Genomic DNA, 115,343 nt, shown 5'->3' with positions numbered 1-115,343 from the left:
AACATAGATGCAAGCGCCTGCGTTAGCCAATACAACATCACGGTATGCACCCTGCTCTTCCCCATCAAAGATCGAGCGAATTATCGAGGCGTTCACCGCAGAATCGCCGCCAATGATCGCATCGAGCGAGTGGCGCTGCAAGCCAAGCTCCTCCGGTGCCAGATCATACGTACGGACAACGCCATCCTTCAATTCGGAAATCTGGGTTGGTGCCGAAATGCTAATTTCATCTAATCCATCATGGCTGCTGACGACCATCGCCCGCTTCAATTCAAGGTCGCTTAACACATGCGCAATCGTCTCGGTACGCGAACGGTCATAGATGCCGAGCAACTGGCGATCCGCCCCTGCGGGGTTCGCTAGCGGGCCAAGCATATTAAAGATGGAACGAATTCCGAGTTCGCGGCGCGGGCCTGCTGCATGGCGAAGCGATGGATGGTAAAGTTGTGCGAACATAAACACGATGCCGATGCGCTCTAAACATTGTGCAGCTTGTTCAGCCGTGATCGTAATGTTAACGCCGAGCGCCTCCAATACGTCAGCACTGCCCGTTTTGCCCGACATAGCACGATTGCCATGTTTCGCAACACGAACGCCTGCTGCAGCCGCAATCATCGAGGAAGCGGTCGAGATATTAAATTTATGAATGCCCGAGCCGCCGGTGCCGCATGTATCCAGCAAATTCGATTGTTCGGTAATGACATGGTCCGAATGGGAACGCATCGCAAGCGCAAAGCCAGCGATTTCGTCCCGTGTCTCGCCTTTAATTCGAAGCGCCGTCATGATTCCGCCAATCTGGGCGTCCGTCGCTTCGCCTTTCATAATGAATCCCATTACATCGATCGATTCATTGCGAGTCAGATGCTCGCCAGCGATCAGCTTGTTCATCGCTCGTTGCAATGTAATGCTTTCGTTGTTAACTGGCAATACCGTCATTTGCGCTTCGCCTCCTGCAACACCGTCATTTCATAATCCGTATTAATCGTCGTGCCAGCTTTCCCAGCGCCCCGTTTATCGCCCGCGAATAACAATTCTGCAGTCCGGATTGCCTTCAGGCTCGCTTTTGCTTTATTAACCGTTTCCTCATACTCACTCTCTGGCACCGAATCCCATACAATGCCCGCTCCTGCTTGCACGTATGCTTTGCCATTTTTGAAAATGATGGTACGGATCGTAATGCATGTATTCAAACTTCCGCCGAAGCCCAAATAGCCGATTGCGCCTGCATAAGCGCCGCGCGACTCATTTTCCAGCTCTGCGATAATTTCCATTGCCCGCAGCTTCGGCGCACCCGATACTGTACCCGCTGGCATGCAGGAGATGAAAGCGTCGAAGAAATCTTTATCCTTGCTCAGCTTGCCGCTAACGTTCGATACAATGTGCATGACATGCGAGTAGCGCTCAATATCCATATAGGTGTCACACCGAACCGAGCCGAATTCAGATACGCGGCCAATGTCGTTGCGTCCCAGATCAACGAGCATCAGATGCTCTGCGCGCTCTTTCTCATCTGCAAGCAATTCTTTCTCCAAAGCAAGATCCGCTTCTGGCGTTGCTCCGCGCGGGCGGGTGCCTGCAATTGGCCGCGTCTCTACTTTATCGCCATTGACTTTAACGAGCGCTTCTGGCGAAGTGCCTACGATGATCTCATCGTCCAGCTTCAAATAATACATATATGGAGATGGATTCATCGTACGCAGAACGCGATAAACATGCAGCGGATTAACTTCCGTCTCAATGCTGAACCGTTGCGAAAGCACCACTTGGAAAATATCACCGGCACGAATGTACTCCTTAGCGGTTTCAATGTTCGAAATGAATTGCTCCTTCGTCACATTGGACTTTACTTCGCCCAAATCCGGATCAACCGGCATAGGACCGCTAGCTGTCACAGGCAATGGAATCGGCTGCTGCAGCCTCTCAATAGCCGCATCAATTCGCGCACAAGCTGCTTTATAAGCTGTTTCAATCTCAGTATCCGTTGCGCCTTCTGGTATATGAACGTTGCCGATCACTTGAATTTGCTGTTTCACATGGTCGAATACGATCACTTGATCACAGAACATAAACTGCAAATCATTCATTTGCAAATCATCGATGCGATGTGCCGGAAGCTTCTCATAATATTGCAGCAAATCGTAACCGAAGAAGCCGATCGCACCGCCTGTGAACGGTGGCAAATCTTTAATTTGAGGGCTTCGGTAAGAACGAAGCTTCGCTTTCAACAGCTCTAGCGGCTTATCGGCCAGCTCTGTCTTCTCCCCTTTTTGCTCCAATACCATCTTGCCATTCTTGCCGTATAGGAGTAGGAATGGATCCGTTCCGATAAACGAATAACGAGCCCAGTTCACGCCACCTTCCACACTCTCAAGCAGGAACGCGTTACGCTCCTTATAGAAATGTTGGAATACACGAATTGGCGTTTCCGTATCTGCCATCATGTGGCGAACGATAGGAATCAGATTGTACGTTCCAGCCATCCGGATCACTTGTTGAAGTTCGTTTTGCATCGCAGTCCTCTCCCTTGTCGTAACGAATATAAAAAGCTCCTGCCGATTGGCAGGAGCTAAACGTATAGGATGAGTGCGTCCATAGAGAGAACAATGAAGAATAAACGTTACGTAAACGAAATAATCCAAACGGCTGCCTTCAAATAGGCCCATCCGATTATCTCAATACGTAATGCCTAATCGCTCTTCTAAGCTCTTCTCATCTCAGCTATTCTCATCTCTACCGTTCGCCTACCGCTCTCGGTATTCCTAACTAACTGTCTTGCCTCATCTGCCTGCTCTAATAACTAGTTCAACTATACACTAGCTATACAATAACCGTCAATCGTACATTAGGCTTTGGTCAAATCAGGACGGAGCACCTGTGCACCGCGCAAATAGACATGCCGAATCTCGGATTGGCCCTTCGGGGTATTAACATGAAGCATAAACCGGACACATTTCTCCAAGCTTCCTTTAACCGGAACTTCCAGCGCACACATCAGTGGCACGAATTCCCATCCTGGCATAACGCGAATTGCTTTCGCTGGGAACGTTGAATCCAAATCGCCAGTTACGGTAATTAACACGCTGCAAATATCTTCGGGAACAATGCCGTTCTCTACAACGATTGCATTCAACAGCTCAACCGTTGCATCGAGAATGAGCTGCTCCTCATTCCGATCTACCGTTACGGCACCGCGAATTCCACGAACACTCATTGCCAATCGGCCTCCTGTTTCAATAATTCTACCGTCTCCCGCACTAGCGATGCTGGCACATCAGAGCGTACTTCAACTTTGCCGATCGCAGTTGGCACGACGTAGACGATGCTGCCTTCTGTAAACTTCTTATCATGCATCATGGCACGCATTACCGCGTCTGTATCAAAATGCTCCGGAAGGCGTACTGGCAATCCAGACTTGCCAAGAACGCGTCTCGTTACTTCATATACTTCCTGCGGAGCGCCGAGCTTCACGCCTACAATGGCAGACCCGATCATTCCGATCGAAATCGCTTCGCCGTGCGTCAATTCTCCATAACCTGCTACTGCCTCAAGCGCATGCCCGATCGTATGGCCAAGGTTTAGAATCGCACGCAAGCCATTCTCCGTCTCATCTTCTGACACGACTGCTGCTTTCACTCCACAGCCTTTGTACAGCGCATAGCCTAATGCTTCCGGATCAAGCGCAAGCAGCTTATCCATATTGTTATCACACCAAGCGACGAATGCCTCGTCCCATATTAAGCCATGCTTTATGGCTTCAGATAGGCCGCTACGTACGTCACGAGGCGGAAGCGATTGTAACGTTAGCAAATCGTATAACACGAATGCTGGCTGATGGAACGCGCCGATAATGTTCTTTGCTAGAGGATGGTTAACGGCAACCTTGCCGCCAACACTGCTGTCATGCGCAAGTATCGTCGTCGGGATCTGTACGAAACGGACGCCGCGCATATACGATGCTGCAACATATCCAGCTAGATCGCCAACAACACCGCCGCCAAGCGCGACGATCGTTGATTTGCGGTCAAGCCCGCCCTCCAGCGCTTTAGTCACGAGCTGCTCAAACACTGCAAGCGACTTCGAGCCTTCGCCCGAAGGCACTACTGCGCTTACAACCTGGAATCCAGCAACTTGCAAAACCTTCTCCAATGCTTCCAAGTACAGCGGCCCAATATTCTGGTCAGTAACAATCATCAGCGGAGACCTCTTGCTGACGCCGTGCTTCTCAAAATAGGAAGCGGCCTCCTGCAGAAGGCCCTCCCCGATATAAATTGGATATGACCGCTCTCCAAGAGCGACTGTCAGCTCCCGTATCATGCTAGTACCGCCCGATCTGTTCAACATACGCATTGTAGTTGCTGCGAATCTCTTCCATCGAATCGCCGCCAAACTTCTCAAGAAATGCTCTTGCCACTTCCCAAGCGACGACATGCTCCATAACGACGCTTGCTGCTGGAACTGCGCATGCATCCGAACGTTCGACTTGAGCAGTGAAAGGCTCTTTCGTATCGATATCAACGCTCTGAAGCGGCTTGTACAGCGTCGGAATCGGCTTCATAACGCCGCGTACGACGATTTGCTCGCCATTGGTCATTCCGCCCTCGAAGCCGCCAAGGCGGTTCGTTGCACGGTGGTAGCCGCGCTCTTCCGTATACAAAATCTCGTCATGCACTTGCGAACCGCGAATCTTGCCAGCCTCGAAGCCGATACCGATCTCTACGCCTTTGAATGCATTGATCGATACGACAGCTTGCGCGATACGGCCATCGAGCTTACGGTCATATTGCACATGGCTGCCCAAACCAACCGGCAGGCCTTCCACGACGCATTCTACGATGCCTCCAATGGAGTCGCCTTCCGCTTTAATTTGGTCGATATATGCCGTCATTTTCTCTTCTGTTGCTTTATCAACAACACGAACTGGCGATTCTTCTGTCAGGCGAATCAGCTCATCAATAGGCAAATTGTTCGCTGGCGCTTCGATCTCGCCAATGCGGATAACCTGTCCACCTACTTTAATGCCGAACGCTGCGAGCAATTGGCGTGCTACCGCACCAACAGCAACACGAGCTGCCGTTTCGCGTGCACTAGAACGCTCCAACACGTTGCGAAGGTCCTTCAGGTTGTACTTCAAGCCGCCGTTAAGGTCAGCATGTCCAGGGCGCGGACGGTGAACGCGGCGCTTCTCTTCGTCACTGCCTTCGATTGGCTCAATGTTCATTACCGAAGTCCAGTGTTTCCAGTCATTGTTTGCAACAACTAGCGCAACTGGCGCTCCTGTCGTACGGCCATGGCGAACGCCGCCAACGATATTCGCTGTATCTTTTTCAATTTGCATCCGGCGTCCGCGGCCGTGGCCTTTTTGACGGCGAAGCAATTGGAAATTCAATTCCTCAAAATCTAATTGAAGATTGCTCGGCAATCCCTCAATAATAGCGGTCAATTGGGGACCATGTGTTTCCCCTGCAGTTAAATAACGTAAACTCAAGCTAAAACTCTCCCTTCACCGGCTTGAAAAAGCCCGGCTATGTATATGCCCGAAACATCTTTGCTCATTATAGTACAGCCCCGTCAGTTTGACAAGAAACGTCAAACGCTTGCTCGCAAGCCGATTCACGCGTGATGAACCGCTTTTGAAACGTTGATTCGCTGCTTGCCACACAACAAAAACACCGATTGCAAACGCAACCGGTGTACTGTTTGTTTTTGGCAGGAGCCATTTAACGCGGTAATGCGCGCTCAGCAGATGGCGGAACAGTGCTTGCTTCCACCTTAGAGCTGTCAACAATCGTTCGAAGATGCTCGCAATGAATGCCCAAAATTTGTGCACATTCTTGAATCGTAATGTAACCGCGCTGATAAGCGACGATTACTTTCCTCTTATCCATTTTGTCCCTCCATGGTCGTCATTCCATTACCATAGTATTGCAACAAGGAAACAAAGGTATACGCCTCAACTCTTCGAACCTCAAATTAGGAGAACGCCGGCTTAAGTTGCGTTATTCATTTTACGATAGAAAAACGTTTCAACCGTCTCGAACTGATACTGCTGAGGTGTGAAAATCTGTTCAGTACTGCCAACAAATAAGATGCCGCCTGGTTTCAACGCATTCGAGAAACGCTGGTACAATCCATGCTTAGCATCTTCTGTAAAATAAATCATGACATTGCGGCAAATGATCAAATCATATGGGCCGCCAAAAGGATCATAAAGCAAATTATGCTGTTTAAAACGAATCGCGCGCTTAATGCGCTCATCAACAGCATAAGCATCGCCATCTGCCGTAAAATAACGCTCACGGTAGACCGAAGGAACATCACGCACTGAGCGCTCGTGATAGAGCCCGCCCTGTGCCTTGGACAGCACATTATGGTCCAGATCCGTCGCCGTAATTGTCGTACGGTCAAGCTTGCCCATCTTGTCTAGTATCATTGCCGTAGTATATGGTTCATCACCAGTCGAGCAAGCTGCGCTCCAAATCGAAATCCGGCTGTTATCTGCAAACATTTCGGGCAAGAAACGCTTCTCGAGCATCTCCCAGCGATTCGGGTTTCGCCAAAACTCTGAGACGTTGATCGTCATGCGATCGAGAAATTCATCCATAAAGGCCTGATCGCGGACAAGCGCATCCATGTAGGAAGCGAATGTTTGGAAGCCATGCTTCTGCCGCAGCGTCGTCAATCTTCGCTTCATCTGCGTTTCTTTGTATTGCCCCAGATCAATCTTCGTCCGTTTCTTGATTTGTTCGATGAACAATTCGTAATCCTGATCCCCCACGCCATGGTGCCTCCCATCATGACTGACTCGCATTGCAAGGACAAAGCGCTATCTTCCAGTACGGTTAAATCCAGCGTTGAATCGTATGTTCATAGTCAATGATTTGGCCAGCTTCAAAGAAAATCCCAATTTCCCGTTCCGCATTAGCGGCAGAATCCGACCCATGAATAAGATTAAAATTCGTATGTATAGCATAATCCGAGCGAATCGTGCCCGGCGCAGCTTCAACAGCATCCGTTTTGCCGATTAAAGCCCTAGTTAACGCAATAACGTTATCCCCTTGCCACACCATCGCAAATACAGGTCCCGATGTAATGAAGGTTATCAACCGTTCATAGAAAGGCTTGCCATGATGTTCAGCATAATGCAGTTCAGCCGTCTCTCTGCTAATCAGCATCAGCTTGCTTGCTACAAGCTGCAGCCCTTTTCGCTCGAATCGGCCTACAATTTCGCCGATTAAGCCGCGTTGCACGCCGTCTGGCTTTACCATCAGAAACGTTCTTTCCATCGTGTTTGCCCCTTTCTATTGAAGGCTGCTCTAATAATTGCGCTTATTGACGAAACGCGCGATATCCTTCAAACTCTTTTTCGCCGCAAGATCCGGAAGTCCTTCTAATGCGGACAAAGCTTTTTGTGTATAGCGGTCCGCCAGCGCCTCCGCTTGCTTAATGCCATTGCTGCTGCGAATGAGCCGTATCGCCTCAGCCGTATCTCCAGCGCCGTCTGTCTGCTGAATCCGATCAATTTCTTGCAACAGCTTCGGACGAATTGCCGTCTCTTGCAATGCAAGCAAGACAGGAAGCGTAATATTGCCCTGGCGGATATCGGAGCCTGGCGGCTTGCCGATCTGCTTCTCTGTGCCGCACAGATCCAAGACATCATCACGAATTTGGAAAGCCATCCCTACGTTGTATCCGAAGCGATAAAGCCGATTGGCATGCCTCTCTTCCGTCTCCGCAGCCAAAGCGCCGAGCTGGCAGCTAATCGCGATAAGCAATGCCGTTTTCCGGCGAATACGCAGCAAGTATTGGCGAACAGACTGCTCCGTATTGAAGAAATCACGCACCTGCTCCATCTCGCCGATACACATCTCAACCATTGCTTTGGACAAAATTTGGTGGATGCGCGGATTATCGAGCTTCGTTGCAACTGTCAACGCTTTGCCGTGTATATAATCGCCCGTGTACATCGCAATTCGATTATCCCATTTGGACTTTACGGTTAGCTGGCCGCGCCTGGTTTCTGCATCGTCAATGACATCATCATGAACGAGAGATGCCATATGAATCAACTCCAGCGGAACCGCAACATTTTTCATCACATCAAGCCGATAATGGCCAAACTTGCCTGATAGCAGCACAACAATCGGGCGAAACCGTTTCCCTCCAGCTTTCAGCAAGTGAACGGAAGTTTCGGTCATCAACGTATGGTCGGAAGTGATGGCACGTTCCAATTCGGCTTCAATCTCGTTCAAATCGCCCTTCATCTTCACAAACAAATCCATTAGTTTCATCGGTTCACCTCAAGGTTTTGCGGAAGCAAAACCAGCATCGTAAGCAAATACTTAGGTTTTGCGTAAACAAAACCTGCATCGTAAGTTACAGCTATTTGAAAAACACAAGCTCTGGTTCACGGTCGAGCAGGTTTAACTCGGTTGCGTATTTCAAATACAACCGCAGCCCAGCTTGCTGGCGTTCCCCAAAATCATATTTTAACGCACGGAAGTAAAGCCGCCAATAGTCGGGCTCTCCGCCTAATGACTCACATGCTTGCTGCACGAGCAGTTCAGGGTTCAAGAGGCTTTTCCGTTTGCTCTCAACCATTAATTGATGTACAGCCGCAATCGTATCATAATGGCGTGCAGCTGCTTCTTTACGGACAGCGACAACAGCGTAAGTCATCCCTAATCCGGTAAAATCATGCCACATTTTGCCCAAATCAATCACTTGAAGTTCCGTCCCACGCCAAGAGGCATGAATAGCCGGATCACCGATCAACAGCGCTGCATCTGCATGCTCAAGCATCTTGTCCAAATTCGGCTCCATCGTCTCATAGGTAGGTTCCCCTTCCAAATAGACGGACATGAGCACCTTTAACAAATTAACGGAGGTCGCAGACGCATTTGTTACTGCGATCACGCCTTTACGAACTTGGTCAAGCGGTTTTTTGAGGAACAACAAAATCGAATGCACGCTGCCCACGGAACTGACGGACACATCAGGAAGCAGCAAATATTGTTCAGCATGGCGCGCATATGCAAACGACGAAACTGCGGACATCGCCAGTTCACCGCTTAATAGCGTACGGTTAAGCTCCGCAGGAATTCGGGATACGATGCGTGCGCCAAGCGCAGACATTGCTGGCTCAGTCACATAATGGAATAATGGCCACGCGTTCGCATAATCAATGCGGCCAATAGCAAGCATTTCATGATTAGTCATTGGTGTCTCCCCCCCATCGGTTGAAGAGGTTATGGTCTAAAGGCATCATGTCGAGTACTTTGCCAACCAAGAAATCGACAAGGTCGAGAATCGTTTGTGGCCCATAATAAAAAGCCGGCATGGCCGGGATGAGTTTAACACCCAGCTTAGCCAGCGTGAGCATATTCTCAAGATGGATAGCGTGAAGCGGCGTTTCGCGCGGAACGAGGATAAGCTTGCGCCCTTCCTTAATCATGACGTCCGCAGCGCGGGTCATCAAGTCATCGGAAATCCCGTGGGCAAGCGAGGCTAAAGTGCCCATAGAGCACGGCATAATAACCATCCCGTCAACCCGGAATGAGCCGCTTGCAATCGAAGCCCCTATATCCGCATTAGGGTGGAAAGTCAACTGCCCTTCCGTTGCCAAGGCGCCGAACCGCTCCTCAAAAACGGATTGGCGGCGCGTCACGTCCCAGCCCAGCTCTTCTTTCAATACGCGCCAGCCAGCATCTGTCACGACAACATGGACATGAATGCCAGCTTGCAGCAGCACCTCGATCAGCCGAATGCCATACAAGGAACCGCTCGCACCAGTGATGCCTACAACCCAGCGTGACGGACGGGCATGCGGCTTGCTGATAGGATAATCTGCCATTACCTGAGCACCAGCAGATCAAGCAGCGTAAATGCGAAGAGGACGACGCTAAGCGTTCCATTCATCGGGAAGAACGCGATTTGAACCCGGCTCAAATCGGTAGGCCGCACAAGCCAATGCTGATAGAACAAAATGATACAGGATATCATTGTCCCAGCTAGATAAGCCCAGCTTAGATCCGTTATGAAAAACAACGTTATAAATCCGATGGCTGTAACCAAGTGAAGCGAGCGTGCGATCCAAAGCGCACCACGAATGCCAAAACGCGCTGGAATCGAATGCACTTTATTGGTGCGGTCAAACTCAAAGTCTTGTGTTGCATAAATGATATCAAAACCAGCTAGCCACAAAGCGACTGTCCCAAAAAGAACCCATGCCGCAGGTTCAAACTGGCCAGTAACGGCAACCCATGCGCCTAGCGGCGACAAGCCGATCGTAAGCCCTAATACAACGTGGCACAACCAAGTGAACCGTTTCGTGTACGAATATAGGACGAGCATAAATACGGCAAGCGGCATCAGCTTCACGCACAGTTCATTCAATTGGGCCGAAGCGTAGATCAACACTGCAAAGGAAATGATGATAAATAATACCACTTCGCTAACCTTAAGCAGCCCGGCTGGAATAGCACGCATCTCCGTCCGCGGGTTAAGTGCATCAATCCCTCTGTCGATCAATCGATTCAATGCCATAGCCGCTGTTCGAGCCCCTACCATCGCAAGCAAGATCCAGCCCAGCTCAGCCCATGTTGGCCATCGGCCTTCCATCGTTATTGCACCAAGAATGGCACCCATGAAAGCGAATGGCAGTGCGAATACGGTATGCTCGAATTTGATCATTTCTAAGAAGATGCGAATTTTGCGAATCATGCCTGGTCTGTCCCCTTTACGCCGATGTGCAGTGCAGCTATGCCGCCCGTCAACGGAAAGGCCTTAACATCCTTCAAGCCGATTTCACGATACATATCTGCTAATTGGTCGCGGCCCGGAAAAGCTTTGAGCGACTCCGGAAGCCATTTGTATTGCTCATGGCTCTTGGCGACAAGCTTGCCGATCATCGGAAGAACCCGCTGGAAATAAAAATAATAGATCGACTTGAATGGCTGCCATGTCGGCTTCGAAAGCTCTAAGCAAACGACTTGCCCACCCGGCTTAACGACCCGCTTCATTTCTTGCAATACACGCGTGTAATCAGGCACGTTGCGCAAACCGAAACCGATTGTCGCATAGTCAAACGAATTATCGGCAAAAGGCAGCTCCATCGCATTGCCGTGAACGAGCTGAATTTGCTTGTCCAGTTGCTGCTTCTCTACCTTCTTCTTCCCGACTTCCAGCATATTCGAACTAAAATCAAGCCCGACGATACGGCCGCTGCCGCTTGCTTGTGCAATCGCGATGGTCCAATCGCAGGTGCCGCAGCATAAGTCGATGCCCGTATCGCCAGGCTGGACATTCATTTGCTTCATCGTAAACTTGCGCCATGCCTTGTGGCGGCGGAAACTTAACAAGTCATTCATCAAGTCATATACGGGCGCGATTTTCTGAAAAACGGATTGTACATGTGTTTCTTTCGATTGAACGTCCATAGTTGTCACCTCATCTCGCTGTGCAAGGCCGGCGCTGACAATGCCTGTACGAAAGTATCTACAATGTCGGAGAGCTCGTCAACCAAGCTGCTACTGTCAAGGCACGAAATCATCGCCCTTGTGCTTGTTACATATTCATGAAGCTTATCCGCCAGCAAGCTGCGGATATTATATTTCACTACCAAAGCCTCGAACGCTTGGGGATCGGGGGCTTGTTCACTTCCCAATTCAGCCAACCATAGGCGCTCGCTATCTGTGCCGCCATGCCAGAGATGCCAATACGCCCAGCTGTTCAAGAACAAGCTTGAATCGTTAAGGCGCTGCCACTCCTTCATGGCCGTTTCGCATTGTGAAATGCCACTTAGCAAATCGTTCCATTGCGGAGAAAGCCATTCGTCAAATATGGCCGTAAACGATCGGAACAGCTCAGATTTGATTGAAACCTGGCATTCGAAATATTCATCAGCTGTGAGCTGGGATTTCTTCATCTGTCCGTAGAAATCCATCTTCATGTGATTTACTTCGCAAACTGCTTCACTCAGCGCCCGTATCATTTGAACCTGGCCAGCTTGCGCTAATAAAAAATAAAATCGGCTGCTAAAATAATCGCCGCCTAGCACCTTGATTTGCCTAGAACGCATCTCCGCTTCGGTTTGATGACCCGTATGGGTATCAATCAAGTCATGCGTATCAAGCCCCATCTGTACGAGGGAAACGGCGGAAGCATAAAGATCTTGGTTTGCAGATGGTATTCCGCTAGCTTGCAAGCACGCGACGAGTAGGCGAATCCGTGAATCTGGAAACGCCGGCAGCTCGGTATGCTTTTGAATCATGTCATGCCCAGTGTATTTGTGAATGAATTGAGGAATGCGGTTATGTGTCATCGGGAAAGCCTCCGAACAGGCAGCAGTCAATCATTGCTGTCCAATTATCTAAACTATTATAGCACAAACAGGCGTGATCGCCTACGCATGCGCTTTATGTTCACGATATTGCTACATGGAGACTAACACGAACCTTACTCGCCATCTGCCGAATCCGATTGTTCCTGTCCTGCCATAAATGCCGCATTTCGTTTCATCTCCCAAAGCGGGGTAAACGACAATCGAAGGCGGCTTTTCCATAGACTATCTGAGTCTGCGCTTCCCATGCCTACCCACTTGCTTTGCTCCTCAGCAATCCAGCGGTCGGTGCGCCGAACATCGGAAGCCATAAGCAGCCGATAGGACGATTCGTTTTCTGGATTCGCATAAAGCCCTGCTTCCGCATCCGCTTGTGGCGATTCACCGAATCGAATGAGTACGCGATTCACATTCTCAAGCTCCAGGAAAGCTAGCCGAATAACGGCTTCAACATCGTGCAGCATTTGGGAAACATTATGGTCGTCCAGCACGCGGCTGGAAGGCAGAACAAAGTCAAGGGAGAGCGTAGACGCTGTCCAGTTGGCCCGCTTAAGCTTGGTATCGAGTGGTGTTGCCACGACAAAATCGACAAGAGTACCGTTCGTTAATCGTTTGCCCGCCTCGGGCGTTACAGTTGAAATGTGGCGCATCACAGGCGCAGCATCCCGAGGATGGGCAGAAATCAGCATGACTGTAATGACAGTCGTCATTAGCCCAGCGGCAAGCAGTGACAAACCGATACGCATAGAGGCTCCCCGCTTTCCAGCAGCCGATGCTTCGCGCATCCCTGCCAAGATTCGTTCTCCTCTTATTGTACGACTTGAATCAGCTTGTCATTCCAATGCTGCATTTGAACATAAAAAAAGCAGGCATTGCCTGCGTCCTTGGGTTCCCTATGCTAAGCATCTGTATCAATCGTGCCATATTTGGTCATGATGGTTGCTTTTCCACGGATCTTGATCGCCGATGTATTGTCGGTAAATTGCGCAATCATCACTTCTCCACGATCCAGTTTCTCGGTATGGTGAAATTTCGTATCCTGCCCGCGCGTTAAGCCGATTACGACTACACCTTGATCCTTTGCTTTCACGACGATATACTCGCCTTGATTTTGCTCCATGCCTCATGCCTCCTTTCTGTGCGAAAATATATAAATAAGTTAACGTCCATATGTACGCGTAATTAATGCGAATGCTTACAATGAGAAACGTCCGAATGAGTGCCATCCGGACGTTAGCGGCGAGTAGCCGATATTAATTGGAGCAAAGGTCTTTAAGCGACTTGCCTGGTTTGAAAGCAGGCATTTTGCTTGCAGCGATTTCGATCTCTTCGCCTGTTTGCGGGTTGCGGCCTTTACGTGCTTGGCGCTCGCGAACTTCGAAGTTGCCGAATCCTACCAGCTGGACTTTGTCGCCAGTCTGAAGAGCATCAGAGATTGCATCAAAAACGGCGTCAACTGCTTTCGTCGCATCTTTCTTCGACAAATCTGTCAGCTCGGCCACTTTTGCAATCAGTTCCGTTTTGTTCAATGGTTTCACCTCCCCTGATGACAGCGTGAGTCGGTTCATTATCATCTGTTTTGCCGATTGTTTCAAAAATATACCTGTCTAAGCGAACAAACTTATAGTAATACAGCCGTTTCGTAATTACAAGTGCGTGTTCGATTTTCAACGATTTCCTCAATGGGCGATTTATGCGCGCCGTCTCGTAAGATGAATGAATGTTACAGCCAATGCCAAGATGAGTACAGCGCCTTTAATAATATCATTCGTGTAATAGGGGATATGCATCATCGTCATTCCGTTGAGCAATACGCCGATGAGCACAGCGCCGAAGAACGTGCCGATCACATTAGGCCGTCCAGCGCCGAGCACCGAATAGCCAACGAAAACAGAAGCGACTGCTTCCATAAGCATCGGCGCCCCAGCGTCGATCTGGCCCGTGCCCGTACGCGCAGCGAACAGAATGCCCCCAATTGCAGCGAATACGCCTGAAATTACGTAGGCAGCAGTACGAATCTTCTTTACCCGTACGCCGGAGAGCCGTGCCGCCTCTTCGTTGCCGCCCGTCATTTGCATCTGCCGCCCATAGCGTGTGTATTTGAAGAACAGGTGCACCAACATAACCGCAATCACCATCAGAATGACTGGCACGGGGACGCCCAATAGCTTGCCTTGGCCGATCCACAAGAACGAATCGGTAAAGCTGCCCGGCGCTGTTGTGCCGTCTTCCATCGCCATGTTGTTATAGATTGAGTACCCTTTTGTATAGGTCCGTTGGACGCCGGAAATAATGTACATCACCGCAAGCGTTGCTAATAAATCAGGGATGCGTACACGCACGATCAGCAAAGCATTCAGCAGACCGATGAGGGCGCCAATTAGAATCGGCACAACGAGCACCACGATGAGCGGCATTTCGTACCAGACCATAATGGTTGCGGCTGTGACGGTGGTCAACGAGACCGTAGAACCGACAGATAAGTCGAAACCATCGACCGTCAATGAGAATGTAACGCCAATCGCAACGAATGTCACGATCGAGATGGAGCGTAAAATATCACTTAAGTTCGCATACGTGAAAAAATGCTCATCCCATAGCGAGAAGAACAAAATGACGATTCCAATAACAAGAAGTGCCCCGTACTTGAAAATAAAATTCAATATGCGTTCTTTCACTAGTTGTCTCCCCTTCCGCCGCTCGCATGCAGCAGCAGCTCTTCCTGCGTAGCTTCCCCACGCGCGAATTGTTTCACAATTTCGCCATCGCACATCACCAGGATGCGATCGGCTATCCCTATTGCTTCAGAGAACTCGCATGTTAAATAAATAATCGTTTTCCCTTGCTGTGCAAGCTCGCCGATAATGCCGAAAATATCGCTTTTTGCACCAACATCAACGCCTTTGGTCGGTTCATCGAACAAGAAGACCTCCGCGCCTGTCGGCAGCCATTTGCCAATGGACACCTTCTGCTGGTTGCCTCCGCTAAGATGCGCAACTTGCTCCGCACTTGAAGATGTTTTGATTCCTAGCCGCTTAATGAGAGATTCCGCAGCAGCCGATTCCTTGGCTCCTGATACGATGCCTAGACGCGATAACGCCTTGAGAAAAGGCAGGCTTAAGTTACGCACTACGTTCTCATTAACTAGAACTCCTTGCTTGCGCCGTTCTTCAGGTACAAGCGCTATGCCTGCCACAATCGCTTGAGCGGGGTCACCTTGCAAGACGGCACGCCCTTTCACGCTGACCGTACCAGCTTCACGCGGATCAGCACCGAACAGCACCCTCGATAGCTCCGTTTTCCCGGCGCCAACTAACCCTACGATGGCAACGATTTCGCCGCTTCGCGCTTCAAAGCTAACATCACGAACACGTTTGCCCATGCGCAAGCCTTCCACTCGCAGCGCGATGTCTCCAATTGCCGCATCTACTTTAGGAAACTCTTCCTCTAGTGAACGCCCCAGCATCGCTGTGACAACTTCCTCCGGCGAAGATGCTGCCGCTTCGGCAGTCAATACCCGCACGCCATCGCGCATAACCGTAATGCGGTTGCATAACCGGAACACTTCCGGCAGCCGATGGGAAATGAAAATGATGCCAATGCCATCTTTCTTAAGGCCTGCGATCACACGGAACAATCGTTCAGCCTCTTCTAAGCTCAATGGCGCTGTCGGCTCGTCGAATATGACATATTTGGCTTGCTCCGTAAGCAATCTAGCAATGACAACAAGCTGTTTCTCCGCAAGCGTCAGATCGCCAGCGAGCTTGCGGACGGGAATGGAAGCGCCCAGACGCTCCAGCATAGCAGCTGCTTCCCGCTCTATTCCCTTCCAGTTGACTAATCGCAAGCCGCCGCCAGATGCGGCAAGCCGGTCCAGCATAATATTTTCTGCGACGCTTAGATGCGGGATGATCACGGTGTCTACCTCTTGGTAAACACAATGAATCCCTTGCGCCTTCGCATCAGATGGCGTACGGATCGATACAGCTTGCCCATCTATCGATATCGTGCCGCTGTCACTTATGTAAGCGCCGGATAAGATTTTCATCAACGTGCTTTTGCCTGCTCCATTTGCTCCAAGCAATGCGTGCACTTCGCCGCTCCTGACGTCGAACCCGACCCCACTAAGCGCAGGAATGCCCGAGAATGACTTGGCGATGTCGCTCATTACGAGTTGTTTCATACGCTCACGCTTCCTCCCATCCGTCCTCTTTCGCGGAAAAACCGGCCGCTTGCCGCGGCCGGCTTCATCCGATTATTTCGCTTGCTCAAGCTCTTTCATCCAATCGGCGTAGCCTTGCGTTCTGCCGCTCCAACCTTTGATATATTCGTTGAGTTGAGCTGTATTAATGGCTTCTTTCGGCAGGTCTGCACGTTTGACGAGCACTGCATCGAGCACGACAGTATCTTCCGTTTTATCGCCATGAAGCTTCTGATAGAGGTAGCGTACTTGCACGCGGCCGATATCCTTCGGATCAACAGCTGCGGAAGCAACCCATGGGCTCTTCGGATCTTGGATCAATTGCAAGTCCTCATCGCTCATATCGATCCCATACACTTTAATTTCGTCGCGACCCGCTTGCTGAATCGCACGGGTTGCGCCTTTAGCGAATTCATCCCAAGCCGTCCATACTGCCGTAATGTCGCCTTTGTTCGGATATTGCTTCAGAATCGCTTCCATTTGCGTCTGTGCATCAAGCGCTGGGTTGTTAGCCGTACCGAATGCAGCAATTTCCTTAATGCCGGGGTTGCTCTCGATGAACGCTTTGTATGCCACTTGGCGGCGTTCCATCGGCGCGAAGCCCGCTACCCAAATTTTCACGATATTGCCCTTGCCGCCAGCATCTTGCCCAAGCAGCTCAAGCGTTTTGCTCGCCATCATTTGGTCGTCTTGCGACAATACGGTAACGCCTGGCAATTTCAAGTCAGCATCGAATGCTACGACTGGAATATTTTTCTCCAATGCACGTTTCACGCCCGCTTCCAGCGCCGCTGCTTGTCCATGGTCGATCAGGATGCCGTCGAAGCCTTGGTTGATCGCTGCGTCGAGGTTGCCCGACATTTTGGCCAAATCGTTGTCAGATGCAAACACTTGCACCTTGCCGCCAAATTTCGTAACCTGCTCTTTCACGCCTTCAATATATTGGGCAGAGAATGTGCCTGTATTAAATTGCATAATGAGTGCGATCTTCTTATCTTTCAGTGCCGATACAGCGCTGTTGCCCGATGCCGTTTGCTCCGTACCGGACGCCGTATCCCCTTTTGTTTCTTCTTTCGGTTTGCTGCCGCATGCTGCTGTGACAAGCAGGATCGCTGCAATCAAAATAAACAACGTTGATTTTCCCCATTTGCGCATTCCAATATTCCCCCTCGGTTTATTCTTCGATGTAAATGATCTTACCTCTACTATCCTAGTATGTCAATCGGAATTAATGTAATTATTGTCGAAAATACTCGATTCTATATATTTACAGTGTCGAAAATTGTCGTATTAATGTCCACAAAGATGAATTATACGAGCCCCCGCCCGCTTACGCAACCTTTTAGAAATAAAAAAACGCCTCCTTCGGCCGGCCGGCAGCCGAGAGGAGACGTTTTGGGGTTGCATTTACAAAATGATTGCGATTAACCCGCCAGAGCCTTCGTTTATGATGCGCCCAAGCGTCTCTTGCAGCTTATAGCGTGCATTGTCTGGCATCATCGCGATTTTGCCTTGGATGCCTTCGCGTACGATGGAATGCAGCGATCGGCCAAAAATATCCGACTCCCAAATTTTAATTGGGTCATTCTCAAAGTCTTGCATCAGGTAGCGCACGAGTTCCTCGCTCTGCTTCTCTGTGCCGATAATCGGCGCGAATTCCGATTCGACATCCACGCGAATCATATGAATCGATGGCGCAGTCGCCTTCAGCCTGACGCCAAACCGGGAGCCTTGGCGAATCAATTCCGGCTCGTCGAGCGCCATCTCAGCTAGCGAAGGGGCCGCTATGCCATAGCCCGTCGTCTTCACCATTTCGAGCGCTTCCGCGAATCGGTCATACTCCCGCTTCGCATGGGAGAACTCCTGCATAAGCTGCAGCAAATGGTCTTTGCCCCTTATTTCGACGCCGACCACTTCCATCAGGATTTGGTCATACAGCTCATCCGGCGCATACAGGTCGATCTCAGCGACGCCTTGCCCCATATTCATCCCGCTCAAGCCAGCGCGGGCGATGAAATCATAGTCCATAAACTGCGCGACCACACGGTCAACATCACGGAGACGGCGAATATCTTTAACCGTATCACGGACCGAGTTTTCGTAGTTCGCACGCAGCCAATGGTTGTCGCTCAGCACCATAACCCAGCTAGGAAGATTCACGTTCACTTCATGTACAGGGAACTCGTAGAGCACTTCACGCAGTACAGCGACAACCTCTTCCTCGCCCATCGTAGCCGCGCTAAGCGCCATTACTGGAATATCATACTTGGACTGCAGTTCGCTACGAAGCTGTTGTGTTTCCTCGCTGCGCGGGCGCGTGGAGTTGATCACAAGCACGAACGGCTTGCCGACCTCCTTGAGCTCGCCAATTACGCGCTCCTCTGCTTCGATGTAAGAGTTACGAGGGATTTCAGCTATGCTGCCGTCCGTCGTCACGACTACGCCCAATGTGGAATGCTCTTGAATGACTTTACGTGTGCCAATCTCCGCTGCTTCTTGGAACGGAATCGGCTCTTCAAACCATGGTGTTGTGATCATGCGAGGACCATTTTCATCCTCATAGCCCTTTGCCCCCTGAACCGCATAACCGACACAATCTACGAGACGAACGTTAACCTCAAGTCCTTCCGCCACTCTCAGCTTAACTGCCTGATTCGGGACGAATTTTGGCTCCGTCGTCATAATCGTCTTGCCTGCTGCGCTTTGTGGAAGCTCATCGATTGCCCGGACACGGTCGGCATCATTTGTTATATTGGGAAGCACGACCGTCTCCATGAATCGTTTAATGAAAGTCGATTTACCGGTACGAACGGCGCCAACAACACCGAGATAAATGTCTCCGCCAGTTCGCTCAGCAATGTCTTTAAAAATGTCCACTTTTTCCACTCAATATCCCTCCCAATTGAAATTCCGGTTCGCCGCCATCTCCACCGGTCAAGAGGGGCAGGCAAGCGACTCTACTCGTACAACGTTTTGGACTAGTAATATCTTATTGCGATACGAGGACAAATATGACGGTTGATTCTTAACATTTCTGCCTCCTATCACTATTCTCCCGGCCTTCCAAGAATGAGTTATATGCCGTTATAAATAAAAAAAGAACCCTATTGCTCACCATGTGCCGCAGCACTGGCAAAGCAATAAGGCTCCATTTTCGCTCTCAAATTACTGTTCGTTGCTCCAAGGCTGAGCCTGAGGCTCGCCGTTAACCCATTTATAAACAGGGGATTTGACCGGCACAAGATCCGAAGAAGCTACGAGAACTTCACGAAGGTCGCTGTCTGCTTTCGGCATTTTTCCAGACTTCTGGATAGCTTGCGCGATATCTAAGCCGTAGTCTAAGTAGACTAGCCCACGATCATCAATCATTGGAGAAATCGCCCGGCCTGAATACATAGAAACGATTTTAGGGTCTTTAATGCCTAACAACTTAAAGTCGATCCGATGGTAGCCATGATAAGCTTCCTCTGCATTGAGCGAAACCATCTTTGCATCGCTATCATAGTACGTATCGACTTGGCGTTGCAGATCCATTACCTGTTGGACCACAGCGATATCCATCAGCTTGATATCCCGTGTCGTCTCTTCGTTAATGATTAAATAATAATACTGGCCGCCACCTTCAAATGAGCTCGCTGGCATGTCCGATATATAGCGCTTGCTCTTGAGCTTGTCAAAATCTAACCGGTATTTCTCGTATTTCGGAACGCTAACATCCGCCGTTAGCATCGGGAGCAGCCCCGTATCCTTGTAGTATTGGTTAACGACCGTTTGCGTATTTAGAATGGCATCTTTAGCCGGCATCTGGTTCTCAACCAATCGATCCTTTGGATACATGCATCCGGTGACGGACACCATGATAACTAACAGCGTTACAGCCAATATAATGCGTCGCATGCGTATTGCCTCCCCTTCTACCATAGTCGGTCCTCTTCCTCCCGCTGGCGCTCAAGCTGCCTGCGTACAGCCGCACGCAGCGGGTCCTCCGGCAACTCAATTACAACTGGCCCAATTATTTTGGACTGGCAAGCAAGCCGATAGCCCTGCTCATCCATGCCGCCAAGCTTTCTGCGTTCTTGGTCACTAATCATGGACAAGCCTGCTCCACTTACATCCCTGACTTTGCACATCATGCAAGCTGCTTTGCCGCCGCAGCGTGTTGGCAAGTGCAAACCGGACCGGCGGACTGCATCTAGCAACGTCGTGCCGCGCCTTGCCTTTAGCTTTTTGCCGCTTGGCTGCAAAAGCACTTCCCATTCACCGCTCATCGTGCAAGCCACCCTCTCTGCCCCGCAGCTTAAGCAGCCATGGCGCGATCAGCTCTTCTTGTAGCACATTGCGATAAGAGAGCTCGACCAGTTGGTCAGCCAACTCGCTTGCCGCTCTTGTCTCTATAGCAGCTTGAACAATGATATCAGCTCGATCGGTTCGGTCGCGAAGAACATTAAACAATAATTCATGCGATAATGGAACAACATGAAGCCGCTTCCCATTGCACTGTACTTCTAAGCTATGGCCAAGCAGCCAATCATTAACTTCCAATGCATACCGGCACCCATGCGCTTGCACGACGAAGCCGCCTACAACCTCGACTGGCACAGTCTCAATAACATAGTGGCTTAGGAGCGACTGGTAACGGTCCGTCTCGCTCCAATGCTGCTGATCGACACTGTAGCGCTCTAACCGCTTATGAAGAAGAAGTGCACTATCCAAATCCGAATATAGATCTAGATCCCTCGGTGGGCGCCCGATCCCGATCCCGCGAAGCGCAAGCCCTGTGCTGCCGCCAACAATCCAACGTGCACCGCTATCGTTCATCAACTCTGCGATAGCGCCCATAGCAAACTCCATCCGCTCAAGCTGCTCCAGTTGTATCATCATGCACGTCCTTTCGAAGCGGAGTGTTTAAAAATAGGGCTTGTTAACCGCTACGATTCGCCCTTCCGTTGATTCCACTATAGCTTGGCACCCAAGCCTGAAGCCTTGGTCAAACTCCTCTGGCTCAAGGCGGTCCCATTCTGAATCCGTAATTTCACCGAGAAGGTTACCACCCTCTTCGATCTGGCAACGGCAACGCGCACAAGTGCCGCGTGAACACGAAAACTGCCAATCAACGTTTGCTTTCAGTGCCAAGTCAAGCAGGGAGAGGCCTTCTACAGGTTCAATCGTCGCAGACTTCGTTTTGCCCTTTAGCTCTAACATGATGGACACCCCTCAACCTCTCAATTGTGAAATTTCTTATGTAAAGACAGTAAATGCGCCATAAATAAAGCCGAAAACCAATAAAATGAATGCAATAACCGAAAGCAATAGCCTAACTACACCCTTCGTCTTATACCTCGCAAACGATATTAAAAAAGCTGCAAAAGCCATTAGCCCTATGCCTACAAACGATATCCACATCTTCGTCATGGGATCCAAGTCTATTCACCCTCCCATCAGTCGGCTATCCAACTTTAGATTGTCCAGCCGGTATGTAAAAAAAGAAACGGCGAACCGTCATGGACGGCGCCGTTTCGTCTTTCCCGTATTGGTGAAAGTCATGTACGAACGGTGTTTCGGCACTATGCCGTCACTTTTTCATCATAAATTTCATAATCGTTTCCATGTTGGACATATTCATGCCACTTGCTTTAACAGCCCGAACAATATCTGAGATCGTCTGTTCAGATACCGGAACCTTAGCCATAGCTGACACTTGCTTGATCAGCTTCTTAAGCTCAGCTTCGCTCTGCATCGTTTCTGCGGTTACGCCGCTTGCGAGCTTTTTCACTTCGGATTCCGATATCGCCTTGCCCGTTTTTTTGTTGACGGCACTCAGTACGTCTTTAGACAGGTTCTTCTTGTCTGCCATCTTCGCCGCCTCCTCCCTATGCGCAGCAACTCCGATTCCATAAGCGAAATCGTACGCTGCTAGCATCATATGAGAGGCGTTTAGCTTTGGTGTAGGCCCCAGTCCTGAGCGACTTGCTCGCTCTCATGCGTCCGGCCGCGCCCCATCAGCAATCCGACCGCAGCCTTGGGCGCACATCCTTCAAACAGCACTTGATAGAGCTGCTCAGCGATGGGCATCTCCACCTCATAACGCGCTGCAAGCTTACGGGCTGCCATTGTTGTGCGAACGCCTTCGACAACCATCCCCATTCGCGAGAGAACCTCCTCGAGCTGAAGCCCTTCTGCAAGCATCGAGCCTGCACGCCAGTTACGGCTGTGCTTGCTTGTGCTGGTCACAACAAGGTCACCAACGCCAGCCAGCCCGGCAAACGTAAGCGTATTCGCGCCCATTGCCGTTCCAAGGCGGCTAATCTCTGCAAGGCCTCGCGTTAATAATGCTGCTTTCGCATTGTCACCGAATCCGAGCCCGTCCGATAAGCCCGCGCCAAGCGCAATAATATTTTTGATCGCGCCAGCCACTTCTACGCCGATCACATCTGGATTGGTATAAACGCGGAAGTACGCATTAATGAACGCATCCTGCGCTTGCTCCGCACAAGATTGGTCCGCTGATGCCACGACGACAGTCGTCGGCTGCCGCCTTGCCACCTCTTCCGCATGGCTTGGCCCAGACAGTACGACCATAGAATCTTCCGGCCTGCCTAATTCTTCTGACAAAACCGTTGTCATCCGATTTAACGTATCGGACTCGAACCCTTTCGTCGCATGGACGACAAGTGCGTTTGCCGGCAGGAACGGAGCAGCCTGCTTGGCTACCTCACGCATCGCCGAAGAAGGGGAAGTAAACAAAACAATCTCTGCCCCTTCAAGCGCATCACTCATGATTGCTGTAGCCTTTAAGGTCCTCGGAAGCATGCAGCCTGGCAAATAACGGTTGTTCGAATGGGACGCGTTAATCTCTGCTGCCTGTGTTTCGTTTCGGGTCCAAATGTGCACATCATATCCATTATCGCACAGGACGGCAGCAAGCGCCGTTCCCCAGCTTCCCGCAACAAGCACAGCTGCCTTGCGTCCGTTCGATTGGTATTCATTCTTCATTAGATTCGTCTACCCTTTCTTCGCGCCCAGCTTGTTTTCTTTACCTTTCACAAGCTTCACCAGATTCGACCGGTGCCGTACGAATGCGAAGACGCAAATCAACAAGCTGGCCCACAACAATGGTCCCGTTCCTGTCATCATGATAACCCCGACTGGAACAAGTGCCGCGAACAGCAGCGACCCAACGGAAACATAACGCGTGATTGCGATGATTGCGATTGCAACTAGACCCGCAATTAATGCAGGCACGAATGCAAGCGTCATGATCGCGCCAACCGTCGTAGCAATCCCTTTACCGCCTTTAAAACGGAACCAGATCGGCCAATTATGGCCCACGATAGCTGCCAAGCCACAAAGCACCGGCGTCCAAGACTCATATTCATTATTAAGTGCATAACCGATTGCTACCGCGGCTACGCCTTTGAGAATATCGAGAATGAATACCGTAATGCCCGGTCCCTTCCCAAGGACGCGAAGCGTATTGGTTGCACCTGCATTGCCGCTGCCATGCTGCCTGATGTCGATGCCCTTCACAAGACGTGCGATGACGATACTAAATGATACAGATCCTAACAAATAACTAATGACAACCGCGATGACTGCGTTTAACAATGTCGTTCTCCCCTACTTGCCTAGTCCATTCGACTAGCCGTTATTGTGCAATCCGCCACAACAGCCGCATTAATCCGAATCGGATTTACGGCGTGTGAACAGGCGGACCGGTGTCCCCTCAAAGTTAAATGCAGCACGGATTTTGTTTTCCAAATACCGCTCATAGGAAAAGTGCATGATCTCCGGATCATTAACAAAAATAACGATAGTAGGCGGTTTCGTTGCCACCTGCGTCGCATAATTAATCCGAAGCCGTTTGCCTTTATCCGTCGGCGGCGGATTGATCGCAACTGCATCCGAAATGACATCATTCAACACATGGGTCTGAATGCGCAGCGCATGCTGCTCAGATACATGGTTAACGATCGGAAGCAGCTTATGCAAGCGTTGCTTCGTCTTCGCGGACAAGAATGCAATCGGTGCATAATGCATGAACAGGAAGTGATCACGAACATCCTGTGTAAAATGAATCATCGTCTTCTCGTCACGTTCGACGGCATCCCATTTATTCACGACGAAAATAGAAGCTTTGCCTGCTTCATGGGCATATCCAGCAATATGTTTGTCTTGCTCGATAATTCCCTCTTCGCCGTTAATAAGGATCAGCACGACATCTGCACGCTCAATCGCTTTTAGGGAACGCATGACACTATACTTCTCTGTCGATTCGTATACCTTGCCGCGTTTGCGCATGCCGGCAGTATCGATCAAGACATAACGCTGGCCATCTTTCTCGAACGGCGTATCGATGGCATCACGCGTCGTGCCCGCAACATCGCTCACGATTACACGTTCTTCACCTAGAATCGCATTTACGAGAGAAGATTTCCCAACATTCGGACGGCCGATCAATGCAACTCGAATAACGTCCTCATCATACTCTTCATCCACTTGCTCGGGCAATTTCTCAACCGCTGCATCCAATAAATCTCCGATGCCCATGCCGTGCGAACCCGAGATCGCGACCGGAGTTCCAAATCCTAATCCATAAAATTCATATACATCATCCATGCGGTTAAAGTTGTCCACTTTATTAACCGCTACAACGATTGGTTTGCGCGAACGGAAGAGCATTTGTGCTACTTCATCATCCGCATGGGTCATTCCGGCTTTTGCATCTACCATGAATATGATAACGTCCGCTTCTTCAACAGCAAGCTCTGCTTGCATACGGACCGATTTCATGATCTCGTCTTCGCCATCGATTTCAATACCACCAGTATCGACGATGCTAAACGCTCTGCCATTCCATTCACCTGTGCCATAGATCCGGTCGCGGGTTACGCCCGGCTTATCTTCAACAATGGCCAGCCGATCACCGATGACCCGATTAAAGATGGTGGACTTCCCTACATTCGGCCGTCCGACGATTGCTATAACGGGTCTTGCCATAAGATTCCACTCCTTCGAAAATACTCACGATAACCATCATAGCAAAAAATAATCAGCTTGGCTAACTTTTCATATCGCGCTATGTATGGTGATCGACCAGAACAAAGCTGCCGTTCTTTAAATCATGCGCATTGGCATCCAATATTTTTTCGAGCAAAAAAGCGGTCTTCTGAAGGTCATCCGCATTAGTTTCAATGAAAACTGGCGCTCCTCCTCCCATTACTGAAGCAGCCTCTGTCGACACGATTGCTACGATTCGCGCCATCCTATGTGCCTCCCTCCTTGTTCACCGAAGCTTCCGTTGGCATCCGGACTGCAGATTCCAAGATCGGGACGCGCCTAACGACTTCAGCCGCTTTCCCTGCATCTTTCTCCTGCGGAAGCATGAACACCCCAAGCCTTCCGTCTCGCATATCCAGCTTGGCCATCGGAACCAGTGACGGTTCGCCGCTATCGCGGAAAACGCCGAGTATCGTCGATAGATCGTACAAAATGGCTTGCCGCTGGCCAAGATTCGACAATGTTGCTTTGCCATTGGGATTAAACGGCTTCACAATGACGCCTAATCCACGTTCAGCAATGAGCTCTTGATCGGCTTTAAGCCCTACATTCATCATATAAATATCATCCACATAAAGATCCGGTCCCTCAATTCTAAGCGGCGCGGATGTGACTTCTGCAATATGCGAGATCGATTTGCCTGACTTCAGAAACTGGACAGCAAAGATGAGCACGACACCTGCGATGGCACCAACCCAAACGTTGAAGGCAATAGCAAAAAGGCTTGTCAGCAGCGAGGTGAAAATAACGAGGTAATTGCGCCCCTCAAACACCATTGCAATTCCTTCAATATATGTAGTGCCGCGAGACACCAGCTCCATACTATCTATATTCGTGAGGGTATCCCGCTCCATCTTTCGTACATCCCGAAATTGTTGGGCAGCAAGCGTCAGAAACGTGATTGCCGTATAATCCTTCTTATATAATGCTGGAATGGCAACAGCGCCTAACGCTGCCGCAATAATTCCGAGCGAAATATGAATGATCCGCCCATGGGGGTAAGTAGGATATTGCCGATAGTCGGTTCGCATCATAAGCAGCCTAGCCGATAACCCGAAGATGACACCGAGCGAGACGCCAAGCATATATTTGTGATCGGTAGTGTACGCCTCCAGCCAATGAAACATTGTTAAGTGCCTCCTTCTCGCTCACCGGCGGTTCGAGTGAACCATTTGGCGGCTACAACTCTTACGGCGCGTGCAATCAATACAACAGCGCGGGCTGTGAACCATGCCAACAAGTAGCTATCCCACCATGCAAGCGACCCAAGCGTTACTGGCTTTGCTGATATGGACGGCATTAATTCAACCACTAATAGCGGTTCTAATATGGAAGCCAGCGTCACTACACTAAACAATAAGGAGGCGCAGCTCAGTGCACTAATCGAAGCTGTAAATCCGATCAGAATTGCTGAATCCGCGGTCGCATGCATAACAATAAGAACTGGATCATTCGTATAAAGCATACGAAGCCAGCCTCCCATCAGTGCAGACAACAAAGCGGCAACAAATAAATAAAAACGTTGCAAAGAACCGTCTGAAGGCCTAATTGCAATAATTCCGATTGCCCACATTGCTAGCCAGCATACAGATATACTGATTTCCCCCAGGTTCCCGCCAATGAAATCAAGCGGGACATATAAATGGGACAAGGCTAGACACCCAGCTCCCAAAATCACGATATGCCGTGGCCGCACATCATCCGCCAGCCATTTCCACCAACCGGTAAACACTAATATGGCCATAATGGTAAGGATCCAATACGAAATATACCCAGGATTCATAAATGCTGCTTTCACCTCGCTTGCCTGTATTATGCACAATGAAAGCGAAGCATAACCCACGAACCCACTGATAAAACAAAACAAGCCTGCAACCAACATTCGTTGGTTACAGGCTTGCTTCAATTCCTATACCAATTTGGCTCTCGCCAAATCAGTCACTTATTTGAATTTGCTCAGTTTATCGCCGAAACGCTCGCCAAGCGTGAAGCTCAGGCTTTGGTTGTTCGCTGCGATTGCTGCGCTATGGTCTTCTTTAGGTGCACGTGCTGGACGCTCAGCGCGTGGAGCTTGCTCAGGCGCTTCTTCCGTTTCCTTGATCGACAAGGATACACGTTTTTGTGCTGGGTTGAAGTCAAGAATTTTAGCTTTAACTTCTTGGCCCTCTTTCAACACTTCATGCGGAGTAGCTACATGGCGGTGTGCAATTTGTGAAATGTGAACGAGACCTTCAACGCCTGGTGCGATTTCGATGAATGCACCGAAATCAACGATGCGGCGAACAGTGCCCGTTACGATATCACCTGTATTAAAGCTATTGATTGCGGAATCCCAAGGGCCTGGTTGTGCAGCTTTCATGCTCAGGCTGATTTTTCCTGCAGCTGGATCAACTTTCAGCACTTTTACACGAACCGATTGGCCTTCGGAAACGGCATCTTTCGGATGTGCAACATGCTGCCACGAGATTTCGGATACGTGAACGAGACCGTCGATGCCGCCGATATCGATGAATGCACCGAATGGCGTCAGGCGTTGTACTGTACCTTCAAGCTCTTGGCCTGCTTCAAGCGAAGCCATGATCTTTTGTTTGTTTGCTTCGAAGTCAGCTTCCAGCACTTCTTTAGCAGACAGGATTACTTTGTTGTTCTCGCGGTCAATTTCTTTCACTTTGACTTTGATCGAACGGCCTTTGTAATCCGAGAAATCTTCAACGAAGTGGCGCTCTACCATCGATGCTGGAATGAAGCCGCGTACGCCAACATCAGCTACGAGACCGCCTTTCACTACATCGGCGATAACAACGTCAAACGCTTCGCTGCTGTCGAATTTCGCTTGGAGTTCATCCCATGCTTTTTCGCCATCGATTGCACGTTTGGAAAGCACGAGCTTTTCTTTCTCGTCGTCAATGCTGACGACTTTAAGTTCAACTTCTTGGCCAACTTGAACTGCCGTAGAAGCGTTGTCGAGTTGTACCGACGACAGCTCGCGCAGCGGAATCACGCCGTCATATTTATATCCAAGGCTAACCGTAGCTTGGTTGTCTTCGATTTTGACGATCGTGCCTTTAACCGTGTCGCCCTTCTTCAAGGACACAAAGTTGTCCAAGGCGTCCTGGCTGATCGTTTCCGCAGCTGTGGTTTCTTCAATCTTCGTTTCTTCTGACATTGAAAATAACCTCCTCAATTCATACCCCAACATTTATTTAAACCTGCCCGCCCCTATTGAAACAGGACGAAACACAGCGTTTAAAACTATTTTTTTCGCAGCGAGCGAATTTCGTTCATGATGCGTTCCGTTACCCGTTCTAGTGCATCCGAAGAAGGTTCTGCAATAATATCAGATAAGTCAACAGGAGGACCATATCGGACAATCATTTTACGGAAAAGTTTATAATTGCCTTCGATGTACACGGGCACGATTGCTGCACCACTACGGAGTGCGATCATCGCAGCTCCCTTCTTGCCTGCTTCGCCGCTGCTCTTGCGAGTCCCTTCAGGGAAAATGCCCATCATTCCGCCATTGCTAAGGAGCTCAATCGAAGCTCGGATAGACTCCTTGCTTACGCCGCCACGCTTAACTGGGAATGCGCCACATTGACGAATCAATCGCCCAAACAATGGAATATCGAACAACTCCGCTTTCGCCATAAAATTCACTTTACGCTGGAGTTTGATTCCGATCGTCGGCGGATCGAGCACGCTAAGATGATTGGATGCTAGAATAACTGGGCCTTCTGTTGGCACATGTTCCCGGCCTACTGCTTGCAACCGGAACAATAGCCCATATAGAAGGCGCAGCAATGCGCGACAAAAGATATATACCATAGTTTACTTCGCCTCCGCCAATTTGGTTCTGCTTAAATTGACGATGTTGTCCGCAACCTGTTCAATCGTCATCGACGTGCTGTCCAATACGATGGCATCCGGCGCGCAAACAAGGGGCGAAATCTCTCGTTCTTGATCTTTACGGTCGCGTTCCGCTATCTCCTGCTCGAGCTGTTCAAGCGTAATGCCATCTCGGCCATCCAGCTCCTTGAAGCGCCGCAAAGCACGTTCTTCAACCGAAGCTGTCAGATATACCTTCAATTCAGCGTCAGGCAGAACATGTGACCCAATGTCACGGCCATCCATTACGACGCCTTTGCCTTGTGCAAGCTGCCGCTGCATCGCCACGAGCCGAATTCGAACCCGCTCTACAGCAGACACCTGCGATACGTTAAGCGTGACCTCGCGTGAACGAATGTCTGTTGTTACATTGCATCCATTCAACAAAACGACCTGTCCCGCAGCTGATGGTTGAAGAGAAATTTCGATACTTTCGGCATGCAGACTTAGCCGCAAGCGATCATCCGGCGATATGCCGTTGCGAAGTGCACTTAACGTCACCGCGCGATACATCGCTCCAGTATCAATGTAGATGTAGCCTAGTGTTTCGGCGACTGAACGGGCAACTGTGCTTTTGCCAGCTCCCGCGGGTCCGTCGATCGCGATGTTGATCCGGTCCCGTCCGCCGTCTTGTTGCGATAACAACTGCGAACCCCCCTACTGAGATCAGCCTCACGATAACAACCGCTGCTCCCGTTTTCCTGTCAAGAAAAAAGCAGGCTCAGCCTGCGAACGTGAAAATTATACCACACTACATTCTTCATTGCAAAGCTCGCTCCCCTTGCCTAAAGGGCATTCCTTCAAGTTTTTCAGCGTTTGTCGCGTGCTGTCGGACAAGGTCGAACCGTAACATTATTTGGGATAATATTGTAATTGCCAGCAAGGCAAGAACAATATTACGCAAGAAACGGCTTACATCATCTGACAATTTCCCGAACGCTGCTTGTTCCGTATGTACAGCATGTTCGACTCCTTTATGGCGCTTATTGCTCGTGAATCGGCTGAACTTAAACAAACGGGACATTCCACGCCCTCCTCCCTGAATTTGGGGATGGACGTAGGATGTCCCGTTGCAAAATTTTTTATGCGCAAGTTATTTATGCCGGAATTCTAATTGCCGCTCGAAACAGTACCGAATGATCTTCTGCCGCTCATAATCTGGCATGTCTACATATTTGGTCATAATATGAGATCGGCCTGTTACTAGCGTATTTGCGCGGACGATCTCTGCCTTAAAGGAAGCATGCTCAATTGTTCCATTCTTGTATGGCAGCAGAAGCCAGCATTGAATCGTGTAACCTTGCTCTAACTGCCATGAGCCTTCACAGATGAACGAAATCCCGCCACCGCCAACATCATCCGTTAGCGTGGTGAATCGGTCACCGTTCGTTGTTAGCACAGCCACCTCGAGCTCAGCCGCAACGCGCAAATAGTGGCGACGCTGCGTCCTCGTTATAGATTGCGGATCGGGCTTCTGAATTCGAATAAGCTTGATTGCTTCTTCCTCGAACCCCGTAACATGCGTGTTAAAATAATGTTTGACCCCATTTTCCGTAATAAACAAGACGGACAGCTCATCGCCTAGCAGCAGCTTCTTGTACTGGCCGGTCGCCTCATGGAGAGGCAATTCAATGAATAGATTGTCTTCACGGTCGTCTGCGATGCGGGATTTGTATTCGAACTTTGGCTCTTCCGCAGTTTCAACCGAGGAAGCAATCTGGATATGTAAGATTTGGCTAATATTTGGCAGCAAACGGCTCCCCTCCCATACGGTGATTATATCACGTCGAATGGTGGGGAGCTATATCGAAACGCGCGGTTTTGTCGAATGTCTCGACATCACCGCAGCGGTATTTTATCGCAATTCCGGTGTCTGCTCGATAGACTCCTCAACACCTGTATCCGCGTTAATATAAATTTTATATTCTTGCTTATTTATTTTCCCTGTAAACTCGTAGCACAGCGCCTCTTCTCCCAAATCGTTCAATATAATCGCCATTTTTTCTGACGATACTTTCATCGATGGGTTGAGTGCAGCTTTTGCTTGAGCCTTGGATATCTTAGCCTTCGGAATGGTCCGCTTGTGGTCTTCATACACAAAATCAGACGCTTGTATGCCGGTAGGCTCCCCGTTATCCAATGCCAGCTTCACTGTAAGCTTCTCTGGATAGATCAGCACACCGTTTTGTGTAGCAACATACGTAAATATCCCTTCATTGCCAAAATCATCGTAGCTGACCGGCACCATCCCTTTATAGCCATGCTTGTTCAAAAATGCTTCTGCGTTTTTCCTTGCCTGCTCAAGCCCCGTCTTCTTGTCCCCAATTTCCCGCGGATTCATGTACCATATAAGCTTTCCGCCTTTTTGCGTGAAATCCAATTGGATGGTACGGTTTTTCTCCTCTTCAACTGTCGCAGAGTAGGAGGCATATTCGGTTCCTTGCCCATTCTCGACAACACGAATATTCGCATCGGTTTTCAGCCCTAAAAATTCCGCCGTTTTCTTCTTAATATCTTCTGGCGTCATCATTTTGCCGCTGAGCATCTTAATTGTCCGCTTCTGGTACATGCTTGCTACAGAAGGGCCCCAATTGATTTCAGGATATTCGCTTACTTTCTTATCAACAGTCTTAAATCCATCAATTATCGTGTTATCACGGGTAGATTTTTCAGAAGCAAGCGCTACTTCCACATCCATCCACCGCAAATTGTTCTGAAGCACCTTTTGTTGCATCGCTTGAAGATTTTTCGAGATTTCGTCAGAACGGTCATAAAGTGTCTTCATCGTCTTAAATTCATCATCGGTCAACGGGTTTTTGGACAAATCGCGAACAGCAGTCTTATATGCGAAATTGGAAATGCGCGAGAGAAACTCTTCTGTCGTGTTAAAGGGAAGCAAGGTAAGCGGCAGCTGATTGACTTCATTTTGCGCTTCGCTCGTCAGCCGCCAAACATTTACTAACCCTTTTCGGTGATAGGCTTGCGACTTAGAATTAACAGCAAGCGTATTGCCGAGCTGGCGGTGTACTTGGTCGACATGGTAGCTTAGATCATGAAATGCCCTTTGGTATTGATTTTCTGCTTTAATCAGGATCGAGTTTTTCTCTTGATGTTCTTGGTAGCCCCAATAGAATGAACCGATACACAGCAACGCGAGGATCGGAAACATCACCGCACTTAGCCTTCTATACATAACAAAAAGCTCCTTTCTGGTCCCAAACCTGACGTTAGTTTGGTTTACCGAAAGAAGCTTTATTCACCGGTTTAGCCTAAATTTGCCGAGCCTACTCAAACGAGCTGCTCTTCAATCTCAAAATCGTCTAAATTGTTGCAAATGCACTGCTTAAACCCGGTATCGATCTTTTCTTTTTCCCGTTTGCCGCGCAGCACGAACTTTTCCCCGCACACGTTACATCGGATTCTCACTTTGACACGCTGACCTAACATGAATCCATTCCCTCCTGGCTCCATCCCATTCCTCGCTGCGATGTGTCTCACCGTCAGCCTTATGGTCACCAGTATAGACGGATCAACTACAATTTAACCTCATCCTCACGGGGCAGCAGCCGAAACGGCGACCGATTGTTCGCGCGCTGCATATTCCGAAGGGCCCATATCCACATAAACGCCATGAAGGGCGGAATGATCCACATCCATACATGTGCGAAAGCAAGCAAAATCCAATCGTAAAGGCCATGAAAGATAATCGGCAAAATGAAGGATAGCAGCAAATAGGGCTTGATGCGCTTCGCTGATGCGAATTTGGCTTTGCCCATATAATAGCCCATCGTAATGCCGAACAATGCATGGCCAGACACTGGAAGCAGCGCCCGGAACATCAGCGTCCCAAAGCCTGAAGGCTGCATTAATGCGTACAACACATTTTCCAGCGTCGCGAATCCGAGCGAGATTGAAGCTGCGTAGACGATGCCATCATAAGGCTCGTCGAATTCGGTATGATTATAAATGATATGGTACAGTACAAACCATTTTACGCTTTCCTCAACGAGTGCCGATAGGCCAAACGCAGTGACGAATTGATGGTCTCCCCACCAGAGCTCAACGCCGCGTTGAACAATCATTATCGGAAATAAAATGAGTACGCCGATAAAAAACATGCGAACAACCATATGAATCGGTTCGGTATCATACTTATCTTTCAAATAAAGGTAGGTGAGAAGAAAAACGCCTGGCGCAATCGCCCCAGTCAAAACCGAAAACAGCATATTGTCCTCTCACCTCTCCCTTTCAAAACTTTAATTATTGTTATACCCAGCCCCGGAACCGAACGGCTTCCGCCATCTTGCGAACGCCTGACATGTAGGCAGCAAGCCGCATGTTAACGCCTCGCGACTGATGTAGCTCATACACTTGGCGAAACCCTTTGCGCATCATCCACTCTAGCTTGGTATCGACTTCTTCTTCAGTCCAGTAATAGCCCTGATTATTTTGTACCCATTCAAAATAAGATACAATCACCCCGCCAGCACTCGCCAGTACATCTGGCACGAGCAAAATGCCACGTTCGGTTACGATACGGGTTGCTTCCAGCGTCGTAGGCCCATTAGCCGCCTCCACGATAACATGAGCCTTAATCTTAGGCGCGTTCACTTCTGTGATCTGATTCTCTATCGCAGCCGGAACCAGTACATCACAATCTAATTCCAGCAGTTCCTCATTTGAGATCGTTTGTTTAAACAAGTTGGTTACTGTGCCGAACGAATCCCGCTTATCCAGCAAGTCGGGGATGTCCAGCCCTTCTTTATTATACAACGCGCCGTTCACATCGGAAATACCGATTACGGCAGCACCGGCATCATGCATAAATTTGGACAGATAGCTGCCTGCATTGCCAAAGCCCTGAACGACAACGCGCGCGCCTTTCAGCTCGATCCCTTTGGTCCGGAGCGCTTCATTAATCATGATGGCCACTCCTCGGGCAGTTGCTGTTTCCCTGCCTCGGGAACCGCCGAGTACAAGCGGCTTGCCCGTAATAAAGCCAGGTGAATCAAATTCCCGAATGCGGCTATATTCGTCCATCATCCATGCCATAATTTGCGAGTTCGTCATCACGTCAGGGGCAGGAATATCCTTGTTCGGCCCAACGATTTGGCTGACCGCACGAACATATCCGCGGCTTAGAAGCTCTAGCTCCCGAAATGACATTTTGCGAGGGTCGCAAATGACACCGCCTTTGCCCCCTCCGTAAGGAAGGTCTGCAATTCCACATTTGAGGCTCATCCAGATCGACAGCGCTTTTACCTCATGCTCATTTACGTCAGGATGGAATCGTACGCCACCTTTAGTCGGGCCAACAGCATCATTATGCTGGGCTCTATAGCCCGTAAATACGCGAGTGGTGCCATCATCCATTCGAACGGGGATCCGTACGGTCAATATTCGCATTGGTTCTTTCAACAATTCAACCATGCTATCGCTGTAGCCAAGCTTTTTAAGCGCTTGTTCGATTACAATTTGTGTCGATAACAATACGTCATGCGTTTCCGTCGTAGACAAAGTGGACGAACCCCCTAAAGGTATGCTGGCTCAGGCCAAATCAGCTCACCGTTCAGTATGGACCTTGTATCCCCCTGCTATCCATCATAAGGCATGACAAGCTTGTTCCGATAGAATAAGAAAAAGCATCCTGCGCTGCTTCATTGCGCAAGATGCTCTCTATACCATTCGTGCTTAAAATGTGAAGTGTTTGCACAGTTCGCGAACGGCGCCTTCATTAATAATCGTTTTGCCGTATTCCTCAAGCACTGCTTCTGTGACAGAAGTCGCCTCACCGAATTCGGCTAGCAATGCAATAAGTGCGTTATGTCGTGTAGAATCAATAAGCGCAGGGTCGAGCGCCATTATATATTTGCCATGATAAGCAAACAATCGGCCATCCTCGGTCAATTCGGATTGCTGTAGCCGACGACAGACCGCGAGCACATCCTCAAAATCTCGGAAAGCGTACATGACAATGTCGCTTTGTTCCAGCGTAACTTCCATTTCATACACGTCCTCGTCCGTATCATCATCGTCATGTACGGAATCATCAGCGTGCACGTTCAGTTTGCCGCGGGTAACAATTACAACCATACCCTGAGCCGGGAGTGCGAACACTTCAACGGCGAGCGGACCGCTGGCTTCGAATCCGAGTTCGGAGTGAGCCTGATCCATCATCTCGCTGAATAGCTCATTCACCTTCGGTATTTCCCGCCACATGTCCTCCTTCTGAATGCCCCGCTCCAGTAGGTCGTCGAACGTCAGAAATATACGAATTTTGTCTTGACTCAGCCGTTCGATTTTCATGACAGGATCCTCCTCTGCAGCATCTGTTATAACAAGGTATGAGAATGCCAATGATGTGTGATACCATCATACCACATACCTATGTTACCATGTCCGCCAAGGGAATGCACTATTGCCACGCAAAAAAGGAACGATCCTTCGCTAAACTCTACCAACGAAGGTTCCGTTCCTTTTCTATCATCCACTCATTGTTCAATCTTGCTTCCACACTCTTGGATTAATGCGCTTTAGACAACGTTTCTAAAGGATGGGCATCGCCGCTATTCGTAGCTGACGCCATAATCGCTTCCGTCTCCCGCTTAAGCTCGGGATCGCTCTCAACGAGCGCGCCTAGCTGCTTCCATGCCTCTGCGGTATTGCCTGCGGAAGCGGCTGATGGCTTTGGGGCAGCATGCGCAGCCTCCTTGCTCCATTTGGCCATCTTGCGTTCCACAACTTTGCTAACCATCTTGTTCTTGGCAGACGACATCATATCTCCAGCTGCATCAACAGCCCATGCTGCTAAGCCAGGGCGTTTGCGGGCTGCATACATGGCTGCTGCCATGCCAAGCAAGCCGCCAACAATAAATCCGCTCATTTTCATAATGCTGCCAGCCTCCTAAAGTCAATCTGGATTCCGTTCTTATTGTGCGCAACGCCAGCAGCGGCATGCTCGTGAAATACAGGAAAACACGCATACAATTCGCTCAACGAAATATGATACAATGAAAGGCATGCTTCCTTATAAAGCATAGCTGCATAGCCAACTTGAGCAATTATCACGCCAGACGGAGGTCCTCACCCCATGAATCGCATGCTAAAAGCAGCAATCCCGTTATCTCTAGCCGTAGCGCTTTCCGCTTGCGGAACAGCAGCCAAGCCCGAAGACAATCAATCTGGCAAATCGCCAGCAGCAACGGAGCAACCAGCAACTAAGCCAGCAACTCCAACTACGTCTGAGCCTGTCACGCCGGCAACACCAGCTGATCCAACAGCACCTGGCAAAAACACTGAAGAACAGGCAAAGCCTGCAGTTGAGCAACCAGCCATTTTATATAAAATGAACAAGGTGTATCGCTTCGTCCCAATCGATAAGCAAAAAACGACGGACAAGGCCGTGCTCCTCACATTCGATGACGGCCCCAAAGATCTAGAGCAGCTCACAAGCATGTTAGACACGCTTGAAAAGCATAAAGCGAAAGCGATTTTCTTCGTGAATGGCTATCGCGTCAAGCAGCATCCAGAGTTGCTAAAGCTCATTCATGAACGTGGCCAAACGATCGGCAACCACTCTTGGGACCATATCGACTTAAAAAAGGAATCGAAGGAAAAAGTTGAGCAACAAGTTGGGGATGTGAGTGCGAAGGTAAAAGAATTAACCGGGGAAGCGCCTAAATTTTTCAGGCCGCCATTTGGTTCAGGCAATGACGCAGTCAAAGCCATCGTCAAAAACGGCGGCATGCTCTATATGACATGGTCAAATGGTTCGCTCGACTGGGACTCCTCTACCAAGGATAAGCCTGATAAAGTCATTGCCAACGTGTTGGAGCAGCTCCATCCTGGCGCTAACATTCTCATGCATGAGCTGCCATGGACGGCAAAAGCGCTCGATGAGCTGTTAACAAAGCTTGAAGGCAAAGGATATGGGTTCATAGATCCTGCAACGATCGATACGGGGCTTAAATCATAAAACAGGGTTACCCCTGTCAGGATGGCGTTACCGTACGCTTCCCGAATAAGAATAACCCTACGATTAATATAATAAATATCAAAAAAAGTGCTTGGTAATACAATCTCGCGGTCTGCTGCTTATTGGACGGATGTTTTTTTCGTCTTGGCGGCAGGCCGCTTTCTATGTCTGTGCCATCATCCAATCGGTCTGTGTCCGGCTGGCCATCTTCCCGGCTGCGAGTGCCTCTGCTTCGCACTTCCTGCCGACCGCTTGCTTCATTCCGCCTGCCAAACTTTTGTATGCGGCTCATGCATCCTCATCCTTCCGAAACCGGATAATGAAGCCCATGATGGCGTCCACTAAGAAATGCGCGATGATTGGCGCCCACAATGTATCCGCCTGAATATAAATCCAGCCGAGCCCGTAGCTGATCGAGAATACAAGCCCTGTCGGAATCCAATGCCTCAAATAACGGACATGTATGGCTGCAAACAAAATGCTAGTCCAATACGGCCCGAAGGAATGTTGGATTGCACCCCGAAACAGCACTTCTTCGCACACCGCCACAATAAAAGATATGACAAGAATGTGCCATATTGGCCGATGTTTAAATAGCCGGTCATTGACGCCGCCGTCATCGGAGGCCTCCTCGGGCACGAATCTGGATATGAGCAGATCAACGACGATTACCGCAACCGCCAATCCTAGCCCATATAGCCAAAAAGATGTGCCTGCAGGCAGATTAAATAAATGAATTGGATTTCTATGCTGAAATAATACCCATACGATACCGATAATAAGGGTAAAAGCCTGCGTGAGATACAAATTGATTAGCAAAAGCTTGTCGCCGATTTGGTCAACCGATACTTTTCGAAACCGAATTTTCTTTAAATCATTTTTATTCATTCCCTACCGCCTGTCCACATTCATTGTATTCCAATTTGAATCCTTTTCGCCTATACTTATACCACATAATTTAATTTCAACATAACTCGAATGATAGTTAATGTATTTATACATATTACAATTATTTTTTCGCAGTTAATCCTATTATACATATAGAAGGGGATTCTTTTATGAGTAAAAAATTATCTAGAACCGAAATGTTAATGACCCTCGGCTTTTTGTTTATGTTAGTATGTGCGGTTGGCTCATTCTTCGTCGGCTACCGTGTTGGCTCCGACCGGACGACCGCTAACTTTGAAACCCAGAAGCAGCTCGCAAGCAAACCAGTGACAACCGGCACATTCCAACAACAAGATCTCGTATCGTTCTATCATACGATATTCATGCCCTATCGCGAATTTCAGAATGAATGGCTGAGCGCAATGGAACGTGCCAATACGAAGCAAACGAGTGATTTGCCTACGGAGTTCAAACGCCTCTCAACATTAGCACAGCAAAAATTTAAGGAAATCTCATCCGTATCAACCCAGCAGGCTACCTTAATAGAGCAATCCCAGCAGCAGTTGCTCAAGAGCCTTGCATCGTTCCAAAGCGTATCGAAAAGGCTGTCTGGCAAAAGCGACAATACTTCGATTTCACAGCTGATGGCAGCGCTAAAGCAAGACCAAGACTTTAAAGCTGGCGTTTCCAAATCCCTGCAAGGGCAACAGTCCTATTACGAGGCGATGCTCAAATGGAGCGCAACGATTGATGCAGACATTCCTAGCGCCATCAAGATGCCAAGCTCGCTAACGATTACGGAGTGGAAAAAAATGCCGCTAGTCGTCAAAAATAAACTAAGCGCAGATCTGGTCGCTTCCGCAGGCAAAGTCGTAAGCTACTACCCGCAGGACTTGACGAGCCGTATTGATGAATTTATCGGAACAGGGCAAGCTAACAAGCTCAATATGCGCCTCGTTGGCCCAATCGCGGAACTGCTGGCGGACACCAAAGCGGTTCGCAGCGGCGATTTCCAAAACAGCATGGGAAGGCTTTACACGAACCAGCTTCTCCCTCAATTGCCATTCTTCTTGCGCGAGGCAGAATAATTTAATCGTACTGAAAACCTTGAATGACGGCTATTTCGGCAATGCCTCCTGCAACATTGAGGTGCGCCGAGTAGCCGTTTTCTTGCATATAATTGCATACTGCGACACTTCTAACGCCATGTGCGCATAAGATGTACAAGGCCTCTTCTTTCGATAACGTGCTGAGCAAACTCTGAAATTGGCTCATTGGGACATGGCGTGATCCTTCGAGATGATAATACTCCCATTCTTGCGCTTCACGAACGTCAATAATCTGCTCGGGCTTCACACGCCCTTCTTCTAACAAGCTAGCCAGTTCATCGGCACTAATGTCTTCCCATCGTTTCACTCGGCTTCCCCCCTTTAGCAATGACTGAATCATAACGAAAAATTCACAGGTCGGCAAGTTTCGGCATTGCATTCCTACAGCCGTTTGCTATAAAATAGTAGACGTTATGACTATATGCAAAATACCCGTCAATCGGACAAATTTCGTCCCGCTGCTGCACCACGGTAACGGGACGATGTTTTTTACAAGCCGCTGCGGGCGTTTATCCTGATGTCGAATGACTCCTTTTGGAGTTTTTCCTACATATTCACTTCTTTTAGTTCAGCACTTCGTTTTTACGATTAGACAGGAGGCAATTAGCACATGTTTAAAGTGTTAGTATCGGACCCGATTAGTGATCTTGGCATTCAGCAGCTCGTGGATGCTGCAGACGTTAGCGTCGACAAGAAGCCTGGATTAAGCGAGGACGAGCTCGTAGCCATCATTGGCGAATATGACGCTCTTCTCGTTCGCAGCCAGACGCGCGTTACAGCTCGCATCATGGATGCAGGCAAGCAATTGAAAGTCGTTGGCCGTGCAGGTGTAGGCGTTGACAACATCGACCTCGAAGCAGCAACGCAACGTGGCATTATCGTTATCAATGCGCCAGACGGAAACACGATTACGACTTGCGAGCATACGTTTGCAATGATGATGGCTGTTGCTCGCCACATTCCGCAGGCTTACCTGAAAACAGTTGGCGGCGACTGGGACCGCAAATCGTTCCTTGGCGTAGAGCTGCGCAACAAAACGCTTGGCGTTATGGGCATGGGCCGTATCGGCAGCGAAGTGGCAAAACGTGCAAAAGCTTTCGGCATGAACATTCTCGGCTACGATCCGTTCCTGACGGAAGAGCGCGCTTCAGAAATGGGCATTAAGCTGGCATCCGTTGACGACATCGTACGCAATGCTGACTTCATGACGGTTCACACACCGCTCACGCCAGAAACGCGCCACATGATTTCGAGCAAACAATTTGAAGTCATGAAAAAAGGCATGCGCATCGTAAACTGTGCACGCGGCGGCATCATCGACGAGCAAGCGCTTGTTGAAGCGGTTGACCAAGGCATCGTTGCAGGCGCAGCATTCGACGTATTCGAAGTAGAGCCTCCAGCTGCTGACCATCCGTTCCTGACGCATCCGAAAATCATCGTAACGCCACACCTTGGCGCATCGACGGTCGAAGCACAAGAGAACGTTGCAATTGACGTATCGGAGCAAGTTCTTCACATTTTGCGTGACGAGCCGTTCATCAATGCGGTGAACATGCCTCCAATCCCAGCCAACGTGCGCAAAATCCTTCAGCCTTACTTCACGCTTGGCGAGAAGCTCGGCAACTTCGTTTCCCAAATGACGGATGGCGCAGTAAAAGAGATCGTCGTTAGCTATTCCGGCGACCTCGCTGAGGTAGATACGCAGCCGTTGACGCGCTACATTACTCGCGGTGTACTCGCCCATCACCTTGGTGCAGATCAAGTTAACGTCGTTAACTCGATGCACTTGGCTAAAGAGCGCAGCGTAAACATCGTCGTTAATAAAACGCATGTCGCTAAAGACTTCACGAACCTGGTTACTGTAACGCTTCGCACTTCGAAAGAAGAGCGTACGGTTGCAGGCACGCTGTTGACAGGCTACGGCCCTCGTATCGTCCAAATCGACAGCTATCCAGTTGACGTCGCTCCAGAAGGCAACCTGATCCTCATCTCGCATAACGACAAGCCAGGCATCATCGGCCGTGTTGGCACGCTGCTCGGAAGCAATGACGTCAACATCGCAGCAATGCAAGTAGGCCGTAAGCTCGTTGGCGGCGCAGCGATCATGGTTCTGACTGTAGATAAAGGCGCGTCGAAATCGGTTATCGAAGAGGTAGCTAAGCTTTCTGACCTGAACAGCGCGAAAGAAATCCACCTCGTATAAGGCAATCGCCCCGAGGCTACAGAACCCCGCAGAATGGACATCCATCCGATGCCCACGTTCTGCGGGGTTCTTTTTAATAACAATAGTGCAGCTCTCGAATGAAACAGCCTCGCTTCGACCAGATTCCCCATTCATGACGAAAGCTGCCGATGTGTTCGAAGGTAGCCTTCGCAGCGCTAACAGTCACGCCTTTGACGCATAACTAACATCTAATGTTCCACGTTGAACAAGATTAGTCCCTTTTTTCCAACAAAAAAAGCGCTCCTGAATAGGAGCGCTATGACACCTGACGATGGGAATCGACAGGCAGCAACAACGTAAACGTTGTTCCTTTGCCAAGGAAGCTATCCACATGGATATGGCCCTCATGGCTTTCCACGATGTTTTTAACGATTGCTAGCCCAAGCCCCGTCCCGCCCGATGAACCGCGTTTGCGCGATTTATCAGCTTTGTAGAAGCGTTCGAAGATGTACGGCAGATCCTCTGCTGGGATGCCCTCGCCCTCATCCTTAATGTGCAATTCCACGTAGGCCGGCTCGCTTCGTTCTGGCTCTGCAGCCCTCACTTGGCCAGATACGGTAATCGCGGCGCCAGATGGCGTATGGCGCAATGCATTATCCAGCAGATTGGTCAACACCTGCTCCAGCCTGTCCTCGTCAGCGCTTTCCATAAACAATGGCTGCTCAGGCAGCTCACAAATTAAGCGGATGTCCCGTTCCTTCGCGAACGTCTGAAACTTGCGGTGTACACGCCTGACTAGGCTATCAATGTCACATGGCATTAGCTTTAGCTCCGTATGCCCTGCTTCCATTCTAGCAAGATCGAGCAGATCCTTCACAAGGCGTCCCATTCGAACCGACTCGTCATGTATCACTTGTACAAGTTCATCCCGTTCCTCTGGCGAATCAGCGAACCCGTCGAGAATCGCTTCGCTATAGCCTTGCAGCATCGATAAAGGCGTACGAATCTCATGCGATACGTTGGCAACAAAATCACGGCGCAGCTTCTCTAACTTAAACTCCTCCGTCACGTCTCGCATAACCGCAACCGCTCCACGAACGGACTCATCCGACTTAAGCGGTGCCATGACAACGGACCATACACCATTGCGGACGTTGATTTTGCTGCTGCTATCAATGCCATCAAAGATGACGCGGCTATACAAGTCCCTTAGCGGCCCCGGTACGCCCGTAAGCTGCGATTCTTCATCTTCCCAGTCCAATCGATTCCACTTCTCCATCAGCTTCTCGCCAGGAGGATTCGACATCGTAATCTTGCCTTCTGCATCGAATGTAACGACCGCATCAGACATGCTCCGCAAAATGCTGGAGAGGTGATCCTTCTCATGATTCAAATCTTTAATCAACGAATCAAGGTCCCCAGCCATTCGGTTAAACGCATGGGCAAGGTCGCCAATCTCATCCAACGAACGAATCGGCACACGGGTACGATAGTTCCCCATTGAAATGGAAGCAGCCGCCTTTTTCATTTCGATCAGCGGCTGCGTAATTTTGGACGATAGGAAGAAGGCGAAAAACGTCGATAATAGAAACCCGATAATGCCCGTAACGACGAACAATACTTTTACCTGATGTGAGGTTGTATTATCCCGGAAATTGACATCGATATATTGCAGCAGGAACATGCCCAAAATGAGCAAAACAACCGCTACAAGCACGATAATCGTCATCCAAAGCTTGCCAACCACGCTTCGCCATAGCTTCATGGATTACTTGGTCACCTCAAGCTTGTACCCGACTCCCCAAACCGTCGTAATCATGGAAGCTGCTTCAGGCGACACCTTGTTCAGCTTCTCGCGAAGCCGCTTCACGTGGGTATCTACTGTCCGCAGATCGCCGAAAAACTCATAATTCCATACATCCTTCAGCAGTTCCTCACGGGAAAACACTTTATCCGGCGATACGGCCAAATAATGCAGCAGCTCATATTCCTTCGGCGTGAGGCTAACCTCTTGGCCGCCAGCGGATACACGATGCGCGTCATGCTCGATCACAAGATGCGGAAGCACAATATTGTTGCTCGAATTCGCTTCCTTCGTCAGGAATGCAGTAGCGGATGAGCGGCGCAAAATCGCTTTGACACGGTAAATGACTTCGCGCGGGCTGAATGGCTTCACGACATAATCGTCAGCTCCAGCCTCGAACCCTTGCACGCGATTCATTTCCTCTCCCTTTGCCGTCAGCATAATGACAGGCGTAGCTTTCACTTGGCGAAGCCTCGAACAGACCTCAACGCCATCAATGCCAGGGAGCATGACGTCCAGCATAATTAAATCATAATCTTTGCCGGCAGCCATGCGGAGAGCGCTCTCGCCATCCTCTGCTTCTTCGATCTCATAGCCTTCTTTTTCGAGGTACATTTTCAACAATCGGCGAATTCGTTCTTCGTCGTCTACGACCAATATGCGATGCGCTGGTTCCGTCATGAAACATACCCCTTTGTATTCAAAATAAAAGTATTTTCGTTATACGCCTGCGTACGAGTGAAGTCCCGCAATAATCAAGTTAACGCCGATCAGCGTAAACCAGACGATGACGAACCCGATAACGGCAAGCCACGCTGAACGGAGGCCCTGCCAGCCGCGAGATAGGCGGAAATGCAAGTATACACTGTAATATAACCAGGTAATTAACGCCCATACTTCCTTCGGATCCCATCCCCAGAAGCGGCCCCAAGCTTCTTGTGCCCATATCATGGCGAAGATTAGCGCGCCTAGCGTGAATACGGGGAAGCCAATTGCAATAGCGCGGTAGCTGATTTCATCCAAATCGTTAGGATTCACGCCTTCCATATGTGGAGAGATTACAGCACCGAGCGGCTTGCGGAAAATGAAGCGAAGCAGCCCGTAAAGCACCGAGCCTGCAATAATCGACCAAATGACCGTGTTCAGCTTACGCCCTGCGTTAATGCCGTTCATCCATGATGGCGTTTCGAACAGTGGCTTTTCGAGCCCTAAGAACGATTCCATCCTCACAACTTCACTATTATAAGGCTTGAAGATCGGCGGAAGCCCGTACTCGACCGTTTCTACCGTCGTTGTCGCTTCCCCTGCTGTATCGACAATCACATTTTCTTGCGTGAAGCTTGCCTGATAGCCAGCACCGCGGAACGCGAATACGATGGCGATAAATCCAACTACGACAACGATAACGTACAGCGTAAATTCGATCCACCGTTGCTCTTTGCGCGCTTTGGCATCTTTACGCTTGTAATCGACCACACGTAGCAGATACATCAAGCCTGCAGCAAAACCAACTGCGAAGAAAGCTTCGCCAAGCGCTGCTGTCGTTACGTGGATTTTGAGCCAATACGAGTTTAGGGAAGGAATTAGCGGCTGCACGTCCTTCGGAAATACCGAAGCGTAAGCGACGATAATGACCGTGAGCGGCGTTGCAAACATCCCTAAAATCGGCTTGCGGTAAATCGCGTAAATGATCGTGAAAGCAATCATAATGGCCATCGATAAGAAGGACATAAATTCGTACATGTTGCTCGTCGGAATTTGTCCGCTTCCATACCAACGGGTGAAGAAGTAGCCAAGCTGGGCAACTAGGCCAGCCGATGACACGGTGAAGGCGATCCGCCCCCATTTTTTTGTATGTGTCTTTGATTCCCGGTTACTCCACTTGCTGCCCGCAATCGCAATCACATAGAACATGAAAGCGAAGCAGTATAATGCGAATGCTACCAAATAGGCGTTGCCACTAAAGTCTACCCAATTCACGAATTATAACCTCCGTTGTCCAGCGCGTCCCGCTCGACAGATATGCCCATTCGCTGAAGCGCCCATTCAACATCGGACCGCATCCCAAAATGGTTTTTGTTCGTATGCGCACCAAGCGACAGGATGCCGCCATCGATACGCAGCCAGATCCTCCGGTGATGCCAATAAGCGCCCATTAACAAACCAAGCATACAGATGCCAAGCCCGATCCATACGTAGGTAAGCGCCGTATCCACTCGGATGAGCAAGTAGCTCGTATACGAACTGAACGATACATTTTCCATGCCTTCAACACGAACTTCCAGCTTCGAGGACAGATCATGGTTGATCTGGTCTTGGCTGAAGCGTTCCTTGTCTTTCTGCAATGGGAAGTACATATAAGGCTCGCCTGATTCGTTTAGCCCAGGGCCTTTGATCATGAAAATAAACGCAGGCGATTTGGGGTCACGGGAGAGCGTAACCGGCTGCCCATCGGCATCGAGTGCAAACTCCATATAGTTAGCTTTCAGATACAACGTATATGGGCCTACTTCAATTGTCGTTTTCGGATTTTTCATTGGCAGATCAAACGGCCCGTACGTCTTGCCTGTAGCCTTGTCTTCGATGATCGGCTTCACGCCTTGGAGCAGGGGCACATCGTCATATCCGATTTGGAAAATCGTTAATCCCTTGTGTGACATCGGATGGTTGACGATAATATCTTGCGCCTTTACTTGTTCAAGCTTGGGCTCAATGCCCGGCAGATCGCATGCGCTTACACACTTATATAGCACTGCCTGCGTTTTATACAGCTTCGGCCTTACTTGATCTTTCAAACGATCAGGAAGCTCGTTCTTCTGGTAGAATTCAATCGTAAACTTCTCGTTCTTGACGTAATACTCCGTATCTGGAATTTGAACCGTTTCGCCATCCCTTACGGCAATCGTTTGCTCCATTTTCCAATCGGGAATCGTGCGGGCCAATAGAGCGAGCAGCAGCACGATAAGGCCAATATGGTTAATGTAAGGGCCCCAACGGCTGAACCGGTTTTTCTCTGCAAGCAGCGCGCTGCCATCTGTATGTACGCGATAACGCCTTTTTTTCAAATGCTTCTCAAGCGTTGCCACCCATTCCTGGGTATCGCCTTCGATTGGTCCGCTGTACACCGTTTTCTGCCGGTTAATGAATTGGTGATGCTTGCGAATTTGCTGCTTGTTCAATGCTCGGTACAATGGCAATACGCGGTCCAAGCTGCAAATGACAAGCGAAGTGCCGATCATGACGAGCAGGCCTACAAACCACCAGGAATCGTACATCGTAGACAAGCCGAGCTTATCGTACAGTTCTCCGCTTTTTCCGTAGTTTTCCAAGTAGTATTCGGATGATTTCTCTTGTGGATAAATCGTCCCGACTGCCGCCCCGATTAACGTGATGAGAATGAGATAGATCGCAATCTTGACTGAGGAGAAAAAGCTCCATACTTTGTCAAGCAAGCTCTGATTGCTTTTCTGCGAACGCCGCGCAATCCCGTCATAACGCATTTCGAGTGGCTCGTTAGATTCCTCCGATTCCATTAGCGGCTTTCCGCACGATTCGCATAAAAGCGTTTCGGGCGGGTTCTGGTGGCCGCATTCGCACTTCGTATTCTGAAACAAAGGGTGAAGCCTCCTTATGAAAGTTCCGATGCTACGACTTCAATAACCGCTCGATTCGATCATCGATTTGCTTCTCTGTCATCCCGCCAACAAAGATGTCCATGATCGTCCCGTCAGGCTTCACAAAAAATGTCGTAGGGTACTGCTCTAAACCGTACTTTCGTTCGATCACTCGATTCGCATCACGCAGTATCGGGTAAGATAAGTTACGTTCACTAACAAACGATTGGACAGTCAAGTCATTCTCGCTTAAGTTAACCGCCAAAATGTTTAGTGATCGATCGCCCCACTTCTCATACTGCCGTTGAAACTCCGGCATTTCCTTCACGCATGGCGGGCAGAATGATCCCCAGAAATTAACGACGACCGCTTTTCCTTTGTAATCCGCTAGTTGATGGGATTCGCCTTTCAAGTCAAGCAGCGTAAAGTTAGGTGCTTGTCCGCCAATTTCCGGCTTACTGTCGCCAGACGCAAACAACGCCTTGCCGATCGCATATCCGCCGAGCAGCAAGACGCCTAGCATAATCACGATCTGTACCGGTTTCCGATACTTTCCCAAGCCTATCACCTCTAGTTTATCGCGTAACCGTATTCTTCCTCATTATAACGAAAATTCGACGGCATTGAGAAATGCCGTCGACGATTATTTATGAATTTTATGTGACCTTCTGCCGCTTGATGCCGATGTACGTCCAGTTGGACGCTCGGAACTCCACTCCGGCGGCCGATCGCCGCCACGGCCCCCTGTTGCCCGCCCATTGCTGCGGCCTGTCGAACGCTCACCGTTACGTCCAGCTGGACGTTCTGAGCCTCGGCCCGTTGTGCGATCAGCATCGCGGCCAGCACCTGCTGAGCGTTCACTGCCACGGCCTGCTGGACGCTCAGTGCTTCGTCCCACTGGACGCTCTGCCGAGCGTTCGCGCGTACTAGGCTTGCCAGTTGCTGCCCCTTTACCCACTGGTCGGCCGTTCGATCTTACGGTTGAGCCTGTAGCTGCTGAAGGCTTGCCCTTCCCTTGGCTAGCTGCGTTCTCACCTAAAACAGCTTCTGCGTATGATTGCCGTGAACGTTTGCCTTTGCTGCGCGTTCCAGTGGTCGCAGCTGCATTCGATGCATGCTTCGAGCGGAACGGTTTACGGGCCGCTTCGCTGCTTTCCGGTTGGTTGCCCGATTTGCCCTTGTCACCGGACGCAGCCAAATGTTTCGGTTTAGGCTTCGGTTTCCATTCTGGCTTCGCTGCCGGTTTCCCTGTCGGTACATATTTAGATTTGCCTTCTGCTTTAGCAGCTTCTTGCAATAGCTCCTGTACCTCGCTCGGCTTCAGTGGGCGCCATCCGCCACGCTTCAGGTTTTGCAACCCAAGCTCTCCAAACTTGACCCGCTTCAAACGAATGACCGTATGCCCAATCGCATCGAACATCCGCCGCACTTGGCGATTGCGGCCTTCGTAGATCGTAATCCGGATCGTCGACTCCTTGTCCGAAGGATCGATATCCTGATACTCCACCTCAGCCGGTGAAGTCATGCCATCCTCCAGCTCGATGCCTTTGCGAAGCTTGTCCAGCTTGTCGCCATGCGGGACACCTTTAACCGTCGCCAAGTACGTTTTGGGAACGTGATGCTTCGGATGTGTCAATAAATTAGCAAATTCCCCATCGTTCGTAAGCAGCAAAAGCCCTTCCGTATCGTAATCGAGTCGTCCGATCGGATATACACGTTGCTTAATGCCCACCAAGAAATCAGAGACGACTTTGCGGCCTTGCGGATCGCTTGCGCTCGTAATGACGCCTTTGGGCTTATTCAGCATAATGTACAGCTTGTTCTCCGACGTTATCGGCTTCCCGCCCACTGTAATAACATCTTCCTCTGGGTCGGCCTTAGCCCCGAGCGTCGTCACCGGAACCCCGTTCACTTCCACTTGTCCGGAGATGATTAGCTCCTCGCATTTGCGCCGTGAAGCAATGCCTGCCTGCGCTAAAATTTTTTGTAAACGTTCCAACTTTTTCACCTCAATCTCCATATTAACTTTAAGCAAGCAAAAGCACAAGTTCAGCCATGTCGCCTATTAAGCGGCACAGCAGAACTTGTGCTAGGAATCTATCGTTAGGATCAACCAAACATGATTAAACATACAGCTATAGAAGCGGCGAAGCCGACCAGATCCGAGAATAACCCTACCTTTAACGCGTAACGTGACCGGCGAATGCCGACCGCACCAAAATAAACAGTGATGACATACAGCGTCGTATCGGTGCTCCCCTGAATCGTAGAGGCGATGCGGCCAATCATCGAATCTGGACCGAACGTTCGAATGAGATCGGTCGTATAGGCAAGTGAGCCTGCACCAGTGAGTGGGCGCAATAAACCCAGTGGAAGCACCTCTGCAGGTATGCCAAGCGATGCCACAAGCGGCTTAAAGGCTGACAGCAGCAGGTCCATCGCTCCCGATGCCCGGAACATGCTGATCGCGACCATCATTCCTACGATATGCGGAATAATGCCAATCGCTGTTCCGAAACCTTCCTTAGCGCCCTCAACAAAGGTTTCATAGACTGGCACCTTGCGGAAAGCAGCATATAACGGAATAAATACGATGAGCGCTGGAATCATCCACACCGATAAAGACGAGAGCAAATTAACCAACCAACTCACCCTTTCCAGAGCCCGGCGAAGCCGGCGCAATTGGCGGTGCTGGCGGCTGGCGCAGCGCCCTGCTGCGATACCATCGGTCAGCTGCAATCGCGGCAACGGTAGCAACCGCTGTTGCTGCGATCGTAGAGCCTACGATTTCAGCTGCATTAGCGGACTCATACTGGAGCCGGATAGCGATTAATGTAGTCGGAACGAGCGTTATGCTAGAGGTGTTTAACGCCAGCAGCGTACACATCGCCGGCGTTGCCGTTTCTTTGTCCGGATTAAGCTTCTGCAGCTCCTGCATCGCTTTGATGCCCATTGGCGTCGCGGCGTTGCCAAGGCCAAGCAGATTAGCAGCCATGTTGCTCATAATATAGCCGAGCGCCGGATGCTGGCGAGGAACATCGGGAAAAAGGAAGCGCACGACCGGGCCTAGCATGCGGGACAGCACACGCAACAGCCCAGCATCCTCTCCTATTCGCATAAGGCCAAGCCAGAACACGAGAATGCTAATTAAACCAAAACTAACGGTAACTCCCGTCTTAGCGCCATCGAACGCTGCCTCTGTAACGGCATCCAGCCGCCCTGTCACTGCAGCGGAGACGACGCTGGCAACGATCATGAACAACCAGATCCAATTGACCATAACAGCGTCACGCTCCTCCCCCAAATAACGCCCTTACAACCGCCTGCAATGCACTTCGCAAGGATGACCCCGCTTCTGCTGAAGCAGAAGCCGCGCGATCGGCAGCTGGTATCGGCTTCTTATCCGGCCAATTTAAACGCTCGCTGCCCGTTTCATAGACGGGAACAGCTCCTATTGCTTCACCTGCCAGCTCCCATTGAAGAACGCCCCGTTCACCCAATGCAAAACGAGAGCTTGCTGGATCAATTAAGACAAGCTTCGAATGCAGCTCTGATGCTTCCCCTTTGGCAAGCGGATACCGGAACGACTGGCCCGCAGCCAGCGTATAGCCGCTAATCGGCTGGCCTTGTTTAGCAATGACTGTAGGGGTGAAGTTCTGGAAGCCCCAATCGAGCATGTTCCGATGGTCAGCCCAATCATTGCTATCGTTAATGGTTACTGCTGTAAGTTGCTGCCCATTGCGTGTAGCCGAGCTCACCAAGCAGCGAAGCGCAGCCTTCGTATAGCCTGTTTTAACGCCATCCGCGCCTTCATACATCGTTAGCATTTTGTTCTTGTTCGCCCACGTGTAATCCCATTCTTCATTCGGATTAGGCGCTTTCTTTAAGCGGGTTTTCACGATTGCTGCAAACGTCGGATTATGAAGCGCATAAGCGGTCAGCTTTGCCAAATCATTAGCCGTTGAGAGATGCCCCTCTTGGTCTAGCCCCGAAGGGTTCATGAATTGCGAATGCTTAAGGCCAATCCATTCCGCTTTGTCATTCATCATTTTCACGAAACCATCGAGCGTTCCGCCAACATGCTCGGCAATCGCAGTCGCTGCGTCATTGCCTGATCGCAGCATTAAGCCATATAGCATATCCTCAAGCTTCATTTCCTCACCGGCGCGCAAATAAATGGATGAGCCCTCTTTGCCAGCTGCGCGAACGCTCACTTTAACTTTATCCGACAGGTTGCCGTTCTCAATCGCTACAATAGCCGTCATAATTTTCGTCAAACTAGCGATGCGCATCGGCTGGTCACCATTTTTCGAATACAAGAGACGGCCCGAATCCACATCGATTATCGCTGCAGCTTTAGCTTGCGTACCGATCGCACTCACGTTTCCTGCCGCGCCAGCGCCCGCCGGATTCGAAACAACCAAGCTTAGCAATAACAATAGCGCTGCCGCTAGCCGCCGCCAGCCGCCGCCTACCCCATCCATCCTCATGCACATAAACCCTCCCGAACGGTCGATATTGGCATTTCAGAACGCGAGGATCGGGAGCTCCGGTTCGCCGCGCCATGCCTGTCTGCTTGTACAGCTTATGCCCGTCCGCCTTCGTTTATGCTCCTGTCTGCTCACAGAACAAAACCGGCAACCGCTCAAGTGAACGGCTGCCGGCTGCATGGCCTGGCTTATTATGATAACCAACCTTTATGGGTCGCAATGCTTATCGCATCGATCCGATTTTTCGCATCCAGCTTTCGGATCGCCTCTGACAAGTAGTTCCGCACCGTTCCAGCTGTCAAATGAACATGAGCCGCGATTTCGCGTGCAGACAGCCCTTCGCTTGCGTACCGGAGCACCTCTTGCTCCCGTTCAGAGAGCGGATTGCCCGCCTCCCATAACGAAACGGCTAGCTCTGGGCTAACGGCCTTCCCGCCTTCCATCACCTTTCGCAGCGCTGCGCCTAGCTCATCAATGGGCGAATCCTTTAACAGAAACCCGCTGGCGCCTGCCCGCATCGCCCGCTGAAAGTAGCCCGAGCGCGAAAAGGTCGTCAATATGACAACCTTACAAGGATGCTTGCGGCTGAACAGCTGCTCAGCAACGTCCAATCCCGATAACAGGGGCATCTCGATATCGAGCAGGCATATATCCGGAGAAAGCGACAAAATCAATGCCAGCGCTTGCTCGCCATTTTCAGCTTGCCCGATCACTTCAATGTCGTTTTCCAAATCCAGCAAGGCACTGAGCGCGCCTCTAAGCATTCCTTGATCTTCTGCAATAATTACTTTCATCTCGCTTGCTCTCCTTCCGATGCACGGGCAACTAACGGCACTACAAAACGTATGCTTGTCCCGCCGCCACTTGCCGCATGTATATGCAGCTTGCCTTCCACTAGCTTCAAGCGCTCCCTCATGCCATTCAGCCCGTTTCCGCCTAGTGGCGCTGCAAGTTGTTCGGCGTCAACGCCAACGCCGTTATCTGTCACGATGAGCGAGAAAGCATCCTTCGTGCATTCGATCTCAATCGTGCATGCCGTTGCCTTGCTATGCCGTACGACGTTCGTCATCGACTCGCGCAAGCACATGCCAACAATATGATTAATCAGAGGCATGGAAGCGTCTGCTTCATGCTCCTCTACGCCAACGATGCCAAGCTTTATATTGGCAGCAGCTAATAATTGCTTCGCATGATTAATCTCCTCGGTGAGCGATGTCATATTCAGGCCTTGCACGAGTTCCCTCACCTGCTTGAGCGCCGCGCGCGACGTTGACTGAATGTCCCGTACTTCCTGTACCGCCCGCTCATGATTTTTGGCCATCAGTTTCTCCGCGAGCTCGCTCTTCATCGTAATTAGCGATAGCGAATGGCCGAGCGTGTCATGCAAGTCACGCGAAATGCGTGCGCGTTCTTCGTTCGCCGACATTCGTGCGATTTGTTCATTGGCCAAGTCCAGCTTCTGGCGCAGCTCCCTCGATCGACGCCCTAACCGGAAGGCAAGCGGCATGAACAGCATAATGAGCATGGCTGGCAATATCGTGAGCATATCGTTATTCGTGAAATCAAAGTGATATAGCCACAGGACGCAAACATGAAGGCAAGCCAGCCCCGCCCAAGCGACAATCAATTGCCACGTGGCACGCATCATCGAGATGACTGGGGAAGGATAAAATCCCATAAAGAAAAAGTTCGGATCATAATGCAGCGTGAAATAGCCAATGATGAGAAACTGCACCCAAACAAGCGCAAACCGATAACGGTCATTAACGAAGCTTATGACATAAACAGCGGCGAATAGCAGGACGACCAATAAATCAAGCAGCATCTCTTCCAATGGCTGTTGAAAGATCGTGTATAGCGGGATAACCAAATAAATGAGCCATACCAATGAAAGGTATAAAGGCGGCCTATTAGAAGGGCGCACGGAAGGGATTTTCATTCGCATCATTTATACCGCTTCTTGTTTTCTGATAATCAAGGAAGAGATCAGCGTGAACGCCACGATGTACACCGCCAATACAACCACGCCCAACCAGTCAAATGTACCGTCACCAAGCAAATTCCACGCGCCATGGCCGAGCCAGTACGTTGGCAGCACATGTGCAATCGTACGCATCGTGCTCGACATCGTCTCCACCGGCATCCAAAGTCCCCCAAGGACCGACATGCCCATGTAAACGATCATGCTGACGACCTGAACAACATCCGTATTGCGAATCGTTCCGACAAGCGAGCCAAGCGCCATGAAAGCAAAGCTGCCAAGCCAAATCCACAAGCCGCTCTCGATCCATACGGCCGCGCTCAGGTCTACGCCTTTGGCAAACGCTGCAACGAGGAACATCAATACAACGGTGCACAAATTAATCAATGCTTGAGATGCAACCTTAGATACAATAAACGCCCAAGACGGCAGCGGCGTGATGCGGAGCAGCTGTGTCCAGCCTTGCGTGCGCTCCTTCGCCAGCTTCTGGCTTAATGACGTAATGCCAGCACCTGCAACGCCATACGCTGTCATCGACATCAGGTAATACGCGCTCCAATCTACGCCGCCAACCTCAGCATCTGCATCCATCGTGCTCGTGAATATAAAGTAAAAGGCAATCGGCATAATGACGGAAAACATGACGAACCGTTTGTTCCGCAACGTTCGGAGCAATTCCGCTTTTATTTGGGCAAATGCCGCTTTTCGAATCGTCGCGCGAACGCTCCGGTTTGTATTAATGCCCGTACTCGTGCTTGCATTCATTCGTTACACCCCTTAATCATCATTATAACTTAGCTGCGCTTACCAGCGAACGGAATGCTTCTTCTAATCCGCCGCTCACAATTTCGATATCCGTCATCTCCAAATCTGCGCGAATCAGGTCCGTGATCAGCCGATCCGTATCGTTGCTGTATAGTTTTACACGACGCCCATTCCATTCAATATCGACTATCCCCGAAATATTACGCAGGGATTGCGAAGTCACCGCTTCACCTGCCGTGAACGAAATTGTACGTCCTGTCGTTGTCGCTTTAATCTGGCTTGGCGTACCGTCTGCAGCAAGCTTGCCATCATTAATGACAATAATGCGGTCCGCCACTTGATCGGCTTCCTCCAAGTAATGCGTTGTGAGCACGATTGTACGGCCTTTGCCCGCCATCGCCTTCACCGTATCCCAAAACAATTGGCGGGACGTGACGTCCATGCCTACTGTCGGCTCATCGAGAAATAATACATCGGGATCGCCTGCAGCTGCTAGCGCAAATCCGAGCCGCCGCTTCTGGCCACCAGACATCGCAGCAGCCATCTTGTTGCGCTCATCGCTGAGCCCGCTAATTTGCAACAGCTGCTCTAGCGGTAAGGGCTGGCTGTAGTAACTGCGAAACAAATTAATTGTCTCAGCTACCGTAAGCCCTTCAATCACGCTGACATCCTGTAGCATCGCACCGATTCGGTCACGAACTTGGCGATCCTGTGGGTCACCGCCTAACAATTTCACCGTCCCGCTCGACGGATTGATGAGGCCAAGTATCATGGAAATCGTCGTGGTTTTGCCTGCACCATTCGGGCCAAGCAAGGCGACCACAGTGCCTCTCTCGACCGTAAACGATAATTGGTCAACCGCTTTCTTCCCTTTAAATTCCTTCGTCACCCGCTTCAATTCAATGGCTGCTTCCGGCATATCATTCAACTCCTTATCAATTGCTTCACTTCCATCATCTTACCGAATTGGCCATCCATTGAGTAGACCAAATTAACATTTATTTGATATGACATCTGTCATGCAAATCGATGAACATGCTCACAAAAGCAAACAAAAAGCCCGCCCCGGCTGCGTGCCGAAACGGACTTTTTAGAAGCATTGAACTTTGTGTATTAATGGATTAAAGGATTGGGGTATCTGAGCTCAAGTCATGGCTGTTATGGCTATTGCTCTTCAACATCCCTTGAATGCGGTCAAACACATGTGGTGCAGAATCAATGACACGCTCGATGAGATGCGTGTTATTATCGAGCGGAACGACCTTAACCCCTTGCGTGCCGACTACCAAGAATGCGATTGGCGTAATGGAGACACCGCCGCCGCTGCCGCCGCCGAATGGCCCTTGTACAACCGCATTGTGAGCATCGGCTCCACCAGCTGAATGCTGATCCGAGGATTGGCTTGAGCCGTCGAAGCGAATGTCGCTGCCGCCAGCTACGAAGCCAAATCCTACCTTACTGATCGGCATGATCACGCTGCCGTCAGGGGTTTGGACAGGATCGCCGACGATTGTGTTCACATCCACCATTTCTTTAATGTTTTCCATCGCTGTCTGCATTAAGCCTTGAATCGGATGGTCTGCCATTGCTACTCCTCCTTGATGTGCATATGAATAATGAGCTGTCTATGCTCCTTATATCCTGCTCACTTCGCTGATGGAGTATGTATTACACTTTCTTCTCGCGCTACACTTTCGAGAAAAGCCGCTGGACGCCAACCGTTCCTGCCCGCAGTTTTCTAAGCCCAATCACGAGCCGGATCCCTGCAATGCCAGCTTGGCCCAATCGAATCGAACCGACGAGCTTCCAATGCGATACAAAGCAGGTACGATTATAAGCTGGCTGCACAGCAATCACAGGCGGCTGCGTCAAATGAATAATTTGCGATGCCACGCCAATGGCGGTTGTCTTTACTGACCATAACATGCCTGTTGACATCGCTGTCCACATCGCATCGCCAGTCCCTACCTCCGTCGACCATTCCCATTGCGACACTTTGACTTTGGACAATGCAGATTTGGCTAAGCCCGCTGCGCCTTCTACTTGCTGCACAAGACGTTTTATTCGATTCGTTTTGTTCATGACTTCAGCAGCGTTCAATTGCTCTTTCTCCTCCGTGTGCCCTTTGGAGGTGCTGCTCTCACTTTTCATTTTGATGCCTCGATTGGTCCACTCCAGTATTGGCATTTTCCAATGCAGATGAACAAGCCCGAATAGTGCACGCACCTTCACATCGAAATCATCATCCAAGTTAATTTTTTTCATCTCAGTCGTGACAACGATCGGGGAAAACCACAGCAGAATTCCGCACAAAAAAAAGAAACCTGCCGCCGCCATCCATATCCAACCTGCTGAGAAATCCGGCATTAGCGGCTCCTCCGTCCTTTAATGGTTCTGGTTGGGTATAGTATGACCTTGCGGCCAGATCTCATTCTTCCTCTTGCCCACCCTCTTCCGAGCCGGAAGCTTCCTCACGGGAAGGCATCGTTGGGATTGGCGGTATGGGCGGCAGCTCATCAATTGTCATTTGACGGCCGTCATACTTCTCAAACAGCATATTTGTCTGCTCGTCCAAATCATCCGCCGATACGTTCCTAGGCTCCGGCAGCGCGCTTAACGCAGCTAACCCGAAATATTCCAAGAACGCTTTCGTCGTCCCATACAAAATCGGCCTGCCAATCGCTTCCGCACGCCCTACTTCTTCGATCAAATCCTTCGTTACGAGCGATTGTAGCGCGCGATCACTCTTTACACCGCGAATTTCCTCGATGTCTACACGTGTAATCGGCTGGCGATACGCAATGATCGACAACGTTTCCAATGCAGCTTGGGACAAGCTTGCACGCGTTGGCGAATAAGCCATTCGTTCAAAATAAGGCGCATGGTCCGGATGGGTGGTCAGCCGGTAAGCTCCCGCTACCTCAGTAATTTGGACACCACGCGCTTCACGTTTCAAATCGCATTTCAAATCGTAGACGAGCTCCGCTGAGGTCTGCGCATCGATTTGTAAAATATCAGACAGCTGCCGGGCGTTCAAGCCATCGTCTCCCGCCATAAACAGCAATCCTTCAATAATCGACTTGTAGCTCTGATAATCCATTCTCAGCCGTTTCCCCTCTCCACTGAATCACGATATCATCGAACACTTGGTGCTGATGGCAACGAATATGCTTCATTTTCATTAGCTCCAAGATCGCAAGGAACGTGACGACGATTTCATGGCGGTCCATATTTGCACGAATAAGCTTCGAGAAACGAACCGTCTCATATTGTTTCAGCACTTCCATAATATCGATGATACGGTCTTTAACCGATATCTCATCCCGCCGTACTGTAGCCACAACGTTCCGCCTTGCTGCACGGCGCAGCGCCTTCTGGAAGGCACGGACCAAATCATCGATGTGCAAGCCTTCAACCGGATTCGTAAGCTGCTCCTTCATGAAGGGTGACAGATCCTCCGGTTCCTTGGCATACACTAAGCTGCTCTCCAGTTCCTTCTCCCGAAGGTCAGCAGCGATGAGCTTAAACTTGCGATACTCCAGCAATCGCGCGATAAGCTCCTCTTGCGGATCAGGGCCGTCGTCCTGCCAGTCGTCATACTCATCGAGCTCGATGACAGGCGGCTTAGGCAGCAACTGCTTGCTCTTAATGAACAACAAGGTAGCAGCCATGACAAGGAACTCGCTCGTCACTTCGAGCTCGAGTTCCTGCATGGCTTGCAAGTATTCCATATATTGATCGGTTATTTCGCTGATGGACACTTCGTGGATGTCGATCTCGGCCTTGTCAATTAAGTGCAAAAGCAGATCGAGCGGTCCTTCGAACGTTTCCAGCTTATACGTCACCGTCACGGTGTTACCCTCCCGGCTGATGGTCGGCTATCGTCTTATCCGAAAGCGTTGCTTCCCGCAGGAAAGACTGCCTTACGCTTGAAGCTGGCGCGTCAAGTTTGCCATTTCGATAGCAGTAACAGCTGCTTCGTACCCTTTGTTGCCCGCTTTCGTGCCAGCGCGCTCAACAGCTTGCTCAATGGAGTCTACCGTCAGTACGCCGAAGATTGTAGGAACGCCCGTTTTCAAAGCGATAGCTGCGACGCCCTTCGTTACTTCGTTGGACACATATTCAAAGTGCGGCGTTGAACCGCGGATAACGGCGCCAATCGTAATAACCGCATCGTACTTGCCACTCTCAGCCATCTTTTGTGCTGCGAATGGCACTTCGAACGCGCCTGGCACCCAAGCTACTTCGACTTCAGAATCTTCTGCGCCATGGCGCTTCAGTCCGTCCAGTGCACCGGAGAGAAGCTTCGTCGTAATAAATTCGTTGAACCGTCCAACGACGATTCCGTATTTTAATCCTTGCGAAATTAAATGGCCTTCATAATGTTTCATATCTACTCATCCTTCCAAGTATGGTTTCTAGTTTAGTTTATTTAGGTTATTTGGTGAGCGGGACGCGCTCTACCACTTCAATCCCATAACCTTCGAGCCCTTTGATCTTGCGTGGGTTGTTCGTCAGCAGTCTCATCTGGCGAACGCCAAGATCCTTCAAAATCTGGGCTCCAATGCCATAATCCCGCAAATCCGGCGCGAATCCTACCTTCTTATTCGCTTCAGACATGTCGAATCCCTGCTCTTGCAGCTGATACGACTTCAATTTGTTCAGCAAGCCTTCGCCACGGCCGTCCTGTCGCATGTACAGCAATATGCCGTTGCCCGATTGCTCGATATAGCGAAGGGCGGCCTCCAGATGTGCGCCGCAATTGCAGCGTTTGGAATGGAACACATCGCCGGTTAAGCATTCAGAATGAACGCGTACGAGTGTCGGCTGATCGGAGTTGATCGTGCCTTTGACGAATGCTACATGCTCTTTGCCGTCGATTTGATTCTTATAGCCATAGATTTGGAAGTCCCCGTATTCCGTCGGCATGCTCACATCAACGACGCGCTCCACCAGGCGTTCCTTATCGTTACGGTACTTAATCATATCCTGGATTGAGATGAGCTTAAGATCATGCTTTTGCTTAAACTCGATCAAATCCGGCAAGCGCGCCATCGTGCCATCCTCTTTAATAATCTCGCAAATAACCGAGGAAGGCTTCGCGCCGCACATGCGTGCTAAGTCAATTGCCGCTTCCGTATGCCCTGCACGGCGCAGTACGCCGCCATCCTTCGCAATGAGCGGGAAGATATGGCCTGGACGGCGGAACTGTTCCGGCTTCGCCGAAGGATCGATAAGCGCCATGACCGTCTGCGAACGTTCGATTGCACTAATGCCCGTCGTCGTCGATACATGGTCCACGGAAACCGTAAATGCAGTGCCATGGTAATCAGTGTTATGGTTCACCATTGGGGGCAAATTGAGTTCAGCAGCACGCTCGCTCGTGATCGGAACACAAACCAGGCCGCGCGCTTCTGTAATCATGAAGTTAATCACTTCAGGCGTCGCCTTCTCAGACAAGACAATCAAGTCTCCCTCATTCTCCCGATCTTCATCGTCGACGACGATAATCGGCTTACCCAGCATCAGATCGGCAATCGCTAGCTCAATCGGGTCAAATTGAACGTTCGCATCCTCTACATGCTTTGTCGCTCCGCTTACTTGTTCACTCATCCTAAACCCTCCCTTAATCTTGTTACTATCCGTTAAAAGAATCCGTTATCCGCCAAAAACGATGCGCTCAGGCCAGAACGGCTTGATTTCCCTGCCGGCTCTGAAGTCCGATAATGAAGCAAATGGTCGACATATTTTCCGATAATATCCGCCTCAAGATTAACAGTATCTCCAGGTTGCTTATCTTGAAGTGCTGTTTCCGCCAAAGTGTGGGGGATAATCGAGACGCCAATGAGGCCGCCTTCTGCTTCTGTCACCGTTAAGCTGATCCCATCAATCGTAATCGAACCTTTAGGTATGACAAATTTGGCAAGCTCATCTTGGCCTTCAGCACGAAGCTTGAAGACGACTGCGTTCGCATCGGCTTTGCGTGATACGATAACGCCAATCCCATCAACATGCCCTTGTACGATATGGCCGCCGAACCGTCCGCCGGCTAACATCGCCCGCTCCAAATTCACCTTCGATCCTGGCTTCAAATCTTTCAAGTTCGAATGGCGATACGTCTGTGGCATGACATCTGCTTGGAATGAGCTCCGCGTGAAGGAGATCACCGTTAAGCAAACGCCATTCACGGCGATGCTGTCACCGATAGCAACGTCTCCCAAAATACGGGTTGCATCGATTGTTAACACCATCGCTTCACCTGCGAGGGAAGCGCTTCGGAACCGCCCAACTTCCTCAATCAATCCTGTAAACAATCCGCCTCAACTCCCTTCCATTACCTTCAGCCGATTGGAAGGATAGCCAATCACTGCGATGTCATCTCCATATTGCTCATATGTTGTTGATTCCAACGTGATGGCATCTGCCATTTTCTCGAAACCGCCGAAGACGAATGCAGCCGGTGCAGCTTCGCCGCCGCCAATAAGCTTGGGAGCGAAGAACAGGCTAATTTTGTCCACTAGCCCAGCTGCCAGCATCGCCCCGTTCAACTGCCCACCGCCTTCGAGCAAAATTGATCCAATCTCCATATCCCCGAGAAGCCGCATCGCTTCACTCAGATTAACATGAGGACCATCTCCGCAATCGACTACCTCTACTCCTGCTTGCTGCAGGCTAGCCCGTTTCTCCGGATCTGCTGACGCCGTTGTTAGCACAATCGTCCGGGCCATGCCATCGGTTACAACACGCGCATCAAGCGGGATACGCAAGGAGGAATCGACGATAATGCGTATTGGATGAAGCGCCGGAACTTCAAGCCGGGTCGTCAACTGCGGGTCATCCGCAAGAAGTGTGCCGATCCCAACCATAATGCCATCATGATGGTGGCGCATGGTATGAACCGCTTCCCGTGAGGCCGGTCCAGTAATCCAGCGGCTATCTCCCGTCTTGGCAGCAATTCTGCCATCTAACGTCGAAGCCGTCTTCAACGTTACGAATGGCAAGCGCGACAAAATATATTTGTTATAGCGCTCGTTCATCGCATGAGACTCATCTGCTAGCAAGCCTACCGAAACCGTGATGCCAGCAGACCGAAGCTTCTCTACGCCAGTGCCCGCTACCTGCGGGTTCGGGTCTTGTGCGGCAACGACGACTCTTGCGATGCGAGCTTCGATTAGGCGATCACAGCAAGGCGGCGTTTTTTTGCGGTAATGGCTGCACGGCTCCAGCGTTACGTATGCCGTTGCCCCTTCCGCTTCTTCGCCTGCCATTCGCAGTGCATTTGCTTCAGCATGGCCTTCGCCACGCTTCAAATGCGCGCCCATCCCGATAATTCGGCCTTCCTTCACAATGACGCAGCCTACTACAGGGTTTACGCTTGTCTGGCCGGTCGCGCTTTGCGCCATCTGAAGGGCAAGCCGCATATAAAACGCATCGTTTAACACTTCGCTCAAACCAAAAAACCCCCTATCGGCAGGCTGCCGACGGGGGGATGGGAAACGTGCGCTCATGCGCTAACGTATCTGTGAAAATGAAAAACATTCATAAAGACGCGTACGTAAATAAGAGGGCACGGATCCATTAACTTAAACAAAGTTAAAGAAACCGCCCGTATGAACGTGCTTAATGAATGCGTTCCCTTCTCCCATCCAGACTGTACTGTCGGTCCCGGATTTACACCAGGTCCACCGAAGCCTCTCCTATGCGTACGCCGCGTAAGTAATTAGAAGCTTCGGGTCACGGACTGACGCCGGAGACACGCACCGTTGGAACGGTAGCAAAGCTGACTCCGATGATCACCGCCGGTTCGGAATTTCACCGTACCCCGAAGGAAAGACGCCTATATTAGTTCTCGCCAATTGCCACTGGCGATTTTTGTTATGCTCTGAACTATACCACTCCACTGTTCATTTGGCAAGACCTGAAGCGGCTTAAACCCTATATGCTTCGCATGATTCCAGCCATGAGCATGCATGGGAATGAGAAAAAAGCCGTGGCACAGCGACGGGTCTCCGTCGCCATTCCACAGCTCTCTCCAATCGCATTTAAACTTCTACGATTTCTACTTTTTCCATTTTGTCGCGGCCTTTGAAAGCATCAACTTGGTCCATGCCCTCTACCACTTTGCCGAATACCGTGTGTACGCCATCCAAATGCGGTTGTGGCTTGTAGACGATGTAGAACTGGCTTCCGCCCGTGTTACGGCCTGCATGCGCCATTGCGAGCGAACCGCGCTCGTGTTTGTTCGGGTTGATTTCGCAATCAATCGTGTAGCCAGGACCGCCAGTGCCCGTGCCGCTAGGGCATCCGCCTTGTGCGACGAAGCCTGGGATAACACGGTGGAATACGAGTCCGTTATAGAAACCTTCGTTTGCGAGTTTCTCAAAGTTAGCGACCGTGTTTGGCGCATCCTTCTCGAACAGGTCGATCGTAACGATCGCGCCGTTAGCCAGCGTAATTTTTGCTTGTTTTGCCATTATCGTTCAACTCCTAGTTCATCTAAATGTCGGGCATTAAGCCATCAATGGCGGTAAACGATTTTGTTATACGGTCGCCTTGCGCAGACGTTGCGGAAGGACGTCGTTAACGACGATGTCTTCAAGCGTTTCACGTTTAACGACCAGCGAAGCTTCGCCGTCTTTGACAAACACAACAGCCGGACGGCGAATCCGGTTATAGTTGCTCGCCATTGCGTAATTATACGCTCCTGTGCAGAATACAGCAAGCAGGTCGCCGCTCTCGGATTTCGGAAGCTCCAGATCCCAGATGAGCATATCGCCGCTTTCGCATGCTTTGCCTGCTACAGTTACGGTCTCTGCGTTCGCATCGTTAGCACGGTTAGCCAATACCGCTTCGTACTTCGAGCCATACAGCGCTGGACGCGGGTTATCAGTCATGCCGCCGTCTACTGCAATATATTTGCGTACGCCTGGAATTTCTTTGTGCGTACCGATCGTGTACAGCGTCGTGCCCGCATCGCCGACCATGCTGCGGCCTGGCTCGATCCAGATCTCAGGCGTCGGGTAGCTAGCAGCTGTGAAGTTGGAAATGATCGCATCTGCAATCGCGTTAACATAAGTGGAGAGCGGAAGCGGCGAATCGCCTTCAACATAACGGATGCCAAAGCCGCCGCCTACGTTAATTACCGAGAACGTTTTGCCGAGCTCATCGCGCACTTTAACCGCGAATTTTGCCACTTTATCGACAGCCATGCCGAATCCGTCAACCTCGAAAATTTGCGAACCGATATGGGAATGGACGCCGAGCAGGTTCAGGTTGCCAAGCTTCAGCGTTTCTTCGATTGCACGGAACGCTGTTCCGTTGCCCAGGTCGAAACCGAACTTCGAGTCTTGTTGGCCTGTCGAGATGAAGTCATGCGTGTGTGCTTCTACGCCTGGCGTAATGCGGAGCAATACGTTAACCGTTTTGCCTTTGTCCGCAGCCAGTGCGTTCAGCAAAGACATTTCAATAAAGTTGTCAACGACGAAGCAGCCGATGCCAGCGTCAATCGCCATGTTGATCTCTTCAGGCGTTTTGTTGTTGCCGTGGAAGTGGATGCGTTCAACCGGGAAACCTGCTTGCAATGCCGTGTACAACTCGCCGTCAGAAACGACATCAAGCGACAGGTCTTCTTGCTCCGCAATTGCGCACATTGCCATAACGCTGAACGCTTTGCTTGCGTATGCAACTTGGAACTTGAGGCCAGTAGCGCGGAAAGCCTCTACGAATTCGCGTGCACGTTGGCGTACGAACGCCTCGTCGACGATGTATAGCGGCGTTCCGTACTCTTTTGCCAAATCTGTTAAATCGCAGCCACCAATTTCAAGATGGCCTTTATTATTAATTTGACTCGTTCCGTGTAAGTAAGTGGACATTAAAATAAACCCCTCCGATAATAAGTAAGATGATAGGAATACCAGTTTCATTTGTACCCAATGTCATCAGTATACCGTAATCGCACCTAGGGAGAAATGTATTTTTACTCATTTCGTTTGCACTTTTTTTGGAACGCCGCCCAATATCAAAAAACCGGACAGCCCTTAAAGACTGTCCGGCATGTTCTTTTTCAATCGGTTCGAGGCATTTTATCGCGCTGTTTCGGGCGAAGCAGGTTCGGTCTTGTCCGGTTATGAAGGACTGGCACCCGAACGATGATGCTCATCATCGCTTTAAAATCAAATGGGATAAACGGCCACATGTACGGACGATTAAACGAACGCTGCATGACCAGCAGTACGAGGACAACCGTCGTTGCGACCACAAATCCCGGCACCTTGAACACGGCTACCGATACGATCAGCAGCAGCCTGACGATACGGTTCGCAAGGCCCAGCTCATAGCTCGGCGTAGCAAACATGCCGATCGCGGCAACCGCCATGTACAGAATGACCTCATTAATGAACAACCCTGTTGAAACCGCAATATCGCCGATCAAAATGGCCGCAATGAGCGACATCGCCGTCGCAAGCGGTGTAGGCGTGTGGACGGATGCCATGCGCAGCAAGTCGACCCCAAGCTCGGCGATCAGAAACTGGACGACCATCGGAATTTTGCCCGTTTTCGTTGGGCCAATAAAATCAAGCGATACCGGCTTCAGGTCCGGCTGTAGCACGAACAAGAACCAGACCGGCAGCAAAAACAGCGAGGCCATGATGCCAATGAAGCGCACCCATCGCAAGTATGTGCCGATAAACGGCGTTTGCCTATTTTCTTCCGCATGCTGAATAAGGTCGAAAAAGGTTGTCGGCAAAAGCATGACGCTCGGCGATGTATCAACAAAAACGCAGACACTGCCTTCAAGCAAATGTGCGGCTACGACGTCGGGGCGTTCGGAGTACCGCACCAGCGGATAGGGATTCCATCCCCGCTTCACTGTCGCTTCTTCCAGCTGTTTATCCGCAAGCGGAAGGCCGTCGAGCTTGACCTGCTTGATTTTATCCCGAATCGACTCAACAAGCTCCGTATCGGCGATATCATCAATATAAGCGATGCAGACGTCCGTCTGTGTCCGCTCACCGACTCTTACGATCTCATATCGCAGTTGGGGATCGCGCAGCCGCCGGCGCACGAGGGAAACGTTAACCATAAGCGTCTCCACAAAACCATCGCGCGCACCGCGAACGACCCGTTCAAGCGAGGGCTCGTCCGGCCCGCGAGCGGGGAAGTTTTTGGCATCGATAATAAGTGTTGAGCTCTCGCCTTCAATATGAAATGCAGTCGCTCCAGCAAGCACTTCAATCAGCATCTCCGTCCAGTCTTCCACGGGCTTCACCTGAACGGCTGGAACGTACAGATCCATGAAAGCATGCAGGGCATGCGCATCGATTGTGTCTTGCTGCAAATAAGTGAGGCGAGTTAGCACATCCGTTAATACGGTATCTTTGGCGAGACCATTCATAAAGAAGCAAGCGATCCGTTTGCCGCCGAGCGTCATTTCCCGAACGACGATGTCGAAGCTTGTTTTGTACCCGGCTTCATCCTCCAGCTTCTTTAGAAACTGGTCCATCTGAGCTGGGATTGGCCTAATTTCCTTATGCTCATCCTTCTTGTCGCCGTTCTGGCCTGATTGCGCCTTTGGCGATTCATCCTGCGCAGCTTGCCCGCGGGCTTCCTGTTGCCCCGCTTGTTGCTCGGCTTGTCGCCCCCCCTGCTGTCCCGTTTGCTCGCCAGCAACCTCCTGATTAGCTGAACCGGACGGCACTCGTGACACAAGCTCAGCCGAGATTAATTCGCGCAACCGCTTATCGTCCTTCAGCAGCGATAACAGCTCGACATGAAGCGAATCTTGTTCTTTGCTTGAGCCATGCTCTCTTGGCTTCTTTTCCTTGTTAGCTTTAGGTGAATGGCCGCGATCTGCTTCATCGAAATCCGGCATATCCAGCAGCACCTCCGACCAGTCGCCTTCATCGCTTTCTTGATAATCAGGCAGAATTTGCTTACCCGCCTTCGTCGCATGCGTCTCCTCATGGCTGTTCTTGTCCGGCTTTAACAGCAGCTCGTCCTCTTCCTCATCTTCAAGCTGCATATCCCCGAGCATTTGCAGTGCCTCTGGAATGATAAATGACGATTCTCCATCCGATTGCTTATTATCTCGATTGCGCATTGGCTTCTCCTCCTTATCCATTTCCAATTACCATTGGTAATACAGCCAATCGAACAATGATCCAGCCGTTTTTCCTAACACCATTGCCAGCACAAGCGCTGTAATATGCCGCGCAAGCCCGATTCGTTTGGCCAAAATAGGAAGCACGTTCATGACCTCGGTCAATGCCGCTGCCAGCATGCCGACAAACAATCCATCGAATAGCCCCGCCACTGGCAGGGCAACCGGCAATTGCCAATGCAGCGACCAGTCCATAAAATCTGCAAATGTCCAATAGAGCGCGCCTGCGATAACGGCTGTTTCGAACCATACGGAGTGTCGATACGCATTTCCTAGCTGCGCTAGCCTTGGAATTAAATCCAAAATAATAAGCAGCGACACGAGCCCAGAACCGACCGCTAACCCGCCGCCCAGCCCAAGCAATGCAACAAAAAGGGCACGCGCGATGTCACCCACTTGAATCACCTGCTGTAGGTGAAGCATGCTGTGCGTTTCCTTGTTTTTTGCGCATTTCATCTGCTACGACATAGGCATTCACATTCTCCTGGTACAAATACAGCTCGACCTCAAGCGGATTCGGCTCTTCGTTAAACCGTTTCTTGAATAGATGGTTAAAGAAGAGCAGCATTCCCAGCCCAATGCCGGCCGAGTATGGGATCTGAAACCATAACGGGTGCTCAACCTTCTTGCCCGTCACCAGCTCAGCAATGCGCTGATGCACTTCCTTCATGCTGACATCCGTATGAAAGTTCATAATCGCAAGGCCAGCTCCGAAAAAGAGAAGCAGCCATGCGCCAAGCAGTACAGCAATCCGCGGCTTCTCAACCCTCTCGCCTACCATTAGCAGCACCTGCGGGTCGCCGTAGGTTTCGATTGCAAGCGCTGGGAACCTAGTGCGGATGACCCGAATAATTTGCAGCAAATCGATCACAACCCGGTTGCCGTCAGCCGTTATATGTTTGTAGAGCACAAGGGAAGACAGCTCAGGCTCCAGCTCATCATCCGCAAGCAGCCGAGCAGCTTGACCAAGGGTGACCGCCTCCTCCGCTTTCAAATAGACTCGTTTTCTTAGCCGCATATAGAGCACCGACGGTGCTGACTTATCATTATTCAAGCCGCATCCCCTCCATATCCGCGAGTGGCTGTTCAGGTTCTTGGTTAGTATGGCTGAGCAGCCAATAAAAAAACCAAATCGCCGTTTATTGGGCGATTTGGTCTTTGATCAATTGCAATATTTTTTTCTCGAGCCGCGATACCTGCACTTGGGAAATGCCGAGCCGGCTTGCCACTTCAGACTGTGTCTGGTCCCGATAATAGCGCAGGTAAACGATTAATCGCTCCCGCTCCGCAAGCCCTTCAATCGCTTCGGCCAGCGCAAGCTTATCGAACCATCGTTCCTGGGAATCATCGGCGATCTGGTCCATGAGGGTAATCGGATCGCCATCATTTTCGAACACCGTCTCGTGAATGGACGTTGGAGGCTTATTCGCTTCCTGTGCAAAAACGACATCCTCTGGCGTAATGCCGAGCCCCTCTGCCACTTCCGTAATCGTCGGCAGCCGCCCAAGCGTCTTGGACAGCTCGTCCTTCATCTTGCGGACCTTGTTCGCCGTTTCCTTGAGTGAACGGCTCACCTTGAGCGTGCCGTCATCCCGAAGAAACCGCTGGATTTCCCCGATAATCATCGGAACCGCATAGGTTGAAAATTTGACGTCGTAGGATAGATCGAACTTATCGACTGATTTCAGAAGCCCAATACAGCCGATCTGGAACAGATCCTCAGGTTCGTACCCCCGGTTCATAAACCGTTGCACGACCGACCATACGAGCCGGATGTTGCAATGCACGAGCGTATCGCGCGACACGTTGTCGCCGGATTGGCTCAAGGCGATCAGACGCTTCACTTCTGCGTCTTCCAAATACGGCTGTGCCGTTTGCTTCAAATCGACATCCATGAGGTCCAACCCCTATGCGCTTAATTAAAAAGCGCTTTTTTCGATTCAATCCGCTTGGTCATAGCGATGCGCGTGCCCCGGCCGGATTCGCTCGTTACTTCAAAATGGTCCATGAAATTTTCCATAATCGTAAATCCCATGCCCGAGCGCTCAAGCTCCGGCTTGGATGTATACAACGGCTGGCGGGCAAGCTCGAGATCCTCGATGCCGTTGCCCTCGTCACTAATTACCAAATGAATCGTCTCTTTCTCAATTGAAGCTTCAATCTTTACGAATTTAAGCGGATCGCTGTCGTAGCCATGAATGATCGCATTCGTCACCGCTTCGGAGACGACTGTTTTCAAATCATTAAGCTCCTCCATGGTCGGATCAAGCTGCGAGATGAAAGCTGCAACTGTAATGCGGGCAAACGCCTCATTCTCGCTGCGCGCGGAGAATGTCAGGTTCATCGAATTGGCAACGTTCGTCTCATTCATGATACGACCTCCAGACTCGTGAGCGCACTCCGCTCATTATCGTGAATCGCCAAAATCTTGAACAAACCTGACAGCTCCAGCAAACGGTACACGCTCTTATTGACATCACAGACTGCCATTTTGCCGCCCTTGGCTTTCAACTGCTTATATCGGCCGAGGATGACACCGAGACCGGAGCTGTCCATGAAGAGCAATTCTTTTAAACTGAGCACCACATGATCGACATTGCCGTTCATAATGGAATCTTCCATTTTGTAACGGACAACATCAGCTGAATGGTGATCAAGCTCCCCTTTGAGCCTTACGATCAACACGTTGCGCCGATGCTCCAACTCCACTTGAAGACTCATTTCCTGTTCACTCCTCCCCGTTATGAACATGGAATTCTCCGCCAGTCCCTGCCATTCCTGCCTCACGACAAAACTAGAACCCTAGCGCTATGAGCCGACAAAAAACGCTTACACTGGGCGTGCCTAGCCCTAGCCGAACAATCCGCCGCAAGTACGCTTGAACATCGTCCACCAGCCCGCTTTGGCTACAGATACAGGAGCTTGCACCTCAAACTCTGACAACTGCTGCTCGCCTTGGTAAACAACGATGCGCCCGATCGGATCGCCAATCTTAATTGGCGCTTTCAACGCGTTGTTCAGCTTCAGCTCATAACGAATATTGTCTTTGGACGCGCCTTTGCGCATAAGCACGCTATACGGATGGGTTGCTTTCAACTCCAATTCGGGAACGGCGCCCTTCTCGATTTTCACTTTGCCAATGGCATCGCCTTGCTTGAAGATCGAGTAGTTGGAATATTGTGCGAACGAGTAGTCAAGCATCGACGACACTTCTGCGTTGCGCGTCTTCGTATTCGGTTCGCCCATAACGACGGCAATCACACGCAGCCCGTCCCTGCGCGCTGTAGCTGAGAGACAGAATTTCGCTTCATTCGTGAAGCCAGTTTTCAGGCCGTCTGCGCCTGTGTAGAAGCGAACGAGCTTGTTGGTGTTCACGAGCCAGAACGGCTTCTCCGACGTTTTGCGCAAGTAGTCCTGGTACATGCCCGTATATTTCGTAATTTGCGTATGCTTGAGCAGCTCTCTTGACATAACCGCAATATCATGGGCTGACGAATAATGGTCCGCTACCGGCAAACCGTTACAGTTGGCAAAATGCGTATCCCTCATGCCAAGCTGCTGCGCCTTATCGTTCATCATCTTGACGAACTCCGCTTCCGAGCCTCCGATTTTCTCTGCCATTGCAACTGAAGCATCATTGCCTGAAGCCAGCGCAATGCCTTTAATCATCTCATCGACTGACATCTCTTCGCCTGGCTCGAGGAAGATTTGGGAGCCGCCCATAGACGATGCATATTCGCTGGCGGAAACTTTATCTGTGAGCTTCAGCCGTCCGTCATCAAGCGCCTCCATAATAAGCAGCATCGTCATGATTTTCGTAATGCTGGCTGGCGGCAGCCGATCATGGCTGTTTTTGTCAAAAATAACGGTTCCGCTATCCGCATCCATCAATACTGCTGAGCGGGAAGACGGCGCCAAATCGACAGATGGTGCTGCAGCGGATTGCTTTGGTGCTGCAGTTTCCTCTGCGGCTGCTACGGCAGCAGGAACAACAAGCGCAAGCGCCAGAGTACAGGCGATTAGTTTCGTACAGATTGATTTCAACAAGAACAATCCCTCCTGAGCATGATGCGGCCCAGCCCTCTGCCCGCGGCAATACGATGTGAGATCCTATCGTTCGATCACGAAACAGACGGCGGCCAGCTTTTTCCTCTTCATTATGGACAGGCGCTCAGAAATATATTCCATTTTTCAAAAAAGTCAGCATACAAAAAGAGGGCTGCCCCTATAGCCTTTATGGCTAATGAGACACCCCTTGAAACGCCGTATTGCTAACTTTATTTAAAAATTCGTTCTACCCTATAGCCGAATCGTCTCGTCCGCCGTCACAATGGATAGCAGCAGCGGCTTAAGCAGTGGCTGTTCTAGTCCAATCGTGAACGCAGCAGCCGTTTCATTAATAATAGAATCCAGCCCTTCATGCCCCTGATGCGTGTGCAGCACCGCAAGCGTTTCCCCCGCCGACACGGCGTCTCCCACTTTCTTGCGCAGCGTAATACCGACGGCATAGTCAATGGTGGTATCTTTAGTTGCACGGCCCGCTCCAAGCTTCATCGCGGCAAGCCCAAGCTGCTCTGCTTGAATGCCCGACACCCAGCCGCTTGAACCCGCCTTCACCTCGATAAATGCCGAAGCTGCGGGCAGGCGCTCTGGCTCGTCCACCATCGTAGGATCTCCGCCTTGCGCAACGACGAGTTCACGGAACTTGGCTAGCGCTGCACCAGATCGAAGCGCTTCGCGCAATAAGGCTTCAGCCTCTTCAATCGACTGGGTCCGCCCTGTCAACACTGCCATATGGGCAGCGAGCGCCAGGCAAAGCTGTTCCAAATCACGGGGCCCTTGCCCCTTTAATGTAGCGATAGCTTCCGCCACTTCTAACGCATTGCCGATTGCAAACCCAAGCGGTTGGTCCATATCGCTAATAACAGCTGCCGTACGCCGGCCGATTTCGGTACCAATGTCGACCATCGCACGCGCTAACTCCTCTGCATCTTCAAGCGACTTCATGAACGCTCCGCTTCCCGCCTTCACATCCAACACGATCGCGTCGGCTCCCGCCGCAATCTTCTTGCTCATGACGGAGCTCGCGATAAGCGGAATGGATTCGACCGTAGCGGTCACATCCCGCAATGCATATAGCTTCTTGTCCGCAGGCGTTAAATTGCCAGATTGGCCAATAACAGCCAAGCCTATATCATTCACTTGGGCAAAAAAATCGTCGCGCGCAAGCTCGGTTTGGAAACCCGCAATTGCCTCAAGCTTATCGATCGTTCCGCCGGTATGTCCAAGCCCTCTGCCGGACATTTTAGCCACTGGCACGCCAATTGCTGCGACAAGAGGAGCAATGATCAATGTTGTTTTATCGCCCACGCCGCCTGTGCTATGCTTGTCCGCTGTCAGCCCGTGAATCGCGCTCAGGTCAACTGTATCTCCAGAATGCGCCATCACCATCGTCAGGTCAGCCGTTTCTTTCTTTGTCATCCCTCTAAAAAAAACAGCCATTGACCAGGCGGACATTTGATAATCCGGTATCTCGCCTTGGCAATAGCCTTTTATTAAAAATTCAATTTCAGAGAACGTCAGCTGTTCCCCATTGCGTTTCTTATGAATCAAGTCCACTGCCCGCATCTGCTGCTTACTCCTCCTCTGTTGAGGCTCTCGTTAGCACACGGGTACGATGCTGCTCGGTTTGTGCTTGCACAATTAACGTATCAAGCATTTGGCTCAAGTGCAGCACCTCCCGGTGCTGAAATGTTTGTCGATTCAGAACGGCGTCCACCATAATGCCGCGAAGCTTCTCTACTCGTTCGAGCAATTGGTTTTCCATATCGTCTTCACTCCACTCCTCTAATCAAAAAAATTATAATACCGATCGGTTTCAGTGTCTGTCAAAATCGGTCGGCGGAGTGGAATTATTATCTATGATAATTCGACAAAAAATGACGGCTAAAGCTTCGTTACGACCTCAGACACGAGCTGCAGGAAACGGGCTTTCACGCGTTCTGTCGTTTCAATGACTTCAACATGCGACAACGGCTGGTCCAAAATGCCTGATGCCATATTGCTGATGCACGAAATGCCGAGTACTTCAATGCCGCAATGGCGCGCTGCGATTACTTCTGCAACCGTGGACATTCCCACCGCATCGGCACCGAGCGTGCGCATCATCCGAATTTCTGCAGGCGTCTCATAGGACGGCCCCAGTACGCCTACGTATACGCCCTCTCGAAGCGAGAAACCACTCGCCTGCGCAGTTTCCTGTGCAATAGCACGAAACTTGCGGCTATATGCTTCCGACATGTCTGGGAAACGAACGCCAAACCGGACGTCATTCGGACCAATCAATGGATTGCGCCCTGTCAAATTAATATGGTCTGTAATGAGCATCAAGTCACCAGGATCGTATCCCGTATTAATGCCGCCGGCTGCGTTCGTTACGATCAGTTTGGTTACACCAAGCGATTGCATGACACGCACGGGGAAACTGGTCAATTCAGGCCCATATCCCTCATACATATGGAATCGGCCCCTCATCAGCACAACAGCTCGCCCATTTAGATTGCCGATCATAAGCTCGCCTGCGTGGCCCTCTACTGTCGATATTGGGAAATGAGGAATGCTCTCATACGGAATTGTCGTCGCTTCGGTCAAATGATCACCCAATACACCAAGCCCGGAGCCAAGAATTAATCCAATCTCTGGTTTAACTGATGTTTGAGCTGAGATGTAAGCTGCTGCTTCCGCATATGCTTCGTTCAATAGCGCTTCTCCTGCATGATTCGACAATGTAATCATCCTCTCCCACAATTGTTCTTGCGTTTCTAACCTAATAAATCAAGCAAGCTCTCCCCGTTTGGCGGCGGCGTTACGCCGAAGTTATCCGCAATCGTTGCAGCGATATCGGCAAACGTTGCACGGATTCCAACATCCCCTGGCGTGACGAAAGCTGGGCTATAGAGCAGCAGCGGCACATACTCCCGGGTATGGTCGGTCCCTCCGTGCACCGGATCATTGCCATGGTCTGCTGTGATGATTAACAAGTCACTAGGACCTAGCCGTTTCTCGAGCTCAGGCACCGCACGGTCGAAAGCTTCAAGCGCTAGCCCATATCCAATAGGATCACGGCGATGGCCATACAAAGAATCAAAATCGACTAGATTCGTGAACAACAACCCTTCAAAACTCGTCTCGAGAAGGTCTAATGTTCGGCGAATGCCGTCGTCATTGCTCTTTGTCGGAAACGATTGCGTAATCCCTTCCCCGTCAAAAATATCATGAATCTTGCCAACCGCAATGACATCAAAACCGTCACGCTGGAGCGCATTCAGTACGGTCGGCGCAGGCGGCTTCAATGCATAATCATGCCGATTCGGCGTTCTTGCGAACGCTCCCGGCTTGCCAATATAAGGGCGCGCGATAACGCGGCCGACAGCGAACCGCTCGTCCATCGTTAGCTCGCGGGCAACTTCACATGCACGATATAGCTCATCAAGAGGAATCACTTCCTCATGGGCCGCAATCTGAAATACGCTGTCCGCAGACGTATACACGATCCATGCGCCTGTATTCATTTGCTCTTCGCCAAGCTCGTCCAAGATGACTGTGCCGCTGGATGGCTTATTGCCCAATACTTTGCGTCCAGTCCGCTGTTCAAACGCTTGGATCAACTCATCTGGAAACCCATTGGGGAACGTTTGAAACGGGACCGTAACCCTCAACCCCGCGATCTCCCAATGGCCCGTCATCGTATCTTTGCCAACGGATGCTTCAGACATCTTGCCATAAAAGGCGGCTGGCGCTTCATCGCTTGCCTGCCAGCCTGGGAGCTCTGCTATGCGGTCAATGCCCCATCTGCGAAGCCTCGGCATTTGAAGGCCAGGTGTCTCCCGTATGATATGGCCAAGTGTGTGCGACCCGACATCTCCGAACGATGCCGCGTCTGGCATTTCTCCAATGCCAACACTATCTAGCACGATAAGTGCGATTCGTTGAAAACGCATGCGCCAGTCACTCCTCTCTCCTACGCACTGCTCGCCATTGCAAGTGCCTCGCTGTGCCTACGCTATCAGTCGGCAAGCTTACCTTGCTCTAGGATGTGAGCGCTCATAAACTTCTTTCATGCGGGTTTTCGTCAATTGTACATATTTTTGCGTAGCAGCAAGGCCGGCATGCCCCAGCATTTCTTGAACCGCCCGCACATCCGCCCCATTTTCTAACAAATGTGCAGCGAATGAGTGACGAAGTGAATGAGGGGTCAAGTCTCCCTCAATTCCCGCTATCGCTGAATGTTTTTTTACGATTTTCCAAAGCCCCTGCCTTGTCATCCGTTCTCCACGGCGATTAATAAAAACCGCCTGCTCCTCCGAATTATGCCGCAGCAACCGACTCCGCGCTGAAAGCAAATAAGCTTCTAATGAAGCCGCTGCTGCCCGTCCAATTGGCACGATCCGCTCTTTGGCATTCGCTGAACAACGAATAAACCCAAGCGAAACATGGACATGCTCCAAATCCAGGGCAATCAGTTCAGATACACGAATTCCAGTTGCATACATCGTCTCTAGAATAGCCGCGTCACGAAGGCCAGACGGCTCGGAAAGATCAGGCGCAGCTAAGAGCAATTCGACCTGAACGGCAGATAAAATGCGCGGTGGCGGACTATCTGGTTTCGGTGCGTCCATATCGGAGGTTGGATCGGCAGCCACACGCTGCTTGTCCATCAAATAACGAAAAAATGCACGGAGCGAAACCCGATAACGGGATAATGACGCGTTCTTGCGACCTTCTTGCCGCAGCGCCAGCCAATAGCGTGCCATATGATGCTTTTGCACCTGTTCTGGCGAACTAATGCCTGCATCAGCTGCAAACCGGATAAAATGCCTCAAGTCCCGTTCATAGGACATGAGCGTGCTTTCCGATAGCGATCGGCCTGCTGGCCAGTCGCGCAGAAACGATTGCATTTCCGTCTCCATTTTCCCAGCTATCCCTTCTGAACTAAGTTATATCCTACATCCCATGTATTCCACAGCTACAACGAAATCTCCTGCCAAGCAGGCCTATTCGCCGTACCAATAAAACCAGCGCAGCCGATCGCTCATCGATCCGCCTTCAGGGGATTGCATCTGGCCAGACACCTTCAACGCTTGCCCCTGCGGCTCACGATAGGGATCTACCGGTGCAACGACATCCATTAGCCAGCGATAACCGCCCAATGTCATCATCGTCAGAAGGATGAAAATAATCATAAATATGGTGCGCCCGAACCATTTGCGTATAGATACAACCATTCGCCCCGCCTCCCAACTCATTCGGCTTCCTTGCCTTTAAGTACACCATATGCGCCTGAATGCTCGTTCATTCGAAGCGAGAGTGAGGGCACCGTGGGCAGCAAGGAGTGCATAACGAGGTTTGGAGCCGCGATTACAACTAGCATCGGGTCAGGCCAAATGAAAAGGAACATGGGGCATGCCGACTGCCGCTGCCACCGCTTCGTTCGTCACAGCTCCATTGTAGGTATTGACCCCTTTGCGAAGCGCCTCATCTCTCACCGCTGCGGCGAGCCCTCCATCCGCCAGCATTTGGGCGTACGAGATCGTCACATTCGTAAGGGCGAGTGTTGATGTCCGCGGAACAGCGCCAGGGATGTTAGCTACTGCATAGTGGATGACATCATGTTTTACATAAACGGGATCTTTATGGGTGGTCGGCCGGTCGACCGTCGCAATCGAACCTCCTTGATCCACTGCCACGTCAACAATGACGGAACCTTTCTTCATCGATTGCACCATTTCCTCCGTGACGAGATGCGGCGCCTTCGCTCCCGGAATAAGCACCGCGCCGATGAGCAGGTCCGCCTTGCGCACCGCACCGGCGATATTTTGCGAGTTCGAAGCTAATGTGCGAACCCGGCCGCCAAATATGTCGTCGAGGTAGCGCATCCGTTCGGTGCTTTTTTCCAAAATAGCAACGTTAGCACCCATCCCTAATGCGATTTTGGCCGCATTCGTGCCGACGATCCCTCCCCCGATAATGACGACGTCCGCTGGCGCAACACCAGGCACGCCACCTAACAATACCCCGCGGCCGCCATAGAATGACTCCAAGTACTGCGCGCCAAGCTGGACTGACATCCGGCCCGCTACTTCACTCATGGGCGTGAGAAGCGGGAGGCTTCCTCCCGGCAATTGGATCGTCTCATAGGCGACAGCGCTAACGCCCCGTTCGACAAGCGCTGCAGCCAACGCTGGTGCAGCTGCAAGATGCAAATAGGTAAAGAGCAGCATGCCAGGCTTAAAATAATCGTACTCCTCCGGCAGTGGCTCCTTTACCTTCATTATCATATCGGATGCGTTCCACACGTTCTCAGCGCCGTCAGCCAGTTCCGCCCCGACTTGCGCATAAGACTCATCCGTGAAGCCGCTGCCCGCACCAGCTCCCTTTTGAACAATGACATGATGCCCGCCAGCTTTCAATGCCTCTGCTCCTGCTGGCGTCAGCGCGACGCGAAACTCACTGTTTTTGATTTCAGTTGGCACTCCGACTCGCATCCTAATTCCCCCTTGCCAAAATGGTTGTTCGACACGCGATGCAAGCTCTTCCTCTTATTGTTGTATGAGCCAAGCACGTCCGATGACAGCCCTACTCGATACGTTTCTCACCCAATATCAAAAATATGTGCGCCAGGCGGCGCCTGCCCATGCTCGGACGGCATCAGCCCCATACAATAGGTGTAGCCGTAAGCTTCATATGCACTCAAATGGGAACGTTTGAAGGAGAGACGACAATTTTGGCCAAATTCCGCTTGGAGCAGTTATTCGGACGAAGCGTACGAACATCCGCTACCAAATATACAACTCGGCATTTGATCGGCTTGCGAGGAGACAAATCCTATGCACGTTTCATACGTTATATGAATAGCAAAGGGATTAAGCCCATTAAGACGATACGGAGAAATCGAATCGTATGCTGTTATCTCGACGCAAGGCATCTTAACAGCCAGGTACGTATCGCTTCGCGTGCCGCAGGAATTAAATATATCGAGAAAGACGCAAAGGTTCGTGCACATGTGCTGCCTGCTGCTTCCGCCCGAAATCGGGGCCGCAAAAACAATGAATCAGCCTGTCCGGAGAATGCAACGTGGAACATCTGCCGTGTGCAGGCTCCAGATGCATGGAAGAAGACAGAAGGCGAGAATGTTCGGGTAGGCATTATCGATACTGGCATCGCCAAACACGCTAATCTTGCCATCGCGGGCGGGGTGAATACGGCAGGCGGCTCCTCGTACTATGATGACAATGGGCACGGGACACATGTTGCAGGGATCGTTGGTGCGACAGGCAGCAACGGCATGCAGCCCGGCGTCGCACCCAAAGCGTCCCTGTACGCCATTAAAGCGCTGGATAGCGAAGGCCTCGGCTATATTTCGGACATTATCCAAGGCATTAACTGGTGTGTGCAGAACAAAATCAAAGTCATTAATATGAGCTTTGGATTGCTGCCAGGCGAGCAGAGCGCTGCGCTTCAAGAAGCCATTCAGAAAGCATACAAGAAAGGGATTGTCATCGTTGCATCAGCTGGCAATAGCGGAACGGAAAGCGGCGGTATCGATGAACCAGCAAGCTTCGATGAAGCCATTGCAGTCGCTGCCTCTACGCGCAATGATGAGATCGCCTCCTTCAGCAGCCGAGGCGATGGCATTGGCCTGACAGCGCCAGGTGCGCAGATTCGTTCTACCGCGCTTGACAACGGATATCAAATCATGTCCGGCACGAGTATGGCTTGTCCGCATGTCACTGGCGGAGCTGCGCTTCTGCTTGCAAGCGATTCTTCGTTGACGCCAGAAGAAGTTTCTTCCAAGCTCATTGCATGGGCCAAAACCTTATCTGGCTACAACCGGCAAGCGCAGGGCAACGGCCTAATGCAGCTTGCGACAATCGGGGCAGGCGCTAGCTTTGTCCCTTCTGCGCCACTAGTAAACAAGCGCGCGAATGTTTTCTCCCGTTCGCAATCGGTTCGGCGTAAAGCGAAGCGGCGGGTGGCTGGCGTTAAGAAAAAAGCAAAATAAAAAACAAGCGGCTCCCGCACAGATCCGTGCGAAAGTCGCTTGTTTCTCTAAGTAGCTTGCACTAAGAAGTACGACCCGACTGCGCCGTCTCCGTACCTGCTTCTTCGTTCTTGGCCTGGCATCGATGGCAGACCCCTTGAAAATCCAATCGGTGATCGACAACTTGAAAACCGAATTCGAGCTCCAGGCGCTCCTCGAGCGGCCCTAGCCAATCATCCATAATCTCATCCATCGATCCACACTGCACACATATTAAATGGTGATGGTGATGCTTATTGCTATCCGTTCGCAGATCGTAACGGGCAACGCCATCGCCAAAGTTCATTTTTTCTACAACATGCATTTCACTAAGCAGCTCAAGTGTCCGATACACCGTCGCTAACCCGATCTCTGGCGCTTTCTCCTTAACGAGCATGAATACTTCCTCAGCGCTCAGATGATCTTCTTCGTTCTCCAGCAGTACGCGTACCGTCGCCTCACGCTGCGGGGTTAACTTGTAGCCCTGCGACTGCAGTTGCTGTTTTATCTTCTCGATCCGGGCTTCCATGGTTTCCCCCCTCGCACACGTATTGCGCCCATTGCCGGAACATTTGCTTTCATTATAGGGGCTAATCGCGAATAAAGTCAAACGATTTACAGTTTTCGACACTGCCCCTTAAACGACAGAGCTGCGTTATTCCATCAATAATGGCGCTGCCCAGCGCATCAATGCAGGCGATACATATGCCTCTACCAATGATGCCGCCGATACTGCAATCAGCATCAAGGCGAGCATCATGCATAACGACACAAAAGCCGGCCGCAGCTTCCCCTTGCTCTGCATCAGGCGGTACCGAATGACATGCAGCGAAAATGACAATGCAGCGACGCTTGCGATCATGACGGCAGGCACAACAATCATATTCGGCGGCACAACCGATGCTAGTGCGAACAGAATCCCTTTCCAGCCATGCTCGCTTACGACCGTGCCAATCGCAAAGCCGACGAGCGCCCCCTTCAGGAAGTCTAATGCCAGCACGAAAGGAAGGCCCACCACCGTCAAGCCTAGCACGCCGATCAACAAGATCCATTTGCCATAAAATGCTGTGCGTGACCAAAAGGTGTCAACTTCATCTGGAAACATGCCCGCTTCCATCGTTTTCACGAATCGATCCAGATCACCGGATAAGTTTTGCTGTTGCTCAAGCGTTAGCGCATGTACAGCCAACGCACCGAATACTACACCGACAGCGAACAGAACGCCGACAAAAACATACAGCATAAGCGAGTCGGCTGTTCGCGGCTTCCAACCATTCGTGCGCATGGGCCTCACCTCTTGTCCATATACATTCCTCTTACAATGTATGAGCGGACAAGACTATGTATGACGAGCCCCCACGCGCTTCCAAGCTGGCCGAAATTGGCAGTCTTCTGCGAATCGAATGATGGCTTAGCTTATATTTCGCCTGTCAGTTTATATAATCGCCATGCGTACACAGCCAATACGGTCTTGGCATCGCTAATTCGCCCTTCAGCAATATAGGCAAGCGCTTGTTCTAGCGTAATGGCTTCGACCCGCAAATACTCGTCCTCATCCGGGTTCATCTTCCCCTTCTCCAGCCCCTCTGCCAAATAAACATAGAGCTTCTCATCAGCAAAGCCAGGCGAGGTATAAAATGCGCTTAGCGGCCGAAGCGAAGTCGCGCGATACCCTGTCTCCTCTTCCAATTCGCGGCCAGCACATACGATTGGATCCTCATTGGGATCAAGCTTCCCTGCAGGGATCTCGATTTGAAATTTCTCTAACGGCTTGCGGAATTGCTCCACAACCAGCATCTTATCGTCCAGCAGCGCTAAAACTGCAGCAGCGCCGGGATGGCGTACGATTTCGCGCGTTGCTTGCCCGCCATCTGGCAATTCAATCGTATCTACCTGTAAAGAGATGATTTTGCCCTCGAATATTTGCTTCGAGCTAAGCGTCCGTTCCTGCCAGCCTTCGAGCTTCTGTTCAGTCATTCCGTAAACCCCTCACTTGTTGAAGTAGTTGAAGTTGTTGTGTTGTTGAAGACTTGTCATACGTTGTCCCAACGTTGCATATGCTTCATTATACCAAAACAAGCCAATCGGAAGGGGCGTAATGTTATGAAATCCTATTATGCGAACGAAAGTGTAAGGCTGGTAGGAAAAGGATGGGAGATTCGCCGCCAACTCAAAGAGCTGTCAACCCGCCGGGCCCCTTCCTCTACAGCCCATTTGACGCTCGGTGATTATTTAAAACGCCGCTGCCCGCAATAATGATTTCAACCTTTTTTACATAAAAAGCAAGGCCAGCACAAGCGGTTACTTTCCCGCTTATGCTGGCCTCGCTTTTGTTATTTCTGGATTCCCGCTTGGCGGATAAGTTCCACTACAAGCTCAGTCGTTTTTACAAGGTCATCCGCCTTAATCTGCTCCTTGGTCGTATGAATATGCTCATAGCCCACAGCCAAGTTAACGGTCGGAATGCCTAAGCCGTTGAAGATGTTAGCGTCGCTGCCGCCGCCGGAATGGAACGTGCGAGGCGTTAAGCCGAGCGCTTGAATCGCTGCCTTCGCCAATTCCACAACCTCATCGCCATCCGTGTAGTTAAAGGCAGGGTAGATGATCTCGCTCTCGAACTCCGCCCGTGCCCCGAAGTCTGCTGCAGCAGATTCAACCGCTTCCTTCATCGCTTCCAGCTGTTTGTCGAGCTTATGCTGCACAATACTGCGTGCTTCTGCATCGAGCTTCACGTAATCACATACGATATTGGTCGCTCCGCCGCCCTCGAAACGCCCGATATTCGCCGTCGTTTCATTATCGATACGGCCAAGCGGCATCCTTGCAACCGCCTTAGACGCAACTTGAATCGCGCTGATGCCATCCTCAGGATTAACGCCAGCGTGCGCCGACTTGCCATGCAGCTTAATCGTAACACGAGCCTGCGTAGGTGCAGCAACTGCGATATCGCCGATAGCCCCGTTAGAATCGAGTGCAAAGCCGAGCTTCGCCTTAAGCTTGGAGCCATCCATTGCCCGTGCGCCCAGCAATCCCGACTCTTCGCCTACTGTAATTACGAATTGAATCGCGCCATGCTGCACGTTTTGTTCTTTTAATGCACGAATCGCTTCAAACATGGCCGCTAGGCCGGCTTTATCATCAGCGCCGAGAATCGTCGTGCCATCAGAGCGAATGTAGCCGTCAGCATCGAGCTGCGGCTTGATGCCATTGCCAGGCGTTACCGTATCCATGTGCGAGGTAAACAGCAGAATTGGCGCATCAGCTGAGCCATTAGCTGCAAGCGTAGCGAACAAATTGTTCGCGCCATGCCCGGTTTTGGCAGCTGCATCATCCTCTTCAAGAGACAAGCCAAGCGCAGCAAATTTTTGTTTAAGCACCTCGCTAATGCGCTGCTCATGCTTCGTTTCGCTATCAATCTGCACAAGCTCCATAAACTCCTGAATCAGCCGTTCGCGTTGAACCATACGGATTCCCTCCATTTCAAATTAAAACTTTGTCCAATCTCCAACAGGTGCGTACGAGATGGTGAACGTCCCTTAATTCTATGTTAGGATAGAGAGACAAGCGGTACAACCGTGTCCACCATGGGAGGGGAAACTTCGAATGTTTAGCAGCCGTGTTGTCAAAATCGTCGTCTGGCTTATGCTTGCCGCGATGCTCTTATCAATCGTTGTCTCCGGCATCAGCTGGCTGTTTATCTAATAATAGCCCAGATGGCGCCGCATAACCGAACTGGCGGCAAAACAGCGGCAGCAGCTCTGCAGCCGCCCGTTCCGGTGACATCGCTATTCCCGTTAAGTCCTCGAACGAGGTTACGCCATATTCCGTAATGCCGCAAGGCACAATGCCCCGGAATCCTTCTTCGCCAATGCCTGCCTTCAAATTCAAAGCAAATCCATGGCTCGTTACAAACCCGCGCCGTGTACGCGCACGATTAAACTTCACGCCAATCGCTGCGATTTTGGCATTGCCAATCCACACGCCCGTATATGCTTCCTTTCGTCCGCCCTCAATGCCATATGTAGCAAGCCAATCGATAATGACCTGCTCTAGTTGGCGGAGATAACCGTGAAGGTCCAGCCCTTCCGCGGCCAAATATAACAGTGGATACCCGACTAACTGGCCTGGCCCATGATAGGTAATGTCCCCGCCCCGGTCGATTTCAAACACCGAAATGCCCTGTTCTTGCAATTGCGCCTCATCTAGCAACAGATGCTCGGGATGACGGTCCGAACCAAGCGTATAAGTCGGCGGATGCTGAAGAAGGAGCAGCGTCTCACTCTGCTCCTCCTTGTCGATGCCGCTTACGTATGATTTCTGGAGCTCCCATGCTTCTGCGTAGCCGATCAGAGGGATGTACCTGGCGGTTAAAAGCCGATCCGATTGTTTCGTTATCGCCATCGTCATCTGCCTCGTTTCATCATTCTGCTTCTCTTGCTATACAGTTATTACTGCGTGTTGCACTTTAGCTTAGTACAGCTTCGTCTCGATGGAGAAGCTCTCTAAGTTCTCTTTGACCCTTTGCAGGAATCGCCCGCAAATAACGCCATCAAGAATTCGGTGATCAAGTGACAAGCACATATTCGCAATCGATCTAACGCCGATCATGTCATTAATAACGACCGGACGTTTCACGATGGATTCGAAAGTCAAGTTAACAGCCTGCGGGTACACAATCGTCGGATAAGACAAAATCGATCCGAACGAGCCTGTATTATTCACGGTCAGCGTACCGCCGCCCATGTCCGCCATCGTCAGCTTCCCTTCGCGTCCACGACGGGCAAGATCGTCGATTTCGCGAGCAAGCCCTGCGATATTTTTCTGGTCTGCATTTTTGATCACTGGCGTTGCGACTGAATCTTCCGTACCGACTGCAAGGGAGATATTGATATCGCGTTTCACGATAATTTTGTCAGTCGCCCATGTCGAGTTAATAATCGGATAATCCTTAACTGCATTCACAACCGCCTTCAAGACGAATGCCAGATAAGTCAAATTAACGCCTTCGCGTTTTTTGAACTCATCCTTCAGCTTGTTGCGCAACTGAACGAGGTTTGTTACATCAACCTCGATCATCATCCACGCGTGCGGAATCTCTGTGACGCTTTGCTTCACATTACGCGCAATGGCGTTGCGAATCGGCGTAATATCGATGAAATACTCGCCACGTCCCGGTATTTCTGATTCTGCTTCGATCTGTGGAATGCGCGGCGTCTCGGATAAATGGAGCCCTGTCGTACGTACAAGCTGCTCTGGCACAACAGGAGCCGCTGGTACAGCGTTCGCTGCTGTTGGCGTGGCTGCTGCTGTTGCTCCTGCAACGGGCTGCTCTCCAGAAGCGACGAATGCGAGAACATCCTTGCGCGTCACACGGCCGCCAAGGCCAGTGCCGCGAACCTGCTGCAAGTTCACTCCTTGTTCTGCTGCAATACGCTGAACGGCCGGCGAGTAGCGATGGCGCATATCGCCTTCGACAGGCTCTTCCGCAGCCATTGGCGCTGCATTCGTGGCTTTCTGGGAACCATACACGGGAAGGGTTGCGCCAACTGGCTCAACTGCTGCATGAGCGGCGTCTGTTGTGCTTCCTGCGTTCGCATCTTCCGTTTCAATAATACAGATCGGTGTCCCTACCGGTACCTCTTGCCCATTACCGACCAAAATCGACACGAGCTTTCCGTTAACGGTCGAAGGAATTTCCGCATTTACTTTATTTGTGATGATTTCACAGATTGGTTCATACATGCCGATCGAATCGCCCGGCTGCTTCAGCCACCTGTCGATCATCGCTGAAACGAGCGATTCCGCTAACTTCGGCATGACGACTTCGGTCAACGATTTCATGGCTATTCATCCCCCAACTGGCCTTGCCGCCCTATTGATTAATACAAGGCAAGCTGTTGCATGGCCTCTTTCACTTTTTGTTTATTCAGCATAAAAAATTTCTCGCCTGGCGGGTTAATCGGCATCGCCGGCACATCCGGCCCGCACACCCGCATAATTGGAGCATCCAGCTCATATAACAGCTCTTCTGCGATGATCGCAGCAACTTCAGCTCCGATGCCGCCAGTCTTATTGTCTTCATGGACAATCATAACCTTGCCGGTACGGCGGACTGCTTCGAGAATTGCTTCTTTATCAAGCGGCTGCAGCGTGCGAAGGTCGAGAATATGTGCGCTGATGCCTTCTTCCTCTTGCAGCTCAGCAGCTGCCTCCATAGCGAAGTGAAGCGGCAAGCTGTAGGAGATAACCGTAATGTCGTTGCCTTCACGAAGCACATTCGCCTCGCCGATTGGCACGATATAATCTGTCTCTGGCACCTCGCCCGTGATGAGCGTGTAACATTTTTTATTTTCAAAGAAAATGACAGGGTCCGGATCGCGAACCGCTGCTTTCAGCAAGCCCTTCGCATCATAAGGCGTAAACGGCGCTACGATCTTAAGGCCCGGCGTACCGAAGAAGACCGATTCTGGGCATTGCGAATGGTACAGCCCGCCGAAAATGCCGCCACCGATCGGTGCACGCACAACGATCGGGCAATTCCAGTCATTGTTCGAACGGTACCGGATTTTCGCCGCTTCACTGATGATCTGATTCGTTGCAGGGAACATAAAATCGGAATACTGCATCTCTGCAATTGGCTTCATGCCTACCATGGCAGCGCCGATTGCAACACCTGCAATCGCCGATTCAGCAAGCGGGGTATCGAGCACGCGATGTTCACCGAATTGCTGTTGCAACCCCTTGGTTGTCGTAAATACGCCGCCCTTTACGCCGACGTCTTCACCAAGAATAAAAACACTATCGTCGCGCTCTAACTCTTCTTTCATCGCGAGACGAAGCGCATCAATATACTCCATAACTGGCATAACTAATTGCTCCCTTCCGCGTCTCCGTCATATACATGCAGCAACGAGCTTTCCGGCGTCGGGAATGCCGCTTTGTCCGCATAAGTCGTCGCATCATCGAGCAATACGCGAATGTCAGCCAACAGCTGTTCTTCTTGCTGCTCCGACCATATGCCAGCATCAAGCAAATATTGCTTGTACTTCGGAATGCCATCCTTCTCGCGGTTCACATCGACTTCTTCTTTCGTCCGATAAGCCAAATCATTATCCGATGTGGAATGCGGCGACAGCCGGTACATCATTGCTTCGATCAACGTCGGCCCTTCGCCATTTAGTCCGCGCTCACGCGCTTCTTTGACAACACGGTACACTTCAAGCGGATCGTTGCCGTCTACACGATACCCTGGGAAGCCATATCCCGCTGCACGATCCACGATACGGCCGCCCAGCTGCTTATGCACAGGAACAGAAATCGCATATTGGTTGTTTTCGCACATGATAATAACAGGAAGCTTATGCACGCCGGCGAAGTTACAGCCTTCATGGAAATCGCCCTGATTGCTTGAACCTTCTCCGAAAGTAACCAAGCTAACGACAGGCTCGTTTCTCATTTTCGCTGCAAGCGCAATGCCTACGGCATGTGGAACCTGCGTCGTAACTGGACTCGACCCCGTTACAATGCGAAGCCGTTTGCTGCCAAAATGGCCGGGCATTTGGCGCCCGCCACTATTCGGGTCTTCAGCCTTCGCGAATACGGAAAGCATCAGGTCGCGCACCGTCATGCCGACGCTAAGCACTAACCCATAATCCCGGTAGTACGGCAAAAAGTAGTCATGATCGCGATCAAGCGCAAATCCTGCAGCAACCTGTGCCGTTTCTTGTCCGATACCCGATACATGGAAGTTAATTTTCCCTGCCCGCTGGAGCAGCAATACACGCTCGTCAAACTTGCGTGCCAATACCATTGTGCGGTACATATCAATCGCTTTCTCATCGGTCAACCCAACCAGATGATGACGCGCCACTTTCGATTCCATTTCATTCATACAGTTAACCTCCTTCGCGATCTTTCAGAACGCGTTGCCACTTCTACTGATTAACCGATTCGGTTAAAAATTAAAACCAGGTACTAATACTAGATCATATTTATTATAACCGACCTGCAGTAAAAAGGGAAACAGCTTGCGCAGCCGGTTTTCTCCCGTTTGCACTTGCCGTCCCCTCCCACTGCATGCTTGTTAAAATGCGGTTGAAGCTCCATCCAGCGCTAACATTGCCTCGCCAAGCGCCTCTGATAACGTTGGATGCGGATGAATCGATTGGCCAACTTCCCAAGGCGTTGCATCCAATAGCTGTGCCAGCGAAGCTTCGGCGATTAGATCAGTGGCATGCAGCCCTATAATATGCACGCCTACAATATCATTCGTATCATGGTCAGCAATCACTTTTACAAAGCCATCTGTTTCGCCAGCAACGATCGCCTTGCCAATCGCTTGAAATGGCATCTTTGCCACTTTCACATCTATGCCTTTCTCTCTCGCTTGCCGTTCCGTCCATCCGACAGATGATGTTTCCGGCCTTGAATATACACAGCGAGGAATGAGATGTGCGGCGGCAGCTTCTGGCTTCCCGCCGTTCAAATGGTCAACAGCAGCAAGCCCTTCATGCGCGGCTGCATGTGCAAGCTGGACGCCGCCAATTACATCGCCGATCGCATAAATATGGCGTTCGCTCGTCTGATAGAACGAATTCGTAACGATAAATCCGTTCGCATCGGTACGAATGTCCGTATTTTCCAAACCTAAGCCTTCTGTGTTCGGAATGCGGCCCACACTAACAAGCATGCAAGAAGCTTGCAGTTCGATATCGCCCTCTGCACTTGTCGCAGATATAGTAAAACTTGCATTCTTCGTCGCATACGTATCAGGCCGTAAAGAGACGCTTGTTAAAAGCTTAACGCCTCGCTTGCGCAGCAGGCGAGCCATCTCACGGGACACATCATCATCTTCCGTCGCCAAAATGCGGTCCCCAGCTTCGACAATCGTTACCTCGACTCCAAAATCATTCAATAAAGATGCCCATTCCACACCAATCACGCCACCGCCTACAATGATGATAGATGCAGGCAAGCTCTCGAGCTGCAACGCATCATCGCTTGTCAAAATAAAGCGGCCATCAGCCTCTAATCCCGGAATTTGCCGAGGACGCGAGCCCGTTGCAACGATAAGATGTTTTGATACAACCGACTCCATCTCCCCATCCGCCAGTTCCACGGCAACTGTTCCGCTTCTTGGCGAGAATATCGACGGCCCGATAATACGCCCTTTACCGTTTATAATCGTAATTCCGTGCTTCGCCATCAACGATTGCAGCCCGCGATACAGCTGGTCTACGGCCTGCTCTTTACGGTCTTGAACACGGCCAAAATCAACGGAAAATGCATTTTCAGCAACTGAAATGCCATATGTATGTGCTTTAAGCAGCGTCGCATAAACATCCGCGCTTCGAAGCAATGATTTACTTGGGATACATCCCTTATGCAAACAAGTTCCACCGAGCTTGTCCATTTCAATAATAGCCGTTCGCTTTCCCTGCTGGGCAGCGCGAATTGCTGCGGTATATCCGCCTGGGCCCCCGCCAAGGACGGCCACATCTACTTCAATTGCCATAAACTAACACCCTTTCATAAGCTCCCATAATACCGGATGATCCTATCCTATCGAAGACCTGTTCCAGTCACTGCCTCTATTGTACCTTTTTTTAACGTTAGAAAACATGCTTCAAACAAAATAGACAGCACAAAAGGAGTACGGTATGATAGAACAAGAGGTTTAAAAGAATTGAAAAAATGTGTTTTAATTTAGTGAGGAGAATCTTACCCCATGAAAGCACAACCCAGCGTCGTAGCCGCGCGCTTTATTGCTGTCCTCATCCTCGTCGTTCCCGGGATCGCAGCAACATACGGATTTTTAAAAATGAAGGATGCGCTATACGATTACTTTGTATCTTACGGAAATGATACAGGTTCGTCCCCGTTCGCATGGCTTACCTTCCTAATCGGGCTCGTACTATTTGCGATCGGCGTCAGCTTCATCGCAGGCTGGATTTTCTTCCGGGACCGCAAACATAATTATGTTGCACCTCGATTCCGAAAAAAACGCCCTCGTCCACAGCGGCCAACCCAATAATTGTATTGCAACCCGTGCGCTATTTTGCGTTCGGGTTGTTTTCGTAAAGGCAGAGTATTAGCCCCATACGATCACATCCCCACAACCGCCCAACAGCAGGCACCACTAGCAGCTCGAAATGACTACAAAAGCCTCTCTAACCATAAGGTTAGAAAGGCTTCTGATTGTCAGCAGAAATGCTGGAATGCTCGTATCGATAAAAACCGCCCTCGAGAAGCTCGCTTAGCTCACCTTATGTTCGATCCGCAGTTTATCGGCAACCATTGCGATAAACTCAGAATTCGTCGGTTTCGACTTGCTAATGTTAATGGTGTAGCCGAATAAATGGCTGATGCTGTCGATGTTGCCCCGCGTCCAAGCGACTTCGATCGCATGGCGAATTGCACGCTCGACACGAGATGGCGTCGTTTTGAACTTTTCAGCGATAGCCGGATAAAGTGTTTTCGTGATGGCTCCCAATATTTCAATATTGTTATATACCATCGTAATGGCTTCGCGCAAATATTGATATCCTTTGATATGGGCAGGGACGCCGATTTCATGGATGATGCTCGTAATGTTAGCATCCAGATTTTTGCCTTTAGCAATCGGAACAACATTCGATTTGGTTGAGAACGCTGAGCCGCTTGTGTACGTCGATTGCGAAACAACATTCGTGTTCACAACGAGCTGACGAACGCGGTTGGCCAATATCTCCATGTCAAATGGCTTAAGAATATAATACGACGCGCCAAGCTGCACAGCTTTTTGCGTAATATTTTCTTGACCAAATGCAGTAAGCATAATGATTTTTGGTGCAGGATTTAGATTCATTTCCCTTAACCGCTCCAGAACGCCCAAACCATCCAAATGAGGCATAATGATATCTAGGATCAACACATCAGGCACTTTCCGAGCATCTTCTAACAGTTGAATAACTTCCTCACCGTTGTATGCCACCCCGGTAACGACCATATCACTTTGTTCGGAAATATATTCCGAAAGTAAGTTCGTAAATTCCCGGTTATCGTCTGCCAGCAATACTTCAATCTTAGTCAAAGTATGATCCTCCCTTTATCCTTCAAAATGGCCTATTCTAAGTTCGTCTGCCCTTCTCGTCTAACTTAAGTTTTCGACAAGCCTAATTAAATTCCTTCTGTCGAATATTATTTTTCTTTATTTTTTGTGAGGACTGCTTTATAATAAAAAATTTATTACATATACACTGGTCTTTCGTTCATATTCGACAAAAGCCAACTCAATTTAGCGACATTTTTCATTCGAAGCTGAACATAGCCCACTACAAAAAAATCTCAAGGCATTTAAGCTGCCTCGAGATCTCCGTTTGCTGATTTGAGAAGGACGCCTGCATCTTGAAGCATCCACTCAATAAAACAACCATATCCACTGGATGGATCATTCACAAACACATGCGTTACTGCTCCCACTAGTTTGCCATTTTGCAAAATTGGGCTACCGGACATCCCTTGCACAATGCCGCCTGTCCGTTCAAGCAACCGCTTGTCTGTTATTTTAATAACCATCCCTTTAGTCGCTGGAACCGATTGTTTCGTTACATGTACAATTTCGATGTCAAACCGTTCAACCTTTTGCCCATCGATAACGGTCCATATTTCTGCTGGGCCTTCCTTCACTTCCTCAGCGAAAGCAACTGGAACCTTCCGATTGTTATAGCCATGCTCAGGCTGGTCCGTCATGCCGCCAAATATGCCAAATGGCGTGTTGCGTTTAATGTTGCCCAGAATTCTGCTCTGTTTCACAAATTGCGCACGTTTTTCTCCTGGCTCGCCATGTTGGCTCTTATTAATCGAAGTCACATGCGATTGAAGAATTTGCCCATCTCCGACCTCAATTGGCAATTGGGTATCCATATCGGTTATAACATGGCCAAGCGCCCCATATACGCCCTGATCAGGGGCATAGAACGTTAAAGTGCCTACACCAGCTGCAGAGTCGCGAATGTACAAACCTAACCGCCACGATTTATCCTCGACGTCATAGGAAGGCAACAACTGCCGTTCAACGATTTTGCCAGAACGTTTAATCGTCAGCTTCAAATGGCGTTTAGCAACGCCAGCTTGCTCAACAACTGCTGCGAGCTTATGCACATCATTAATCTCAGTACCATCGACTTTCGTAATTAAATCACCTAAATGAACATCAGCGACCTCACCAGGCGAGGTTTTCTTGCCATTGTCTTCGTTAACGAGATGATGGCCAACGACCATGATGCCTGCTGATTTCACCTTCACTCCAATCGTCTGTCCGCCCGGAATCACATGCAGATCCGGTACGACATTGACTTTGACGGTCTTGAAAGGAATGGTACCAAATAATTTCAGCGACATCTCAGTACTTCCAGCCTTACTCGATTGCAAAGAAAGCGGCTTGTTCAAATCCACAGACATCGAGCGGGAAGAAGAACCATTCACTTGCAGCATTGCGGGATCAACCGTGATTTTTGCATGAACAGGTACACCATAATCCAACCGCTTGAGCTGGCCCGAGAACAAACGAAGTTCATCTGGAAATGCGGCCAAATGCTGAAACGGTGTAGATGACCCGATCAAGCAAACGAAGAAAACGAGGACAAGTCCGAACCATCGCTTCCGTTGGATGGAGTTCAATGTATTCACGCTCCCTGCTGTTCCATCGCTTGTCGTGATGAAGGCTTATCGCCAATGGCGTACCTATAAGGTAACCCCGCCCCGTTTCTTTTATGTCCCGCAAAACCTTCCCTCTTTGGGTTCTTTACGCGCCTTTGCGCTGATGCGCCAAGTCAAGCATTTCTTGTGCATGATGGCGCGTCTTCTCCGTCACTTCCACACCGCCGAGCATACGCGCCAGTTCTTCAATGCGTCCCATTAATGCCAGCTCAGTAACCGACGTGCGCGTCCGGTTTTCAATGACAGATTTTCTAATTTCATAATGATGGTCCGCCATACAAGCGACTTGTGGCAAGTGCGTAATCGAGAACACTTGGCAGCCATTCGACAGCAATGAAAGCTTCTCAGCGATCGACTGTGCCGCACGGCCGCTAACACCCGTATCGACCTCGTCAAATATAAGAACAGGAATTTGGTCAATGGCTGCAAAAATGCTCTTCAAAGCAAGCATGACACGAGACATCTCGCCACCTGACGCAATCTTCGCCAATGGCTTCAATGGCTCCCCTGGATTAGGCGCCAGCAAGAACACCGCTTCATCCATTCCATGAGGCCCAAGCTTCACTTCAGCTTGTTCTTCCTGCCTTGGAGGTTCAAGAGCGACACGGAACATTGTTCCGCCCATTTGCAGCTGCTGCAGCTCGGATTCAATTGCAGTCGATAGCCTTCCTGCCGCATGCGTACGAAGCGAAGTCAGCTCATAAGCAAGTGCTACTGCACCTGCATAAAGGCGTTGTTCTTCTTCACGCAACTGCTGCAATCGTTCATCCCGATTTTCTAGCCATTCGCATTCGGTTTTGATTTTGTTGTAGTAAGCCAAAATATCTTCAGTGGTTTCACCATATTTGCGTTTAAGGTGATGAATCATGTTCAAGCGGTCATCGATCCATGATAGGCGTTCAGGATCAGCTTCGATACTGTCACGGTAATCACGCAAGGAGTATCCCGCATCCTCTGCTTGATAAAATGCGGATTGCAGCTGTTCCAACAATGGCCCGATAGCCGATTTATCAAAGGAACAGATGTCCTCAAGCTTTGAGACCGCTTTGCCAATGGCATCTAAGCCTTGTTGGCCGTACAGAAGGTCATATGCTTCTGCTGCGTTATCTCTCAAACGTTCAGCATAGGTTAGCTTGCGTTTCTCTTCCGCTAACGATTCATCTTCACCTACTTGAAGCTGTGCAGATGAAATCTCTTCGAGTTGGAAGCGATACAGATCAAGCATCTGCATCTGCTTGCGCGAAGTCTCTTCAAGCTCCCGGAGTGCAGATCTAGCTGACTCGTATTGCTTATACAAGGATGAATATGTCCTCTTGCGATCGCCTAATGGTTCGCCTGCATAAGCATCTAGCCACTCTAAATGTTTCTCTGTTCGGAAAAGTGACTGATGCTCATGCTGCCCGTGGATATTAACGAGGCATTCTCCTGCTTCGCGCAGTATCGATAAATTGACGGTTTGTCCATTAATCCGGCTGACGGATTTGCCTTGTGCATTCAGCTCACGCCGAATGACAAGCAACTCTTCTGATGAAGCGGATAGGCCGTTCCGGCTTAATACATCCCAAACGGGATGATTCGCTGACATATCGAAAACAGCTTCGATCTCACTTCGATCACAGCCATGCCGGACGAGCTCAGCATGTCCACGCCCTCCTACGACAAGGCTTAGCGCATCAATCAAAATGGACTTGCCTGCTCCAGTTTCACCCGTCAAGACATGGAACCCATTATGGAAAGATACCGTAACCTCTTCAATAACAGCCAAATTTCGTATCGATAGTTCGCGAAGCACGAGCGTCTACCTCCTTTGAATAATTACATGGCTTCTAATAAGCTGAGCAGTCGCTCTGTAACTTCATCGCTCTGGTCTCGAGTCCGGCATATGATCAGTATCGTATCATCGCCGCAGATCGTGCCCATAACCTCGGACCATTCCATGTTGTCTATGAGAGCTCCCAGCGTATTCGCTGTACCTGGGGAACATTTCATAACGACTAGGTTATCCGTGAAGTCTATATGAATGAAATGATCAATTAAAGATCGTTTAAGCTTGTGAATGGGATTGCTCTGGCGGGCATCTCCCGGGAGCGAATATTTATATCGCCCATCTCCAGTTGGCACTTTAATTAGCTGCAGCTCTTTCATATCACGGGATACGGTCGCTTGTGTGACCTGCAATCCTGCTGTACGAAGCGCCTCCACTAGTTCATCCTGCGTTTCAATGACTTGTTTCGTCACAAGTTCCCTAATTCTAAAATGCCGCAAACCTTTCATTCTTTATTATCCTCCTGCTGTCATTTATCGTTCAGAAACACCAAGTTCGAACGTAATTTCATGTACGGTCCGTTCGGCCGCATCTACATAAAGAACACCACTGCTCTCAGGCAACATAAGGGCATAAGCAATCAATCGGTCTCTCATCCCACTGCCTGTCCAGTCCATTGGCTGGCGATCACGCGCACATTTCACGACATACACATTCCCATCACGCTCGGCGACATAGTCAATATATAGCCGGGATTGAAGCCGGCTTCCATTCCACCCGATCGTAATAGGCACGCGATGCTTGCCTGAAGTAACTGTATAGCCATTCATTTCAAGCAATTGCACGCTTGGTTCATCCGCTGACCATTCGCCACCTTTACCAAGCCTTAACCGTTTCATGCCCGGTGGAGCATGAAGCCAGTTATAAATAGCACGATAAATCCAAACCAATAGCAGAGCGCCGGTGAGGAGCATCACAAACCAATCGACAGATTGTCCCAATGGCATCCCTCGCTTCCATCTCGTATAGCTCAGGAACAAGAACATCTGGCCCTGCAAATGAGCCATCCTGTCCGTCGCGTTAGTTACATTCGAGACGTGAAACGCTGAATCCTCCTGAATATACCACAAGAAGGGCCTTAACATGTAGAAGATCAGCCATACTTGATGATGAATGATGTGTGACAGCTAGCCCAAAAAAGCGAACGCTTGTTTGGTAAGCCTAGTGTAACAAATGGAGAATGACCTGTAAAGGCGAACACGCACAAAAAAAAGCATTTTTCACTCGTAACGAACCGAATGAAAAACGCTCGATGAAACAAACCTATCCTTTGCCTGCCCTGAAGGTTTGGCCTGCTTCGGCCACTAAGCTTGCAATAGCACTGGTGTCGATTGTCTCTTGTTCCCCAGGTGCAGCTTCCCAAACCCAGTGTGCCAAAAATTCAATATTCCCTTCGCCGCCGGTAATCGGCGAGAAGGTTAAGTCCACTAGGCGATAACCCATTTCAGCAGCGAAACCAAGTACATTTTGCAGAACTTCAATATGGACCGCCGGTTCCCGTACGACGCCGGACTTGCCAACCTTTTCTCTGCCTGCTTCGAACTGCGGCTTGATAAGGGCGACAACATCGCCGCCTTTGCTCAATAAGCCGCTCAAAGCCGGCAAAATAAGCTTCAATGATATAAATGATACATCAATGGATGCAAACGTCGGTACAGGGCCTTCAAGCTCGCCTGGCTGCATATGGCGGAAATTCGTCCGTTCCATTACGCGGACACGTTCATCATTGCGAAGCGAATAATCGAGCTGATTATAGCCTACGTCAATGGCGTATACATATTTGGCGCCATTTTGAAGCGCGCAGTCGGTAAACCCGCCAGTCGATGCCCCGATATCCAGCATAATGCGCCCTTCCATGTCGATGCTGAACTGCCGAAGCGCCTTCTCGAGCTTCAAGCCGCCCCGGCTTACATAGGGATGCGGAGCTCCCTTGACTGTAATCGCAGCTGCCCGTGGCACTTTCATGCCGCCCTTCTCCATGCGATCACCGTCAACAAGTACGAGCCCAGCCATCACTGCCGCTTTCGCCTTCTCACGGCTTTCATAGAAACCCTGCTCGACGAGCAGCACATCAAGTCGTTCCTTTGGTATTGTCATGTTTCTCCTTCGGGCGAATCGGCCTATTGGCCCGTTGCGATTCGCTTCTGTCGCGGCATTAAGGATTTAACCTCAGATGACACTCGCTCGGCTGTCAGGCCCGTTTCCGCACGTTGCTCTTTGACAGAGCCATGCTCGATGAACAGGTCTGGAATGCCAATAATACGAACGTTTACGCCATAAATTTGTTGAAGCGAATAAAACTCCATAACTGCACTGCCGAGCCCGCCCAGCTCTGCGCCCTCTTCCAGAACGATCAATTGCGTGCCTTCTTCTGCAAGTGAACGAAGCATATGCTCATCTAATGGCTTAATAAATCGTGCATTAATAATGCTTGGGTTAATTCCTTCACGCTTCAGAAGCTCTGCTGCTTCTTCAGCTACGCCAATCATCGGGCCAATTGCGATAATCGCAACCTGGTCTCCTGTCCGAACAACATCCCATGTGCCGATCGGAATCGGCGTCATCTCCGCATCGATTGGAACGCCAAGCCCGTTGGTTCGAGGGTAGCGTACAGCAATTGGCCCATCGTTGTAGTCGATCGCTGTTTTCATCATATGGCGAAGCTCATTCTCATCCTTGGGCATCATTAGCACGAGATTCGGAATGTGGCGAAGGAACGGAATGTCGTATACGCCATGATGCGTTTCGCCGTCCGCCCCAACAAAGCCAGCACGGTCAATGGCAAACACAACATTAAGATTTTGGCGGCAAATATCATGGACAACTTGGTCATAGGCCCGCTGCAAGAAGGTGGAGTAAACGGCATATACCGGCTTCATGCCTTCCATTGCAAGCGCTGCAGACATCGTTGCCGCATGCTGTTCAGCAATCCCTACGTCAATCATTCGATTCGGATATCGCTCGGCAAACTTCATTAAGCCAGAGCCGCCCGGCATCGCAGGCGTCACCGCAATGATGCGTTCATCTTGCTCTGCAAGCTCCATCAATGCCTCGGAGAATACCTCTGTGTACATCGGCGGCCCAACTGCTTTGACTACTTGGCCAGACTCCATTTTGTAAGGGGTAATGCCATGCCACTTGTGCGAATCAGCTTCTGCAGGCAAATAACCTTTGCCTTTGATCGTCACGACATGAACAAGCACTGGCCCTTCAACTTGGGAAGCCTGTTTCATAATTTCCAGCAACCCTTGCATATCATGGCCGTCTACTGGTCCAAAGTACGTAAGCCCGAACTGCTCGAACAATATGCCGCTGACCAGCAAATATTTTAAGCTATCCTTGAACCGCTCCGCTGTCTTCGCAAGCTTGCCGCCAATGGCCGGAATCTTATTCAACAGGCTTTGCAGCTCATCTTTCGCTTTCTGGTAATGGCGATCCGTCCGGATTTTGCCCAAATAATGATGCAGGGCACCGACATTCGGCGCAATCGACATCTCGTTATCATTAAGAATAACCATTAAGTTTTTCTTCTCATGGCCGATATGGTTAAGCGCCTCAAGCGCCATCCCGCCAGTCAAAGCGCCGTCGCCGATGATAGCAACAACTTTGTTTTTCTCGCCTTTCAAATCACGCGCGAGCGCCATGCCCATTGCTGCAGACAGGGAAGTGCTGCTATGGCCAGCTTCCCATACATCATGCTCGCTCTCCGCACGTTTGATAAAGCCGCAAAGCCCTTTATATTTGCGCAGCGTATCGAAACGATCACGTCTGCCTGTTAAAATTTTGTGCACATAGGATTGGTGTCCTACGTCAAATATAAATTTGTCCTCAGGACTATTGAACAGATAATGGAGCGCGAGCGTCAATTCCACTACGCCAAGATTCGGCGCAAGGTGACCTCCCGTTGCCGAAAGCTTCTCGATCAAAAATTGGCGAATCTCGCCAGCTAATCGTTCAAGCTCCGACACTGATAACTGCTTCAAGTCTTCAGGACCGTTAATGTTTTCGAGCATCACGGCACTTTCCTCGCTTTCGCTACAAACCGATAGTATTGTCGAATCCTCGTTGATTTGGCGTTTTCACCATTATAAATCAATGGTCCCGCTTCATCAAATAATCGGCAATGCCGAACAATCGGGTAGGCCCCTCAAGTCCAGCCCGGTCGAGCGCCCGCTTCGCATCTGATGTAAGTCGTTCGACTTCTGCGCGGCTCTCTTCCAACCCAATGAGGTATGGATAAGTGACCTTCTGCTGTTCCACATCACTATTCGTTTTTTTGCCCAGTTTTGCTTCATCGCCGACCAGATCAAGAATATCATCTTGTATCTGGAATGCTAGCCCAATCGAAGTTCCGAACTTCGTAATTTGGTCCAATTGCCCCTCTGTTGCACCGCCAATTAAAGCGCCTGCCCGAAGCGAGAATACGATTAAATCACTCGTCTTGTGCAAGTGAATATAACGCAGTTGCTCAATGGAGGTTACCCCTTGCTCGCCTAACATATCAGCCGCTTGGCCACCCACCATCCCCGATGACCCTGCCATCACGGATAGCTCTTCAACGATCTTTATCGAAATTTCTGCTGGTACGCCATGCTGCCGTGTTGCCTGTACAATCGAATGAAAAGCATGCGTCAGCAATGCATCGCCAGCTAAGATTGCCATAGCGTCTCCGTAAACCTTGTGGTTCGTCAGCTTGCCGCGGCGGTAATCGTCGTTATCCATCGCTGGCAAATCATCATGGATTAAGGAGTACGTATGTATCATCTCGATGGCGCACGCTACTGGCATCGCAGCAGTTGCCGCACGCGAGTCGCATTTGACCGCTTCCGCGGCTGCAAGCACGAGGGCAGGGCGCAGGCGCTTGCCGCCTGCTTGAAGGGAATACATCATTGATTCCTTCAGCAGTGCAGGAATATCCCATTGCGATGGCAGAACCGTCTGAAGGGCCGACTCGACATCAGAAGCCGTTTGGCTAATATATTCTTGGATCGTTAACGAATCGTTCAACCTTATTCCCCTCTATCCTCATTTACTGGAGCAAAAGGCTTGCGCTCAACGCCTTGCTCCGTCTCGATGAGCAGCTCGATTTTACGTTCGACTAGCTCAAGCTTGCTCCCGCAAAGCTGGGAAAGCCTCATGCCTTCCTGAAAAAGCTCAATTGCCGTTTCAAGTGGAACATCGCCATTCTCCAAACGCGATACGATTGTTTCAAGCTTATCCATTGCTTCCTCAAATGAAACCTGATCATTCGTTTCCATCTTGCTCATCTCCTCTCATCGACCATACATGGCAGTCAAGCTGGCCATCCTTCAGCTTTATCCGAACAAGATCGCCTGGCTGCACCTCGGCAACCGACCGAATAAGCTTCTGTTCTTGCTCATCGTAAACTAGGCTATAACCGCGCGACATTACTTTAAGCGGGCTTAACGCATCCAATTGCCGGATCGTTCCCGTTAGCCGGATTTTGTGTTCCTTTAATTGCGTAGCAAGCGCAGCCTCCATCCGCTTGCGCAATGCCTGCTGTTTCTCAGCAGCAGCTGCTACGGCTTGGCCTGGATGATGTGCCGAAAGCGCTTGGTTCAAATTCATTAATCGATTCCGCCCTCGCTCAACTCTTCGCTGTGCCAAGTGAGTGAGCCGTTCTTCTAAACGATCCAAACGCTGCGCTTGATCCAGCAAGTAACGGCGGGGGTGAATAAAGAAAGGCGAACGTTTCACGCGTTCTAACTGCTCACGCCGCGTCCGAATCGACAACTGTACCGATTGAAGCAGCCTATGTTTAAGACGATCAAGCTGACGCTTTAGTTCATCCATATGCGGCACCGCTAACTCAGCCGCTGCCGTTGGCGTTGCTGCCCTAAGATCTGATACAAAATCAGCAATTGTAAAATCCGTCTCATGCCCAACAGCCGAAATAATTGGAATCGCAGAATTCGCTATCGCACGTGCGACTGCTTCTTCATTGAACGCCCACAGCTCTTCTAACGAGCCGCCGCCACGCCCAACAATTAATACGTCTGTTTCAGCCATTCGGTTCATAAATTGTATGGCTTGGACAATCGACTGCCCCGCACCTGCGCCTTGAACGAGAACAGGGCATACAATGATGGGAACAGACGGATGGCGCCGCTGCAGCGTAATAATGACGTCGCGCACAGCTGCGCCAGTAGGTGAAGTAATAACGCCTATAGCTCGCGGGAATGTAGGAATTTGGCGTTTACGAGCGGCATCGAACAACCCTTCGTCTTCCAGCTTCTTTTTCAACTGCTCATAAGCTAGATATAAACTGCCAATCCCATCCGGCTGCATAGCCGTCACATAATATTGATAATTGCCATCACGCTCATACACCGAGATGTTTCCTCTTGCGATAACCTTCGTCCCTTCCTTCGGAATGAACGGAAGGGATCGGTTATGCGAAGCAAACATAATACATTTCAATCGGCTATCCCGATCTTTCAGCGTAAAATACATATGGCCGCTGGAATGGTGGGTGAAGTTCGAAATTTCGCCTCGAAGCCATACATCGCCTAGAAGCTTGTCTGCTTCTAACTTCATCTTAATGTATCGATTCAATTCCTTGATGGAATAGATGTGAGGAGCGTTTGACATCGTGGTCACACGCTAAGCCCGTGTGCCTTCTTGGCTGCTTTAAGCGTGTTTTGCATCAGCATCGTAATCGTCATTGGGCCTACGCCGCCTGGCACTGGCGTAATAGCGCCTGCTGTCTCAAGGCAATCTTCGTAATGAACATCACCAACGAGCTTGCCGTCAGGCAGGCGGTTGATTCCGACGTCGATTACGACTGCGCCTGGCTTGATATAGGAGCGGTCAATCGCATTCGGCTTGCCGATTGCTGCTACGACAATATCAGCTTGCGAAGCAAGCTCTTTCAGGTTCGCCGTACGAGAATGGCAAATCGATACCGTCGCATTCTCGCGAAGAAGCAGCATGGCGACTGGCTTGCCAACAATGTTGCTGCGGCCGATGACAACAGCATGCTTGCCGGAAATATCTGTACCGGTACGTTTGATCAGCTCGATGACGCCAGCAGGCGTACAAGGCAGCAGGCTATCGTCTCCAATAACCAAGTTGCCAACGCTCTCAGGATGGAACCCATCAACGTCCTTGTCTACACGAATCGCATCAATAACCGCTTTTTCATTAATATGCTTCGGCAGCGGAAGCTGTACGAGAATGCCGTTAATCGTTGCTTGCTCATTCAGCTTATTGATAAGCGCGAGAAGCTGCTCTTCCGACGTATCTGCGCCTAGGCGGTGCACCTCGGAGTAGAAACCGAGCTGTTGGCATGCCTTCTCTTTGCTGCCCACATATACTTTAGAAGCAGGATCTTCGCCTACAAGCACAACAGCCAGACCTGGCACAATGCCTTGCTGTTGCAATTTCGCCGCTTCTGCTTTTACTTCTTCCCGAATCGTATCCGAAATCAACTTGCCATTAATAATCTGTGCTCCCATGTCGTATCGCTCCTTTAAACTATTCGTCAACTCGTAGTTGTGATTCCTCATTTGATTGCTTGATTGTGCTAATCAGCTTACCAAGCACGCCATTGACAAACTTGCCGGATTCATCGGTTCCAAAATGCTTTGCAAGCTCAATCGCTTCATTAATTGCCGCTTTAGGCGGCACATCATCGCGAAATAAAATCTCGTAGCATGCGAGGCGAAGCACTTGCCGGTCTACGCGCGATAGACGATCGACTTGCCATCCGGTCAAATATTGCTGCAGCATTTGGTCAATTGCCGACTTTCGTTCGATTACGCCAAAAACAAGCTCACGCGTAAATGCGTTCACTTTCGCTGCTTCTGCAGGATGGGCACCGAGTTCGTTATCTTGCTGGCGGGCTTCCTCCATCAACATATCCACCGCTTCTTCGGCCGTAACTTCGTTCATTTCCATCTGATATAAGCTCTGTACTGCAATTTCCCGTGCTAATCTCCGCTTCATGGGGCCTCCCTAACCTTCCGTCATAAACAAGAAAAACGTCTGCCGACGTTCTTCCGTACGTGAACAATCTAACCTATGAACATAAAAAACCTATGATCTCCTCCCTGCTCCAAAGCAGCGGCGCATCGGCCGGCTTCCGGAGTACGGAGGAGACCACAGGATTACCGGAACGGGCGTTGGCGGCCAATCCAACGTTCCACCCATTCTGCCACACGGCTGAACGGCAGCAGTGATCCTTCACCCGTTTCTAAACGTTTGCCTATCGCATATCCGACACTAATTAAAAATGCGAATACGAGCATGTCCCAAAAACCGACGATCAAATATATAAGCCCTAGGACGAAACCTGCGACCGCACCGGCGATTCTCCCCGGATACGCGCTGAGCCATTGCTTCCACATCGGGTCAGCCCACCTCTATTCCACGCGGCTTTTGAATGCAGGTGCTTGTACCACATTCGCAACGAATACCGATACTCCAGCAACAGGGATGCCTGTAATTTCTTCAATATGCCCTTTTACCGAGCGTTGAATTTCTTCCGTTAACGTAGGTATCGACGAATCGCCTTCAACCACCGTACGAATGACGATATCAAGCCCCGCGTCTGTTACACGAATGCGTGCACGCAAGTCCTTTAATCCGCGATGACGCGATGCAGCCTTAAGCGCGAGATTTTCAACCGTTTCCATGGAAATGCGAACATCCCCGAATTCGTTGCGCTGATCAATCGAAGGCGTCGACCCGTTACTGCGCTTCACTGAAACATAAAACAGGCGGAGGCTAATGAGGAACAAAACTACGCCAACTGCCGTCGCCGTAATTTGAATCCACTGTTCATCTCCATATAAATTCCGTACGCCGTCGACAACCGTTTCCTCAGGAATCCAACGCACTCCAAGGCAAAACAGGCCAATCGATGCGGCTCCGATTGCAATGCTGTATAAGAATAGCAATAGCTTGTCCACTACTCTGACCAACGTAAAGGCCTCCTCCGGCATGACGGAATGAAAACCCCCTAGCGCAGAGCGGCATGCCCAATCACGAGGGGGTTTTGAACGATCTTGCCTATCCGCGCACGCGCGGTTCGAACAACTATTTCACCCGCTGGAATATGTCTTCTTCGTCTGTTTTGTCTGCTACCTTAAAGTGAACGTCATGAATGTGTACATTTACTTCAACAACGTGCAAGCCAGTCATCGTTTCAATCGAGCGCTTGACGTTGCGTTGAATCTCGGATGCAATGTCTGGAATGCGGTTGCCGAATTCCACAATGATCGAAACGTCAACAGCTGCCTCCCGTTGGCCAACCTCTACCTTAACGCCTTTGGAAAGGTTTTTGCGTCCGAGCAGTTCAGCGATACCGCCTGCGAAGCCGCCGCTCATGCCAGCTACTCCTTGAACTTCAACCGTCGCCAAACCGGCGATGACCTCAATGACTTCAGGCGCGATCTGAATACTGCCAATGTCCGTCCGCTCATAATCCGTTGCAATCGTACTCATGATTCTTCTGCACCTCCCTAAAAGTCGAGCGCATCTCCGGGCTACTGTTGCCGGAGGCTTATCCGCTTCTAATCTCTATACTATAACATCAGGCCAGTTTTATGACAAACCTTGGCCAATTCATTATCCGCGTCTTAAACCTCCGCTGCAGCTGCCTCGGGATGATTCACATCATGCTCTTCCAAAAACTTGATGTCGAAGTCTCCGCTAATAAATATAGGATGGTTAAGCAGCTTCAAATGGAAAGGAATCGTCGTACGGATTCCTTCAATATCGAACTCGAGCAGCGCCCGCTTCATTCTGGCGATCGCTTCCTCGCGCGTTGCGCCCCATACGATCAGCTTCGCAATCATGGAATCATAATGTGGCGAGATCGTATAGCCGGGATATGCAGCAGAATCGACGCGTACGCCTAGGCCGCCTGGCGGCAAATAAAATTGAATCTGGCCAGGGGATGGCATAAAGTTGCGGTCTGGATCTTCCGCATTAATCCGGCACTCAATTGCCCAGCCGTTAACGCGAATGTCTTCTTGGCGGACAGAAAGCGGATTGCCCTCTGCGACCGAAATCATCTCACGGATCAAATCAACGCCGGTAATCAATTCCGTAACCGGATGCTCTACCTGAATCCGCGTGTTCATTTCCATGAAGTAGAAGTTGCCATCAGGGCCGAGCAAGAACTCAAGCGTACCTGCGCCGGAATAGTCTACCGCAAGCGCAGCACGAACAGCGGCTTGCCCCATTTTCTCACGAACAGCGGGATCCAATACTGGACATGGCGCTTCTTCTACCAGCTTCTGGCGGCGGCGTTGTACAGAGCAATCACGCTCAAACAAATGAATCGCATTGCCATGCTTGTCCGCCATAATTTGAATCTCAACATGCTTCATGCCTGTCAAATATTTCTCTAGATAAACGCCCGCATTGCCAAATGCTTTTTGCGCTTCCTGCTGTGCGGTCGTAATTTGCGAAATTAGCGATTCTTCGTTGTCAGCGATCCGGATGCCTTTGCCGCCTCCGCCTGCTGTCGCTTTAATAATTACCGGATAGCCAATCTCGCGTGCAATGCGGATCGCATCATCCATATCTTCGATAAGGCCATCGGAACCCGGAATTACAGGGACGTTGGCGTCCTTCATCGTTTGTTTTGCAACGGCTTTGTCGCCCATTTTGCTAATAGCAGATGGCGAAGGGCCGATAAATGTTACGTTACAGGATTCGCAAATTTCGGCGAAATCCGCATTTTCTGCCAAAAATCCATAGCCAGGATGGATCGCGTCGCAACCCGTCAATGTAGCTACACTCATAATATTCGTTAAATTCAAATAGCTGTCTTTGGACAGCGTTGGCCCAATGCAATACGCCTCATCGGCGAGCCGAACATGAAGGGAATCACGGTCAGCCTCTGAGTAAACGGCAACCGTCAATATGCCTTGCTCCCGGCAAGCCCGAATAATTCGAACAGCAATCTCGCCGCGATTGGCGATCAATATTTTATGAAATTTCAATGGGAAACCCCTTTCAGCAGCAATATGGAAAATGAGCCGTTAAAAAGGACTCTCTTATTCCGGCTTTACGAGGAACAACGGTTGGCCGAACTCCACCAGCTGGCCGTTCTCGACGAGCACTTCTACAATTTCTCCGCGGACTTCCGCTTCGATTTCGTTCATCAGCTTCATTGCTTCCAAAATGCAAACAACCGTCTTGTCCGATACGCGTGCGCCCTTCTGAACGAAGTTAGCTGCGTCTGGCGATGGAGCCGAATAGAACGTGCCTACCATTGGCGAAACGATTTTGTGCAGGGAATCAATAGCCGATGCAGCAGTCGCTTCTGCCTGCGCCGGAGCCGCCGCTGGCACTTGGGCAGCAGCAACAGGTGCTGCAACAGGCGCCGCTGCGTATACAGGCGCAACTTGTGCTGCAGATGTTTGGACGTTAACGATTTCTGTTTTGCCTGGCTTGCGGATCAATAGGCGTGCGCCTTCGTTCTCAATTTCGACCTCTTGTACGGAAGTTTGGTCGACTAGTTTAATCAGTTCTTTTATTTCGTTCAGTTTGAACATCCGAATGATTCACTCCTTCATCATGTAACGAAGCTTGTCCGCTTCGTAGTCGCGGCATACCGGTCCGCGCAGGGGAAGAATGCCAATTGTTACCCATAACGTAAGTATTATATCATAAACAATTCCGAACAAACATAGTTTTTATCCGCTCCGCGGCTCTAAACGCCCCTCCAATGCGCGATGCAAAGAGCCCGCCGAGCTGGGTTCCCCCAGCCTGACGGACTCTATCTGCCAGCCTTAAAGCTTCATCTCAGTGCTTAAGGCACATATTGTACAGTAACGCGATCTGGGGTTACATCAAGCGACTTTGTGACCATGTCAACGATATCAGCAGCTTTGCTTCGCTCCAGTTTCTCGCTTTGAACGACAACCTTATAGCGGTCTTGCTGCGCATCAACGACAGCGATCGGATAAAGCTGGTTGAGTTCCTCTTCTAGCGCCGTAATTTTCTCCATCTTTTCTTCCAGCAGCTCCAGCTTCGCGGTTGCCTGCTTCGCATCTTCACCGGTTGCATCTTTCGTATTGCTAATCACATCCATCAGTTGGTCTTGCTCCTTCGTAAACTGCTCTTGTTGCTTGTACTTCAGCTCATTAAAGACCGTGTTCATCGTTGCCGACGCGCTTTGCGACTCCAATTGGTCAAGCACTTGCTTGTCTTGCTCGCTCACCTCATCAACTGAGGATGCCGCCTGTTTGCCGCCTTCGACAGCTGCTGATGGATCGCTCTCTGCTGCCTTGCCCTCTTGGGCGTCAGTGCCCGTAGCCGTGGACGCGCCAGATTCTCCACCTTTATCTGTCGCGCCTGTGGCCGTTTCGCCACTTGCCGCACCTTGGCCACCATCCACTTCATTGACGACGATCGCGCCATCATCGCTGCCCGCCGTCGCCTCCGTCGCATTTTGCACCGCTGCCTTATCCGTTTGCCCATTCTCAGATACGAGATTGTTAGACGGCGAATTCAGGTCTTCCGTGAACAGATAGTACGCAGACAAGATGACCATTAAGCTAAGCATCGATACGAGCCAAATCGTTTGTCTTTTCGTGTTCATGGTTGAACACCCTCCTCTTTCTGCTCTCATAATAGTTTTATTAAACGCCCGCCTCGTCTACTGCTGCTTGCGCGGAGCGATGGAGATGCGATTGATCGGGACATTGATGCCTTTCTCTACTGCATCTAGAATTAGCCGTTTAACTACAGGGTTCTCCGAGCCTTTAGCGACGATCAGAATGCCGCTAATGCGCGGCTTTATTTTTTTCGTAATAATCGGGGTTTGATCGCCCGACACCTCGTACAGCACAACTCTTCCGTTCTCGGTCATCGTCGTCAAATGGCGTTTGCCGCCATTGCGGTCGCTCTCGTCATTCACCTGCTGCGACTTATTGGTTTCCTGAGCGTAAATGACCTCTTCCGTCGAATCGATTGTAACGAGTACATCGACCGTGCCAACGCCAACGATTTTCTCCAAAATATCTTTCAGCCGGTTCTCGATCGGCTGCTCGATCATGGTGAAAGGCGAGTCGCTGCCATGATTCGCCAATGCCGGAACGTCACCTGGAGGCGGATCAGTCGCATTCGTGGCAGGCGCGACCCGGTCGAAATTCACGTAGGAGTTCACGAGCATAAGTGCGGCGCCGAGCCCTCCAATCAACAACAACCAGCGTAAGGTGCGAACGCGTTTGGGTCCTCCCGTTCCACCGCCGATTGCCGTTTCTAGGCCGTCGAGCCATTTTGCCACCGATAATCCCCCTTCCAGGCAATCCTTTACCTATTTCATGCGAACTTCGATTTGATCCGGCGACACGCCCCAGCCCTTGTGAAGTACATCCGCAACCGCTGTTTTCCATTCCGGCTTGATGGCCTGGCTTTGTTCCGCTTGCCGCCCGCCTGCTTCTGTCGCTCCTGCCGCATGATCGTTCGATACGCTGATGGAGATATCGACAGGTTGAACAGGTTCAGGCGAGCCAGGCGTTGGAAGTGTCTCCGCTTCCCCATTCGAGGCTTGCGGTGCAGAAGATAGCGTGATGATAACTTGCTCGATTCCCTCTTCGCTGGCGCTCAGCTTTACAGTCGCTAACGTTCCTTCTACGCCCAGCTTGCTGTCGATCTGTTTGCCCATCGCCGCAGCAAGCTGACGTTCAGCGAGAGCTGAAGCTTGGCGCTGCCGCTCCGTATTCAGCCGCTCGGCATCCTTCGTAATTTGTTGCAGGGTTGGCATCTCGACAGAGCTGCTCGCACTGGCCCGCTCCCATGCGGCCATGCCGTCTTCGACCCGCTGGTTAAAATCGCCCTGGAACAAGCGGATAAGCGGCGACAGAATCGTAATCAGCACGATTAACCCTACAACCAATCTCGCATAACGCTGCATCGCTTTGTTCGGAAGCAGCAGGTCGACGATGGCGGCAAGCAGGATGACTGTAATGATGTCTTTGAGCCAGCCGCTCAGCCACTCTAGCATAGGAAGCCCCTCCGATTCGCCTGTTCATCGCATCATGATTGCCGCATTTCCTGCGGTTAAAATGACGGTTACAGCTAGGAAAAACATGAGCGCAACAGCAGCGAGAGCAGCGAATACGTAAATCATTGTCTTGCCGATCGTCTGCAGGCAGGCGACGATCGGGCTTTCGCCGAGCGGCTGCATAACAGCGGCCGTGACGTTGTAGATGAGGGCGAGTGTCAAAATTTTGAGCGCTGGAAACGCGCATAGGAAGAGCAGAATGACGACACCTGCGATGCCTACTGCATTTTTCACAAGCAACGAAGCAGAGATGACGGTGTCCGATGCATCGGAAAACATTTTGCCAACGACGGGAACGAAATTGCCTGCTACGAATTTAGCGGTGCGAAGCGTCACGCCATCTGTCATTGCGCCGGTTGCGCCCTGCACCGATATGACGCCGAGAAAAAGGCTAACCAGAACGCCTAGCGTACCGATGCCAATGTTGCGGAGCAGGTTAGCAAGCTGCGTCACTTTGAACTTATCCGTAATAGCGCTGGCGATATGAAGCACCGCAGAGAAGAACAGCAGCGGGAATACGACCGTGTAGATAAGCGTGCCTACTGCATGAATCATGAAGACGATAACGGGATGAAGCACCGATACGGTAGCAATGCTGCCAACAGAGGCGAGCAGCGTAAGCAGAAGCGGCACCATCGCCATCATGAACTGAATCATGCCACCGATCGCATCCTTCGCAAACCCGATTGCGACATTGAAGCTGTTTACCGCGATGACGATCAAGACCATATACGAGATGGCATAGGCGACTTTGCTGACGGCATTGCGCTCGAATGCGTTTTGCAGCGTCTCCAGAATGGAGCTAAATACAGACAACAGCACGATTGTAACAAGCAGCTTGCCGTTATAGAGCACCTCATGCATCATAAACCGGAGCAGCCCGGTCACGACTGTCGACAGCTTCAACCCTTCGCCGCCTGGCATGATCATTTCTGCGAAGCTGGGCAGGTCATGGTCAGGGAAATAGCCGCCGTACTCGCTCACCAGCGCGCCCCAATATTTTTCGATTGGATCGGTGTTGAGCCCGTTCGCTTGTTCGCCAGCCAACTGGCTGGACAATCCGTTATCCGTAGGAAGCGGTGCCTGCTTGCCGCCGCCATCTGGTGTAACGCTGCTTATTTCGCTGGAAGGCGGAACGCCTGGCTGTGCGCTGGCGAGTCCTGGTTCTGTAGCTGCAGCCTCGGCAGGCAGTGCCATACTTAGCAAAAGGAATAGGCTTAAGCAAATGAGGGCTAAATACCGCTGTTTGATAGAAAATCTAGCCGTTCGCTGCTGCTTCTCCATCCGCTTCACCCTCCAGACGGCATCAAGCCGAGCACCGTCTCGACGATGACATGAATGATAGGCACCGCCATAACGAGAATTAGAATTTTGCCAGCAAACTCGATCTTAGAAGCAATGCCTTCTTGTCCAGCATCCCGAACGATCTGCGCGCCGAATTCGGCGATATAGGCGATGCCGATAATTTTGAGTATCGTCTTCAGATAGATAGATGGAATGCCTGTCTGCTCGGCAAGCTGCTGTAGCATAGAGATGACGGCGTCGATCCGGCCGATGACATATAAGAAGATGAACAGCCCAGTAAAGGCGGCAAGCAGGAATGCGAACATCGGCTTCTGTTCGCGTACGACAAGAATGAGTACAGTTGCGATTAATCCGAGCCCGACAATTTGAATGATTTCCAACATGTTCACCTTCCTGCCTGGCACCTACTGGAACAAAAAGATCGTCTTGATCTCCTGGAACAGCTCGTTAAGCAGACGAACCACCATGAATAGGACGACGACAAAGCCAATGACTGTAACCCAATGCGCCATATCTTCCTTGCCCATCTGCTTCAAGACTGTATGAATCATTGCGATGATGATGCCGATGCCGGCGATTTGAAATATGGCGCTCACATCAATATTCATGTGTGCGGCACCCCACTAAACCATCAATATTACGACGAGTATCGCCAGCAGTACGCCAAGGCTTCGGCTCATCTTCTCGTACTTCGCCTGCTCATCTCTCGCCGCGTCTTCTTCTGCCTTCAGCTGCACGGCCGCTAACCGCAGATGCTTCAGCTGATCATCCTTATCGCTAATGCCAAGCATCGATCCTAGCCGAATCACGACGGCCATCTCTGCTGCTCTCATTGCGGTCGACGGCCACTGGGAACGTATCGCAGATTCCCAGCACTCGTTGAACGTCTTGCCATCACCTTGCTGTAGCTGCGCAATGACGGCTTCCATTAACCTTGCAGAAGGCTGCTCTACATTAGCCGAAATTCGCATTAATGCCTCAGGCAATGGTGTCCTGCCGTAGACGATCTCGGTTTCCAGCCGTTGCAACGCGCTTGCAAGTTGCCTAATCTGCTTAGGCCGATCTGCAAATCTTGCTGCTTGCAAAAAACCTATGAGCGTACCGGCGAATAGAATGAGAGCCGCCCCTATCAGCTTAACGAGCATCGGCTGGCTCCTGCGGCGGATGCCTCGTAGGCTCTCGCGGCGCTGCTGGCGAATGCCCCGCAGAGCGGGAAGCCGCACCCACTGCTCCAAACGATGACGCTGCTAAAGGCGACGATGGATTAACCTCAATGACACGCACCGCCAGCCCCGCTTCCGCACGCCGAAGCACAATGCCTCTGGTGAATGCCCCCTCCTCTAGCAGCCGGCGAAGCGCTGGGCGTGCTGCCGCTTCTTGCCAATCGCCTGCGTGTGCGGTTGCGATGACGGATACCCCTGCCCGCACCGCTTCACGGATGGCTTCGACGTCTTCATCCCTTCCGATCTCATCTACAACCAGCACCTCAGGCGACATAGACCGGATCATCATCATCATCCCTTCCGCCTTAGGGCAAGCGTCCATCACATCCGTGCGCGGCCCCACGTCAAATGTTGGCACGCCCCTTACGCTTGCAGCGATCTCCGACCGTTCGTCCACAATGCCCACCTTGCGGCCGGGCCAGCCTGCTGCTGCCGTCGATCGCCATCGGCCGTAGCTAATTGATCTTGCGATATCCCGGATGAAGGTTGTCTTGCCTTGCCTCGGCGCTCCGATCACTAGCGTGGAAGCAATCGAACGCCTTGTCCGGTCTAACAGCATAGGCAACGTGCCATCTGCTGCCCCCGCCACATCCCGCGCGATCCTTAAGTTAAAGCCCCCAATATCCCTTATGCTTCGCACCTTTCCATCTTCGAGCACCGTTCGGCCAGCCAGCCCAATGCGATGGCCGCCCTCGACGGTAATGTAGCCTCTGCGCAGTTCTTCTTCCATCGCATAAATCGAATGGTTTGTCATTCTCTCCAGCAGCCTTCTGCAAATTTCAGCTGTTGGCTTGTACGCTCCATCTGGCTCCATGCGCAGCGATCCATCAGCCATGACGAATGCTGAACCTCCGCCTGTCCATACTTCAAGCGGGCGATTTTCCCGGATGCGAATCTCTTCCAAGCTGGCTTGAGCTGAAGCCGACAATCGAGCGAGCGCCGCTGTCAATTCAGCTGGCAGCAGATGCTTCACACGTTCCAGCATAGGGCCACGCCTCCTAAAGATGTTTGTCCTCTTCTCTCGTTGATACAAGTTTATGTGCAGGCTCCAATAATATGACCAATTAGAAGAGCGCATTCGAGATTTTTATAGAATTGCTGCGCTGGATTAGTAGATTGCTATTTTTTGATTATGCCGATCATCAAACAAGCAATCCCCGCAACGATCCAAAGCATCTTGCTATACGATATTTTGTCCGACATTCCTACTAGGCCGATCGTAGTGGTTGAGATCAAAATAAGAGGGCCAACAAGCGCCAGCGACGAGTTGACTAGGAGCGCCTTATCGACTTCATTGAGCCGCAGCATGAGCAGCGCAGCGCAAATCTCGATTGTACCCGAAAGCATGCGAAGCATCGACATGCTCAGGACGATTTTGTTCAGCATTGCATTCCCCTCCTTCCTCCTTCACTAAGCCTATGCGCGCCTGTCCGATTTTAGGCCGGGGACACCAGCCCATCATATGCTGCATATATTGCTTTCATGACCATGGAAAGGCGGATTTATATCATGCAGGTAGGGGTCATCGCAAGTGTAAATGAAGCACGCGCAGACCGATTCACACACCGGACTGCCATCGTAATTGATGTGCTTCGCGCAACGAGCACCATGGTTGCAGCGCTCGAGGCAGGCGTGACTGGCATCGTGCCAGCCGAAACAGTAATGGAAGCGCGGGCGCTCGTGCGTCCGGGTGACATGCTGGGGGGCGAACGGTTTTGCCGCAAAATCGCTGGCTTCGAACTCGGCAACTCGCCTTCGGATTACCGAAAAGAAACGGTTGGAGGCAAACGGCTTATCCTAACCACAACGAATGGCACGCGTGCCATATTAAAAGCGCTCCGGGCTGAAAATGTATTGGCTGGCGCGCTAGTGAATGCAACTGCTTGTGCCCGCACCGCATTGGAGCTGCGCCGTGACGTCGTGCTTTTATGTGCAGGCAGCCATGAGGAGTTCGCGCTTGAAGACGGGCTATGCGCAGGAATGATTCTCGACCGGCTGGAATCACTTTGCTCGCAGCCTGTAGAAACGGATGATTTTGGAAGCGCCATGCTGGCCTTATACCGAAACCGCGCCCATTGTCTTGTGGGAACGGTCGGCAATAGCGCCACAGGGCGGCGATTAACCAAAATGGGGTTAGCGAAAGACATCGACTATTGTGCAGAATCGGATCTAAGCGATGTCGTGCCGCGGCTTAACGGTGATGCGCTTACGCGCGCTTAGACTAGTTCGATCGTCAACAGCGTGTTCAGTTCACAGGGAGGGGCGTATCATCGCCTGCCCCATCCCCTGTCTATTCCAATAAAAAAACAGGGGTGTCCCGAAAGCTGCGATGGCTGGGGGACATCCCTGTTTTTTGCTGTAACAGCGGCGTACGCTATGAGAGAATGCCTACTGCGGAGAACTTTGTATCCGAGTCAATCTGCGGTTTAGGAGGCACCCCACATTTGAACAGAAGAAAAAGCTGCCCCAAAAGCCAATTAAAATGACTTTTAGAACAGCTCATTTGCATGCAAATCTAGCACTATGTTAACGATTGAATAAGTACAATGCATCCAAACGGCGCCACAACTGGCTCGTTGCCCGCCCACTCTCCAGCAGCTGTGGTTGTATAGATTTCACCTGTAATGCCGTCGGACACCTTAGCGTCGCTTATTGCAGCCCCGCCTGCAAGCAGATTCGGAACACGAATAGCGTTAAAGCCGTTATTGATAATAACAAATGCAGCTTCTTCTGGCGTGCGACGAATGAACCCAAAGGCATTATTCGCTTCATCCACAAACCAAATACGCATGTCCCCGCTAGTAAGCGAAGCGTATTGCTTCCGCAGCGCAATCATCGAGCGATAAGTGCCCAGTATCCCTTGGTCTTGCGCGTGCTCCTCCCATGCCATCGGCTTTCTGCAATCGGGATCATTGTCGCCTTCCATCCCAAATTCATCCCCGTAATAGACGACCGGCATGCCTGGCATCGCCATCTGCAGGCAAATCGCAAGCTGCATGCGGGCTGCTGCCGTCTCCCGCTTGTTCCAGCCCCTTCCGCCATTGCGGCAAGCAGTCAAAAACCGCTCCGTATCATGGCTGCCAAGCAGTTGCATCATCGCAGCGTAAGCCTGCTCCGTATAACGCACCTGCAACCCAACGAGCAGCTCGGTGAACGCCTCGGCGCCAATCGTTTGGCGGGCAAAGAAATCGAGCGCCGCTTCCCGGAACAAGTAATTCATGACGCCATCGAATTGGTCGCCACGCAGCCATGGTGCCGCATCATGCATGAACTCCCCGACAAGCAGCAGTTCGCTGTCAATCCCTTTAACTCGCTCGCGCAGCAGGCGCCAAAATCTCTGATCAATCTCATTGGCAACATCAAGCCGCCAACCGTCTATGCCAGTCTCTCGAATCCAATATTCCGCAACATCGAGGAAATAGTCCACTACAGCAGGACTAGCCGTGTTCAGCTTCGGCATCGACCGCTCGGCATTGCCGAAAGTCTCATAATTCGGCACCGGATGCTTTACAACAGGGAAAGAATCAATATAATACCAGTCACGATATTTGGAATTCTCGCCATTGCTGACGACATCCTCGAAAGCGAAAAACTCATCCCCGCTATGATTGAATACCGCATCAAGCACGACGCGTATGCCATGTTCATGGGCTTGCTTAACGAACTGTTTGAACGTATCCATGCTGCCGAATGCCGGATCGATCTCATAATAATTCGTCGTATTATACTTATGATTCGATGGCGAACGGAAAATTGGATTCAAATAAACCGCGTTAATGCCAAGCTCGGCCAAATGGTCCAGCTTATCGATTATCCCTTGCAGATCTCCGCCATATTCCGAAAGCGGCGTCGGTGGGACATCGCTGTTCCACGGCTGCACTTGTGCTGTATTTATCGACGGATCGCCGTTGTGGAAACGGTCTGGGAATATTTGATAAAAGACAGCTTGGGTTGCCCACGCCGGAATGGCATGCACTTCATTGCGGCAAATATAAGGAAATTGGAAGCTGCCAGCTAGCTCCCGCTGAGTAGATACACACCGTTCGCCAACCCAGTGTGACTCGCCGGCATGCGTGCGGACCAAAAACAAATATCGGACTTTACGCTTCAATGCAGGCAGCACTGCCTCGTAATAATCGCTGTAGCGGTCATTGCCGACCTTTTCCATCAGAACTGGCCACTCCGAGCCAGGCGAGTCATAACGGTCCGCATATAGCGCTTCGCATGAAGCGGCGCTTCCTCTCTTAACTTTCAGACGCACTTTCAAACGAAGTTCGTCGAGCGGGTAAGCGTATGGAGGTTCGCTTACGTGGTGAATGGAACTTGGCATTGTATTGCGCACTCCTTTTCTTTTTGTAGTAGAATAGAAACAACTGTGTATTTATGAATAGGAAACCGGTTTCTTAATGCTAGATTATCATACCCGCCATGCTTAATCAAAGTTAATTACGAGAGGACCTTTATTTGCTATGAGTAAAATTACGATAAACGATATTGCGAAAGCGGCTGGCGTTGCCAAATCGACGGTTTCTAAAGTATTAAACGATGCCGCCTCGATCTCAGACGATACAAAACGTAAAATACGGGAAATTATGAAAGAGATGAATTATACGCCAAGTAGCATAGCTACACAGCTAGCTAAACAAAGCAGCAATACGGTCGGATTGCTCGTTGATCTCTCGCGCAAAGATGATTTTCTTAATCATTTCTTCTATGCGATTATCGGCGGCATCGAAAGCGTAGTGGGCAAACATCAGTACGAATTAACGATTTGCAATTCTTATGAGCCGGCCGATGGCGGGTCCAACAGCGAGGCCGATGCCGAAGACCCCTCTTTCATGGATAGGCTTGTACGAAATCGAAAGGTAGACGGCCTGCTGCTTGACAGCTCCATTTGGACACCACGGACTGAGCAACTGCTTGGTGAGCTGCAATTCCCATACGTACTCCTTGGCGATGCGCCAGCCGATGCTTCTTATAGTGCGGTTAATATCGATAACGAAGCAGGCGGGCGGCTGCTCGCAAGCCACCTCATTAGCCAAGGCTACAAGCGTCTGGCTTTCATCGGCGGCGAGATTGGCGAGCCTTTGTTTGAGAGCAGGCTAAAAGGCTGTTTACAGGCGCTAGACGAACATGGCCTCACATTGGATGGCTCCTACATTAAGCACGGCATAGCCAATGAAACCAATGGCCGCGAGTTCATGCATCAGCTGTTAGCACTCCCGACCGAAGAACGGCCAGACGCGGTTATCTGCATGAACAATTACACCGCATTCGGGGCATTAGAATCCGCTCGTAGCGCTAATGTCGCTGTTCCGGCACAGCTTGGCGTAGCCACATTCGACGACTACCCGCTGGCTCCATATATGAATCCTCCGCTCACATGCTTAAGCATGGATACGTTCGAGCTAGGCATACAAGCTGCCGATATGCTAATGGTACGCATGAGCGATTCCTCCACCCAAGCAGAGAGAAGGCTTATCCCGCCGGCCCTGATTGTGCGGGCTTCCACTTCAAGGTAGGCAGGCCCGTAGTTCTGCTGTCCCTTAATTGAATAATAAAGAAGGCTGCCGATATGTTGAACTGCACCCCGTCAAGTAGACAGCACAAAAAATAAAAGCTAATTAAGCGGCCTTGGTCCTGAATTCCATTGGACTTAGGCCGTTTAGTTTTGCTTGTAGCCGTTCGTAATTGTAAAAGTGAATGTAATCGTCAATATCCTTTTGGAGCTCCTC

At 50.5% G+C, this 115,343-nt stretch carries 128 protein-coding genes, 1 pseudogene and 1 riboswitch (1 of these 130 running past the window's edge); of the genes and pseudogenes, 9 read left to right on the top strand and 120 right to left on the bottom strand.

Translation table 11 applies throughout. The annotated features are described in order from the left end of the window. The 43 genes from trpD to GON22_RS10040 form a co-directional block, all read right to left on the bottom strand. Nucleotides 1-936 carry the 5' portion of an anthranilate phosphoribosyltransferase gene (trpD, locus tag GON22_RS10240; protein ID WP_160395997.1) on the bottom strand. 126 nt of this gene lie to the left of the window's left edge, so 936 of the gene's 1,062 nt are visible here — the first part of the coding sequence; it begins with the start codon at nt 934-936; its stop codon lies off the left edge, out of view. Then, a complete protein-coding gene (trpE, locus tag GON22_RS10235) occupies nt 933-2,510 on the bottom strand; it encodes an anthranilate synthase component I (protein ID WP_160395996.1) in 1,578 nt (525 codons plus the stop codon). The genes trpD and trpE overlap by 4 nt, the downstream gene beginning before the upstream one ends. Nucleotides 2,511-2,842: 332 nt before the next feature. Next, nucleotides 2,843-3,211, bottom strand: coding sequence for a chorismate mutase (gene aroH, locus GON22_RS10230; protein ID WP_160395995.1), 369 nt, complete (start codon nt 3,209-3,211; stop codon nt 2,843-2,845). Then, nucleotides 3,208-4,314 (bottom strand): 3-dehydroquinate synthase, encoded by a 1,107-nt coding sequence (gene aroB, locus GON22_RS10225; protein WP_160395994.1) that lies wholly within the window; start codon nt 4,312-4,314, stop codon nt 3,208-3,210. Before aroB ends, aroH begins: the two co-directional genes overlap by 4 nt. Before the next feature lies 1 nt (nt 4,315). After that, entirely contained in the window at nt 4,316-5,485 is a 1,170-nt protein-coding gene (aroC, locus tag GON22_RS10220; RefSeq protein ID WP_160395993.1) for a chorismate synthase, read from the bottom strand. 232 nt (nt 5,486-5,717) lie between these two features. After that, nucleotides 5,718-5,885: a hypothetical protein gene (locus tag GON22_RS25710; RefSeq protein WP_202113179.1), complete on the bottom strand. Its 168-nt coding sequence runs from the start codon at nt 5,883-5,885 to the stop codon at nt 5,718-5,720. Nucleotides 5,886-5,986: 101 nt separating this feature from the next. After that, nucleotides 5,987-6,775 (bottom strand): CheR family methyltransferase, encoded by a 789-nt coding sequence (locus tag GON22_RS10215; RefSeq protein WP_336604287.1) that lies wholly within the window; start codon nt 6,773-6,775, stop codon nt 5,987-5,989. Between the two features lie 64 nt (nt 6,776-6,839). Continuing rightward, on the bottom strand, nt 6,840-7,283 hold the full coding sequence (gene ndk / locus GON22_RS10210; RefSeq protein ID WP_160395991.1) for a nucleoside-diphosphate kinase: 444 nt from the start codon (nt 7,281-7,283) through the stop codon (nt 6,840-6,842). A 30-nt stretch (nt 7,284-7,313) separates the two neighbouring features. Next, entirely contained in the window at nt 7,314-8,288 is a 975-nt protein-coding gene (locus tag GON22_RS10205) for a polyprenyl synthetase family protein (RefSeq protein WP_160395990.1), read from the bottom strand. Between the two features lie 91 nt (nt 8,289-8,379). Further along, a complete protein-coding gene (locus GON22_RS10200) occupies nt 8,380-9,216 on the bottom strand; it encodes a menaquinone biosynthesis protein (RefSeq protein WP_160395989.1) in 837 nt (278 codons plus the stop codon). Further along, nucleotides 9,209-9,850 carry a UbiX family flavin prenyltransferase gene (locus GON22_RS10195; RefSeq protein ID WP_160395988.1) on the bottom strand — a complete coding sequence of 214 codons (642 nt, stop codon included), beginning with the start codon at nt 9,848-9,850 and terminating at the stop codon, nt 9,209-9,211. Before GON22_RS10195 ends, GON22_RS10200 begins: the two co-directional genes overlap by 8 nt. Further along, the gene (locus tag GON22_RS10190) at nt 9,850-10,719 is read right to left on the bottom strand and encodes a UbiA-like polyprenyltransferase (protein ID WP_160395987.1); all 870 of its coding nucleotides are present in this window, start codon (nt 10,717-10,719) and stop codon (nt 9,850-9,852) included. The genes GON22_RS10195 and GON22_RS10190 overlap by 1 nt, the downstream gene beginning before the upstream one ends. After that, entirely contained in the window at nt 10,716-11,435 is a 720-nt protein-coding gene (locus tag GON22_RS10185) for a demethylmenaquinone methyltransferase (protein WP_160395986.1), read from the bottom strand. Before GON22_RS10185 ends, GON22_RS10190 begins: the two co-directional genes overlap by 4 nt. 5 nt (nt 11,436-11,440) lie before the next feature. Then, a complete protein-coding gene (locus tag GON22_RS10180; protein WP_160395985.1) occupies nt 11,441-12,319 on the bottom strand; it encodes a heptaprenyl diphosphate synthase component 1 in 879 nt (292 codons plus the stop codon). Between the two features lie 134 nt (nt 12,320-12,453). Next, nucleotides 12,454-13,131, bottom strand: coding sequence for a hypothetical protein (locus GON22_RS10175; RefSeq protein WP_160395984.1), 678 nt, complete (start codon nt 13,129-13,131; stop codon nt 12,454-12,456). Between the two features lie 104 nt (nt 13,132-13,235). Then, nucleotides 13,236-13,457 carry a trp RNA-binding attenuation protein MtrB gene (gene mtrB / locus GON22_RS10170; protein ID WP_160395983.1) on the bottom strand — a complete coding sequence of 74 codons (222 nt, stop codon included), beginning with the start codon at nt 13,455-13,457 and terminating at the stop codon, nt 13,236-13,238. Nucleotides 13,458-13,590: 133 nt separating this feature from the next. Next, a complete protein-coding gene (locus GON22_RS10165) occupies nt 13,591-13,866 on the bottom strand; it encodes an HU family DNA-binding protein (RefSeq protein ID WP_160395982.1) in 276 nt (91 codons plus the stop codon). A 162-nt stretch (nt 13,867-14,028) separates the two neighbouring features. Beyond that, a complete protein-coding gene (locus GON22_RS10160; RefSeq protein ID WP_160395981.1) occupies nt 14,029-15,015 on the bottom strand; it encodes an ABC transporter permease subunit in 987 nt (328 codons plus the stop codon). Beyond that, nucleotides 15,015-16,520 carry a sugar ABC transporter ATP-binding protein gene (locus GON22_RS10155; protein ID WP_160395980.1) on the bottom strand — a complete coding sequence of 502 codons (1,506 nt, stop codon included), beginning with the start codon at nt 16,518-16,520 and terminating at the stop codon, nt 15,015-15,017. Before GON22_RS10155 ends, GON22_RS10160 begins: the two co-directional genes overlap by 1 nt. A 72-nt stretch (nt 16,521-16,592) precedes the next feature. Then, nucleotides 16,593-17,693, bottom strand: a complete 1,101-nt coding sequence (locus tag GON22_RS10150; RefSeq protein WP_160395979.1) for a sugar ABC transporter substrate-binding protein — start codon at nt 17,691-17,693, stop codon at nt 16,593-16,595. A 252-nt stretch (nt 17,694-17,945) separates the two neighbouring features. After that, nucleotides 17,946-19,424 carry a stage IV sporulation protein A gene (gene spoIVA, locus GON22_RS10145; RefSeq protein WP_160395978.1) on the bottom strand — a complete coding sequence of 493 codons (1,479 nt, stop codon included), beginning with the start codon at nt 19,422-19,424 and terminating at the stop codon, nt 17,946-17,948. Nucleotides 19,425-19,703: 279 nt separating this feature from the next. Beyond that, the gene (locus tag GON22_RS10140) at nt 19,704-20,435 is read right to left on the bottom strand and encodes a hypothetical protein (protein WP_160395977.1); all 732 of its coding nucleotides are present in this window, start codon (nt 20,433-20,435) and stop codon (nt 19,704-19,706) included. Nucleotides 20,436-20,452: 17 nt separating this feature from the next. Continuing rightward, nucleotides 20,453-20,806, bottom strand: coding sequence for a 2Fe-2S iron-sulfur cluster-binding protein (locus GON22_RS10135; protein ID WP_160395976.1), 354 nt, complete (start codon nt 20,804-20,806; stop codon nt 20,453-20,455). Next, entirely contained in the window at nt 20,796-21,419 is a 624-nt protein-coding gene (locus GON22_RS10130; protein WP_160395975.1) for a hypothetical protein, read from the bottom strand. The genes GON22_RS10135 and GON22_RS10130 overlap by 11 nt, the downstream gene beginning before the upstream one ends. A gap of 24 nt (nt 21,420-21,443) precedes the next feature. Beyond that, nucleotides 21,444-21,740 (bottom strand): 2Fe-2S iron-sulfur cluster-binding protein, encoded by a 297-nt coding sequence (locus tag GON22_RS10125; RefSeq protein ID WP_160395974.1) that lies wholly within the window; start codon nt 21,738-21,740, stop codon nt 21,444-21,446. A 36-nt stretch (nt 21,741-21,776) separates the two neighbouring features. Beyond that, a complete protein-coding gene (locus tag GON22_RS10120) occupies nt 21,777-21,941 on the bottom strand; it encodes a DUF2768 family protein (RefSeq protein ID WP_336604289.1) in 165 nt (54 codons plus the stop codon). A gap of 169 nt (nt 21,942-22,110) precedes the next feature. Beyond that, nucleotides 22,111-22,392 carry a stage VI sporulation protein F gene (locus GON22_RS10115; protein ID WP_160395972.1) on the bottom strand — a complete coding sequence of 94 codons (282 nt, stop codon included), beginning with the start codon at nt 22,390-22,392 and terminating at the stop codon, nt 22,111-22,113. An 80-nt stretch (nt 22,393-22,472) separates the two neighbouring features. Continuing rightward, complete coding sequence (locus GON22_RS10110; protein WP_160395971.1) at nt 22,473-23,531, bottom strand: NAD(P)H-dependent glycerol-3-phosphate dehydrogenase; 1,059 nt, start codon at nt 23,529-23,531, stop codon at nt 22,473-22,475. Between the two features lie 9 nt (nt 23,532-23,540). Further along, the gene (plsY, locus tag GON22_RS10105) at nt 23,541-24,143 is read right to left on the bottom strand and encodes a glycerol-3-phosphate 1-O-acyltransferase PlsY (RefSeq protein WP_160395970.1); all 603 of its coding nucleotides are present in this window, start codon (nt 24,141-24,143) and stop codon (nt 23,541-23,543) included. Nucleotides 24,144-24,212: 69 nt separating this feature from the next. Further along, complete coding sequence (gene der, locus GON22_RS10100; RefSeq protein ID WP_160395969.1) at nt 24,213-25,535, bottom strand: ribosome biogenesis GTPase Der; 1,323 nt, start codon at nt 25,533-25,535, stop codon at nt 24,213-24,215. Nucleotides 25,536-25,614: 79 nt separating this feature from the next. Beyond that, nucleotides 25,615-25,800 carry a capping complex subunit for YIEGIA gene (locus GON22_RS10095; RefSeq protein ID WP_160395968.1) on the bottom strand — a complete coding sequence of 62 codons (186 nt, stop codon included), beginning with the start codon at nt 25,798-25,800 and terminating at the stop codon, nt 25,615-25,617. 1 nt (nt 25,801) lies between these two features. Next, nucleotides 25,802-26,722, bottom strand: coding sequence for a YIEGIA family protein (locus GON22_RS10090; protein WP_160395967.1), 921 nt, complete (start codon nt 26,720-26,722; stop codon nt 25,802-25,804). Between the two features lie 2 nt (nt 26,723-26,724). Then, nucleotides 26,725-27,339, bottom strand: coding sequence for a YphA family membrane protein (locus GON22_RS10085; RefSeq protein WP_160395966.1), 615 nt, complete (start codon nt 27,337-27,339; stop codon nt 26,725-26,727). A 198-nt stretch (nt 27,340-27,537) separates the two neighbouring features. Beyond that, entirely contained in the window at nt 27,538-28,761 is a 1,224-nt protein-coding gene (rpsA, locus tag GON22_RS10080; RefSeq protein WP_160395965.1) for a 30S ribosomal protein S1, read from the bottom strand. 86 nt (nt 28,762-28,847) lie between these two features. Continuing rightward, on the bottom strand, nt 28,848-29,420 hold the full coding sequence (locus GON22_RS10075; RefSeq protein ID WP_160395964.1) for a lysophospholipid acyltransferase family protein: 573 nt from the start codon (nt 29,418-29,420) through the stop codon (nt 28,848-28,850). A gap of 3 nt (nt 29,421-29,423) precedes the next feature. Beyond that, the gene (gene cmk / locus GON22_RS10070) at nt 29,424-30,125 is read right to left on the bottom strand and encodes a (d)CMP kinase (protein ID WP_160395963.1); all 702 of its coding nucleotides are present in this window, start codon (nt 30,123-30,125) and stop codon (nt 29,424-29,426) included. Between the two features lie 448 nt (nt 30,126-30,573). Next, entirely contained in the window at nt 30,574-31,233 is a 660-nt protein-coding gene (locus GON22_RS10065; RefSeq protein ID WP_160395962.1) for a flagellar brake protein, read from the bottom strand. Nucleotides 31,234-31,335: 102 nt separating this feature from the next. Beyond that, nucleotides 31,336-32,673: a germination protein YpeB gene (gene ypeB / locus GON22_RS10060; protein ID WP_160395961.1), complete on the bottom strand. Its 1,338-nt coding sequence runs from the start codon at nt 32,671-32,673 to the stop codon at nt 31,336-31,338. Between the two features lie 95 nt (nt 32,674-32,768). Beyond that, a complete protein-coding gene (locus GON22_RS25705; RefSeq protein WP_006039291.1) occupies nt 32,769-32,927 on the bottom strand; it encodes a hypothetical protein in 159 nt (52 codons plus the stop codon). Between the two features lie 86 nt (nt 32,928-33,013). Beyond that, nucleotides 33,014-33,706: a glutamic-type intramembrane protease PrsW gene (prsW, locus tag GON22_RS10055; protein ID WP_160395960.1), complete on the bottom strand. Its 693-nt coding sequence runs from the start codon at nt 33,704-33,706 to the stop codon at nt 33,014-33,016. 40 nt (nt 33,707-33,746) lie between these two features. Next, entirely contained in the window at nt 33,747-34,997 is a 1,251-nt protein-coding gene (locus GON22_RS10050; RefSeq protein ID WP_160395959.1) for a Glu/Leu/Phe/Val family dehydrogenase, read from the bottom strand. Between the two features lie 174 nt (nt 34,998-35,171). Then, nucleotides 35,172-35,786, bottom strand: coding sequence for a genetic competence negative regulator (locus GON22_RS10045; protein ID WP_160395958.1), 615 nt, complete (start codon nt 35,784-35,786; stop codon nt 35,172-35,174). Nucleotides 35,787-36,003: 217 nt separating this feature from the next. Next, nucleotides 36,004-36,369 carry a hypothetical protein gene (locus GON22_RS10040; protein ID WP_160395957.1) on the bottom strand — a complete coding sequence of 122 codons (366 nt, stop codon included), beginning with the start codon at nt 36,367-36,369 and terminating at the stop codon, nt 36,004-36,006. Nucleotides 36,370-36,570: 201 nt separating this feature from the next. On the opposite strand from GON22_RS10040, the gene GON22_RS10035 reads away from it, so the two are divergent. Then, the gene (locus GON22_RS10035; protein WP_160395956.1) at nt 36,571-37,455 is read left to right on the top strand and encodes a polysaccharide deacetylase family protein; all 885 of its coding nucleotides are present in this window, start codon (nt 36,571-36,573) and stop codon (nt 37,453-37,455) included. Nucleotides 37,456-37,471: 16 nt separating this feature from the next. Here GON22_RS10035 and GON22_RS10030 read toward each other — a convergent pair whose 3' ends face one another. Together GON22_RS10030 and GON22_RS10025 are read right to left on the bottom strand one after the other, a co-directional pair. After that, complete coding sequence (locus GON22_RS10030; protein ID WP_160395955.1) at nt 37,472-37,747, bottom strand: hypothetical protein; 276 nt, start codon at nt 37,745-37,747, stop codon at nt 37,472-37,474. Then, a complete protein-coding gene (locus GON22_RS10025; RefSeq protein WP_160395954.1) occupies nt 37,744-38,343 on the bottom strand; it encodes a CPBP family intramembrane glutamic endopeptidase in 600 nt (199 codons plus the stop codon). Before GON22_RS10025 ends, GON22_RS10030 begins: the two co-directional genes overlap by 4 nt. Nucleotides 38,344-38,513: 170 nt before the next feature. On the opposite strand from GON22_RS10025, the gene GON22_RS10020 reads away from it, so the two are divergent. Then, the gene (locus tag GON22_RS10020) at nt 38,514-39,431 is read left to right on the top strand and encodes a hypothetical protein (RefSeq protein ID WP_160395953.1); all 918 of its coding nucleotides are present in this window, start codon (nt 38,514-38,516) and stop codon (nt 39,429-39,431) included. A 1-nt stretch (nt 39,432) separates the two neighbouring features. Here GON22_RS10020 and GON22_RS10015 read toward each other — a convergent pair whose 3' ends face one another. Continuing rightward, nucleotides 39,433-39,759 (bottom strand): rhodanese-like domain-containing protein, encoded by a 327-nt coding sequence (locus tag GON22_RS10015; protein WP_160395952.1) that lies wholly within the window; start codon nt 39,757-39,759, stop codon nt 39,433-39,435. A gap of 303 nt (nt 39,760-40,062) precedes the next feature. Between GON22_RS10015 and serA the strand changes: the two genes are divergently transcribed. Then, nucleotides 40,063-41,655, top strand: coding sequence for a phosphoglycerate dehydrogenase (serA, locus tag GON22_RS10010; protein WP_160395951.1), 1,593 nt, complete (start codon nt 40,063-40,065; stop codon nt 41,653-41,655). 277 nt (nt 41,656-41,932) lie between these two features. Here the strand turns inward: serA and GON22_RS10005 are convergent, their stop codons facing one another. The 37 genes and pseudogenes from GON22_RS10005 to ald all read right to left on the bottom strand — a co-directional run bounded on the left by GON22_RS10005 (nt 41,933) and on the right by ald (nt 76,974). Further along, on the bottom strand, nt 41,933-43,381 hold the full coding sequence (locus tag GON22_RS10005; protein ID WP_160395950.1) for a HAMP domain-containing sensor histidine kinase: 1,449 nt from the start codon (nt 43,379-43,381) through the stop codon (nt 41,933-41,935). A gap of 3 nt (nt 43,382-43,384) precedes the next feature. After that, entirely contained in the window at nt 43,385-44,101 is a 717-nt protein-coding gene (locus GON22_RS10000; RefSeq protein ID WP_160395949.1) for a response regulator transcription factor, read from the bottom strand. 39 nt (nt 44,102-44,140) lie between these two features. Beyond that, complete coding sequence (gene ccsA, locus GON22_RS09995) at nt 44,141-45,400, bottom strand: cytochrome c biogenesis protein CcsA (RefSeq protein WP_160395948.1); 1,260 nt, start codon at nt 45,398-45,400, stop codon at nt 44,141-44,143. After that, entirely contained in the window at nt 45,397-47,034 is a 1,638-nt protein-coding gene (resB, locus tag GON22_RS09990) for a cytochrome c biogenesis protein ResB (protein ID WP_160395947.1), read from the bottom strand. Before resB ends, ccsA begins: the two co-directional genes overlap by 4 nt. A 31-nt stretch (nt 47,035-47,065) precedes the next feature. After that, nucleotides 47,066-47,602 carry a redoxin domain-containing protein gene (locus GON22_RS09985; protein WP_336604285.1) on the bottom strand — a complete coding sequence of 179 codons (537 nt, stop codon included), beginning with the start codon at nt 47,600-47,602 and terminating at the stop codon, nt 47,066-47,068. A 678-nt stretch (nt 47,603-48,280) separates the two neighbouring features. Beyond that, nucleotides 48,281-49,033 (bottom strand): annotated as a pseudogene (locus GON22_RS26020) (pseudouridine synthase); the annotation flags it as partial. 110 nt (nt 49,034-49,143) lie between these two features. Further along, nucleotides 49,144-49,644, bottom strand: coding sequence for a spore maturation protein (locus GON22_RS09975; RefSeq protein ID WP_202113184.1), 501 nt, complete (start codon nt 49,642-49,644; stop codon nt 49,144-49,146). Between the two features lie 25 nt (nt 49,645-49,669). Next, the gene (locus tag GON22_RS09970) at nt 49,670-50,314 is read right to left on the bottom strand and encodes a nucleoside recognition domain-containing protein (RefSeq protein ID WP_160395944.1); all 645 of its coding nucleotides are present in this window, start codon (nt 50,312-50,314) and stop codon (nt 49,670-49,672) included. 7 nt (nt 50,315-50,321) lie between these two features. Beyond that, a complete protein-coding gene (locus GON22_RS09965; RefSeq protein ID WP_160395943.1) occupies nt 50,322-51,524 on the bottom strand; it encodes a D-alanyl-D-alanine carboxypeptidase family protein in 1,203 nt (400 codons plus the stop codon). A gap of 191 nt (nt 51,525-51,715) precedes the next feature. Then, nucleotides 51,716-52,318: a response regulator transcription factor gene (locus tag GON22_RS09960; protein WP_160395942.1), complete on the bottom strand. Its 603-nt coding sequence runs from the start codon at nt 52,316-52,318 to the stop codon at nt 51,716-51,718. Next, complete coding sequence (locus GON22_RS09955; protein ID WP_237179096.1) at nt 52,315-53,472, bottom strand: sensor histidine kinase; 1,158 nt, start codon at nt 53,470-53,472, stop codon at nt 52,315-52,317. Before GON22_RS09955 ends, GON22_RS09960 begins: the two co-directional genes overlap by 4 nt. Then, nucleotides 53,473-54,270 carry an ABC transporter permease gene (locus tag GON22_RS09950; protein ID WP_160395941.1) on the bottom strand — a complete coding sequence of 266 codons (798 nt, stop codon included), beginning with the start codon at nt 54,268-54,270 and terminating at the stop codon, nt 53,473-53,475. It lies immediately after the preceding gene. Nucleotides 54,271-54,292: 22 nt separating this feature from the next. Further along, nucleotides 54,293-55,189 carry an ABC transporter ATP-binding protein gene (locus GON22_RS09945; protein ID WP_160395940.1) on the bottom strand — a complete coding sequence of 299 codons (897 nt, stop codon included), beginning with the start codon at nt 55,187-55,189 and terminating at the stop codon, nt 54,293-54,295. A gap of 202 nt (nt 55,190-55,391) precedes the next feature. Further along, entirely contained in the window at nt 55,392-55,856 is a 465-nt protein-coding gene (ytfJ, locus tag GON22_RS09940; RefSeq protein WP_160395939.1) for a GerW family sporulation protein, read from the bottom strand. Nucleotides 55,857-55,956: 100 nt separating this feature from the next. Next, entirely contained in the window at nt 55,957-56,637 is a 681-nt protein-coding gene (locus GON22_RS09935; protein WP_160395938.1) for a DUF2953 domain-containing protein, read from the bottom strand. A 61-nt stretch (nt 56,638-56,698) separates the two neighbouring features. Beyond that, nucleotides 56,699-57,370: an SMC-Scp complex subunit ScpB gene (scpB, locus tag GON22_RS09930; RefSeq protein WP_160395937.1), complete on the bottom strand. Its 672-nt coding sequence runs from the start codon at nt 57,368-57,370 to the stop codon at nt 56,699-56,701. Continuing rightward, complete coding sequence (locus GON22_RS09925) at nt 57,339-58,121, bottom strand: segregation/condensation protein A (protein WP_160395936.1); 783 nt, start codon at nt 58,119-58,121, stop codon at nt 57,339-57,341. Before GON22_RS09925 ends, scpB begins: the two co-directional genes overlap by 32 nt. Nucleotides 58,122-58,193: 72 nt before the next feature. Beyond that, entirely contained in the window at nt 58,194-58,661 is a 468-nt protein-coding gene (gene ribH, locus GON22_RS09920) for a 6,7-dimethyl-8-ribityllumazine synthase (protein ID WP_006039319.1), read from the bottom strand. A 46-nt stretch (nt 58,662-58,707) separates the two neighbouring features. After that, nucleotides 58,708-59,883, bottom strand: a complete 1,176-nt coding sequence (locus tag GON22_RS09915; RefSeq protein ID WP_160395935.1) for a bifunctional 3,4-dihydroxy-2-butanone-4-phosphate synthase/GTP cyclohydrolase II — start codon at nt 59,881-59,883, stop codon at nt 58,708-58,710. Between the two features lie 32 nt (nt 59,884-59,915). After that, nucleotides 59,916-60,584 (bottom strand): riboflavin synthase, encoded by a 669-nt coding sequence (ribE, locus tag GON22_RS09910; protein ID WP_160395934.1) that lies wholly within the window; start codon nt 60,582-60,584, stop codon nt 59,916-59,918. A 6-nt stretch (nt 60,585-60,590) separates the two neighbouring features. Continuing rightward, nucleotides 60,591-61,721: a bifunctional diaminohydroxyphosphoribosylaminopyrimidine deaminase/5-amino-6-(5-phosphoribosylamino)uracil reductase RibD gene (ribD, locus tag GON22_RS09905; RefSeq protein WP_237179095.1), complete on the bottom strand. Its 1,131-nt coding sequence runs from the start codon at nt 61,719-61,721 to the stop codon at nt 60,591-60,593. A gap of 179 nt (nt 61,722-61,900) precedes the next feature. Further along, nucleotides 61,901-62,104: riboswitch (FMN riboswitch) on the bottom strand. 208 nt (nt 62,105-62,312) lie between these two features. Continuing rightward, nucleotides 62,313-62,744, bottom strand: a complete 432-nt coding sequence (locus tag GON22_RS09900) for a peptidylprolyl isomerase (RefSeq protein ID WP_160395933.1) — start codon at nt 62,742-62,744, stop codon at nt 62,313-62,315. Between the two features lie 66 nt (nt 62,745-62,810). Further along, nucleotides 62,811-64,142 (bottom strand): diaminopimelate decarboxylase, encoded by a 1,332-nt coding sequence (gene lysA, locus GON22_RS09895; protein ID WP_160395932.1) that lies wholly within the window; start codon nt 64,140-64,142, stop codon nt 62,811-62,813. A 191-nt stretch (nt 64,143-64,333) separates the two neighbouring features. After that, the gene (locus tag GON22_RS09890; RefSeq protein ID WP_160395931.1) at nt 64,334-66,370 is read right to left on the bottom strand and encodes a spore germination protein; all 2,037 of its coding nucleotides are present in this window, start codon (nt 66,368-66,370) and stop codon (nt 64,334-64,336) included. Nucleotides 66,371-66,397: 27 nt separating this feature from the next. Beyond that, the gene (locus GON22_RS09885; protein WP_160395930.1) at nt 66,398-66,853 is read right to left on the bottom strand and encodes a stage V sporulation protein AB; all 456 of its coding nucleotides are present in this window, start codon (nt 66,851-66,853) and stop codon (nt 66,398-66,400) included. Beyond that, nucleotides 66,819-67,484 (bottom strand): stage V sporulation protein AA, encoded by a 666-nt coding sequence (locus GON22_RS09880; RefSeq protein ID WP_237179094.1) that lies wholly within the window; start codon nt 67,482-67,484, stop codon nt 66,819-66,821. The genes GON22_RS09885 and GON22_RS09880 overlap by 35 nt, the downstream gene beginning before the upstream one ends. A gap of 85 nt (nt 67,485-67,569) precedes the next feature. Then, nucleotides 67,570-68,325 (bottom strand): RNA polymerase sporulation sigma factor SigF, encoded by a 756-nt coding sequence (gene sigF, locus GON22_RS09875; protein WP_006039329.1) that lies wholly within the window; start codon nt 68,323-68,325, stop codon nt 67,570-67,572. Nucleotides 68,326-68,345: 20 nt separating this feature from the next. After that, nucleotides 68,346-68,801 carry an anti-sigma F factor gene (spoIIAB, locus tag GON22_RS09870; protein ID WP_160395929.1) on the bottom strand — a complete coding sequence of 152 codons (456 nt, stop codon included), beginning with the start codon at nt 68,799-68,801 and terminating at the stop codon, nt 68,346-68,348. Then, entirely contained in the window at nt 68,798-69,151 is a 354-nt protein-coding gene (gene spoIIAA / locus GON22_RS09865; RefSeq protein ID WP_006039331.1) for an anti-sigma F factor antagonist, read from the bottom strand. The genes spoIIAB and spoIIAA overlap by 4 nt, the downstream gene beginning before the upstream one ends. 129 nt (nt 69,152-69,280) lie before the next feature. Continuing rightward, nucleotides 69,281-70,477: a D-alanyl-D-alanine carboxypeptidase family protein gene (locus GON22_RS09860; RefSeq protein ID WP_160395928.1), complete on the bottom strand. Its 1,197-nt coding sequence runs from the start codon at nt 70,475-70,477 to the stop codon at nt 69,281-69,283. A gap of 252 nt (nt 70,478-70,729) precedes the next feature. Further along, nucleotides 70,730-72,058 (bottom strand): pyrimidine-nucleoside phosphorylase, encoded by a 1,329-nt coding sequence (locus GON22_RS09855; RefSeq protein WP_160395927.1) that lies wholly within the window; start codon nt 72,056-72,058, stop codon nt 70,730-70,732. A gap of 7 nt (nt 72,059-72,065) precedes the next feature. Continuing rightward, the gene (locus GON22_RS09850) at nt 72,066-72,257 is read right to left on the bottom strand and encodes an aspartyl-phosphate phosphatase Spo0E family protein (protein ID WP_160395926.1); all 192 of its coding nucleotides are present in this window, start codon (nt 72,255-72,257) and stop codon (nt 72,066-72,068) included. 119 nt (nt 72,258-72,376) lie between these two features. Continuing rightward, entirely contained in the window at nt 72,377-73,225 is an 849-nt protein-coding gene (locus tag GON22_RS09845) for a purine-nucleoside phosphorylase (protein ID WP_160395925.1), read from the bottom strand. A 26-nt stretch (nt 73,226-73,251) separates the two neighbouring features. Further along, nucleotides 73,252-74,430: a phosphopentomutase gene (gene deoB / locus GON22_RS09840; RefSeq protein ID WP_160395924.1), complete on the bottom strand. Its 1,179-nt coding sequence runs from the start codon at nt 74,428-74,430 to the stop codon at nt 73,252-73,254. Between the two features lie 78 nt (nt 74,431-74,508). Then, complete coding sequence (locus GON22_RS09835; RefSeq protein ID WP_160395923.1) at nt 74,509-75,399, bottom strand: tyrosine recombinase; 891 nt, start codon at nt 75,397-75,399, stop codon at nt 74,509-74,511. A gap of 84 nt (nt 75,400-75,483) precedes the next feature. Continuing rightward, nucleotides 75,484-75,714: a DUF4227 family protein gene (locus GON22_RS09830; RefSeq protein ID WP_160395922.1), complete on the bottom strand. Its 231-nt coding sequence runs from the start codon at nt 75,712-75,714 to the stop codon at nt 75,484-75,486. 150 nt (nt 75,715-75,864) lie between these two features. Then, the gene (gene ald / locus GON22_RS09825) at nt 75,865-76,974 is read right to left on the bottom strand and encodes an alanine dehydrogenase (protein WP_160395921.1); all 1,110 of its coding nucleotides are present in this window, start codon (nt 76,972-76,974) and stop codon (nt 75,865-75,867) included. A gap of 239 nt (nt 76,975-77,213) precedes the next feature. Between ald and GON22_RS09820 the strand changes: the two genes are divergently transcribed. After that, nucleotides 77,214-78,491, top strand: a complete 1,278-nt coding sequence (locus GON22_RS09820; protein ID WP_160395920.1) for a S8 family peptidase — start codon at nt 77,214-77,216, stop codon at nt 78,489-78,491. A gap of 61 nt (nt 78,492-78,552) precedes the next feature. Here the strand turns inward: GON22_RS09820 and fur are convergent, their stop codons facing one another. The 3 genes from fur to GON22_RS09805 form a co-directional block, all read right to left on the bottom strand. Continuing rightward, nucleotides 78,553-79,038, bottom strand: a complete 486-nt coding sequence (gene fur / locus GON22_RS09815) for a ferric iron uptake transcriptional regulator (protein WP_160395919.1) — start codon at nt 79,036-79,038, stop codon at nt 78,553-78,555. 126 nt (nt 79,039-79,164) lie between these two features. Beyond that, the gene (gene spoIIM / locus GON22_RS09810) at nt 79,165-79,794 is read right to left on the bottom strand and encodes a stage II sporulation protein M (RefSeq protein ID WP_160395918.1); all 630 of its coding nucleotides are present in this window, start codon (nt 79,792-79,794) and stop codon (nt 79,165-79,167) included. Between the two features lie 131 nt (nt 79,795-79,925). Next, nucleotides 79,926-80,486: an NUDIX domain-containing protein gene (locus GON22_RS09805; RefSeq protein ID WP_160395917.1), complete on the bottom strand. Its 561-nt coding sequence runs from the start codon at nt 80,484-80,486 to the stop codon at nt 79,926-79,928. Between the two features lie 126 nt (nt 80,487-80,612). On the opposite strand from GON22_RS09805, the gene mciZ reads away from it, so the two are divergent. Then, nucleotides 80,613-80,765: a Z-ring formation inhibitor MciZ gene (gene mciZ, locus GON22_RS09800; protein WP_160395916.1), complete on the top strand. Its 153-nt coding sequence runs from the start codon at nt 80,613-80,615 to the stop codon at nt 80,763-80,765. A gap of 77 nt (nt 80,766-80,842) precedes the next feature. Here the strand turns inward: mciZ and GON22_RS09795 are convergent, their stop codons facing one another. Next, nucleotides 80,843-81,973 (bottom strand): M20/M25/M40 family metallo-hydrolase, encoded by a 1,131-nt coding sequence (locus GON22_RS09795; RefSeq protein WP_160395915.1) that lies wholly within the window; start codon nt 81,971-81,973, stop codon nt 80,843-80,845. 139 nt (nt 81,974-82,112) lie between these two features. Here GON22_RS09795 and prli42 point away from each other — a divergent pair, with 139 nt between their 5' ends. After that, a complete protein-coding gene (gene prli42 / locus GON22_RS26740; RefSeq protein ID WP_160395914.1) occupies nt 82,113-82,211 on the top strand; it encodes a stressosome-associated protein Prli42 in 99 nt (32 codons plus the stop codon). On the opposite strand, the gene lipB is transcribed toward prli42, so the two are convergent. The 5 genes from lipB to lpdA all read right to left on the bottom strand — a co-directional run bounded on the left by lipB (nt 82,173) and on the right by lpdA (nt 88,023). After that, the gene (gene lipB, locus GON22_RS09785; RefSeq protein WP_160395913.1) at nt 82,173-82,910 is read right to left on the bottom strand and encodes a lipoyl(octanoyl) transferase LipB; all 738 of its coding nucleotides are present in this window, start codon (nt 82,908-82,910) and stop codon (nt 82,173-82,175) included. The two genes, prli42 and lipB, sit on opposite strands and share 39 nt — an antisense overlap. A 69-nt stretch (nt 82,911-82,979) precedes the next feature. After that, nucleotides 82,980-84,350, bottom strand: coding sequence for a dihydrolipoamide acetyltransferase family protein (locus GON22_RS09780; protein ID WP_160395912.1), 1,371 nt, complete (start codon nt 84,348-84,350; stop codon nt 82,980-82,982). A 38-nt stretch (nt 84,351-84,388) separates the two neighbouring features. Next, nucleotides 84,389-85,375 carry an alpha-ketoacid dehydrogenase subunit beta gene (locus GON22_RS09775; RefSeq protein WP_160395911.1) on the bottom strand — a complete coding sequence of 329 codons (987 nt, stop codon included), beginning with the start codon at nt 85,373-85,375 and terminating at the stop codon, nt 84,389-84,391. Nucleotides 85,376-85,377: 2 nt separating this feature from the next. Next, a complete protein-coding gene (locus GON22_RS09770) occupies nt 85,378-86,400 on the bottom strand; it encodes a thiamine pyrophosphate-dependent dehydrogenase E1 component subunit alpha (protein ID WP_160395910.1) in 1,023 nt (340 codons plus the stop codon). 192 nt (nt 86,401-86,592) lie between these two features. Further along, a complete protein-coding gene (gene lpdA / locus GON22_RS09765) occupies nt 86,593-88,023 on the bottom strand; it encodes a dihydrolipoyl dehydrogenase (protein ID WP_160395909.1) in 1,431 nt (476 codons plus the stop codon). Between the two features lie 213 nt (nt 88,024-88,236). On the opposite strand from lpdA, the gene GON22_RS09760 reads away from it, so the two are divergent. Further along, nucleotides 88,237-88,542, top strand: coding sequence for a DUF2627 domain-containing protein (locus GON22_RS09760; protein WP_160395908.1), 306 nt, complete (start codon nt 88,237-88,239; stop codon nt 88,540-88,542). A 222-nt stretch (nt 88,543-88,764) separates the two neighbouring features. On the opposite strand, the gene spo0A is transcribed toward GON22_RS09760, so the two are convergent. The 26 genes from spo0A to GON22_RS09630 form a co-directional block, all read right to left on the bottom strand. Next, complete coding sequence (gene spo0A, locus GON22_RS09755) at nt 88,765-89,580, bottom strand: sporulation transcription factor Spo0A (RefSeq protein WP_160395907.1); 816 nt, start codon at nt 89,578-89,580, stop codon at nt 88,765-88,767. A 263-nt stretch (nt 89,581-89,843) separates the two neighbouring features. Further along, entirely contained in the window at nt 89,844-91,169 is a 1,326-nt protein-coding gene (spoIVB, locus tag GON22_RS09750; protein ID WP_202113176.1) for a SpoIVB peptidase, read from the bottom strand. A gap of 124 nt (nt 91,170-91,293) precedes the next feature. After that, nucleotides 91,294-93,000 (bottom strand): DNA repair protein RecN, encoded by a 1,707-nt coding sequence (recN, locus tag GON22_RS09745; RefSeq protein WP_160395905.1) that lies wholly within the window; start codon nt 92,998-93,000, stop codon nt 91,294-91,296. A gap of 23 nt (nt 93,001-93,023) precedes the next feature. Further along, on the bottom strand, nt 93,024-93,482 hold the full coding sequence (gene ahrC / locus GON22_RS09740) for a transcriptional regulator AhrC/ArgR (RefSeq protein WP_160395904.1): 459 nt from the start codon (nt 93,480-93,482) through the stop codon (nt 93,024-93,026). Between the two features lie 24 nt (nt 93,483-93,506). Further along, a complete protein-coding gene (locus tag GON22_RS09735; protein ID WP_237179093.1) occupies nt 93,507-94,040 on the bottom strand; it encodes a hypothetical protein in 534 nt (177 codons plus the stop codon). Nucleotides 94,041-94,296: 256 nt separating this feature from the next. Beyond that, entirely contained in the window at nt 94,297-95,130 is an 834-nt protein-coding gene (locus GON22_RS09730; protein ID WP_160395903.1) for a TlyA family RNA methyltransferase, read from the bottom strand. A 23-nt stretch (nt 95,131-95,153) separates the two neighbouring features. Then, complete coding sequence (gene dxs, locus GON22_RS09725; RefSeq protein ID WP_160396055.1) at nt 95,154-97,046, bottom strand: 1-deoxy-D-xylulose-5-phosphate synthase; 1,893 nt, start codon at nt 97,044-97,046, stop codon at nt 95,154-95,156. 79 nt (nt 97,047-97,125) lie between these two features. Then, the gene (locus GON22_RS09720) at nt 97,126-98,040 is read right to left on the bottom strand and encodes a polyprenyl synthetase family protein (RefSeq protein WP_160395902.1); all 915 of its coding nucleotides are present in this window, start codon (nt 98,038-98,040) and stop codon (nt 97,126-97,128) included. Between the two features lie 2 nt (nt 98,041-98,042). Then, a complete protein-coding gene (xseB, locus tag GON22_RS09715) occupies nt 98,043-98,291 on the bottom strand; it encodes an exodeoxyribonuclease VII small subunit (protein WP_160395901.1) in 249 nt (82 codons plus the stop codon). Beyond that, nucleotides 98,278-99,645 carry an exodeoxyribonuclease VII large subunit gene (gene xseA / locus GON22_RS09710; RefSeq protein WP_160396054.1) on the bottom strand — a complete coding sequence of 456 codons (1,368 nt, stop codon included), beginning with the start codon at nt 99,643-99,645 and terminating at the stop codon, nt 98,278-98,280. Before xseA ends, xseB begins: the two co-directional genes overlap by 14 nt. A 5-nt stretch (nt 99,646-99,650) precedes the next feature. Beyond that, entirely contained in the window at nt 99,651-100,511 is an 861-nt protein-coding gene (folD, locus tag GON22_RS09705) for a bifunctional methylenetetrahydrofolate dehydrogenase/methenyltetrahydrofolate cyclohydrolase FolD (protein WP_160395900.1), read from the bottom strand. Nucleotides 100,512-100,530: 19 nt separating this feature from the next. Beyond that, nucleotides 100,531-101,001: a transcription antitermination factor NusB gene (gene nusB / locus GON22_RS09700; RefSeq protein ID WP_160395899.1), complete on the bottom strand. Its 471-nt coding sequence runs from the start codon at nt 100,999-101,001 to the stop codon at nt 100,531-100,533. Between the two features lie 161 nt (nt 101,002-101,162). Continuing rightward, a complete protein-coding gene (locus GON22_RS09695) occupies nt 101,163-101,402 on the bottom strand; it encodes a DUF2273 domain-containing protein (protein WP_160395898.1) in 240 nt (79 codons plus the stop codon). 15 nt (nt 101,403-101,417) lie between these two features. Continuing rightward, complete coding sequence (amaP, locus tag GON22_RS09690; protein ID WP_160395897.1) at nt 101,418-101,978, bottom strand: alkaline shock response membrane anchor protein AmaP; 561 nt, start codon at nt 101,976-101,978, stop codon at nt 101,418-101,420. Nucleotides 101,979-102,093: 115 nt separating this feature from the next. Further along, on the bottom strand, nt 102,094-102,501 hold the full coding sequence (locus GON22_RS09685) for an Asp23/Gls24 family envelope stress response protein (protein ID WP_006039367.1): 408 nt from the start codon (nt 102,499-102,501) through the stop codon (nt 102,094-102,096). A gap of 134 nt (nt 102,502-102,635) precedes the next feature. Beyond that, the gene (gene accC, locus GON22_RS09680; RefSeq protein WP_160395896.1) at nt 102,636-104,009 is read right to left on the bottom strand and encodes an acetyl-CoA carboxylase biotin carboxylase subunit; all 1,374 of its coding nucleotides are present in this window, start codon (nt 104,007-104,009) and stop codon (nt 102,636-102,638) included. A gap of 54 nt (nt 104,010-104,063) precedes the next feature. Then, nucleotides 104,064-104,564 (bottom strand): acetyl-CoA carboxylase biotin carboxyl carrier protein, encoded by a 501-nt coding sequence (gene accB / locus GON22_RS09675; RefSeq protein ID WP_160395895.1) that lies wholly within the window; start codon nt 104,562-104,564, stop codon nt 104,064-104,066. Between the two features lie 257 nt (nt 104,565-104,821). Next, nucleotides 104,822-105,613, bottom strand: coding sequence for a SpoIIIAH-like family protein (locus GON22_RS09670; RefSeq protein WP_160395894.1), 792 nt, complete (start codon nt 105,611-105,613; stop codon nt 104,822-104,824). A 57-nt stretch (nt 105,614-105,670) separates the two neighbouring features. Continuing rightward, on the bottom strand, nt 105,671-106,300 hold the full coding sequence (locus GON22_RS09665) for a stage III sporulation protein AG (RefSeq protein WP_160395893.1): 630 nt from the start codon (nt 106,298-106,300) through the stop codon (nt 105,671-105,673). Nucleotides 106,301-106,330: 30 nt separating this feature from the next. Then, the gene (gene spoIIIAF / locus GON22_RS09660; protein WP_160395892.1) at nt 106,331-107,020 is read right to left on the bottom strand and encodes a stage III sporulation protein AF; all 690 of its coding nucleotides are present in this window, start codon (nt 107,018-107,020) and stop codon (nt 106,331-106,333) included. 24 nt (nt 107,021-107,044) lie between these two features. Continuing rightward, a complete protein-coding gene (gene spoIIIAE / locus GON22_RS09655) occupies nt 107,045-108,364 on the bottom strand; it encodes a stage III sporulation protein AE (protein WP_160395891.1) in 1,320 nt (439 codons plus the stop codon). A 5-nt stretch (nt 108,365-108,369) separates the two neighbouring features. Continuing rightward, on the bottom strand, nt 108,370-108,765 hold the full coding sequence (gene spoIIIAD, locus GON22_RS09650; protein WP_160396053.1) for a stage III sporulation protein AD: 396 nt from the start codon (nt 108,763-108,765) through the stop codon (nt 108,370-108,372). A gap of 24 nt (nt 108,766-108,789) precedes the next feature. Beyond that, nucleotides 108,790-108,993, bottom strand: coding sequence for a stage III sporulation protein AC (spoIIIAC, locus tag GON22_RS09645; protein ID WP_006039375.1), 204 nt, complete (start codon nt 108,991-108,993; stop codon nt 108,790-108,792). Between the two features lie 15 nt (nt 108,994-109,008). Then, nucleotides 109,009-109,530, bottom strand: a complete 522-nt coding sequence (spoIIIAB, locus tag GON22_RS09640; RefSeq protein ID WP_160395890.1) for a stage III sporulation protein SpoIIIAB — start codon at nt 109,528-109,530, stop codon at nt 109,009-109,011. Then, nucleotides 109,520-110,593: a stage III sporulation protein AA gene (gene spoIIIAA, locus GON22_RS09635; protein ID WP_160395889.1), complete on the bottom strand. Its 1,074-nt coding sequence runs from the start codon at nt 110,591-110,593 to the stop codon at nt 109,520-109,522. The genes spoIIIAB and spoIIIAA overlap by 11 nt, the downstream gene beginning before the upstream one ends. 134 nt (nt 110,594-110,727) lie before the next feature. Then, on the bottom strand, nt 110,728-110,994 hold the full coding sequence (locus GON22_RS09630) for a YqhV family protein (RefSeq protein ID WP_160395888.1): 267 nt from the start codon (nt 110,992-110,994) through the stop codon (nt 110,728-110,730). Nucleotides 110,995-111,117: 123 nt separating this feature from the next. On the opposite strand from GON22_RS09630, the gene GON22_RS09625 reads away from it, so the two are divergent. Then, the gene (locus tag GON22_RS09625) at nt 111,118-111,828 is read left to right on the top strand and encodes a 2-phosphosulfolactate phosphatase (RefSeq protein WP_160395887.1); all 711 of its coding nucleotides are present in this window, start codon (nt 111,118-111,120) and stop codon (nt 111,826-111,828) included. Between the two features lie 301 nt (nt 111,829-112,129). Here the strand turns inward: GON22_RS09625 and GON22_RS09620 are convergent, their stop codons facing one another. Next, complete coding sequence (locus GON22_RS09620) at nt 112,130-113,938, bottom strand: glycoside hydrolase family 13 protein (RefSeq protein WP_160395886.1); 1,809 nt, start codon at nt 113,936-113,938, stop codon at nt 112,130-112,132. A 139-nt stretch (nt 113,939-114,077) separates the two neighbouring features. Between GON22_RS09620 and GON22_RS09615 the strand changes: the two genes are divergently transcribed. After that, complete coding sequence (locus GON22_RS09615; RefSeq protein ID WP_160395885.1) at nt 114,078-115,130, top strand: LacI family DNA-binding transcriptional regulator; 1,053 nt, start codon at nt 114,078-114,080, stop codon at nt 115,128-115,130. A 102-nt stretch (nt 115,131-115,232) separates the two neighbouring features. On the opposite strand, the gene GON22_RS09610 is transcribed toward GON22_RS09615, so the two are convergent. Next, the coding region (locus GON22_RS09610) for an IS3 family transposase (protein WP_160395884.1) at nt 115,233-115,343 on the bottom strand (111 nt) is incomplete at its 5' end.

This window comes from Paenibacillus sp. MMS18-CY102 (assembly GCF_009789195.1).
GTDB lineage: Bacteria > Bacillota > Bacilli > Paenibacillales > Paenibacillaceae > Paenibacillus_T.
The sequence above is the reverse complement of the archived record's forward strand: the minus strand, read 5'-3'. Positions and strand labels throughout refer to the sequence as shown.

Coding starts and splice junctions, on each gene's coding strand:
- trpE (WP_160395996.1), bottom strand. CDS start 2,510: ATGCAAAACGAACTTCAACAAGTGATCCGGATGGCTGGAACGTACAAT.
- aroH (WP_160395995.1), bottom strand. CDS start 3,211: ATGAGTGTTCGTGGAATTCGCGGTGCCGTAACGGTAGATCGGAATGAG.
- aroB (WP_160395994.1), bottom strand. CDS start 4,314: ATGATACGGGAGCTGACAGTCGCTCTTGGAGAGCGGTCATATCCAATT.
- GON22_RS25710 (WP_202113179.1), bottom strand. CDS start 5,885: ATGGATAAGAGGAAAGTAATCGTCGCTTATCAGCGCGGTTACATTACG.
- ndk (WP_160395991.1), bottom strand. CDS start 7,283: ATGGAAAGAACGTTTCTGATGGTAAAGCCAGACGGCGTGCAACGCGGC.
- GON22_RS10205 (WP_160395990.1), bottom strand. CDS start 8,288: ATGAAACTAATGGATTTGTTTGTGAAGATGAAGGGCGATTTGAACGAG.
- GON22_RS10200 (WP_160395989.1), bottom strand. CDS start 9,216: ATGACTAATCATGAAATGCTTGCTATTGGCCGCATTGATTATGCGAAC.
- GON22_RS10195 (WP_160395988.1), bottom strand. CDS start 9,850: ATGGCAGATTATCCTATCAGCAAGCCGCATGCCCGTCCGTCACGCTGG.
- GON22_RS10190 (WP_160395987.1), bottom strand. CDS start 10,719: ATGATTCGCAAAATTCGCATCTTCTTAGAAATGATCAAATTCGAGCAT.
- GON22_RS10185 (WP_160395986.1), bottom strand. CDS start 11,435: ATGGACGTTCAATCGAAAGAAACACATGTACAATCCGTTTTTCAGAAA.
- GON22_RS10180 (WP_160395985.1), bottom strand. CDS start 12,319: ATGACACATAACCGCATTCCTCAATTCATTCACAAATACACTGGGCAT.
- mtrB (WP_160395983.1), bottom strand. CDS start 13,457: ATGGAGCAAAATCAAGGCGAGTATATCGTCGTGAAAGCAAAGGATCAA.
- GON22_RS10155 (WP_160395980.1), bottom strand. CDS start 16,520: ATGAAACAACTCGTAATGAGCGACATCGCCAAGTCATTCTCGGGCATT.
- GON22_RS10150 (WP_160395979.1), bottom strand. CDS start 17,693: ATGCGCAAATGGGGAAAATCAACGTTGTTTATTTTGATTGCAGCGATC.
- GON22_RS10140 (WP_160395977.1), bottom strand. CDS start 20,435: ATGCGACGCATTATATTGGCTGTAACGCTGTTAGTTATCATGGTGTCC.
- GON22_RS10135 (WP_160395976.1), bottom strand. CDS start 20,806: ATGAGCGGTGAATGGGAAGTGCTTTTGCAGCCAAGCGGCAAAAAGCTA.
- GON22_RS10130 (WP_160395975.1), bottom strand. CDS start 21,419: ATGATGATACAACTGGAGCAGCTTGAGCGGATGGAGTTTGCTATGGGC.
- GON22_RS10125 (WP_160395974.1), bottom strand. CDS start 21,740: ATGTTAGAGCTAAAGGGCAAAACGAAGTCTGCGACGATTGAACCTGTA.
- GON22_RS10120 (WP_336604289.1), bottom strand. CDS start 21,941: ATGTGGATATCGTTTGTAGGCATAGGGCTAATGGCTTTTGCAGCTTTT.
- GON22_RS10115 (WP_160395972.1), bottom strand. CDS start 22,392: ATGGCAGACAAGAAGAACCTGTCTAAAGACGTACTGAGTGCCGTCAAC.
- GON22_RS10110 (WP_160395971.1), bottom strand. CDS start 23,531: ATGAAGAATGAATACCAATCGAACGGACGCAAGGCAGCTGTGCTTGTT.
- der (WP_160395969.1), bottom strand. CDS start 25,535: ATGGCAAGACCCGTTATAGCAATCGTCGGACGGCCGAATGTAGGGAAG.
- GON22_RS10095 (WP_160395968.1), bottom strand. CDS start 25,800: ATGGCGCGAATCGTAGCAATCGTGTCGACAGAGGCTGCTTCAGTAATG.
- GON22_RS10090 (WP_160395967.1), bottom strand. CDS start 26,722: ATGTTTCATTGGCTGGAGGCGTACACTACCGATCACAAATATATGCTT.
- GON22_RS10085 (WP_160395966.1), bottom strand. CDS start 27,339: ATGGCCATATTAGTGTTTACCGGTTGGTGGAAATGGCTGGCGGATGAT.
- rpsA (WP_160395965.1), bottom strand. CDS start 28,761: ATGTCAGAAGAAACGAAGATTGAAGAAACCACAGCTGCGGAAACGATC.
- GON22_RS10075 (WP_160395964.1), bottom strand. CDS start 29,420: ATGGTATATATCTTTTGTCGCGCATTGCTGCGCCTTCTATATGGGCTA.
- ypeB (WP_160395961.1), bottom strand. CDS start 32,673: ATGTATAGAAGGCTAAGTGCGGTGATGTTTCCGATCCTCGCGTTGCTG.
- GON22_RS25705 (WP_006039291.1), bottom strand. CDS start 32,927: ATGTTAGGTCAGCGTGTCAAAGTGAGAATCCGATGTAACGTGTGCGGG.
- prsW (WP_160395960.1), bottom strand. CDS start 33,706: ATGCTGTTTTCGGTTTTGACTGGGGCGATTGCGCCAGGCGTTTTTCTT.
- GON22_RS10045 (WP_160395958.1), bottom strand. CDS start 35,786: ATGAAAATCGAACGGCTGAGTCAAGACAAAATTCGTATATTTCTGACG.
- GON22_RS10040 (WP_160395957.1), bottom strand. CDS start 36,369: ATGAAAATGAGCGGATTTATTGTTGGCGGCTTGCTTGGCATGGCAGCA.
- GON22_RS10035 (WP_160395956.1), top strand. CDS start 36,571: ATGAATCGCATGCTAAAAGCAGCAATCCCGTTATCTCTAGCCGTAGCG.
- GON22_RS10030 (WP_160395955.1), bottom strand. CDS start 37,747: ATGAGCCGCATACAAAAGTTTGGCAGGCGGAATGAAGCAAGCGGTCGG.
- GON22_RS10025 (WP_160395954.1), bottom strand. CDS start 38,343: ATGAATAAAAATGATTTAAAGAAAATTCGGTTTCGAAAAGTATCGGTT.
- GON22_RS10020 (WP_160395953.1), top strand. CDS start 38,514: ATGAGTAAAAAATTATCTAGAACCGAAATGTTAATGACCCTCGGCTTT.
- serA (WP_160395951.1), top strand. CDS start 40,063: ATGTTTAAAGTGTTAGTATCGGACCCGATTAGTGATCTTGGCATTCAG.
- GON22_RS10005 (WP_160395950.1), bottom strand. CDS start 43,381: ATGAAGCTATGGCGAAGCGTGGTTGGCAAGCTTTGGATGACGATTATC.
- GON22_RS10000 (WP_160395949.1), bottom strand. CDS start 44,101: ATGACGGAACCAGCGCATCGCATATTGGTCGTAGACGACGAAGAACGA.
- GON22_RS09975 (WP_202113184.1), bottom strand. CDS start 49,644: ATGATTCCAGCGCTCATCGTATTTATTCCGTTATATGCTGCTTTCCGC.
- GON22_RS09970 (WP_160395944.1), bottom strand. CDS start 50,314: ATGGTCAATTGGATCTGGTTGTTCATGATCGTTGCCAGCGTCGTCTCC.
- GON22_RS09965 (WP_160395943.1), bottom strand. CDS start 51,524: ATGAGGATGGATGGGGTAGGCGGCGGCTGGCGGCGGCTAGCGGCAGCG.
- GON22_RS09960 (WP_160395942.1), bottom strand. CDS start 52,318: ATGAAAGTAATTATTGCAGAAGATCAAGGAATGCTTAGAGGCGCGCTC.
- GON22_RS09955 (WP_237179096.1), bottom strand. CDS start 53,472: ATGATGCGAATGAAAATCCCTTCCGTGCGCCCTTCTAATAGGCCGCCT.
- GON22_RS09950 (WP_160395941.1), bottom strand. CDS start 54,270: ATGAATGCAAGCACGAGTACGGGCATTAATACAAACCGGAGCGTTCGC.
- GON22_RS09945 (WP_160395940.1), bottom strand. CDS start 55,189: ATGCCGGAAGCAGCCATTGAATTGAAGCGGGTGACGAAGGAATTTAAA.
- ytfJ (WP_160395939.1), bottom strand. CDS start 55,856: ATGGCAGACCATCCGATTCAAGGCTTAATGCAGACAGCGATGGAAAAC.
- GON22_RS09935 (WP_160395938.1), bottom strand. CDS start 56,637: ATGCCGGATTTCTCAGCAGGTTGGATATGGATGGCGGCGGCAGGTTTC.
- scpB (WP_160395937.1), bottom strand. CDS start 57,370: ATGGATTATCAGAGCTACAAGTCGATTATTGAAGGATTGCTGTTTATG.
- ribH (WP_006039319.1), bottom strand. CDS start 58,661: ATGAAACATTATGAAGGCCATTTAATTTCGCAAGGATTAAAATACGGA.
- GON22_RS09915 (WP_160395935.1), bottom strand. CDS start 59,883: ATGAGTGAACAAGTAAGCGGAGCGACAAAGCATGTAGAGGATGCGAAC.
- GON22_RS09900 (WP_160395933.1), bottom strand. CDS start 62,744: ATGGCAAAACAAGCAAAAATTACGCTGGCTAACGGCGCGATCGTTACG.
- lysA (WP_160395932.1), bottom strand. CDS start 64,142: ATGTCCACTTACTTACACGGAACGAGTCAAATTAATAATAAAGGCCAT.
- GON22_RS09890 (WP_160395931.1), bottom strand. CDS start 66,370: ATGCGCAATCGAGATAATAAGCAATCGGATGGAGAATCGTCATTTATC.
- GON22_RS09885 (WP_160395930.1), bottom strand. CDS start 66,853: ATGCTTCACCTACAGCAGGTGATTCAAGTGGGTGACATCGCGCGTGCC.
- sigF (WP_006039329.1), bottom strand. CDS start 68,325: ATGGATGTCGATTTGAAGCAAACGGCACAGCCGTATTTGGAAGACGCA.
- spoIIAB (WP_160395929.1), bottom strand. CDS start 68,801: ATGAATGAGACGAACGTTGCCAATTCGATGAACCTGACATTCTCCGCG.
- spoIIAA (WP_006039331.1), bottom strand. CDS start 69,151: ATGAGTCTTCAAGTGGAGTTGGAGCATCGGCGCAACGTGTTGATCGTA.
- GON22_RS09855 (WP_160395927.1), bottom strand. CDS start 72,058: ATGCGGGCAGTGGACTTGATTCATAAGAAACGCAATGGGGAACAGCTG.
- GON22_RS09850 (WP_160395926.1), bottom strand. CDS start 72,257: ATGGAAAACCAATTGCTCGAACGAGTAGAGAAGCTTCGCGGCATTATG.
- GON22_RS09845 (WP_160395925.1), bottom strand. CDS start 73,225: ATGATTACATTGTCGAATCATGCAGGAGAAGCGCTATTGAACGAAGCA.
- deoB (WP_160395924.1), bottom strand. CDS start 74,430: ATGCGTTTTCAACGAATCGCACTTATCGTGCTAGATAGTGTTGGCATT.
- GON22_RS09835 (WP_160395923.1), bottom strand. CDS start 75,399: ATGGAGACGGAAATGCAATCGTTTCTGCGCGACTGGCCAGCAGGCCGA.
- GON22_RS09830 (WP_160395922.1), bottom strand. CDS start 75,714: ATGGTTGTATCTATACGCAAATGGTTCGGGCGCACCATATTTATGATT.
- ald (WP_160395921.1), bottom strand. CDS start 76,974: ATGCGAGTCGGAGTGCCAACTGAAATCAAAAACAGTGAGTTTCGCGTC.
- fur (WP_160395919.1), bottom strand. CDS start 79,038: ATGGAAGCCCGGATCGAGAAGATAAAACAGCAACTGCAGTCGCAGGGC.
- spoIIM (WP_160395918.1), bottom strand. CDS start 79,794: ATGCGCACGAATGGTTGGAAGCCGCGAACAGCCGACTCGCTTATGCTG.
- GON22_RS09805 (WP_160395917.1), bottom strand. CDS start 80,486: ATGACTGAACAGAAGCTCGAAGGCTGGCAGGAACGGACGCTTAGCTCG.
- mciZ (WP_160395916.1), top strand. CDS start 80,613: ATGAAATCCTATTATGCGAACGAAAGTGTAAGGCTGGTAGGAAAAGGA.
- GON22_RS09795 (WP_160395915.1), bottom strand. CDS start 81,973: ATGGTTCAACGCGAACGGCTGATTCAGGAGTTTATGGAGCTTGTGCAG.
- prli42 (WP_160395914.1), top strand. CDS start 82,113: ATGTTTAGCAGCCGTGTTGTCAAAATCGTCGTCTGGCTTATGCTTGCC.
- lipB (WP_160395913.1), bottom strand. CDS start 82,910: ATGGCGATAACGAAACAATCGGATCGGCTTTTAACCGCCAGGTACATC.
- GON22_RS09780 (WP_160395912.1), bottom strand. CDS start 84,350: ATGAAATCGTTGACCGAAGTCGTCATGCCGAAGTTAGCGGAATCGCTC.
- GON22_RS09775 (WP_160395911.1), bottom strand. CDS start 85,375: ATGCCAGTTATGGAGTATATTGATGCGCTTCGTCTCGCGATGAAAGAA.
- GON22_RS09770 (WP_160395910.1), bottom strand. CDS start 86,400: ATGAATGAAATGGAATCGAAAGTGGCGCGTCATCATCTGGTTGGGTTG.
- lpdA (WP_160395909.1), bottom strand. CDS start 88,023: ATGGCAATTGAAGTAGATGTGGCCGTCCTTGGCGGGGGCCCAGGCGGA.
- GON22_RS09760 (WP_160395908.1), top strand. CDS start 88,237: ATGAAAGCACAACCCAGCGTCGTAGCCGCGCGCTTTATTGCTGTCCTC.
- ahrC (WP_160395904.1), bottom strand. CDS start 93,482: ATGAAAGGTTTGCGGCATTTTAGAATTAGGGAACTTGTGACGAAACAA.
- GON22_RS09735 (WP_237179093.1), bottom strand. CDS start 94,040: ATGGCTCATTTGCAGGGCCAGATGTTCTTGTTCCTGAGCTATACGAGA.
- GON22_RS09730 (WP_160395903.1), bottom strand. CDS start 95,130: ATGACAATACCAAAGGAACGACTTGATGTGCTGCTCGTCGAGCAGGGT.
- dxs (WP_160396055.1), bottom strand. CDS start 97,046: ATGCTCGAAAACATTAACGGTCCTGAAGACTTGAAGCAGTTATCAGTG.
- xseB (WP_160395901.1), bottom strand. CDS start 98,291: ATGGAAACGAATGATCAGGTTTCATTTGAGGAAGCAATGGATAAGCTT.
- xseA (WP_160396054.1), bottom strand. CDS start 99,645: ATGTCAAACGCTCCTCACATCTATTCCATCAAGGAATTGAATCGATAC.
- folD (WP_160395900.1), bottom strand. CDS start 100,511: ATGGGAGCACAGATTATTAATGGCAAGTTGATTTCGGATACGATTCGG.
- nusB (WP_160395899.1), bottom strand. CDS start 101,001: ATGAAGCGGAGATTAGCACGGGAAATTGCAGTACAGAGCTTATATCAG.
- GON22_RS09695 (WP_160395898.1), bottom strand. CDS start 101,402: ATGTGGAAGCAATGGCTCAGCGCGTATCCGGGGAGAATCGCCGGTGCG.
- GON22_RS09685 (WP_006039367.1), bottom strand. CDS start 102,501: ATGAGTACGATTGCAACGGATTATGAGCGGACGGACATTGGCAGTATT.
- accB (WP_160395895.1), bottom strand. CDS start 104,564: ATGTTCAAACTGAACGAAATAAAAGAACTGATTAAACTAGTCGACCAA.
- GON22_RS09670 (WP_160395894.1), bottom strand. CDS start 105,613: ATGAACACGAAAAGACAAACGATTTGGCTCGTATCGATGCTTAGCTTA.
- spoIIIAF (WP_160395892.1), bottom strand. CDS start 107,020: ATGCTAGAGTGGCTGAGCGGCTGGCTCAAAGACATCATTACAGTCATC.
- spoIIIAE (WP_160395891.1), bottom strand. CDS start 108,364: ATGGAGAAGCAGCAGCGAACGGCTAGATTTTCTATCAAACAGCGGTAT.
- spoIIIAC (WP_006039375.1), bottom strand. CDS start 108,993: ATGAATATTGATGTGAGCGCCATATTTCAAATCGCCGGCATCGGCATC.
- spoIIIAB (WP_160395890.1), bottom strand. CDS start 109,530: ATGCTCGTTAAGCTGATAGGGGCGGCTCTCATTCTATTCGCCGGTACG.
- spoIIIAA (WP_160395889.1), bottom strand. CDS start 110,593: ATGCTGGAACGTGTGAAGCATCTGCTGCCAGCTGAATTGACAGCGGCG.
- GON22_RS09630 (WP_160395888.1), bottom strand. CDS start 110,994: ATGCTGAACAAAATCGTCCTGAGCATGTCGATGCTTCGCATGCTTTCG.
- GON22_RS09625 (WP_160395887.1), top strand. CDS start 111,118: ATGCAGGTAGGGGTCATCGCAAGTGTAAATGAAGCACGCGCAGACCGA.
- GON22_RS09620 (WP_160395886.1), bottom strand. CDS start 113,938: ATGCCAAGTTCCATTCACCACGTAAGCGAACCTCCATACGCTTACCCG.
- GON22_RS09615 (WP_160395885.1), top strand. CDS start 114,078: ATGAGTAAAATTACGATAAACGATATTGCGAAAGCGGCTGGCGTTGCC.